Annotated in this window: 91 protein-coding genes and 2 pseudogenes (1 of these 93 running past the window's edge); 44 read left to right on the forward strand and 49 right to left on the reverse strand. The window is 41.5% G+C overall.

The features are described 5' to 3' along the window. Positions 1-604: 604 nt before the first annotated feature. Positions 605-1,429 (forward strand): hypothetical protein, encoded by an 825-nt coding sequence (locus tag TI10_RS20540; protein ID WP_049585195.1) that lies wholly within the window; start codon positions 605-607, stop codon positions 1,427-1,429. 73 nt (positions 1,430-1,502) lie between these two features. On the opposite strand, the gene TI10_RS20545 is transcribed toward TI10_RS20540, so the two are convergent. The 3 genes from TI10_RS20545 to TI10_RS20565 form a co-directional block, all read right to left on the reverse strand. Then, the gene (locus TI10_RS20545) at positions 1,503-2,801 is read right to left on the reverse strand and encodes an HAAAP family serine/threonine permease (RefSeq protein ID WP_049585196.1); all 1,299 of its coding nucleotides are present in this window, start codon (positions 2,799-2,801) and stop codon (positions 1,503-1,505) included. A 1,041-nt stretch (positions 2,802-3,842) separates the two neighbouring features. Further along, positions 3,843-4,451: an undecaprenyl-diphosphate phosphatase gene (gene ybjG / locus TI10_RS20555; protein ID WP_049585353.1), complete on the reverse strand. Its 609-nt coding sequence runs from the start codon at positions 4,449-4,451 to the stop codon at positions 3,843-3,845. Positions 4,452-4,994: 543 nt separating this feature from the next. Then, entirely contained in the window at positions 4,995-5,255 is a 261-nt protein-coding gene (locus TI10_RS20565) for a GrxA family glutaredoxin (protein ID WP_011145878.1), read from the reverse strand. Between the two features lie 190 nt (positions 5,256-5,445). On the opposite strand from TI10_RS20565, the gene TI10_RS20570 reads away from it, so the two are divergent. The 3 genes from TI10_RS20570 (at position 5,446) to rlmC (ending at position 7,509) form a co-directional block, all read left to right on the forward strand. After that, positions 5,446-5,748: a YbjC family protein gene (locus tag TI10_RS20570; RefSeq protein WP_049585199.1), complete on the forward strand. Its 303-nt coding sequence runs from the start codon at positions 5,446-5,448 to the stop codon at positions 5,746-5,748. Between the two features lie 90 nt (positions 5,749-5,838). Then, a complete protein-coding gene (locus TI10_RS20575) occupies positions 5,839-6,351 on the forward strand; it encodes a type III secretion system chaperone family protein (RefSeq protein ID WP_049585200.1) in 513 nt (170 codons plus the stop codon). 24 nt (positions 6,352-6,375) lie between these two features. Continuing rightward, a complete protein-coding gene (gene rlmC / locus TI10_RS20580) occupies positions 6,376-7,509 on the forward strand; it encodes a 23S rRNA (uracil(747)-C(5))-methyltransferase RlmC (protein WP_049585201.1) in 1,134 nt (377 codons plus the stop codon). A 51-nt stretch (positions 7,510-7,560) separates the two neighbouring features. Here rlmC and artM read toward each other — a convergent pair whose 3' ends face one another. The 5 genes from artM to TI10_RS20605 form a co-directional block, all read right to left on the reverse strand. Continuing rightward, positions 7,561-8,229: an arginine ABC transporter permease ArtM gene (gene artM / locus TI10_RS20585; protein WP_049585202.1), complete on the reverse strand. Its 669-nt coding sequence runs from the start codon at positions 8,227-8,229 to the stop codon at positions 7,561-7,563. Continuing rightward, positions 8,229-8,945, reverse strand: coding sequence for an arginine ABC transporter permease ArtQ (artQ, locus tag TI10_RS20590; RefSeq protein WP_049585203.1), 717 nt, complete (start codon positions 8,943-8,945; stop codon positions 8,229-8,231). The genes artM and artQ overlap by 1 nt, the downstream gene beginning before the upstream one ends. 14 nt (positions 8,946-8,959) lie before the next feature. Then, positions 8,960-9,706 carry an arginine ABC transporter substrate-binding protein gene (artJ, locus tag TI10_RS20595; protein ID WP_049585204.1) on the reverse strand — a complete coding sequence of 249 codons (747 nt, stop codon included), beginning with the start codon at positions 9,704-9,706 and terminating at the stop codon, positions 8,960-8,962. Between the two features lie 6 nt (positions 9,707-9,712). Further along, positions 9,713-10,441 (reverse strand): arginine ABC transporter ATP-binding protein ArtP, encoded by a 729-nt coding sequence (artP, locus tag TI10_RS20600; RefSeq protein WP_049585205.1) that lies wholly within the window; start codon positions 10,439-10,441, stop codon positions 9,713-9,715. A gap of 305 nt (positions 10,442-10,746) precedes the next feature. Beyond that, positions 10,747-11,646 (reverse strand): lysine exporter LysO family protein, encoded by a 900-nt coding sequence (locus TI10_RS20605; RefSeq protein WP_049585206.1) that lies wholly within the window; start codon positions 11,644-11,646, stop codon positions 10,747-10,749. Between the two features lie 315 nt (positions 11,647-11,961). Here TI10_RS20605 and macA point away from each other — a divergent pair, with 315 nt between their 5' ends. Together macA and macB are read left to right on the forward strand one after the other, a co-directional pair. Continuing rightward, complete coding sequence (gene macA, locus TI10_RS20610; protein ID WP_049585207.1) at positions 11,962-13,077, forward strand: macrolide transporter subunit MacA; 1,116 nt, start codon at positions 11,962-11,964, stop codon at positions 13,075-13,077. Beyond that, positions 13,077-15,019, forward strand: a pseudogene (macB, locus tag TI10_RS20615) (macrolide ABC transporter ATP-binding protein/permease MacB). Before macA ends, macB begins: the two are co-directional and overlap by 1 nt. Before the next feature lie 83 nt (positions 15,020-15,102). Here macB and cspD read toward each other — a convergent pair. Continuing rightward, the gene (gene cspD, locus TI10_RS20620) at positions 15,103-15,324 is read right to left on the reverse strand and encodes a cold shock-like protein CspD (protein WP_036814644.1); all 222 of its coding nucleotides are present in this window, start codon (positions 15,322-15,324) and stop codon (positions 15,103-15,105) included. A 343-nt stretch (positions 15,325-15,667) separates the two neighbouring features. On the opposite strand from cspD, the gene clpS reads away from it, so the two are divergent. Beyond that, complete coding sequence (gene clpS, locus TI10_RS20625) at positions 15,668-15,988, forward strand: ATP-dependent Clp protease adapter ClpS (protein WP_049585208.1); 321 nt, start codon at positions 15,668-15,670, stop codon at positions 15,986-15,988. A 31-nt stretch (positions 15,989-16,019) separates the two neighbouring features. After that, positions 16,020-18,296, forward strand: coding sequence for an ATP-dependent Clp protease ATP-binding subunit ClpA (gene clpA, locus TI10_RS20630; protein WP_049585209.1), 2,277 nt, complete (start codon positions 16,020-16,022; stop codon positions 18,294-18,296). Positions 18,297-18,379: 83 nt separating this feature from the next. Here the strand turns inward: clpA and infA are convergent, their stop codons facing one another. The 5 genes from infA to trxB all read right to left on the reverse strand — a co-directional run bounded on the left by infA (position 18,380) and on the right by trxB (position 24,067). Next, positions 18,380-18,598, reverse strand: coding sequence for a translation initiation factor IF-1 (gene infA / locus TI10_RS20635; RefSeq protein WP_002211347.1), 219 nt, complete (start codon positions 18,596-18,598; stop codon positions 18,380-18,382). A 156-nt stretch (positions 18,599-18,754) separates the two neighbouring features. After that, entirely contained in the window at positions 18,755-19,447 is a 693-nt protein-coding gene (gene aat, locus TI10_RS20640) for a leucyl/phenylalanyl-tRNA--protein transferase (protein ID WP_049585210.1), read from the reverse strand. Positions 19,448-19,453: 6 nt separating this feature from the next. Then, positions 19,454-21,202, reverse strand: coding sequence for a heme ABC transporter ATP-binding protein/permease CydC (gene cydC, locus TI10_RS20645; protein ID WP_049585211.1), 1,749 nt, complete (start codon positions 21,200-21,202; stop codon positions 19,454-19,456). Between the two features lie 2 nt (positions 21,203-21,204). Continuing rightward, complete coding sequence (gene cydD, locus TI10_RS20650; RefSeq protein WP_049585212.1) at positions 21,205-22,974, reverse strand: heme ABC transporter permease/ATP-binding protein CydD; 1,770 nt, start codon at positions 22,972-22,974, stop codon at positions 21,205-21,207. Positions 22,975-23,107: 133 nt separating this feature from the next. Then, a complete protein-coding gene (gene trxB / locus TI10_RS20655) occupies positions 23,108-24,067 on the reverse strand; it encodes a thioredoxin-disulfide reductase (protein ID WP_049585213.1) in 960 nt (319 codons plus the stop codon). 499 nt (positions 24,068-24,566) lie between these two features. On the opposite strand from trxB, the gene lrp reads away from it, so the two are divergent. From lrp to serS, 5 genes are all read left to right on the forward strand, one after another. Further along, complete coding sequence (lrp, locus tag TI10_RS20660) at positions 24,567-25,061, forward strand: leucine-responsive transcriptional regulator Lrp (protein ID WP_011145896.1); 495 nt, start codon at positions 24,567-24,569, stop codon at positions 25,059-25,061. A 130-nt stretch (positions 25,062-25,191) separates the two neighbouring features. Further along, positions 25,192-28,551 carry a DNA translocase FtsK gene (locus tag TI10_RS20665; RefSeq protein ID WP_049585214.1) on the forward strand — a complete coding sequence of 1,120 codons (3,360 nt, stop codon included), beginning with the start codon at positions 25,192-25,194 and terminating at the stop codon, positions 28,549-28,551. 90 nt (positions 28,552-28,641) lie between these two features. Further along, the gene (gene lolA / locus TI10_RS20670; RefSeq protein WP_049585215.1) at positions 28,642-29,253 is read left to right on the forward strand and encodes an outer membrane lipoprotein chaperone LolA; all 612 of its coding nucleotides are present in this window, start codon (positions 28,642-28,644) and stop codon (positions 29,251-29,253) included. 7 nt (positions 29,254-29,260) lie between these two features. After that, positions 29,261-30,604 carry a replication-associated recombination protein A gene (locus TI10_RS20675; RefSeq protein ID WP_049585216.1) on the forward strand — a complete coding sequence of 448 codons (1,344 nt, stop codon included), beginning with the start codon at positions 29,261-29,263 and terminating at the stop codon, positions 30,602-30,604. A 231-nt stretch (positions 30,605-30,835) separates the two neighbouring features. Beyond that, complete coding sequence (gene serS / locus TI10_RS20680) at positions 30,836-32,125, forward strand: serine--tRNA ligase (protein ID WP_049585217.1); 1,290 nt, start codon at positions 30,836-30,838, stop codon at positions 32,123-32,125. A 112-nt stretch (positions 32,126-32,237) separates the two neighbouring features. Here serS and TI10_RS20685 read toward each other — a convergent pair whose 3' ends face one another. Beyond that, entirely contained in the window at positions 32,238-33,038 is an 801-nt protein-coding gene (locus TI10_RS20685) for a BPSS1780 family membrane protein (protein WP_074524990.1), read from the reverse strand. Between the two features lie 741 nt (positions 33,039-33,779). On the opposite strand from TI10_RS20685, the gene TI10_RS20690 reads away from it, so the two are divergent. Continuing rightward, positions 33,780-34,100, forward strand: a complete 321-nt coding sequence (locus TI10_RS20690) for a type II toxin-antitoxin system RelE/ParE family toxin (RefSeq protein ID WP_049585219.1) — start codon at positions 33,780-33,782, stop codon at positions 34,098-34,100. Next, positions 34,090-34,374, forward strand: coding sequence for a helix-turn-helix domain-containing protein (locus tag TI10_RS20695; RefSeq protein ID WP_049585220.1), 285 nt, complete (start codon positions 34,090-34,092; stop codon positions 34,372-34,374). Before TI10_RS20690 ends, TI10_RS20695 begins: the two co-directional genes overlap by 11 nt. A 265-nt stretch (positions 34,375-34,639) precedes the next feature. On the opposite strand, the gene TI10_RS20700 is transcribed toward TI10_RS20695, so the two are convergent. Next, the gene (locus TI10_RS20700; RefSeq protein ID WP_049585221.1) at positions 34,640-35,440 is read right to left on the reverse strand and encodes a BPSS1780 family membrane protein; all 801 of its coding nucleotides are present in this window, start codon (positions 35,438-35,440) and stop codon (positions 34,640-34,642) included. 370 nt (positions 35,441-35,810) lie between these two features. Between TI10_RS20700 and TI10_RS20705 the strand changes: the two genes are divergently transcribed. Beyond that, entirely contained in the window at positions 35,811-36,290 is a 480-nt protein-coding gene (locus TI10_RS20705) for an Hcp family type VI secretion system effector (protein WP_049585222.1), read from the forward strand. A 1,009-nt stretch (positions 36,291-37,299) separates the two neighbouring features. Here the strand turns inward: TI10_RS20705 and TI10_RS20715 are convergent. After that, complete coding sequence (locus TI10_RS20715) at positions 37,300-38,145, reverse strand: DUF4225 domain-containing protein (RefSeq protein ID WP_074524991.1); 846 nt, start codon at positions 38,143-38,145, stop codon at positions 37,300-37,302. 501 nt (positions 38,146-38,646) lie between these two features. Here TI10_RS20715 and TI10_RS20720 point away from each other — a divergent pair. The 6 genes and pseudogenes from TI10_RS20720 to TI10_RS20745 all read left to right on the forward strand — a co-directional run. Next, entirely contained in the window at positions 38,647-39,633 is a 987-nt protein-coding gene (locus TI10_RS20720) for an ABC transporter ATP-binding protein (RefSeq protein ID WP_049585224.1), read from the forward strand. An 82-nt stretch (positions 39,634-39,715) separates the two neighbouring features. Continuing rightward, a complete protein-coding gene (locus TI10_RS20725; protein ID WP_244161676.1) occupies positions 39,716-40,432 on the forward strand; it encodes an ABC transporter permease in 717 nt (238 codons plus the stop codon). Positions 40,433-40,436: 4 nt separating this feature from the next. Next, positions 40,437-41,219 carry an ABC transporter permease gene (locus tag TI10_RS20730; protein WP_049585226.1) on the forward strand — a complete coding sequence of 261 codons (783 nt, stop codon included), beginning with the start codon at positions 40,437-40,439 and terminating at the stop codon, positions 41,217-41,219. Between the two features lie 70 nt (positions 41,220-41,289). After that, positions 41,290-41,619: a hypothetical protein gene (locus TI10_RS26260; RefSeq protein ID WP_074524992.1), complete on the forward strand. Its 330-nt coding sequence runs from the start codon at positions 41,290-41,292 to the stop codon at positions 41,617-41,619. Between the two features lie 460 nt (positions 41,620-42,079). Beyond that, the gene (locus tag TI10_RS20740; protein ID WP_049585227.1) at positions 42,080-43,078 is read left to right on the forward strand and encodes an Rpn family recombination-promoting nuclease/putative transposase; all 999 of its coding nucleotides are present in this window, start codon (positions 42,080-42,082) and stop codon (positions 43,076-43,078) included. A gap of 117 nt (positions 43,079-43,195) precedes the next feature. Beyond that, positions 43,196-43,456 (forward strand): annotated as a pseudogene (locus tag TI10_RS20745) (ISNCY family transposase); the annotation flags it as partial. Between the two features lie 572 nt (positions 43,457-44,028). Here the strand turns inward: TI10_RS20745 and pflA are convergent. The 4 genes from pflA to ycaO all read right to left on the reverse strand — a co-directional run bounded on the left by pflA (position 44,029) and on the right by ycaO (position 50,129). Continuing rightward, a complete protein-coding gene (gene pflA, locus TI10_RS20755) occupies positions 44,029-44,769 on the reverse strand; it encodes a pyruvate formate lyase 1-activating protein (RefSeq protein WP_049585230.1) in 741 nt (246 codons plus the stop codon). A gap of 73 nt (positions 44,770-44,842) precedes the next feature. Beyond that, a complete protein-coding gene (pflB, locus tag TI10_RS20760; protein WP_049585231.1) occupies positions 44,843-47,125 on the reverse strand; it encodes a formate C-acetyltransferase in 2,283 nt (760 codons plus the stop codon). A gap of 63 nt (positions 47,126-47,188) precedes the next feature. Continuing rightward, positions 47,189-48,046 carry a formate transporter FocA gene (gene focA, locus TI10_RS25300; protein ID WP_049585232.1) on the reverse strand — a complete coding sequence of 286 codons (858 nt, stop codon included), beginning with the start codon at positions 48,044-48,046 and terminating at the stop codon, positions 47,189-47,191. Positions 48,047-48,365: 319 nt separating this feature from the next. Beyond that, on the reverse strand, positions 48,366-50,129 hold the full coding sequence (gene ycaO / locus TI10_RS20770) for a 30S ribosomal protein S12 methylthiotransferase accessory factor YcaO (RefSeq protein ID WP_049585233.1): 1,764 nt from the start codon (positions 50,127-50,129) through the stop codon (positions 48,366-48,368). Positions 50,130-50,267: 138 nt separating this feature from the next. Here ycaO and ansB point away from each other — a divergent pair, with 138 nt between their 5' ends. The 9 genes from ansB to TI10_RS20815 all read left to right on the forward strand — a co-directional run bounded on the left by ansB (position 50,268) and on the right by TI10_RS20815 (position 59,111). Continuing rightward, the gene (ansB, locus tag TI10_RS20775) at positions 50,268-51,311 is read left to right on the forward strand and encodes an L-asparaginase 2 (RefSeq protein WP_049585234.1); all 1,044 of its coding nucleotides are present in this window, start codon (positions 50,268-50,270) and stop codon (positions 51,309-51,311) included. 613 nt (positions 51,312-51,924) lie between these two features. Next, positions 51,925-52,200: a type II toxin-antitoxin system TacA family antitoxin gene (locus TI10_RS20780; protein ID WP_049585235.1), complete on the forward strand. Its 276-nt coding sequence runs from the start codon at positions 51,925-51,927 to the stop codon at positions 52,198-52,200. A 305-nt stretch (positions 52,201-52,505) separates the two neighbouring features. Then, positions 52,506-53,594 carry a 3-phosphoserine/phosphohydroxythreonine transaminase gene (gene serC, locus TI10_RS20785; RefSeq protein ID WP_049585236.1) on the forward strand — a complete coding sequence of 363 codons (1,089 nt, stop codon included), beginning with the start codon at positions 52,506-52,508 and terminating at the stop codon, positions 53,592-53,594. A gap of 125 nt (positions 53,595-53,719) precedes the next feature. Beyond that, positions 53,720-55,006, forward strand: a complete 1,287-nt coding sequence (gene aroA, locus TI10_RS20790) for a 3-phosphoshikimate 1-carboxyvinyltransferase (protein ID WP_049585237.1) — start codon at positions 53,720-53,722, stop codon at positions 55,004-55,006. A gap of 179 nt (positions 55,007-55,185) precedes the next feature. Further along, entirely contained in the window at positions 55,186-55,869 is a 684-nt protein-coding gene (gene cmk / locus TI10_RS20795) for a (d)CMP kinase (protein WP_049585238.1), read from the forward strand. A 178-nt stretch (positions 55,870-56,047) separates the two neighbouring features. Further along, positions 56,048-57,721: a 30S ribosomal protein S1 gene (gene rpsA / locus TI10_RS20800; RefSeq protein WP_049585239.1), complete on the forward strand. Its 1,674-nt coding sequence runs from the start codon at positions 56,048-56,050 to the stop codon at positions 57,719-57,721. 65 nt (positions 57,722-57,786) lie between these two features. Beyond that, positions 57,787-58,071: an integration host factor subunit beta gene (gene ihfB / locus TI10_RS20805; RefSeq protein WP_011145915.1), complete on the forward strand. Its 285-nt coding sequence runs from the start codon at positions 57,787-57,789 to the stop codon at positions 58,069-58,071. Between the two features lie 359 nt (positions 58,072-58,430). After that, a complete protein-coding gene (locus tag TI10_RS20810) occupies positions 58,431-58,766 on the forward strand; it encodes a nucleotidyltransferase family protein (protein ID WP_244161677.1) in 336 nt (111 codons plus the stop codon). An 84-nt stretch (positions 58,767-58,850) separates the two neighbouring features. Further along, positions 58,851-59,111 (forward strand): HepT-like ribonuclease domain-containing protein, encoded by a 261-nt coding sequence (locus TI10_RS20815; protein ID WP_279615335.1) that lies wholly within the window; start codon positions 58,851-58,853, stop codon positions 59,109-59,111. 37 nt (positions 59,112-59,148) lie between these two features. On the opposite strand, the gene TI10_RS20820 is transcribed toward TI10_RS20815, so the two are convergent. After that, entirely contained in the window at positions 59,149-59,784 is a 636-nt protein-coding gene (locus tag TI10_RS20820) for a LysE family translocator (protein ID WP_049585241.1), read from the reverse strand. A 4-nt stretch (positions 59,785-59,788) separates the two neighbouring features. After that, a complete protein-coding gene (locus TI10_RS20825) occupies positions 59,789-60,601 on the reverse strand; it encodes a 2OG-Fe(II) oxygenase (protein ID WP_049585242.1) in 813 nt (270 codons plus the stop codon). 611 nt (positions 60,602-61,212) lie between these two features. Here TI10_RS20825 and TI10_RS20830 point away from each other — a divergent pair. The 6 genes from TI10_RS20830 (at position 61,213) to kdsB (ending at position 68,250) form a co-directional block, all read left to right on the forward strand. Continuing rightward, the gene (locus tag TI10_RS20830; RefSeq protein WP_049585243.1) at positions 61,213-63,540 is read left to right on the forward strand and encodes a ComEC family protein; all 2,328 of its coding nucleotides are present in this window, start codon (positions 61,213-61,215) and stop codon (positions 63,538-63,540) included. 34 nt (positions 63,541-63,574) lie between these two features. Next, positions 63,575-65,323, forward strand: a complete 1,749-nt coding sequence (msbA, locus tag TI10_RS20835) for a lipid A ABC transporter ATP-binding protein/permease MsbA (protein ID WP_049585355.1) — start codon at positions 63,575-63,577, stop codon at positions 65,321-65,323. Beyond that, on the forward strand, positions 65,320-66,315 hold the full coding sequence (gene lpxK / locus TI10_RS20840) for a tetraacyldisaccharide 4'-kinase (protein WP_049585244.1): 996 nt from the start codon (positions 65,320-65,322) through the stop codon (positions 66,313-66,315). Before msbA ends, lpxK begins: the two co-directional genes overlap by 4 nt. 402 nt (positions 66,316-66,717) lie before the next feature. Beyond that, positions 66,718-66,933, forward strand: a complete 216-nt coding sequence (locus TI10_RS20845; protein ID WP_049585245.1) for a cold shock domain-containing protein — start codon at positions 66,718-66,720, stop codon at positions 66,931-66,933. Positions 66,934-67,317: 384 nt separating this feature from the next. Next, complete coding sequence (locus TI10_RS20850) at positions 67,318-67,497, forward strand: Trm112 family protein (protein WP_049585246.1); 180 nt, start codon at positions 67,318-67,320, stop codon at positions 67,495-67,497. Between the two features lie 3 nt (positions 67,498-67,500). Next, positions 67,501-68,250, forward strand: a complete 750-nt coding sequence (gene kdsB, locus TI10_RS20855) for a 3-deoxy-manno-octulosonate cytidylyltransferase (RefSeq protein WP_049585247.1) — start codon at positions 67,501-67,503, stop codon at positions 68,248-68,250. 109 nt (positions 68,251-68,359) lie between these two features. Here the strand turns inward: kdsB and elyC are convergent, their stop codons facing one another. Beyond that, positions 68,360-69,199 (reverse strand): envelope biogenesis factor ElyC, encoded by an 840-nt coding sequence (gene elyC, locus TI10_RS20860; protein WP_049585248.1) that lies wholly within the window; start codon positions 69,197-69,199, stop codon positions 68,360-68,362. A gap of 278 nt (positions 69,200-69,477) precedes the next feature. On the opposite strand from elyC, the gene cmoM reads away from it, so the two are divergent. The 5 genes from cmoM (at position 69,478) to TI10_RS20885 (ending at position 77,262) form a co-directional block, all read left to right on the forward strand. Further along, on the forward strand, positions 69,478-70,257 hold the full coding sequence (gene cmoM / locus TI10_RS20865; protein WP_049585356.1) for a tRNA uridine 5-oxyacetic acid(34) methyltransferase CmoM: 780 nt from the start codon (positions 69,478-69,480) through the stop codon (positions 70,255-70,257). A gap of 10 nt (positions 70,258-70,267) precedes the next feature. Further along, entirely contained in the window at positions 70,268-71,590 is a 1,323-nt protein-coding gene (mukF, locus tag TI10_RS20870) for a chromosome partition protein MukF (protein WP_049585249.1), read from the forward strand. Then, entirely contained in the window at positions 71,571-72,293 is a 723-nt protein-coding gene (gene mukE, locus TI10_RS20875) for a chromosome partition protein MukE (protein WP_049585250.1), read from the forward strand. The genes mukF and mukE overlap by 20 nt, the downstream gene beginning before the upstream one ends. Next, positions 72,290-76,738, forward strand: a complete 4,449-nt coding sequence (gene mukB / locus TI10_RS20880) for a chromosome partition protein MukB (protein WP_049585251.1) — start codon at positions 72,290-72,292, stop codon at positions 76,736-76,738. Before mukE ends, mukB begins: the two co-directional genes overlap by 4 nt. 272 nt (positions 76,739-77,010) lie before the next feature. After that, the gene (locus TI10_RS20885; protein WP_049585357.1) at positions 77,011-77,262 is read left to right on the forward strand and encodes a type II toxin-antitoxin system prevent-host-death family antitoxin; all 252 of its coding nucleotides are present in this window, start codon (positions 77,011-77,013) and stop codon (positions 77,260-77,262) included. Between the two features lie 68 nt (positions 77,263-77,330). Here TI10_RS20885 and TI10_RS20890 read toward each other — a convergent pair whose 3' ends face one another. The 3 genes from TI10_RS20890 to TI10_RS20905 form a co-directional block, all read right to left on the reverse strand. Next, the gene (locus TI10_RS20890) at positions 77,331-78,374 is read right to left on the reverse strand and encodes a fucose-binding lectin II (RefSeq protein WP_049585252.1); all 1,044 of its coding nucleotides are present in this window, start codon (positions 78,372-78,374) and stop codon (positions 77,331-77,333) included. A gap of 62 nt (positions 78,375-78,436) precedes the next feature. Beyond that, on the reverse strand, positions 78,437-79,228 hold the full coding sequence (locus tag TI10_RS20895; RefSeq protein ID WP_053093487.1) for a tail fiber protein: 792 nt from the start codon (positions 79,226-79,228) through the stop codon (positions 78,437-78,439). A 513-nt stretch (positions 79,229-79,741) separates the two neighbouring features. Continuing rightward, positions 79,742-80,632, reverse strand: a complete 891-nt coding sequence (locus TI10_RS20905) for a hypothetical protein (protein ID WP_049585254.1) — start codon at positions 80,630-80,632, stop codon at positions 79,742-79,744. A gap of 183 nt (positions 80,633-80,815) precedes the next feature. Between TI10_RS20905 and TI10_RS20910 the strand changes: the two genes are divergently transcribed. Both TI10_RS20910 and TI10_RS20915 read left to right on the forward strand, forming a co-directional pair. Next, complete coding sequence (locus tag TI10_RS20910) at positions 80,816-81,511, forward strand: helix-turn-helix transcriptional regulator (protein WP_049585255.1); 696 nt, start codon at positions 80,816-80,818, stop codon at positions 81,509-81,511. 123 nt (positions 81,512-81,634) lie between these two features. After that, complete coding sequence (locus tag TI10_RS20915) at positions 81,635-82,504, forward strand: hypothetical protein (protein ID WP_074524887.1); 870 nt, start codon at positions 81,635-81,637, stop codon at positions 82,502-82,504. Between the two features lie 224 nt (positions 82,505-82,728). Here TI10_RS20915 and TI10_RS20920 read toward each other — a convergent pair whose 3' ends face one another. The 22 genes from TI10_RS20920 to TI10_RS25740 all read right to left on the reverse strand — a co-directional run. Then, positions 82,729-83,631, reverse strand: coding sequence for a DUF4255 domain-containing protein (locus TI10_RS20920; protein WP_049585256.1), 903 nt, complete (start codon positions 83,629-83,631; stop codon positions 82,729-82,731). 24 nt (positions 83,632-83,655) lie between these two features. Next, positions 83,656-85,740, reverse strand: a complete 2,085-nt coding sequence (locus tag TI10_RS20925) for an ATP-binding protein (protein WP_049585257.1) — start codon at positions 85,738-85,740, stop codon at positions 83,656-83,658. Positions 85,741-85,749: 9 nt separating this feature from the next. Next, complete coding sequence (locus tag TI10_RS20930; protein ID WP_049585258.1) at positions 85,750-87,711, reverse strand: contractile injection system tape measure protein; 1,962 nt, start codon at positions 87,709-87,711, stop codon at positions 85,750-85,752. An 81-nt stretch (positions 87,712-87,792) separates the two neighbouring features. Next, complete coding sequence (locus TI10_RS25735) at positions 87,793-89,220, reverse strand: hypothetical protein (RefSeq protein ID WP_053093488.1); 1,428 nt, start codon at positions 89,218-89,220, stop codon at positions 87,793-87,795. A gap of 165 nt (positions 89,221-89,385) precedes the next feature. Beyond that, entirely contained in the window at positions 89,386-92,274 is a 2,889-nt protein-coding gene (locus TI10_RS20940) for a hypothetical protein (RefSeq protein ID WP_049585259.1), read from the reverse strand. Beyond that, complete coding sequence (locus TI10_RS20945; protein WP_049585260.1) at positions 92,267-94,975, reverse strand: baseplate J/gp47 family protein; 2,709 nt, start codon at positions 94,973-94,975, stop codon at positions 92,267-92,269. Before TI10_RS20945 ends, TI10_RS20940 begins: the two co-directional genes overlap by 8 nt. Before the next feature lie 73 nt (positions 94,976-95,048). Beyond that, on the reverse strand, positions 95,049-95,465 hold the full coding sequence (locus TI10_RS20950; RefSeq protein ID WP_049585261.1) for a hypothetical protein: 417 nt from the start codon (positions 95,463-95,465) through the stop codon (positions 95,049-95,051). Further along, positions 95,462-95,908, reverse strand: coding sequence for a GPW/gp25 family protein (locus TI10_RS20955; RefSeq protein ID WP_049585262.1), 447 nt, complete (start codon positions 95,906-95,908; stop codon positions 95,462-95,464). The genes TI10_RS20950 and TI10_RS20955 overlap by 4 nt, the downstream gene beginning before the upstream one ends. Before the next feature lie 12 nt (positions 95,909-95,920). Next, a complete protein-coding gene (locus TI10_RS20960) occupies positions 95,921-97,522 on the reverse strand; it encodes a phage baseplate assembly protein V (protein ID WP_049585263.1) in 1,602 nt (533 codons plus the stop codon). Then, positions 97,519-98,202, reverse strand: coding sequence for a CIS tube protein (locus tag TI10_RS20965; protein WP_049585264.1), 684 nt, complete (start codon positions 98,200-98,202; stop codon positions 97,519-97,521). The genes TI10_RS20960 and TI10_RS20965 overlap by 4 nt, the downstream gene beginning before the upstream one ends. Beyond that, the gene (locus TI10_RS20970) at positions 98,189-98,383 is read right to left on the reverse strand and encodes a DUF5908 family protein (RefSeq protein WP_049585265.1); all 195 of its coding nucleotides are present in this window, start codon (positions 98,381-98,383) and stop codon (positions 98,189-98,191) included. Before TI10_RS20970 ends, TI10_RS20965 begins: the two co-directional genes overlap by 14 nt. After that, complete coding sequence (locus tag TI10_RS20975; RefSeq protein ID WP_049585266.1) at positions 98,380-98,838, reverse strand: phage tail protein; 459 nt, start codon at positions 98,836-98,838, stop codon at positions 98,380-98,382. Before TI10_RS20975 ends, TI10_RS20970 begins: the two co-directional genes overlap by 4 nt. Positions 98,839-98,873: 35 nt before the next feature. Next, entirely contained in the window at positions 98,874-100,064 is a 1,191-nt protein-coding gene (locus TI10_RS20980; RefSeq protein ID WP_049585267.1) for a phage tail sheath family protein, read from the reverse strand. A gap of 54 nt (positions 100,065-100,118) precedes the next feature. Further along, complete coding sequence (locus TI10_RS20985) at positions 100,119-101,525, reverse strand: phage tail sheath family protein (protein ID WP_049585268.1); 1,407 nt, start codon at positions 101,523-101,525, stop codon at positions 100,119-100,121. 11 nt (positions 101,526-101,536) lie between these two features. After that, the gene (locus TI10_RS20990) at positions 101,537-102,619 is read right to left on the reverse strand and encodes a phage tail sheath family protein (protein WP_049585269.1); all 1,083 of its coding nucleotides are present in this window, start codon (positions 102,617-102,619) and stop codon (positions 101,537-101,539) included. Between the two features lie 174 nt (positions 102,620-102,793). Further along, positions 102,794-103,243 carry a phage tail protein gene (locus TI10_RS20995; protein ID WP_049585270.1) on the reverse strand — a complete coding sequence of 150 codons (450 nt, stop codon included), beginning with the start codon at positions 103,241-103,243 and terminating at the stop codon, positions 102,794-102,796. 728 nt (positions 103,244-103,971) lie between these two features. After that, a complete protein-coding gene (locus TI10_RS21000) occupies positions 103,972-107,934 on the reverse strand; it encodes a putative adhesin (RefSeq protein WP_139180491.1) in 3,963 nt (1,320 codons plus the stop codon). Between the two features lie 221 nt (positions 107,935-108,155). Beyond that, complete coding sequence (locus TI10_RS21005; protein ID WP_049585272.1) at positions 108,156-109,142, reverse strand: hypothetical protein; 987 nt, start codon at positions 109,140-109,142, stop codon at positions 108,156-108,158. 168 nt (positions 109,143-109,310) lie between these two features. After that, positions 109,311-110,231, reverse strand: coding sequence for a DUF4255 domain-containing protein (locus tag TI10_RS21010; RefSeq protein ID WP_049585273.1), 921 nt, complete (start codon positions 110,229-110,231; stop codon positions 109,311-109,313). Between the two features lie 24 nt (positions 110,232-110,255). After that, positions 110,256-112,322: an ATP-binding protein gene (locus tag TI10_RS21015; RefSeq protein WP_049585274.1), complete on the reverse strand. Its 2,067-nt coding sequence runs from the start codon at positions 112,320-112,322 to the stop codon at positions 110,256-110,258. A gap of 9 nt (positions 112,323-112,331) precedes the next feature. Further along, a complete protein-coding gene (locus tag TI10_RS21020; protein WP_049585275.1) occupies positions 112,332-114,161 on the reverse strand; it encodes a contractile injection system tape measure protein in 1,830 nt (609 codons plus the stop codon). Positions 114,162-114,224: 63 nt separating this feature from the next. Next, positions 114,225-115,343, reverse strand: partial view of a tail fiber protein gene (locus TI10_RS25740; protein ID WP_053093489.1) — the 3' portion only. It continues 432 nt past the right edge of the window; only the last 1,119 of its 1,551 coding nucleotides appear in the window; its start codon lies beyond the right edge, outside the window; it ends in the stop codon at positions 114,225-114,227.

Consider the following 115,343-nt stretch of genomic DNA (forward strand, 5'->3'; position numbering starts at 1 on the left):
TATCAACGTAAGAAATATAAAATAATCGGTATTTTTCATATTGCATATAGTTAGATTAAATTAAAATGTTATTGGTAATTTATTTGTTTTGAATGGTTAGCTTTGTAATTAAAAAATTAAATTATATTTTTGATTATTGTAAATAAATATGGTTGATTTATTTATTTGAAATTTATATAAATATTAATGTAAATGAGATGCTGTATGTGTTTTTTATAAAAAAAACTTTTCTTTATGAAGTATTGGTCTATTATTTAAAAAAATTAACAGTAAATAAAATAGCAATGTAAATAACTATTTCAATATTAAGGCTAAATTGTATTAGAGTGATTTTATATTTATCAATAAAAGAATGTTATTAGAAATAAAATAATTAGAATTCATTATTCTATTGATGCTTATTTATGGTAGGGCGTTAATACATGTATTGCATGTATTTAGTTCTTTGTCAGTAACGCATTTAAGATAATACTGGGGAGGCAGTTATAAATTGGCATGACAACATGACAACATGACAACATAGTGTTAAACCATTGTTGGAAAAATAATTATTGTTTTCTAATGAGCGTATAGGCTCACTGTTCTATGATGAAAAGGTGGTTATATGTCGTATCTTGATCCGTTAGCGCTTTCTATCCGTTTCGGAAATCGTAATAATTTAAGCGCTGACAAACGATGGACGGATAAACCTAATCCTCTCCATATGCTTAATCAGGAACAATTTACTTACATTTATGAGGATAGTCTGCACTTTCTTTATGGTCGATATAGATTCAACTCAAGTAATGGACGCGATAATATTTTGACAGATATACAGGTGTCAAAAGTCAAGACCGGGAAATATATTGATCAATATGGTCATGATGAGCAGTATGAAATTCTTGGTCTTCTTGGCGGCATGGGGACATTTCCTTTACATTCAATATTCGGTACGTTCAGAACAGAAGAAGTCGATCTGATTAGTTACTATTTTTATATTGCATATGTATTGACGGGTAATTATTCCGTTCATAATCGTTATTTTTATCAAGGTTATCCAATGGGGCCTAATAACGATGAGGGGCTAGATTATCTTCTTATGTGGAACGCCGTTGATATCATTCCACCACCGTATAAACCGGGGTTGCCACGATATTTCCCGTTGATTAACGGTTATATTCTCTTTCCTTCGGCAACTGAGGCTGTAGTTATCTCTAATATTCCTACCGATGCCAGGTTTATTCGTCTTGAGGAGACGAGCAATAGGTTTCCTTTTACTGGAGAGATTGCGACCAAGACGCCTTATATCCTGACAGATAAGTTGCGGCAACAATGGGATGAAGAAGAGGAGCAAGGGGTACCAATAGACGAACGTGGATATTTTAACGAGGATGATTTGTGGCAATATGATGAACAGCAGGGGGATTGGGTGAAGTGGGGGGGAGCTTAAATTTTTCCGCTAGCTAGTTCATATCATTATTCGGTTGCTGCTCGTTTGAAGAGAACAGCAACCAAGTGTTTATCTATGCAAACAGTGAGTAGAGAACAGCAGAGATAGCAACTAATCCCATAAAGGCGACAAATACATTACTTAGTTTGCCGCCATATTTGCGCATTGCAGGAACTTTGCGGATTGCATACATTGGCATAATAAACAGCAACATTGCGATAATCGGACCACCTAATCTTTCGATCATTTCCAAAATACTTGGGTTTAGAGTAGCGACAATCCAAGTTGTGACTAACATGAACATGGACGTGATACGATTCAGCTTTTTAGGCTCAATAGTTTTGCCTTGGTCGCGCAATGTCTTAACGACCATACCATTAAAACCTTCACGCGCTCCCAGGTAATGACCAAGGAAAGATTTGGTGATTGCGATAAATGCAATAAATGGAGCAATGTAGGCAATCACTGGTGTATTAAAGTGGTTAGCCAGATAAGACAGAATAGAGATATTTTGTGCTTTAGCTTCTGCCAGGTTTTCTGGAGACAGGCTCAATACGCAGCTAAATACGAAGAACATCACGGTGACAACCATCATGATATGGGCGTATGCCAGAATGCGGGAGCATTTTTTCTCAGCATTTTCGCCATACTCTGCACGTTTTGCTACGGCAAACGCCGAGATAATTGGCGAGTGATTGAAGGAGAACACCATTACCGGGATCGCCAGCCATAGAGTAATCAGCAGCCCATGACTTGCACCTGATGCAGAGATGGTGATGTTTTCAAAGATTGCGGTGTTCCAGTTAGGGATCAGATAGAACGCCAGTAGCATCAGAACGGCAACAAATGGGAATACCAGCACACTCATCGCCTTAACAATAGCCTGTTCGCCGAAACGGACGATGGTCATTACACCAATAATTAGGATCAGAGCCAGCAGGGCGCGAGGAGGTGATGGCAGATGTAATTGGTGAACAATAAAGCTGTCTACGGTGTTGGTAATAGCAACACTGTAAACCAAGAGAATCGGGTAGATAGCGAAGAAGTAGAGCAGGGTGATAAGTTTACCTGCCAGGCTGCCAAAGTGCTCTTCTACGACTTCGGTAATATCTTCACCTGGGTTTTTACCCGATAGAACGAAACGACACATCCCGCGATGAGCGAAGAAAGTCATTGGGAAAGCCAGTAGCGCCATCACCAGAAGAGGTAGCAGGCCGCCAATACCAGCGTTGATAGGTAAAAATAATACACCAGCGCCAATCGCGGTACCGTATAAGCCAAGCATCCATACTGTATCTGATTTACGCCAGGTTTTATAATCGCTTGGGCTGGTCGCCTGCGATGCGATCGTACCTGTTTGAGTCATATCCATAGTTATCTCCGAGAATAACGCGGTAAATTAAAAAACGAAATTACAATGCCGCAAGTATGCAATAAATGCAAATACATGTGGCCTAACTCTTTCTTTATAAAAACAATTCTTTATAAAAATAAGTTCTTTAAATATCTTTGGCGTTTATTTGAACGTTTTTATTACCATATTTTGGTCGAAAATTGGACTTTGAATTAATAAGCCAAAATTTTCGCTTTACTTTCTTTTTTGAAAGAAAGTCTGGAAATTTTAAAACCAGACTTTTGATAGCGGCAAGATAGCCATTTTTAGTGAATAGTACCGTGATCATAGTCTCAAATGCAGAATATATCTCGAAAAGTCATCATGTTACGAGATTTAGTGTAATTGTTGCCTAAATATTGCGAATTTTAATGAGGTCAAATTATAACCTTAATTTTTCCATTACTCAACTCTCATTATTCTCTTATGTTTTTGTTATTTCCTATCTATTTGTTTATATATTAATGAATGAAAATAGCAAATAGAGCAAAGGATTAATAAATTGATAAATATCAATTTGTTACCGAATTTTAAAAATAGGTATCTCTGATGTAATGCTTGTATCTTTGTGAAAGATATATATAAGACCAGGACAATAGATTAATGACATCAATAATATGCATGAAAGATGTACCCGCTATCTTTTGATCAAGTTTTAATAATCTCCTTCGTTATATATCTATTTACATAGTGATTTATACAGATTTATTGATTTATATGAAAACCATTGAGCTGGATTTAAGCTCAAATAAATGTTAAATAAGGTACAGAATATGACTCTGCTGGTTAACTCATGTGCATTTTGGCATGTAAAATTAGCTAATGATTTCTAATAAAAAGACCTTGATTGAAATAGGGTTTGTTTATCTCAAGTCACTATACCCTATGGATTTCAAGATGCATCATGGCGGCAAGGGAGCGAATCCCTGGGAGCATAGCAAACTATGTGACTGGGGTGAGTGAGTGCAGCCAACAAAAAGGCAACTTGAAAGATAACGGGTATAAGTTGCATTTATGTTACTAGCTCTTTATCCAGCCTTTACGGATAGGAAAAGCGCAGCAACGTTGGTACAGACTATTCAATCTTTTTTGTAAACTTTCACCAGACAGGCTCCATATTATTTGCGCAAAAGTGCATCCCATTAGGCTGACGATAAATGCGCCGACCATATCCATCGGCCAATGAACGCCTAAATAAACTCTGGCCCATGCGATAACCAATGCAATCGCCATCATGCATAAGCCCGGCCAAATCCTATACCAGAATAAAAAGGATAAAGCGAAAGTGAAGACAGTTGTTCCGTGATGACTTGGGAATGAAGTTGTTGGCGCGTGAGGAAGAAAGTTATAACCAAAACCTTCTGCAAAAGGGCGGTCGTGAGGGCAGAGTAAACCGATACCGAATGAGGTTAGCATGGCGAAACAGAAGGCAATGGTGGTTTTACTGACGATAACCCGATGATAAGGAAGAGTACGTTCTGAACCCCAAAACCAGAAACTAACTAATGTTAGAGGGAAAATAAGAACCAGATATTTTGCTATGAATACTGCCATTGCAATCATGGCTGGTGATGATTCAGGTGTAGCATTGAAAAAAGTAAACAGATCATGATTTATTTGTTCTAACAAATCGGGCCTCACATATAGTCACTTATGTACATCACGATAGTCGGACGCAAGAGAGTAAAGTTGGCCGACTTGTGAGTAAAGCCTAATTGTCTTAATTGTTGGTGTTATTTATGTTTGGTTTATATTTCCGTCAAGGAAACATCTGGCGGTCGTCATGATAAAAACCAAGCAATTTATTGATATATATGATGATAATCTCTGGATTGCCTCGGTGATAGTACGCTTCGGTGATAGTACAAATAGTTGATAGTTTGATCATCTGTAGAATCGGTTATGAGCGGTATGTTTTTCAGGCGATAAAAAAACCCGATAGTCTTGAACCAAAATGGATGACTATCGGGTTCCTCAATATTGGGATATCAAAGAAAAGCAGTGGCATTAATTCAGACTACGCTTTGGCAAAAAAGTTCTCCGTGATAAGAAAAAAAATCAGATTTTTTTCAGTTTGATGAAAATAACATTTTTTGCACAAACCAACCGAGTCCACTGTGGTTAATAATCAATGGCGGTTTTTACCACAACAAAGTAGAACCGGAGGTTCGATTATTGTAGCAATTGGTGTTCTTTTACGTATGCTTCGAAGTCTGTGCAACCACCGATATGTTTCTCATCAACGAAAATCTGTGGAACAGTTTCTACGGGTTTACCAACTGTTTTTTCCAGATCAGCTTTAGTAATACCTTCTGCGTGAATATCAACATAACGGAAGTCAAAATCATCACGTTGCTCTTTCAGTCGTTCCGCTAGCTCTTTCGCGCGGACACAGTATGGGCAGCCAGGACGACCGAAAATCACAGTAAACATATAAGTTCCTCTTGGTTATATTAAAACAATGCGGTTTGATGTGTTGTTCATGCTTATTTGATTGCTACTATGCCTGTATGGATTTGTAAAAAAAAGCAGAAATTGCCTTTTGCTTTAATTCGACATCCCAATTTTGGTAATAGAGTTTCCGGTAGTATAATGTAGCAGCAGGTTATTAAGAGAGGATGTGATGAAAAGTCATCAAGGCAGTATGAGTTCATTGGCAGATATGCCAAAACAGGTTATCCTGCTAGAAATTGTCGGCATTAGCGGCTTGCTCCTGGCATATTTGACTATTAATGATATTGTTGTCTTAACAGATTTACTAATGACGCCAGAAGCACATGTTGTTATGATTTTTACCGGCGTGGGTTGTTTAGTCCCTGCTGCGGTTAATATCATTTGGCGTGCAGTGTATGGCCTCTCTTTTCTGGGAATTGATCATAAAAAAGAGAGCAAAAATAAGGCAGAAGGTAGTGATAACGATAGATAAAAATAATTTATCAGTTATTGGTGATAGCGCGATAAAGAATTATTTCGTAAGCTATAGCGCTTTTTCATTTTCCGTTGTATGGGGTTTTAGATGAGTTCACTTGTCATTCCTGACTTATCAGTATTGCGTGAGTGGTTGGATCAGCTCAAAATTTCCTACTTTGAGTGTGATTCATGCCAGGCGCTGCATCTACCTCATATGCAGAATATTGATGGTTTATTTGATGCTAAAATTGATCTGTTGGACAATGTAATCTTGTTTTCTGCATTGGCTGAAGTTAAACCAACCGCCATTATTCCTCTGATGGCTAATCTAAGCCAGATTAATGCCAGCTCTCTGACAATCAAGGCTTTTCTTGATATTCAAGATGAAAATTTACCGAAATTGGTGGTGTGTCAATCTTTCCTTATTTCAGCCGGGCTGACTTTTTCCCAGTTTTCTCATTTCTTGCAACAAAGCGAAGAGCAGATTGCGGGTGTGATTTTTGAAATTCACAGTAATAACTTGTTGTATATTAATCGTGATATCGAAATCGAGAGTGACATTGAAGAGGAAGATGAAGCACAAGCTTCTGCTAAGGCGCCGACTTTTACTTTGCACTAATATTTCCAACACGGTCATCCTACAATGCAATGTACGCATTATTCTGCGGGGCATTGTCACTCTTGTCAGTGGCTTGAAAAACCCTATTCTCAGCAGTTAGAAAATAAACAGCAGAATCTAAAACAGTTATTATCTCAAACCTTTGTGAATCAATGGTTACCTCCAATCGCCAGCCAACCAGGCTCCTTTCGTAATAAAGCCAAAATGGTCGTCAGTGGTAGTGTAGAACGCCCATTATTAGGCATGTTGCATCGTGATGGCTCGGCGGTTGATCTGTGTCATTGCCCCCTTTATCCAGCGCATTTCCAGCCTGTATTCGATGTTGTTAAATCGTTCATTGCTTGCGCCGGGTTGACGCCATATAACGTTGCTCGTAAGCGGGGTGAACTGAAATATTTGCTGCTGACGGAAAGTCGCCATAGTGGTGAAATGATGTTGCGTTTTGTACTGCGTTCTGAAACGAAGATTGCTCAATTGGAGCGCGCCTTACCCCGGTTGCGTGAGCAATTGCCACAGCTTACGGTGATCTCTGCTAATATTCAGCCGATCCATATGGCGATCTTGGAGGGGGAAAAAGAGATCCTGTTTACTGAGCAAAAAGCGCTTAAAGAACAGTTCAATGGCATTCCTCTTTACATTCGTCCACATAGCTTTTTCCAGACTAATCCGAAAATGGCTGCTGAATTGTATGCAACAGCGGGGCGTTGGGTTCGTGAACTGAAAATCAGTAGCATGTGGGATCTATTCTGTGGTGTTGGGGGTTTTGGTCTGCATTGCGCAGATAAAAATACCTGTTTAACCGGAATTGAAATTTGCCCTGAAGCCATTGATTGCGCCCGTGATTCGGCAAAAATACTGGGGTTGGAAAATATCGAGTTTCAAGCTTTGGACTCAACACACTTCGCCGTAGCAAAAGATCAAATTCCGCAGTTGGTTTTGGTCAATCCGCCTCGGCGGGGAATTGGTAAGGCGTTGTGCGATTATCTCAGTAAAATGGCGCCGGATTATATTCTTTATTCAAGCTGTAATGCTCAGACAATGGCGAAAGACATTGCTGCACTCGCTAACTATCGTGTAGAAAAGACACAGTTGTTTGATATGTTTCCCCATACCGAGCATTACGAAGTTTTAACGTTATTGAAGTTAAGTCACGATTAAATAACGAAAGAATATGTGGGGATGGGGGTTCCATAGAACGCCCTATCCCGTTTAATCATGGCGCTCAAAAGCGAGTGCACGACGTTCAATCATCCGCATCAGCAAAGTCAGGATGCCGTTAATGCATAGATAAATCACCCCTGCGGCCATAAAAACCATCACATCATAATTACGGCCAAATAGAAGCTGACTGTATCCCATGACTTCCAGCAAAGTAATAGTGCTTGCGAGAGAGGTACTCTTGAAAATCAATACAACTTCGTTGGAATAGGAAGATAACGCCCGTTTAAAAGCATAAGGCAGTAAGATTCGCATAGATTGTGCTTTAGACATGCCCAATGCTTGACAGGATTGCCACTGACCAGCAGGAATGGCCTTTACCGCGCCATAGAATAGCAGCGTAGAATATGCTGCGCTGTTAAGCGCCAGTGTTACCATTGCGCACAGCCAGGGTTCAGACAGTAATTGCCAAAGCCACGGGTACGCTTTTATGGATGGAAATTGTCCAGGTCCGTAATAAATCAGAAAGAACTGCACCAGCAAAGGGGTACCGGTGAACAGAGTAATGTAGGTTTTTACCAGTTGTGTCAGTACCGGCAATTTCAGGGTCAGAACCATAGTGAACAGAACGGACATCATGAAAGCAACAAAAAGCGCTGTGATGGTCAGGCTTAGACTGGTTGTCAGCCCCGGCAAAATCTGTTGGATATACTCAAGCATTAGGAAACACTCCGATCAAAGCGGGTGGTATGCATCTCAATTTTCTTTAGAATAAATTGACTGAGTAAAGTGATGGCTAGATAGATAAGCGCCACAATCATATACCAGGTAAAGGGTTCCTGAGTCCGTGTGGCAATACTTTTGGTTTGTTGCATCAGATCATTCACACTGATAAGCGATACCAGCGCGGTGTCTTTCAGCAAAACTAACCATTGGTTGCCGAGCCCCGGCAGAGCATGTCGCCACATTTGGGGCATAATCAGGCGGAAAAATATTTCAGCGCGACCAAGACCTAATGCCTGACCGGCTTCCCATTGGCCGACAGGAATGGCTTTTATCGCACCACGGAGTGTCTGGGATGCATAGGCTGAGTAGAGCAGGGAAAGTGCAACGACACCACAAAGAAAGGGGCTGACATAAAAGTCTTGAATATCTATCTGAACCCTGGGATGCCAGAAGATAAGATAAATATCAAAGCCATCAGCCAGTATTATGAGAAGTTGTGATGCGCCGAAGTAGACGAACAGCACGACCAAAATTTCCGGCAATCCTCTGAACAGAGTGACCCAACAGGCGCCAAGTATGGCGAAGGGTTTCCAGCGGGCTGATTCCCAGGCAGCAAATAGCATGGCTAAAATCAGACCAAGCACTAATGCAGACACGGCAAGGCCGACGGTGATGCCGGCGGCGCTTGTTAGAGATTGGAATTCATTCATGGAGATTCAGCGACTTATTTAAACCATTTTTTGTAGATGATGTCATAAGTGCCATCTCGTTTGATGTCTGCGAGTGCTTTATTCAGCTTGTCTTGCAGATCTTTGTTACCTTTACGCACTGCAATACCTAAGCCGATACCAAAGTAATTTTTGTCAGTGACTTTTTTACCGATGGTATTTAAGTTTTCATTCTTTTTCAGCCACTCGTTAACAACGGCAGTGTCACCGAAAACAGCGTCCAGACGGCCATTTTTCAGATCCAGAATCGCATTTTGATAGCTGTCATAAGGAACGGTTTTAATCTCTTTACGTTGTTCCATCAGATACTTTTGGTGAGTGGTCCCATTCTGAATACCCACAAGTTTGCCTTTCAGCTCTGAGGTGTTAGAAACTGTGCCTTTAACGGAGATAAAAACCGCTGAGTTGTCGTAATAAGTGTTAGTAAAATCCACCTGCTTTTGGCGCTCAGGGGTGATATCAATACCGGCGGCTAAAGCGTCGAAGCGACGGAATTTTAGACTGGGGATCAAGCTATCAAAGGATTGGTTAGTGAAGGTACATGTTGCATTGATTTTCTCACAGAGAGCATTGACCAAATCGACATCAAAACCCTGAATTTTATTATTTGCATCGATGAACTCAAACGGAGGATAAGTGGCTTCTGTAGCAAAACGAATGGTCTCTTTTTCCGTGGCGGTTGCAGATAAAGTTACTGTGCCTAAGAGGGCTGCAAAAAGTAGTTTTTCATCGCTATATCCTATTAATAGTTAGTGTGATAGATAATTAGCAAAGGCTTTGGTTTGTGGTTGTGTAAAATGGCTGATATCACCTTGTTCTATAATGCGGCCGTCTTCCATATATACGACACGGCTTGCGGCCTTACGGGCGATTTCCACTTCATGGGTAACGATAATCTGTGTAATGCCCGTTGCCGATAATTCATGGATGATATTGACAACCTGTGCTGTGATTTCTGGGTCCAGCGCTGCCGTTGGTTCATCAAATAATAAAACCTGGGGTTCCATCATTAATGCGCGTGCGATAGCGACCCGTTGCTGTTGCCCTCCAGATAAATGTTGTGGGAAGCGGCCGGCAAAATTATCTAAGCGTAAACGGGAAAGGAGCTTATTCGCTTTTTCCTGTGCCTGTTGCTTGGATAAACTCAATACGCGACAGGGTGCTTCGATCAGGTTATCCATGACAGTAAAGTGGGGCCATAAGTGATATTGTTGAAAGACCATACCTACATTCTGGCGTAGAGAGCGAATCTCCTTTGTTCCTGGCGTTTGTTCGAAATCGAATTGATGATTAGCAATGTGCAACTGGCCGGAGCGGGGTATTTCTAGCAGGTTTAATACTCGCAACAACGTACTTTTACCTGCGCCGCTTGGCCCTAGCAAAACCATCGTTTCCCCTGGAGAACACTCAAGATTAATATCAAACAGCGCTTGATGGGCGCCGTAATAGCAATCAATGCTTTTTAGTTGAATACTCATGCTTTAATTCTGAATAGTCAGTGATTTGGTCCGATGCTAAACCCGTTAGCATAATTATGCAACATCTTATGCACAGAATATTATTAATTGATATTTCAATTACATGCATAATTAACGCGTTCCATTCTCTCCTTGTGTAATTTGTCAGCAAAAGATTATTTATTCTGTTGCCATACTGAAGAAAGATGAATAGGCCACAATATAGGTAAGCATGAGAATAAGTAACCGCTGCTGACGACTTATGACCATGAAACGTTCGAACCGTTATTTATGGCATCAAGTATTAATTGTGGCTCAAATCCTGGTTAAGTAAAGAATGCCATCAGTAAGGGGGCGAGCAAACTCAGCACAAAACCGTGAACTATTGCTGCTGGAACAATACTGACTCCTCCGCACCGTTGTAATACTGGCAAGGTAAAATCCATCGAAGTGGCGCCGCTTAATCCTATAGCGCTTGAGCGATATCGATTGATTAGAACTGGAATTAGCATAATTGCCGCCAGTTCGCGCACCAGATCATTAAAGAATGCGGCACTGCCGATTACCGGCCCGTAAGCGTCGGAAAGTAAGATGCCAGAAAGAGAATACCAGCCGTAACCAGAAGCTAATGCTAAACCTGTTTTCATTGGCAGCCCGAGAATAAGTGCTGCGATAGCACCGCCGATAAGCGCGCTGATAGCAATGACAACCGCAATAATGGTACCACGACGGTTTAGCAGTATCTGTTTCAGGCTCATACCGCTGTTCCGTAATTGAATACCGACAAGTAACAGTAAAACGATTAAGGCAATTTCACTGGCATGATTGGAGAAATGCAGCCATGACCAGCCAGTGAGCCCAAACAAGAAACCTAAAATCAACACACCGCATAATTTCAGTGATTCAAAAATCATATGCAAGCGGGAAGGGGGTTTTTCTTGTTTATGTGGACTAATAACCCAAGGATCGCGTTTTTCAAGCAGGAATAGTGCTAGCATATTAGCTGTAAAAATGCATAAAAAAAATGTTATCGCGTATTGAAAGATAGAGAAGAGGTTGCGGCCTAAATCGTCCAACAAAGCTAGGCTGATTCCCATTAAAAACAAGATGATATAGACCATCGCGTTAAGAAGGCGATGAACAACATTTAACAGAACCTTATTATTCAAATGGATAAGATAGCCTAGCGTTAACGGTAAAAGAATGATTAGCAGCCCAGAGTACATAATTAACATCCTTTGAAACGGTTAACGTCTTTTTTATCCAAATTCGGTGTAAAAATTGGTTATAAAGACTATAAAAGTAAAAGATAACAATTTTTTTACATTAAGAGAATAGTCAGGATAGAGGGAAGTATGCTGTTGCTCAAAGAATTTTTTATTCTTAAGGAGGGTGTGTTATTAATAACTTTCAATGGGCGTAAAATGTAAAGAGAACGGTATCTATCTGGAATAAGTAGAAATCCCTGGTTTTCGTGGTATTGCAAGAAATAAGTTTTTTACTATTTCTCTAAATCCAATACTTAATATGGTGATATTTAAATGAATTTTATTCGTTCGAAACGTCGATGGGTTGTGCTGTTAGCTATTGTGGCTGTTATCACATTGGTTCTGGGGTATTTTCTGCATAGACCAGAAACGATTAAATACCAGACTGTTTCTGTTATTAAAGGCGATTTGGAAAAAAATGTATTAGCAACGGGAAAACTGGATGCGGTCAGAAAAGTAGATGTTGGGGCGCAGGTGAGTGGTCAGTTGCAGAATTTGTATGTTGAAGTGGGCGATAAGGTGACAAAAGGCCAGTTACTGGCATTAATTGATCCTAAACCGGCGCAAAACGAAGTCAAAGAAGTTGAAGCGACGATCAAAGAATTGAAAGCTGATCTGATAGAGGCTAGGGCACAATTGAAATTGGCGCAGCTTACATCACAGCGTCAAAACAATCTGGCAAAAGTGCAGGCGGTTTCACTCCAGGAATTGGATCAGGCTAAAACAGACGTTGAGGTGAAAAGAGCGAAGATAGAAAATTTATTGGCGCAAATCAGTAAAAATCAAGCTAGCCTTGATACTGCCCAAACTAATTTGCAATACACTCGGATCACTGCGCCAATGGATGGCATTGTTGTCAATATCAAAACCCTTCAGGGACAAACGGTCATTGCGGCACAGGAAGCTCCGACCATTTTGACATTGGCTGATCTTGGCACGATGTTGGTAAAAGCGGAAGTATCAGAGGCGGATATTATTTACCTGAAACCGGGTCAGAAAGCTTCTTTTACCGTATTAGGCGCACCGGATAAAAATTTTCCAGGGGTGCTGAAAGATATTTTGCCGACGCCAGAAAAAATTAATGATGCCATTTTCTTCTATGCCCGCTTTGAGGTGGCTAATCCTCAGCAACTTTTGCGTTTGCAAATGACCGCACAGGTGAAAATTCAACTCGACTCCCATCGTAATGTGTTAATGATCCCGATCTCAGCTCTGGGTAAACAGATTACGCCGATCCGCTATGAGGTGGATATCCTGAATGGAGATAAAGAAGAGAAACGGGAAGTAACCATTGGCGTGCGCAATGATGTGAATATACAAATTCTATCTGGTCTGAAAGAACATGAGCAGGTGGTTACGGGTAGTAGCGATGAAGCAGAGGATGAGTAATGAATCCATTACTTGAGCTGAAAGGTATAGAGCGCAGTTATCCCGCGGGTGAGCAACAGGTAAAAGTACTGGATGATGTCACTTTGTCTATTTACGCCGGTGAAATGGTTGCGATTATCGGTGCGTCAGGTTCGGGTAAATCGACACTGATGAATATTCTTGGTTGTCTTGATCAACCTAGTAACGGTGAATACCGGGTCGCGGGACAGAATGTTGCTGAACTGAATAATGATCAACTAGCCGCACTGAGACGGGAACATTTTGGCTTTATTTTTCAGCGTTATCATTTACTGACTCATTTAACCGCTGAACAGAATGTGGAAATTCCTGCTATTTACGCGGGAGCTGCTAAGGCAGTACGTCGCCAGAGAGCAATAGAGTTGCTTGGTCGTTTAGGGCTTGAAGAGCGAATCTACTATCAGCCGGGGCAGCTCTCTGGTGGACAGCAGCAGAGGGTCAGTATCGCCAGAGCGTTGATGAATGGCGGTCAGGTCATTTTGGCTGACGAACCTACCGGAGCGTTGGATAGCCATTCTGGCGAAGAGGTGATGGCAATCCTCAAACAACTGTGTGAACAAGGGCATACCGTCATTATTGTTACTCATGATCCGAAAATTGCGGCGCAGGCTCAGAGGATTATTGAGATCAAAGATGGCCACATTATGAGTGACTCCGGCACACGAATAAGTAGAAAAGTCACTCAAACTCCGTCGTTAACATCAAAAATATCGTCGATACGTCAGACTGTTGGGCGGTTTAATGAAGCTTTATTTATGGCATGGCGGGCGATGGTTGCCAATAAAATGCGAACTTTACTGACTATGTTGGGGATTATCATTGGTATTGCTTCTGTCGTGACTATTTTGGTTATCGGAGATGCGGCTAGGGCATCGGTGTTATCTGATATTAAAGAGATTGCGACCAACACTATTGATATTTATCCGGGAGAAGATTTTGGCCTTGATGATCCGGTCAGTATGCAGGCGCTGAAAATAGAGGATTCAGACGCGATTAAAGCGCAGCCCTATATTTTGGCGGTTTCACCAGAAATTGAGGGGCAAATGCGCCTTCGCAGAGGGAACATTGATGTTGCTTCGAGAGTGACTGGCGTTGGCGATGAATTTTTTCAGGTTTATGCTCTGCGCTTTGCCCAGGGAATGGGGTTCTCATTGGATATGATACGCCGTCAGGGCAAGTTGTGGTTATTGATGACAATACTCAGCGTAAGCTGTTTCCTCACCAGAAAAATGTGATTGGGGAGGTGATCCTGGTGGGTAATATGCCGGCCACAATTGTGGGAGTGGTATCTGATAAGAGAGCGACATTTGGCAGTAGCAAATCATTACATGTCTGGTTGCCTCATAGCACGATGACCAGCCGTCTGATGAACCGAAATTATCTGGATTCAATTACTGTCAGAATAAAGGATGGTTATAACTCTAAGGATATAGAAAAGAAGATCGTTCAGTTGCTCACTTTACGCCACGGGAAAAAGGATGTTTTCACCTATAACGTGGACATGATGGTAAAAGCGGCAGAAAAAACGGCCCATACTTTACAACTGTTTTTGACGATGGTGGCGGTAATTTCGCTGATAGTTGGCGGTATTGGCGTTATGAATATTATGTTAGTTTCGGTGACTGAACGTACAAGAGAGATCGGTATCCGTATGGCAGTAGGCGCCAGAACTAGTGATGTGATGCAGCAGTTTCTGATAGAAGCTATTTTGGTTTGTCTGGTTGGCGGTGTCTTGGGCATTGTACTCTCTTATACGATTGCATTGATTGCTCAACTGGCGCTGCCCGGTTGGCATTTTGTCTTCCAGCCTATCGCCTTACTCAGTGCTTTCGTCTGTTCTACCGCAATTGGCGTGATATTTGGGTTTCTGCCTGCCCGTAATGCTGCTCGCCTTGATCCGATAGAAGCGTTGGCAAGAGAATAAGCGGCAATAAAATAACGTTACGCCGCTAGTAATGACCAGCGGCGTGTGAATAATACCTGGTTATAACCCACAGGCCAGGCTATTTAGCCTTTGGGTTCGTTTTCAAGGGGAACAATAATACTGGCATGATTTCCCTTTGGGCCTTGGTGAACGCTGAAATTCACCTTTTGGCCCGCTTTCAGCGTCCGGTAACCGTCCATCTGAATGGTTGAGTAATGAGCGAATATATCTTCTCCGCCGCTTGCTGGGCAAATAAACCCAAAGCCCTTAGCATTATTGAACCACTTAACAGTACCTGTCTCCATACTTCTACATCCCTCGTTTAATAATTTCGGTTGAGATGAGCCATTAATATAACAGTCGTAAACAATCACATGTAAACAGTGACATTATCTATGTTTGTTCACAAAACATACTGTAGTAAAAATCAAATTCTCGTCAAGTACAGAACAAATGTCTGGTTGTTTTGAATGACTAAAGTTTGATATAGATAACGATATGAGTTTCGTTCATTCACTTTTATGCCGAGTTTTCATAGGGGAATAGTCTGTGGTAAAAGGAGTTGCCCAGAGAATGATAAGATAAATGGCAACATAATTTATTTGCTGGCAGTGGCTGGTGTTAGAGATTAATCCTGTTGGGAAAATAATGAGCGAGTATCATAACAGTTTGAAAATTAAGGAATCCGTTAAGAGTAAACGACAGCAAAAATTGCAGCCGCCGTCAATGTATCGGGTTATTCTTAATAATGATGATTACACTCCGATGGAGTTTGTAGTTGACGTATTACGAAAGTTCTTTTCTTATGATATTGAACGGGCAACACAGTTAATGTTGGATGTCCATTATCAAGGGAAGGCTGTTTGTGGGGTTTATACTGCTGAGGTGGCAGAAACTAAAGCGGCTCAGGTGAATATGTATGCCAGGGAGCACGGGCATCCATTACTTTGTACGCTGGAAAAAATCTGACCAGGTATACTGATTTTAGGGGGAGGTGCCTATGCTCAACCAAGAGCTTGAACTTAGTCTTAATATTGCCTTTGCTAAAGCACGGGATAACAGACACGAGTTTATGACTGTGGAGCACCTATTGCTGGCGTTGTTAAGTAATTCATCAGCGCGTGAAGCATTGGAAGCCTGCAAGGTCAATCTGGCTCAATTGCGTAAGGAGCTGGAGAATTTTATTTCACAAACGACACCGTTGTTACCTGAAAATGATGAGCGGGAGACTCAGCCGACGTTGAGTTTTCAACGTGTTCTTCAGCGCGCGGTATTTCATGTTCAATCCTCTGGGCGTTCAGAGGTTTCTGGTGCTAATGTGCTGGTGGCTATCTTTAGCGAACAGGAGTCTCAAGCGGCTTATTTGTTGCGTAAACATGATGTTAGTCGTCTGGATGTAGTTAATTTCATTTCTCACGGAACTCAAAAAGAGGACACTGAATCGGATCATCAGGAGACAGGCGCGCAATCTGCGGAAGAGCACTCTACAGGTGAGGATCGGTTAGAAAATTTTACGACTAATCTGAATCAGCTTGCTCAAAGAGGGCAGATTGATCCATTGATTGGCCGTCAGGATGAGTTGGAAAGAACAATCCAGGTATTGTGTCGTCGTCGAAAAAACAACCCATTGTTGGTCGGAGAATCGGGGGTTGGTAAGACAGCCATTGCAGAAGGGCTGGCATGGCGGATTGTGCAAAAAGATGTACCGGAGGTGATGGCTAATTGTACGATTTATTCGCTAGATATTGGTTCATTGCTGGCGGGGACTAAATATCGTGGTGATTTTGAGAAGCGCTTCAAAGCATTGTTAAAAACCCTTGAGCAGGATAAGAAAAGTATTCTATTTATAGATGAAATTCATACCATTATCGGTGCGGGAGCCGCATCAGGGGGGCAGGTCGATGCAGCTAATCTGATTAAGCCATTGCTGTCTAGTGGACGTATCAGAGTGATTGGTTCTACCACCTATCATGAATTCAGTAATATTTTTGAAAAAGATCGGGCGTTAGCGCGTCGTTTTCAGAAGATTGATATTGTTGAGCCTTCACCCGAAGAGACGGTACAGATTATTAAAGGGTTGCGGCCAAAATATGAAGCGCACCATGATGTACGTTACACCACGAAAGCTATCCGTGCTGCGGTTGATTTATCTGTGAAATACATTACTGATCGCCACTTGCCGGATAAGGCGCTTGACGTGATTGATGAAGCCGGGGCGCGTACTCGTCTGGTGCCGATTAGTCGCCGTAAAAAAACGATTAATGTATCGGATATTGAATTCGTCGTTGCTCGGATTGCTCGTATCCCTGAAAAAACCGTTTCCGCCAGTGATAAAGATGTCCTAAAAACACTGGATGAGCGGCTGAAAATGTTGGTATTTGGTCAGGATACTGCGATTGCGGCATTGACCGAAGCCATTAAGATGAGTCGTGCAGGGTTGGGTCAGGATAATAAACCGGTGGGTTCTTTCCTGCTTGCAGGTCCGACAGGCGTGGGGAAAACGGAAGTCACTGTACAGCTTGCCAAGGTGCTGAATATCAAATTATTGCGTTTTGATATGTCAGAATATATGGAGCGCCATACAGTCAGCCGTTTAATTGGCGCACCACCGGGATATGTTGGTTTTGATCAAGGAGGATTGCTTACAGATGCTGTGATTAAACATCCTCATTCAGTATTGCTGCTTGATGAGATTGAAAAAGCACATCCAGATGTATTTAACCTGTTATTGCAAGTTATGGATAACGGTACTCTGACTGATAACAACGGCCGCAAAGCGGATTTTCGTAATGTCATTTTAGTCATGACAACGAATGCGGGGGTACGTGAAACGCAGCGCAAATCCATTGGATTTAAGCAGCAGGATAATAGCTCTGATGCAATGGAAGAGATTAAGAAAGTGTTTACACCGGAATTCCGTAACCGTCTTGATGGTATCATTTGGTTTAATACGCTTTCTATCGAGGTTATTCAACAGGTAGTTGATAAGTTCATTGTCGCCTTGCAGGCACAATTGGATGAAAAAGGCGTTTCGCTGGAGGTCAGTGCGGATGCTCGTCAATGGTTATGTGATAAAGGCTATGATAAAGCAATGGGCGCTCGTCCAATGGCGCGGGTTATTCAGGATAGTTTGAAAAAACCGTTGGCGAATGAACTCCTGTTCGGCTCATTAGTTCACGGTGGCTCGGTAAGTATTGGCTTGGATAAGGCAAAACGCGTACTGACTTACGATTTCAGCAGTGCTTATAAGCAGAAGCCGGAAGATGTAGTGCACTAATAAAGAGCGACACCACAGGTGAATACAACGTTGCTAAATACAATGTTGCTACCTGTGGTGTAATACCTGAAAACGGTAATGAATCAGCGGCTACGGAAGACGATACGGCCTTTGCTCAGGTCATATGGGGTCAGCTCAACTGTAACCTTGTCGCCTGTCAGGATGCGGATGTAGTTTTTACGCATTTTACCTGAGATGTGAGCAGTGACTACGTGCCCGTTTTCTAACTCAACGCGGAACATAGTGTTTGGTAGCGTGTCTAGCACGGTACCTTGCATTTCAATATTGTCTTCTTTGGCCATCTAATCCTCTAAGTTTAATAACCATCGTTTTTAACGGGCAAGATAATGCCGAAAAACCCTCATTATGTAAAGGAATGTTGTATTTTAACCCGTTATTTTGCAAATGGTGCATGGTGATATTCGCGTTATAATCAACATGAATCGGTCAAATGTTGATTATAATTCCAATACTTGTTGTGACCAGCAATCGGGTCTTAATGACCGATTTCTGAATCGATAAAGATACCGAATAAATTCCTCCCTGGGGATCTCTTTTGCGCCTAGTGATGCTGTGTGATGGTTAAGCACTTGACAGTCCAATAGTTTACCACCGTGTCGCAGAAAATGGTGATAGAAAGCAATGAGTGCGCATTTGGATGCATTTTCCATTCTGCTAAACATAGACTCACCGCAGAATAGTGTGCCAACGCTAACACCGTACAAACCACCAACAATCCGTTCATTGTGCCAGACTTCTATTGAATGCGCTTGTCCTGTCTGATGTAATTTCTGATAACTTTGTTGGATATCCCGGCCTATCCATGTTCCTTCCTGTCGTTGAGCGCAGAAATAAACCACCTGTTCAAAGGCATGATTCACTGTAATACGGTATGGGTGATTGCGCAGAAACCGGCGTAATGTTCGGCCGATATGCAATTCACCCGGAATGATTACCGCACGCGGATCGGGGGACCACCAAAGTGGCACTTCACTGGGTAAAAACCAAGGGAAAATACCTTGATGGTAAGCCGCATTTAATCGTTTAGCGGATAAATCTCCTCCTACCGCTAGTAGGCCATTAGGCTCGGTTAATGCCTCTTTTGGGTGAGGGAAATCATATGAATCAATATCCAGTTGAGTTATTGGCATCGTGTGTTACTGCTCCGGTTCAAGGCGAATTCGATGTTGCCGTTGATGAAACTGATAATAGCGACCTTGCTGAGTCAATAATTCATCATGTTGCCCTTGTTCAATAATGGCGCCGCCATCCATGATGTAAATACAATCCATATGATCAAGTCCGTACAGGCGGTGGGTGACAATAATCAATGACTGATGCTGACAATGCTGACGCAGTAGAGACAGAATTTGCTGTTCAGTGTCCGCATCGAGCCCTTCGGTAGGTTCATCCAGCAACATCAGTGGCGCCGAGTGCAGCAACGCTCTGGCAATTCCCAAGCGACGCTGTTCACCACCTGACAACTGACGACCACCTTCGCCCATCCAGCAGTTTAGCCCCTCATCGGTTTCCAGTAGGTTGCTTAAACCTACCTGTTTCAGCACAGTTTCCAGTTCATCATCGGCTGCATTGGGTTTTGCTAGTAATAAATTCTGGCGCAAAGTATGACTGAACACATGCACACGTTGTGGAACGACTGAAATCATACTGCGCAGAATTGATTCGTCATAAGCGGTAATCGGATGTTGATTCAGATAGATTGTGCCCGAATCAACATCCCAAGCTCGGGTCAGTAATTGTAGCAAGGTAGATTTACCACAACCGGTTTTGCCTAACAGCGCAATATGCTCTCCCGCTTTCAGGCAGAGAGAAACATTTTTCAGAACAGCCATTGGCTGATCAGGATAGGTGAAACTGATATTTTTAATATCAATACTCGCTTGCGCTGAACTTTCCGGCCCTGATGTAGGAAACGCTACTTCTGGTTCTTGCTGCATCAATTGAGAAACACGAGTTGCAGAGGTAATGACTTGCCCTAGATGTTGGAATGCAACCGTGACAGGGCCCAGACTCTCAAACGCGGCAAGAGAACAGAAGACAAACAGTGCGATTAATGCCCCTGGTTGGTTGTTTCCTCCTACGTCGTTAGCTGCCAGCCATAAGATCAATGTGACAGTCATACCAGTGGCAAAAATCATGATTGCCTGTGACAAACCGGTCAGGTTCGCTTGTTGCTGCTGACGTCTTAACCAACGTGACTCAATATCGGCCATTGACTTGCGGAAACGGCCAACAGCACCGAATACCATCAATTCGGCTTGCCCCTGCAATGCCGCGGTGAGTTGGGTACGGTATTGACCACGTAGAATAGTTAGATCGCGGCCGACGGATTGACCGGCGTTATAAAATACCAATGGCAGCAGGATCAACAGGGCTAGCATAATACCGCCAAGAGTATAGGCTAATGTGAGATCCAGAAAACCAAGGCCGAAAGTGAGAACTATAATAACGATAAAAGCTGATAATATCGGCGAAATCACTCGTAAGTAGAGATGATCCAATGTTTCAATATCAGCGACTAACCGGTTTAATAATTCGCCTTGGCGAAAACGAGCTATGCCTCCTGGTGAAAGCGGCAAAATTTTCTGAAAGGCAAACACTCGTAAATGTGCCAGTACCCGGAAAGTGGCGTCATGGCTAACCAACCGTTCAGCATAGCGCCCGGCAGTTCGAAGAATGGCAGAGCCGCGGACACCCGCAGCCGGTAGCATATAGTTGAATGTATAACCGGCAAGGCCGGCAAGTGCTGTTCCTGCAAGGAACCAGCCAGAGAGGGTTAATAAACTTATACTGGCGAGTAGCGTAACAACGGCCAGAACCATGCCTAAACTGATAAGAAGCCAATGACGGCGATAGAGCGCCAGAAAAGGAAGCAATACCCGCATGATTACAGCTCCTCACTTCGATGGGATAGCAGACGGGTGAATACCCCTTGAGATTGGCTTAGCGTCTGGTAATCTCCCTGTTCGATAATTAACCCTTTTTCCATGACTAAAATCTGATCATATTCCAGCGTTTCTTCTAATTGGTGGGTAACTAACAGGGTCGTCTGATGATGAGATGCCTGATTGAGTGTCTCCATAACCCGTTGTTCGCTATGTGCGTCCAGACTGGCGGCAGGCTCATCCAGTAATAATAACTGGCAGGGTTTCAATAGGGCACGGGCAACAGCGATACGTTGGGCCTGACCAATGGATAATCGTGCAGCATTATCACCGATGATAGTATTTAGTTCATCGGGTAAACCATGAATGAATTCGGTGACATATGCTTGTTCCATAACCTGATGAATTTGCTGTTGATTGGCATTAGGTTGGTTCAGGCGAATATTATCAAGCAAAGTCTGCTCAGGCAGATGTGGATTTTGCCCAACCCAACTCAGTTGATTACGCCATCTCTGTAGATCCAACTTACGCAGCTCAGCGCCATTAATTTGTATTGAGCCACGATAGGGCAGGAACCCTAACAGTAAATTCAAGAGGGAACTTTTACCTGCTCCGCTTGGACCAACTAATGCCACCCGTTGATTTTTCTCTATAGTAAAATTCAATGGGCCAGCAAGCCGGTTGCCATCGTGGGCCAAAATTTCCAGATCATTAGCAATGATGGTCAACGAATCTTGGGTATTTAGCGTCTTATCACCGCCGGCAGGCGCATGTTCGCCATCACTGCTCAATAAAGTCACTAATGCTTCTGCGGCGCCAACCGCCTGTGCTTTAGCGTGATAATAAGTACCCAGATCGCGTAATGGCTGGAAAAATTCCGGGGCGAGGGTTAACACCAGAAAACCGGCAAACAGGGTAACGCCCATCCCGTAACTGCCAAAATTAAGTTCCCCCAGATAGGAGAAACCAAAATAGACAGCGACAATAGCAATAGAAATGGCAGCAAAGAATTCCAGTACCGCGGAAGAAAGGAATGCTAACCTCAGCACTTCCATCGTCCTAAGACGGAAATTTTCGGTGGATTCGCTGATTTGTTGCGCTTCTGCCTTGCCGCGATAAAACAGGCGCAACGTTTCCAGCCCACGTAGCCGATCCAGGAAATTACCGCTTAACCGGCTTAGCGCGACAAAATTACGCCGATTAGCGTCTGCGGCGCCTAAACCAACCAGTGCCATAAACAAGGGAATCAGCGGAGCCGTCGCGAATAAAATTAGCCCGGCAGCCCAGTTAACAGGGAATAGGGTGATCAGGATAAGAATAGGGATCATGACGGCAAGAGACATCTGCGGCAGATAGCGGGAATAATAATCCTGCATATTTTCTATCTGCTCAAGAATAATGGTTGCCCAGCTACCGGCTGGTTTACCTTTAACCCACACTGGACCAAGTTGCTCAAGCTTATCCAATACCATAGCGCGGATTTTCTGACGCACGACTTTACCACAGATGAAACCGATCCGTTCCCGAATAGCGCTGATGATTGCCCGTAGCGCAAAGGTGGCTGCCAGCAACAAAAATTCATTTGAGATGTGCCCGCGCGGAAGGTTATCCATGATTAAAGCTTGCAGAATTGAGGCTAGTAACCAAGCTTGAGTGATAATCAACAATCCACTGATTAAGCCGAGTAACATGGACAGGCGGAGCCAGCGTTGGGCCGGGGCACTTTGCTGTTTCAGCCAGCGAACCAATTCATACTGTCTTATTTTGTCCATAGAAAAAAATTCTAATCTAGCAGGTGAGGGTATGGTGTACCAAAAGGCTGGACATATCCTATGTGTCAGCATCCTGCTGATATGTTACATGTTAAAAGGCGCTACCGAAATAGCGCCTTGAAAGAAAAAGAATTTATTTATCGGCTAGCCCATCCAGGAAACGTTCTGCGTCAAGGGCTGCCATACAACCTGTACCGGCGGACGTAATTGCCTGGCGGTAGGTATGGTCCATGACGTCGCCGGCGGCGAATACACCGGGAATTGAAGTCTGAGTGGCGTTACCCTGCAAACCGGATTGCACTTTGATGTAACCATTATCCAATTCTAATTGGCCTGCAAAGATAGCGGTATTGGGAGTATGGCCGATAGCAATGAATGTGCCGGTAACAGCCAATTCTTCTGTAGCGCCACTTTGGGTATCGCGTAGGCGAACACCGGTAACGCCCATATTATCACCAAGTACTTTATCCAGAATACGATCAGTGTGCAGGATGATATTGCCATTTTTGACTTTATCCATCAGGCGACCGATTAGAATCTTCTCTGAACGGAAAGTATCACGGCGATGAATTAGGTGAACTTCTGCTGCAATATTTGCCAGATATAAGGCTTCTTCTACGGCGGTATTACCGCCGCCGACAACGGCGACTTTCTGGTTACGATAAAAGAAACCATCACAGGTTGCACAGGCTGAAATACCACGACCTTTGAATGCTTCTTCAGAAGTCAAACCTAGATAACGGGCAGAAGCGCCTGTTGCGATAATCAGTGCGTCACAGGTATATTCTTGTTCATCACCATAAAGGCGTAAAGGCCGGTTTTGCAGATCAACTTTTTGAATATGGTCAGAAATGATTTCGGTTTGGAATTTTTCAGCATGTTGGTGCATGCGTTCCATTAACCCAGGGCCGGTCAGACCTTCCGGATCGCCAGGCCAGTTTTCGACCTCGGTGGTTGTAGTCAACTGACCGCCTCTTTCAACCCCGGTAATAAGAACCGGATTTAAATTTGCTCGGGCAGCGTAAACCGCAGCAGTATAGCCTGCTGGACCGGAGCCAAGAATAATGAGTTTGTGGTGTTTGGCGGTGCTCATGAATACCTCATTCCATTTATCACCTAATCGAATATCGAGCGATTGTAGGAGAAATAGGAGGGTAAAAAAAGCTAAAAGACTCATGTTACTAACGATTTTACCGATAGATATTAACTAATAATGACTTTAACCTGAGAAAAGTGTTCTTTTAGTGCTGTTTGAATATCATTTGCTCGTTTTCAATTAATGGTAGACTATCGAAACGATTAACTGAAAATTTGTTCCACAGGTTGTTCTGATTTTTGCTCATTTACTTTGACAATCGGCTGTGCATTTGCGAAAACATCACTGTAAGAGATAATTATCCACCTCGCTAAATTCGTTTCTATAAAAATCGACATGTGGGTAATCCTCTTTTGTGTAGCATTAAAAAAATGGCCTGTGAGCTGCTTTACGCTGATAGAGCGAGGCTTTAACTTTAAGACATCTTTTCCAACTCAAACTTAGAGAGATAGGGGAAAATGTTATGGGTGTAGGAAAATAAAGAGAGATCAACAAGATGATAGATAATAAAAAACGTCCGGGAAAAGATCTTGATCGCATAGATCGTAATATCCTAAATGAGCTACAAAAAGATGGGCGAATTTCTAACGTAGAACTGTCTAAACGGGTAGGTTTGTCTCCAACCCCGTGCCTGGAGCGTGTTCGTCGTCTGGAACGTCAAGGGTTTATTACTGGATACACGGCATTGCTGAATCCTCACTATTTGGATGCATCTTTGCTGGTATTTGTTGAAATTACTTTAAACCGTGGCGCTCCAGATGTTTTTGAACAATTCAATGCTGCTGTGCAAAAATTGGAAGAGATTCAGGAGTGTCACCTGGTTTCCGGTGATTTCGACTATCTACTGAAAACCCGCGTACCAGATATGTCCGCTTATCGTAAGTTGCTAGGCGAAACTTTGTTGCGTTTGCCAGGTGTTAATGACACCCGCACATATGTTGTAATGGAAGAAGTTAAGCAGAGCAACCGTCTGGTCATTAAGACGCGCTAAAATCTTACCAAAAATGTACAGGTGCAAAACTGGAAAAACTTAGGTACACTCCTGTTTATGCATACAGTTTCAACGCTGAGCTATCTCGGCGTTGTTCCGTTAAATCAACAGGAAACCTGGAGAGCCTTTCTTGAGCCAGGAATATACAGAAGATAAAAATATTAAGTTAAAGAGACTGAGTAATGGGCGCAGGCTGTTAGAGGCTGTATTGCTTGTTATTGTTATCCTAGCGGCTTATCTGATGGTCGCGCTTGTCAGTTTTAACCCTTCTGATCCCAGTTGGTCTCAGACTGCATGGCATGAGCCGGTGCATAATTTGGGAGGAAGGGTTGGCGCATGGCTGGCCGATACACTGTTTTCTGCATTTGGTATTCTAGCTTATGCCATTCCCCCGGTGATGATATTGGGTTGCTGGAGTGCTTTTAGGCAACATGATGACAGAGAATATGTCGATTTCTTTGCGTTGTCTTTGCGCGTTATTGGCGCATTGGCAATCGTCTTAACTTCATGTGGATTAGCGGCATTGAATGTTGACGATCTCCATTACTTTGCTTCCGGCGGTATTATTGGCAGTTTGTTTAGCAGCGCAATGTTGCCTTGGTTTAATGAATTGGGCGCAACTTTAGTCTTGCTGTGTATTTGGGCAATTGGATTTACGCTATTTACTGGCTGGTCATGGTTGACTATTGCTGAAAAAACAGGGGCCGTGATTCTGGGAGCAATAGGATTTATTACCAACCGTAGCCGTAATGAACAAGAATATACGCCATACGATGAAACGGCTATTGAGCGGGAAGATCTCGCCGATGATAAAACAGAACCTGAATTCACAGCGGCTGATATTGATCATGATGATGTGTTATTTACCGCACCTTCAGCCGCAGAGTTAGCAAAAACTGAACTGGATGAGCCAGAATCAGTGAAAACAGAGCTCGAACAAGAACAGCCAACGGATATTCCTACCATTAATATGGCTGATATGGATGTTGAACCTGAAATTCTGGTCAATACATCTGATGATATTGTACAGCCTCAGTCATTAGTGGAAGAGAGTGAAAAGAATAATAACGATGAACCTGTTCGTTATACGTTTGAAATTCCTGCTGAGTACCATTTTGAGCCTATCTCTGAGTTTAACCGTCAAGCGGCGCCAACATTTGAACCTGCCGAAAATAGCCAAAACAGCAGTGATACTTTCACTTTTATGCCTGCAACAGAGCCAAAAAATACAGAGCAAAAAAATGTTATAGCCGCAACCGCTGCAATGGTTATAACGGGTAACTCTCAGATTAAACAAGGAATCGGGCCAGAACTACCTCGTCCTAATCCTGTCCGTATTCCAACCCGCCGTGAACTGTATGGCATCAAAGTTCCCTCACAACGTCTTGCAGAACAACAGCGTGAAGAGGAAGCCAAACAGCAAGCAGATGGATCGGATGGTGATATTGAGGCTAATAAGCAGCAAGAAGCTTTGTTACGCCAGCAGTTTCTTGAACAACAGCGCGAGCGGTATCATATTACGACGGATACAGAAGAACAGGTTTCAAGCCAGCCTCATATGAACCGGAACCCATTTGAGCCGGAAAATCGGCCTCAAGCAGCAACAGAGATTGTTAAACAGAGCGTTGAGCAGTCGCGACATAAGCATTATCAGGAACAACGTCACCAAGAGGAAAAAGAGTTCTCTGCTCTGGAGAGTTTATCGATTTTAAATAACTTCTCACCGGTTGAAGATTTAGTTGAAAAAGAACCGGCAGAACCGTTGTTTATGCCTTCTGTTCAATCAGCGCCGGAAAATCGATCAGAACGGCCCACAGAAATTGTTTTTGCGCCGGCATCCGTACACAATGTTGTACAGCAACCGCAGCAACCGCAGCAACCGCAGCAACCGCAGCAACCGCAGCAACCGCAGCAACCGCAGCAACCGCAGCAACCGCAGCAACCGCAGCAAGATAGCTTATTTCATCCATTTTTGGTTCGTAACGATCAACCGTTGCCAAAATCAACGACGCCAATGCCTTCGCTCGATCTATTAACCAGTCCTTTAGCCGAAGAAGAACCTGTTGATATGTTTGCCCTTGAGCAAACCTCCCGTTTGATTGAGGCGCGTCTGAGTGATTATCGAGTTAAAGCTGATGTCGTGGGTTTCTCACCCGGCCCGGTGATTACCCGGTTTGAGCTGGATTTGGCCCCAGGGGTTAAAGCAGCACGTATTTCCAACTTATCAAGAGACTTAGCTCGTTCTTTATCGGCGGTCGCTGTGCGTATTGTTGAAGTGATTCCGGGTAAACCTTATGTTGGTTTGGAATTGCCGAATAAAAAACGTCAGACGGTCTATTTGCGTGAAGTATTGGATTGTGAAAAATTCCGCGATAATCCATCACCACTAACCATTGTGTTGGGTAAAGATATTGGCGGCCAACCGGTTGTCGCGGATTTAGGTAAAATGCCGCATTTGCTGGTGGCGGGTACGACCGGTTCGGGTAAATCTGTTGGTGTCAACGCTATGATCCTCAGCATCCTCTATAAAGCAAAACCAGAGGATGTCCGCTTTATTATGATTGATCCAAAAATGTTGGAGTTGTCAGTCTATGAAGGTATTCCGCACCTGTTAACCGAAGTTGTTACCGATATGAAAGATGCCGCTAATGCACTGCGCTGGTGCGTTGGTGAAATGGAACGCCGTTATAAACTGATGTCTGCATTAGGGGTGCGTAATCTGGCGGGTTATAACGAAAAGGTTAAACAGGCAGAGGAGATGGGGCGCCCAATTCCTCACCCATTCTGGAAGCCCGGTGACAGCATGGATGTTACTCATCCGGTGCTGAAAAAAGAGCCATACATCGTTGTCATGGTCGATGAATTTGCTGACTTAATGATGACAGTAGGTAAAAAAGTTGAAGAGCTGATTGCCCGATTAGCACAGAAAGCGCGTGCGGCGGGTATCCATCTGGTTCTGGCGACTCAACGTCCATCGGTCGATATTATTACTGGTCTGATTAAAGCGAATATTCCGACGCGTATTGCTTTTACGGTTTCCAGCAAAATTGATTCCCGCACCATCCTTGATCAAGGTGGCGCTGAATCCCTGTTGGGCATGGGAGATATGCTTTATCTGGCGCCAAACTCCTCGATTCCAGTGCGTGTTCATGGCGCATTTGTTCGGGATCAGGAAGTTCATGAAGTGGTGAATGATTGGAAAGCCCGCGGTCGTCCAGAGTATATTGATAGCATTCTCAGTGGTGGTGATGATGCTGAGGGGGGCTTAGGCCTTGACGGTGATGAAGAGTTAGATGCTCTGTTTGATCAAGCAGTTCAATTCGTGACGGAAAAACGACGAGTTTCGATTTCTGGTGTCCAGCGTCAATTCCGTATTGGTTATAACCGAGCGGCGCGTATTGTGGAACAGATGGAGGCACAGCAGATTGTCAGTGCTCCAGGTCATAATGGTAATCGTGAAGTATTGGCGCCACCGCCACATGAGCGTTGATAGTGAATATTGAACGTTGAAAACTCTGATAATAAATCACGGTAATAATGCTGAGAAAGAAGTAATAACGTTGAGAAAGGTATCTCTTACATGAAAAAGCTGATATTGATTGGTTGTTTAATGGCTGGCATGAATATCAATGCGGTATGGGCAAATGCTAGCCAGAATTTGCAGGAACGTTTGGGTAAAGTAAATAGTTTTCATGCCAGCTTTACTCAAACAGTCACCAGTGATGACGGGGCAACAATTCAGGAAGGTGAAGGGCAATTGTGGGTTAAACGTCCAAACCTATTTAACTGGCATATGACATCACCTGATGAAAGCGTTTTGGTATCGGACGGTAAAACGTTGTGGTTCTATAATCCGTTTGTTGAACAGGTAACGGCTAATTGGCTGAAAGATGCCACAGGTAACACGCCGTTCATGTTAATTACACGCAACGATGCTAAAGATTGGTCTCAATATAAAATCAGCCAGCAAGGGAATGATTTTGAACTGACGCCGAATAATGTCACTGGCAATCTGAAACGCTTCTCGATTACCGTCATGACGGATGGCACTATCCAAAAATTTTCTGCTATTGAGCAGGATGGTCAAAAGAGCGATTATCAATTAAAAGGGCAGCAAAATACCCAAGTGGATGCGGCAAAGTTCAGTTTTACGTTGCCGAAAGGGGTTACGCTGGATGATCAGCGTCAGTGAGGTTTAAGTGAACAACCTGTCACTCGATTTTTCACAAAATGAATTCCAGCCACTGGCCGCGCGTATGCGGCCGATGACATTAGAGCAATATATCGGCCAGCAGCATTTACTAGCGGAAGGAAAACCACTTCCAAGGGCTATCCGGGCTGGACAATTGCACTCCATGATTTTATGGGGGCCGCCGGGGACGGGCAAAACAACATTAGCTGAAATTATTGGGCATTATGCTCAGGCTGATGTTGAACGGATATCCGCGGTCACTTCTGGTATCAAAGAGATACGTGAATCGATTGAAAAGGCGCGCCAGAACAGGCATGCAGGGCGTAGGACTATCCTGTTTGTTGATGAAGTACATCGTTTTAACAAAAGCCAACAGGATGCTTTTCTGCCACACATTGAAGATGGCACGATCACCTTTATCGGCGCAACCACAGAAAACCCCTCTTTTGAACTGAATTCCGCATTACTTTCACGGGCACGAGTTTATCTGCTTAAATCATTGACACCAGAAGAGATTGAGCAAGTACTTGATCAGGCGATGAATGATAAAGAGCGCGGTTATCATGGTCAGAATATCGTTTTGCCCGAAAATACCCGTCACATGATTGCGGAACTGGTTGCTGGCGATGCTCGTCGTTCATTGAATTTACTGGAAATGATGGCGGATATGGCAGAAACCAATGCTCAGGGACAGAGGGTTTTGACACCGGCGCTATTGAAAGAAGTCAGTGGAGAACGAAGCGCTCGTTTTGATAATAAAGGTGATCGTTATTACGATTTGATTTCAGCACTGCATAAATCTGTTCGTGGTTCTGCACCTGACGCTGCGCTTTACTGGTATGCCCGGATCATTACCGCTGGCGGTGATCCGTTATATGTTGCCCGTCGTCTATTGGCGATTGCTTCCGAAGATGTTGGTAATGCTGATCCTCGGGGAATGCAGGTAGCCATTGCTGCATGGGATTGTTTTACTCGTGTTGGGCCGGCAGAAGGTGAAAGAGCGATTGCTCAAGCCATTGTTTACCTTGCCTGTGCGCCGAAAAGTAACGCTGTTTATACCGCTTTTAAAGCAGCGATGGCTGATGCGAAGGAAAAACCGGATTATGATGTTCCTGCACATTTGCGCAATGCGCCGACAAAATTGATGCAAGAGATGGGGCTTGGCGAGGAATATCGTTATGCTCATGACGAATCTAATGCTTACGCTGCGGGTGAAGTTTATTTTCCGCCTGAGATGCGGGAAACCCGTTATTATCATCCGACTAACCGCGGGTTAGAAAGTAAAATAGGCGATAAACTCGCCTGGCTTGCTGAACAGGATCAAAATAGCCCGATAAAACGCTATCGCTAACGTTATTGTTGCGGTAAGGTTGACGGGTAAAAACACCTTATGGCCCATCAACTTGTGTGGGCCTATTCATATCATCTATACCCTATGGATTTCAAGGTGCATCGCGACGGCAAGGGAGCGAATCCCCGGGAGCATAGAGAACTATGTGACCGGGGTGAGTGAGCGCAGCCAACAAAGAAGCAACTTGAAAGATAACGGGTATAACTTAATAACGACAAGCACAGGACTAGCATGCTCGATCCAAACATACTGCGTAATGAGCTAGACGCAGTCGCCGAAAAACTGGCTCGCAGGGGTTATACCCTTGACGTGGATACGCTGCGCAAACAAGAAGAGCGCCGTAAAGTTTTACAAGTTGAAACTGAAACCCTGCAAGCAGAACGTAATTCCCGATCGAAAGCTATTGGTGCAGCGAAAGCCCGTGGTGAAGATATTGATCCGCTACGTCAGGAAGTGAACCAGTTAGGTGAAAAGTTGGATACAGCGAAAGCCGAACTGGAAAAACTTCAGGCCGAAATTCGTGACTTGGCTTTAAGTATCCCTAACACTCCAGATGACTCTGTACCGGTAGGTAAAGATGAGAACGATAATTTGGAAGTGAGCCGTTGGGGTGAGCCGCGTAAATATGATTTTGAGATTCAAGATCATGTTTCATTGGGTGAATTGACCAATGGTCTGGACTTTGCCGCCGCAGTTAAACTGACTGGTTCGCGCTTTGTAGTGATGAAAGGTCAAATTGCTCGTCTGCATCGGGCGTTGGCGCAATTTATGCTAAACCTTCACACAGAGCAGCACGGCTATTTGGAAACTTATGTTCCCTATCTGGTTAACCATGAAACCTTATATGGTACGGGCCAATTGCCGAAATTTGGTGAAGACCTTTTCCATACCAAACCGCTGGAAGAAGAAGCAGAAAGCCATTATGCGTTGATCCCGACCGCTGAAGTTCCGATAACCAACTTGGTTCGTGGCGACATCTTGGATGAAAATACATTGCCACTGAAAATGACCGCTCATACCCCTTGCTTCCGTTCAGAAGCGGGTTCTTATGGTCGTGATACTCGTGGCCTGATCCGTATGCACCAGTTTGATAAAGTTGAGTTGGTTCAGATTGTTCATCCTGATGAATCAATGGATGCACTTGAAGAATTAACTGGTCATGCTGAGAAAGTCTTGCAATTACTAAATCTGCCATATCGTAAAGTCTTATTGTGTACGGGAGATATGGGTTTTAGCGCATGTAAAACTTATGATCTGGAAGTATGGTTACCGGCTCAGAACACGTATCGTGAAATCTCTTCTTGCTCTAATATGTGGGATTTCCAGGCGCGCCGTATGCAAGCGCGTTTCCGTGGTAAAGAAGACAAGAAAACGCAATTACTTCATACCTTGAATGGTTCTGGTCTGGCTGTTGGCCGTACTCTGGTTGCAATTATGGAAAACTATCAGCAAGCTGATGGTCGTATCGAAATACCCGAAGTATTGCGTCCATATATGGGCGGATTAGAATATATCGGTTAATTATTATATTAATGAAAAGCGCCAAATTTTGGCGCTTTTGGCTGTCTACTTTATTAATTACAAATTTACTGAAAATAAAATTACCGAATTCAGTAAATAATAACTGTATCTTTTAGTTAACTAACGTCGATGATTTCTCCTTACCGATAAAAATGCCGCGGTAAGAGGAATAATAGCTGGCGAAAAGTATTGGTATACAAACTAAAAAGCCTAATCCTAAAGTTACTACGGAAAGTACTATCATTAACCCAGAGATAATAAAGAATAAGAAACCGGGTAATAAATTCTTCTTCACTGCTTCCAGGCTCATTGATACGGCAGCACCAAATTTCAAATTATGAAGAATGATTAACGCTGGTGCAAACCAGGTTAAAGCAGCAGCAATGATGCTGAAGATAAACAGAATAAAGACACCAAGAAGTAATGGAGACAAATCACTTGGGAGTATTTCAAGAGGAATTTCACCATATTGATTAGCTAAGAAGATATTGGTCACTGCGCTACCACCGGTAATAAACATTGCTATGATGCCAAGGAGCATGATGCCAAATGATAAAGCACCAACGCCAAGCAGTGGAGCAAAGTTTTTCTGAAATCCGCTGAATAACAGCCCTAGTTCAAATTCTCCGGTAGTTCTCTGTTTTTCACATAGAGCAATAATACCTCCAGACAGTACTGAACTCAAAATCCCTGCAAATATCCCAAGGAAAGGAATAAGCTGTAAACCAGATATGATAATGAAATAAATGATAACAAGTAGTATCCACATACCCAATTTACGTTTGACGAGATTCCATGCTTGACTAATCCATTCCATACCATCGGTGCTACTGAGGGATTGGCCTCCAGGGATAAATACCTCCTGATTATTGGATATAGTGTTGGAATTAAGACTTAGGTTATTATTATCCATGTGTTTTCCAATTTAATTATTGATTTGTAATTTATTGAATTGCTTTTTCTGTCTGCACTGTAAAGTCACAGTCAGCCGTAAAAAGCTGGCAAGTATAATATATTAAATTTATTAATCAACAAGCACTAAATAGGAGTAATTAACTAATGGTGTGGTGGATTTATAAGCAATGTATTGCTTAACTTGAGCAAGTGGTTTTATATTTACCTAAATAACTAAGCTATTTCTGTAATATATTCTAGTTTCTCTCATATGATTTAATTAATATTTTTATTCCAATGCCGGTTTTTCATCATCGATTATTTAAACGTGTTACGACTATGTGAAATTTTTTGTTTAAGCAAGTTTGCTAGTTTGCTTAATACAGTGATTTGTCATTTTACTACTTTGTTAATCAATTTAGACCCTGTTTTTCTTGCTAATCTCAGTATAACTTCGGATTTTTTTACCCATTTTAAACGGGTTGATGCTCTGCGATAAAAATACAGCCTCTAATGACCATCAATCGGGGTTAATCGGGAAAAATGACAGGAGTTTTCCCATTAAAACATGAAATTAAATAATGGGTGATTCAGCTTCTGGCACAGTGATGCCATTGAGATAACGCAAAGGCCTTGTTTTGTCTCTTATCGTCCCAAAACTGATGGTGTTGGCGCTGATTGATGTAATTCACTGATGAGTTAAATTAACCCTTGATTTAAATATACCTATGGATTAATTTTTTGTCAAAGGGGGGTATGTATGTTTGAACTGATATTTCACGAAGAAGCTGACAACGAAATCCAATCATTGGATGAGGTCATGCGAGGTAAAACGTCACTGGCGCTTGACAAGCTTGAAGCGAGGGGGAACATGTTGCGGTACCCGGCAACGGAGCCGTTGCGTGATGGATTATTTCAGCTTAGAGTTGGTAATAAAGACATCACACGAACAATTTTTGCTTATGCCACTGGCCGGCGAATTTACATACTCCGCACGTTTATCAAAAAAACACCGAAAACACCGGCATCTGAAATTAAGCTTGCATTACAAAGGTTAGAGGAGATGAAAAATGAAAGCTAAAGGCATTCCGTGGTCAGAAGTCAGGGCACGGGCTCTTGCTTCTCCTGGAGCTCAAGCCGCTTATAAAGCAGCTAAACAGGAAGAGGAGCTTTACGAGCTAATCCAAAGTATGAAACAGAAAGCGGGTATTAATAGTTCACAGTTAGCCGAGAGACTAGGGATCACCCCGCCCGCTGTTGCTAAAGTTGAAAAAAACCCGATGAAAGCCAGTATTGCGACACTTGAGCGCTATGCTGCTGCGTGTGGCGTCAACCTCAAAATTAGTATCGTTTAACTCTATGTCCGCCTCTTGGATATTAACTAAGAGGCCGGACATTATTCAGATGGAGAGCTACAGGCATGAAACCGATCGATTAATCTCAGTATAACTGCGGATTTTTTTACTCATTTTAAACGGGTTGACGCTCTGTGGTAAAAATACAGCCTCTAATGACCATCAAGCGGAATTAATCGGGAAAAATGGCAGGATTTTCCCATCATAAAAAAGCAAACCTCGTTTAAAATAGCGAGGTTTGTCAATCTAAGTATTTTTTAGCCAATTAAAATGTGGATGATTTTTCCTTACCGATAAAAATACTGCGGTAGGAGGAATAATAACTAACTAAAAGTATTGGTATAGAGATTAGAAAACCTAAACCAAAAGTCATGACTGAGATTATGAAAATAACTGTTACGGTGATAAAGAATAATAAACCGGGCAATAGATTCTTTTTCACCGCGGCTAGGCTCATTGATACGGCAGCACCAAACTTTAAATCATGGATGACAATTAGCGCTGGTGCAAACCAGGTCAATGCAGCATTCACAAATGAGAAAACCATCAGAATAAAAATACCAAGAAATAATGAGAACAGACTATTTTGGAGCATTTCGGCTGGGATTTCACCATGTTGAGCGGCGGTTAATAGGATATTAATTACGGCACTACCACCGACAATAAACATTGCGATAAAACCTAGGAGTATAATACCAAGCGTTAAAGCACCAACGCCGAGCAGTGACGCAAAATTTTTCTGAAATCCGTTAAATAGTAGCCCTAGTTCAAATTCTCCGCTAGTCCTTTGTTTTTCGCACACGGCAATCATGCCGCCGATAAATACTGGGTTAAATATACAGGCAAATATCCCAAGAAAAGGAATAAGCACTAAACCAGCCATACACATAGAATAAATAATGTAGAGCAGTATCCACATGCCCCATTTATTCTTGACAAGTTGCCATGCTTGACCAATCCATTTCACACCTTCTGTGCTACTAAGGGACTGACCATCAGGAATGAATACTTCCTGATTATCTTCGGGTATAGCATTGGGATTTGAATTTACGTTTTGGTGATCCATATACGTTTCCAATTAATTTGTTGATTAATAATATATTAAATCGCTTTTTTGATTACATCTCGGAAGATGCAGTCAACTTGAGAGATATGGTAAATATATTATATTAATTCTATTGTTCAACAAGGGTTAAATATAAGTAATGAGCAAAAAAATAAATAATTTTCGTGCAATGTGTTGCTAAATGTTTTTAATTGTATCAAATTGATAATAATTGTAATAAAGTGTTTCAATATTACCTGATAGCTGAATTTAATTAACTTTTAATCCATATAATCGGAATGATTTTAATTCCATTGGATATTTTTCCTGTAGAATGGAAATTCCTACTAATAGTTAGTAGTTGGTATTTTAATGCTAAGAAGGAACACATATGTCAGACTTAATCTATTTAACTTTAAAGGGCCGTAGGCAGGGATTGATATCGGCAGGTTGTTCATCGATAGATTCAATAGGAAATAAAGGTCAATTAGATCATACAGACCAGATATTCATATATAATCTTAATCATTCTTTAACTTGGGATCAGCATGCTAAGCATCATCCCATAACATTTAAAAAACCTGTTGATAAATCATCACCGCTTTTGGGAATAGCGATGTCGGAAAATGAAGTATTGGACGGTATCTTTGATATTTATAGAACGAATCAATCCGGGATTCAGGAGTTGTATTACACTATAAAGGTAATTGAGGCGACGATAGTTGATTTAGCTGTTTATCACCCCCATTCTATAACACATGCTGGCGCACAGCCGCAGGAAACGATATCTTTACGTTATAAGAGTATCACATGGACTCATCATATAGCAGGGACAAGTGCTTATAGTATTTGGGATGATCGCATTTATTAATTTATTTGCCGGTAAAATAGTGTTGTTTTACCGGCAAAATTACCACTTGTTTTTCCTATAATGTTTTCCGCATGCAATCATAAATGTAATGGTACACGAGAAAGATAGTATAAAAGAAGTGTATAGCATAAAATCATTATCTGATGTGGATATACCAAGAAACGGAATTCTACCAGTATAGGCAACATTTAGATGAAAAATGTTAGATGCCATCATAAGTAATATAGCTAAAAGATTAATGTAAACATCATAGGGAATTAACAGTTTCTTAAAAGAAAAGTATAGAGGATAAAGTGTAAGTAAAAAAATAATGTATAAATAGTCAACCACTTCCTTCTTCCCGCAATATGATTGAAGTTTATAGACAAGAAATTCATTAATTCATTTTTCCTATAAGATCACCATTTGTTTTTCCTATAATATTTACCATGAGCAATCATGTATACAATATTGTAAATAATAACTAGAACAATAGAGCTATAAAATAAAAAATCATTATCAGATGTAGATACATCGAAAAATGGAATGTAATCAAAATTAAAAACATATAGATGATAACAAATAAATGACATTGCAAGTAATAAAGATGAGAAATTAACATAGACATTATCAGATATTAAGAGCTTTTTAAAAGCAAGATATAGGGGATAAAGTATAAGTAATGAAAAAATGATATATGCATAGCCCATTTATATCTTATTCCTTAATATGATCTATATTATCCATTATATTTATTTGATGACAGTTCGTCTCGCTATTATATAAGGAACGCAGCTTAAATAACTTAAAGCTAAAGAGTAATAATGTAAAAATTCATTGTCAGTGATATCTACATTGAAAAAAGGTATTGAATCGAAATTAAAAACATAAAGATGAAGTGCTGAAAGAACCAATGGTAATATTATTGCATAAAAATGGGGGTAAAAATTAGATGACATCAATAGTCTTTTTATGCAGAAATAAACAGGGAATAGAAGAATTAAAGACAATGAAACATAAGCCAAATTCATCAATAACTCCTCGCTTGACCATATATAGTGTTTAAATCGCCAACAATTTCTAAAATTATATCTTCTGTACCCATCATTTTAATTCCCTGATTTTTTAATCCCCAAAGCAGATCAGCATTAATATATCGATATAATCGTTGACTATCTGGTTCAAGCTTGTAGCCAAGTAGTCCATTAATAGACATACCAACATCAACCGATGTATATACCACATCAGCATCGCGTTTATCCATTCCAAAAGCTTTTTCTCCAACTCCTTCATAGACGAATTTAACTGGCCCAGTATAGCTTTCGCGATAAAGGATATAATAGCCACTTTCAACAATATTATTAAAGCCATGAGCCATCAATGATGCTCCAAGTGCTGCTCCAACACCGCTATCAACAGCCAAAAATCCACCGACGAGTTGTATACTGCCAGATACAAACCCAATCCATGAGATAATCAAATTGGCTGTCTCATCATTCCTGCCTCTGGCATTTTCATTGTTGACCTTTTTCTTTACAACGATGGCTTGCCTGACTCTCTTTTGGGAAAGCATTGCATCTTGTTCTTCTAACGACTGGATTTCTTCGTCTAATAAAGCTATTGCTTCAGAGATTGAGATTTCTCCGGTATTTATCTTTGATGTGTTTTCTTGGCAATAGGCCATGACTTCACTGATAAAATGGTCTTTGGCCAGACTCCATTTTACATATTTATCGGCAACACTGTTCATAAGCACCATCAGCTCATTTTGTTTATCCATTTGAATTTTTAGAAGTTTCCTTTCTTCATCGGTACTACTATCCAAGTACCCTCTGGCCGAAGGATTTCTTTCGTAGAATTCATCTAAAGCATCCATAATGAGTAACCTGTTCTTTGGAATTTGGCTTAATATAGTGTTATGTACTAAAAATATACAATTGAAATTATAAGTCAAGGTTTATTTTTACTTGTAAGGGGATTTTTTTAGTGTGTTTTAGACGCAGGATCGATAAATAACAGTTCTTTATTTTTTCCTAAATGTGTTTTTATTTTATATTTAATAATAATAGTATCACCGTTTGGGCTGTCTTGTATTTAAGATTTAAGCGGAGAGATAAGGAGCAATCATGCTTTTCTTTCAACTAAAGTTAATAAATCACTCTTTTATTAAGGGAGTTAATAGGGTAAATTAAGTTGGCTATTTAATTAATTTATTAATTAAATCTCCCGTTTAATCTATTAATATTTATATATTTTATCAAGGAGTGCTTATGATGTTAAGAACAGCAACGGTCCATTTATATTCCAGAAGAATAAATTATTTCTCTGTGTTTGAATTGCGAAACAGTTACTTAAACAATTCTGTAAGTGGGTTCCTATGAGCATTATTCAAGTAAGAAATTTGAGCAAATCCTACAGTATCTATACTAAAAGCCCGGGTCTGTTAGGTAGTTTAAAATCATTTGTTAAGAGAGACTATGCAGTAGTACAGGCGGTGAAGGCGATTAGTTTCTCTGTCGAAGAAGGAGAAGTTATTGGTTTTCTTGGTGCGAATGGAGCAGGGAAAACAACGACTATGAAAATGTTGGTTGGCATCATTCAGCCTTCTTCGGGGGATATTAATGTCTTAGGGCATACCCCTTATAAACGTAGGAATGAATATTTAAAGTCAATATCATTTGTGGCTGGGCAGAAACAGCAACTTGCTTGGGATCTTACGCCTAATGATTCCTTTATACTCAACAAGGTTATTTATGATCTCGACGATGATGAATTTTCCAGATGTCGTGAAGAACTTGTTGAATTGCTTTCTATTGGTTCAGTAATTAACCGGCCAGTTCGTAACTTGTCTCTTGGTGAGCGCATGAAATGTGAATTGGCTTTGTCATTGTTACATAAGCCAAAGGTTCTGTTTTTAGATGAACCGACTATTGGGCTAGATGTAAATATGCAGCGCGTCGTCCGTGAATTTATCCTGCACTATAATCAGACTCACAAAGCAACAATCCTGTTAACTTCTCACTATATGGCAGATGTAGAAGCACTTGCACGACGTGTCATTATTATCAATTCAGGGGAGATTGTTTATGATGGCCAGCTTTCGCATTTGATTACGAAGCGTTCGCCTAGAAAGATTGTAAAGGCGAGTCTTTCAGGTCCAATTCGATCGGAACTGAGTTCGTTACCTGGCTTGTTATTTTATGACGGTCACGATATTGAATTGATGGTAGAGCGTGACGCGCTATCTTCTGCAATGACAAGATTGATGTCGGAACGAGTTGTTCTTGATATCTCGATCCATGATGAATCGATAGATCGTGTGTTGGAGAGATACTTGACTTCAAATGGTGAGTCTAATGTTTAAGTGCTTTAAGCGGACCCTACAGTTATGGAAGGTGCTTATCGGCCAATCCTTCTCACAGGCGATTATATATAGAGCGCAGTCGATGGTTTGGATGATTGGTGGTGTGATGCCCATCGCTGTGATGTTAGTTTGGCTTAGTCTGGTAAAAGGGGGGGCTATTGGAGGCTATACGTCCAGCGATTTTGCGGTTTATTTCCTTGCCATTTATCTGGTACGTCAGTTGACGACTATTTGGGTAATGCAATGCTTGGATAGTGATATCCGCCGAGGGGAGCTTTCTATGCTATTATTACGCCCTGTACCTCCCCTCTATTGCTATATTGCGGATCACGTAGGACAAATGATTGTCCGAGGACCGATTATATTAGTGGTTTTTATTTCTGGTATTGTTTTAAGTGGTAATTTGCAACGCTTGGATATCTGGAACTTTTTGGTTTTTTTGCCCTCACTCATGCTTGCTTGGATTATCATTTTCCATCTTTATTATTGTCTAGGTTTGTTGGCTTTTTGGATTAATAACGCAATGGCGTTTGACCCATTGCTTTGGGCGCTTTATACGATACTTGGGGGATCGCTTATTCCTCTTGATTTATATCCGCCTGGTATTGCAGGATTATTAAAAGTTTTGCCTTTTGCATCGGCATTGGATTTCCCAGTACAAATAATATTAGGAAAATTAGATCATAATGAGTTATTAATAGGCATCTTAATACAGTTATTTTGGGTTATAGCGCTCATGTTAATTCGTGCTTTGCTATGGTCGATAGGATTAAAGAGATATACCGCCTCAGGAGTCTAATTAAATGCGATACGGTTTGCTATTGTTGGTATTGATAAGGAATTCTTTCGTCTTAGAACTTGAATTTCGGCTAAATGCTTTGGTTAATTTGATTAATTCCTCCCTTGCTTGTCTATTGGCTTTACTTGTTCTGACGGGATTCTTTGGTCAAGTATCTCAAGTGGGAGGATGGAGTTTCAATCAAATGGTTGCTTTGCTTGGTGTAACTCTGATCATCGAATCGCTAATCGATAGCTGGTTATTTCCAAGTATCCATTCCTTATCGGAATACATTAGGCGAGGCGATTTGGATTTTATGCTCATTCGTCCTATCGACCATCAGTTTTTTATTACATTTCATCGTTTTAATGTATGGGATGGTGCAAATTTTGTCGTTGGCTATATAGTTGTTTTGGTGTCTATGCATCAACAAGATGCCTTGATATTTTCAAACTTTGTGCAGTTTAATCTGGCGCTATTATTGGGCACATGTATTTTCTATTCTCTGTTTATGTGTTCAAATCTCATTGCCTTTTGGTTCACTAAAGTTTCTGATGTGTGGATTATTTGCTATTCTCTTATGGATATAGGGCGATTCCCTGTTAGTGCTTATCCTGGGGCTATGCGATTTGTTCTGAGTTTCATATTACCAATTGCTTTCGTAAGTAATGTACCTGTGCAAGCTGCTTTGGGCATGCTTGATTTCGGCACGTTAGCTATGGCTTTTATATATGCATTAGGGGCGTTATTTTTCACCCGATACCTCTGGCTTAAAGCTCTATCAAGATATAGTAGTGCAAGTAGCTGATGAAATGTATTTAAAGAAAGTAGCGAATGAAAATTTTCATTGAAAGTTGACAGGCGGGGAGTCTGTTATAATGCAAGAAAGATCCGGCATTAGAGGAATAAAGCTGGCAGAATCAGAATGTATTGTATATGAAATGTTGAACGATATATCAATGGATGCGGTTTCTGATTTTTTGGATGGTCACCTTGCGGCTTGTCGGGTTCGTAATTTTCTTCCATCAGAACAAAGAAAGAAAATAATTGAGAATTTTTGGCGTTCTCCAGCTCACGCTCCCCGTTATAGTGGAGGTATTGAGGGTGCTGAGGGGTATTTTATTGGGGGATCTCATATTGAAAAAGATACCTGTCAATATATAGAAGAAGCAAAAAATTTCCGTCCGGTAATTAATGAGATATTTTAGGATACAATCAATCCAATAGATAATTTCATTGATCAAGTAACTCATTTTAGTGGTAATAACTCACAGATAGTGCGTCCTGCCATGTATCATGGTGTTGCTGCGGGAAATGCAAAAATTGTGTATTGGAATAATTTCGGTGAATTCCTTCTATTACCTTATGATGATCTTTCAGCGTTGAATGATCCACGCTAAATAAGGTTGTTATTATTGTATGAATGGAAATTAAAAACTCATTTAAATGAACGGCTATTCATAGAATAGTTATTGTAAATATAATGTTTCCTCGTTTTTTATTTTCTGGTATTTGAGTTTTTAGGTTCTTATATTAATGCATTCGGTAAAGATTTTCCTGAGAAAATCTGGGAAGATGTTTTTTGTAACTTGGTTGCGGGTTTTCTAGAGATATTATAGCGTTGACAATGAGTGGCGATGACTAACTGATAAGATAGAGAAACAAATTGTGGCAAAGAAAGAAAAACGGCCTCATCATGATGCCTTATTCAAACATTTTTTAACGCAGCCTGAAACGGCCAGGGAATTTTTATCCCTTTATCTGCCCGAAGAGGTCCAGTCGTTGTGCGATTTAGCCACATTGAAACTGGAACCCGGCAGTTTTGTGGACCGGCATTTACGTCAACTGCACAGTGATGTGCTATATTCGGTTGAAACAACCCAGGGACGAGGTTATATCTATTGTCTGATTGAACATCAGTCCACCCCTGACCCGTTGATGGCCTGGCGATTGATGTATTATGCCATGTCAGCGATGGCGGCTCACCTGAAAAAAGGCCATACTGAACTCCCTTTGGTGGCGCCTCTGCTGTTTTATCATGGCGAGGTTCGACCTTATCCTTACTCAAACCGGTGGCTGGATTGTTTTACGCTTCCTGAACAGGCTGCTCGCTTATACCGTCAGGCGTTTCCGTTGGTGGACGTCAGTGTGCTCAGCGATGAAGAAATCCTGACACATAAAGGCGTTGCCCTGATGGAGCTGGTGCAAAAACACATCCGCTGTCGGGATATGCTGGAATGGGTCCCCCAATTGGTGGAACTCTTGAATGCAGGGTATAATACAACCGAGCAGCGCAATGTTGTGTTAAGCTATATTTTACTGAATGGACATACGCTGGATCTCTCCCAATTTGTCCATCAAATGATTGAACAATCTCCGGAGCATGAAACAATGTTGATGACTATTGCAGAACAGCTTGAACAAAAAGGGCGCGAGCAAGGTATCAAGCAAGGTATTGAGCAAGGTATTGAGCAAGGCCGAGAAGAAGGTATTGAGTTAGGCCGAGAGGAAGGTAGAGAGGAAGGTAGAGAGGAAGGTCGAACAGAAGGTAGAGAGGAAGGTAAACTGGAAACGGCTCGTGCCTTATTACGGCATGGCGTGAGTTTGGACATTATTGTCACCAGTACCGGACTGAGCCGGGATAAAATTGAAACATTAAAGCATTAAATTAATCTTCTTTTTCACAGCAAAGCGCCGATATTCAAAATCGGCATTTTTGTTCTTATTCAAGGTGATGGTTATACAGGGGACTTTTATGTTTACCCAGCGAAGCTGAAACCGGTCAGACTGAAGCAACAATCTCCGGAGCATGAAACGATGTTGATGACTATTGCAGAACAGCTTGAACAAAAAGGGCGCGAGCAAGGTATCAAGCAAGGTATTGAGTTAGGCCGGGAGGAAGGTATTGAGCAAGGCCGAACAGAAGGTAGAGAGGAAGGTAAACTGGAAACGGCTCGTGCCTTATTGCGGCATGGCGTGAGTTTGGACATTATTGTCACCAGTACCGGACTGAGCCGGGATAAAATTGAAACATTAAAGCATTAAATTAATCTTCTTTTTCACAGCAAAATGCCGATATTCAAGATCGGCATTTTTGTCTTTATTTGAGGTGATGGCTATACAGGGAACTTTTACGTTTGCCCGGCGAAACTGAAATCTATCAGACGGAAGCAGCTTTATAGGGACCCTAAGAGCATGGGGAACGCGATTAAGTGAGTTGTTTGCGGAAACAAATGACTCGTTCTGTTTCGTCAAAACCTTAATGTTTATAGTAGTCATTATTCCTATCGCATATTCTTTATTATCCGTGAAGTTAATCTATAAGTCGTTTCTCTTTATGAGAAGATATAAATGATTTATACCTTAATATTTTACTCTTCATATGAATCATATATTGACTTGTTTATTGGCTTAACCTCAAGATTTCCCCATTGTTGAATAATATTCATCGCTTCTATTGCGATCTCTGCTTAATATGAAGTTAAACCCTTTCATCACAAATACTATATCTACTTGCGCGTGCAGTTTTATCCTGGCAAGCCAGAGTTTGATATTTAGGATGGTTTTTTCCTGTTGTTTTCAAATGTTATTTCAGAGATAGAAGTTAAATAATTTAATTAATAGATAACCTTATGACCATAGCTTTCCAAAATGTTTTTCACTCTCTCCATTGTCTCTTTTGCCGGCGGTTTCACACCTTCCAATTGATATTCTTCCCCCATAGTCGTCCATTTATGTTTACCGAGTTCGTGATAAGGCAGAAGCTCGATTTTTTCAATATTTCGCATATCCTTGGTAAATTCACCTAGCCTATGAGCGGATTCATTATCATCGGACCAACCTGGAACCACAACGTAACGAATCCAGGTTTTCTGATTACGTTTAGCCAGATAGCGGGCAAATTCCAAAGTGCGGTGATTGGAAACACCGACTAATTTTTGATGGATTTCATCGTTAAGTTGCTTCAAATCGAGCATAACGAGATCTGTTGCATCCATCAATTCATCAATAACCGGAACATAGCGGCGGACAAATCCATTAGTATCAAGACAAGTATGAATACCTTCGGCACGACAGGCTCGGAACCAGTCACGTACAAATTCAGCTTGTAGAACGGCTTCGCCACCCGATGCAGTAACCCCTCCACCGGAGGCGTTCATAAAATGACGATAGGTTGTCGCTTCTTTTATCAACTCTTCAACAGTTACGTCTTTGCCGCCGTGAGTATCCCATGTATCGCGGTTATGGCAATAGAGACAGCGCATCAGGCAACCTTGAAAGAAGACAATAAACCGGATACCGGGGCCATCAACAGTGCCACAGGATTCGAAAGAGTGGATACGACCAAGTACCGACATAACAGGTTTGCTCCAAAACTGACAGGATAAATGAATAAAGACCCCAGAATTCAGGGCCTTTGCTAACAAATTATTACATAGATTGGGTGAAGGTACGGGTGATCACATCCTGTTGTTGCTCTTTAGTCAATGAGTTGAAACGCACAGCATAACCCGATACCCGGATGGTGAGCTGAGGGTATTTCTCCGGGTTTTCCATGGCATCAAGCAGCATGTCACGATTCATCACGTTGACATTCAGATGCTGACCACCTTCAGTTTCTGCTTCATGGTGGAAATAACCATCCAGCAAACCAGCCAGGTTAGTTTTGCGTGTTTCATCATCTTTGCCTAATGCGTTTGGTACGATAGAGAAGGTGTAAGAGATACCATCTTTTGCATAGGCGAAGGGCAGTTTAGCCACAGAAGTTAAAGAGGCGACGGCACCTTTTTGATCGCGGCCATGCATTGGATTGGCCCCGGGTCCAAATGGCGCGCCAGCGCGACGTCCGTCAGGGGTGTTGCCGGTTTTTTTACCATATACTACGTTAGAAGTGATGGTCAGAACGGATTGTGTCGGTACCGCGTTACGATAAGTATTTAGTTTCTGGATTTTTTTCATGAAACGTTCAACCAGATCACAGGCGATATCATCGACGCGTGAGTCGTTGTTGCCAAACTGTGGATATTCACCTTCAATCTTGAAATCAACAGCCAAACCGTTTTCGTCACGGATTGGCGTCACTTTGGCATATTTAATGGCAGACAATGAGTCAGCAGCGACAGACAAACCGGCAATGCCACAGGCCATAGTACGGTAAACATCACGGTCGTGCAGCGCCATCAGTGCAGCTTCATAGCTATATTTATCATGCATATAGTGAATGATGTTTAGTGCGGTAACATACTGTTTTGCCAGCCAATCCATAAAGTGGTCCATGCGGGCCATCACCTTGTCGTAATCCAGTACTGCATCTTTTATAGGCTCTTCTTTCGGGCCAACCTGCATTTTCAGCTTTTCATCCACGCCACCGTTAATGGCGTACAGCATAGTTTTAGCCAGATTCGCGCGGGCGCCGAAGAATTGCATCTGTTTACCCACAATCATCGGGCTGACACAACAAGCAATAGCGTAGTCATCGTTGTTGAAGTCAGGGCGCATCAGATCATCGTTCTCATACTGTAAAGATGAGGTGTCGATGGAAACTTTCGCCGCGAATTTTTTGAAATTTATCGGCAGTTTTTCGGACCACAGGATGGTCATGTTGGGTTCTGGTGATGGTCCCATCGTGTATAGGGTGTTCAGGAAACGGAAACTGTTTTTAGTCACCAGTGTGCGGCCATCCAGCCCCATACCTGCCAGCGATTCTGTTGCCCAGATTGGGTCACCGGAGAACAATTCATCATATTCAGGGGTACGCAGGAAACGGACCATACGCAGTTTCATCACTAGATGGTCAATCAACTCCTGTGCTTCAACTTCTGTCAGCTTACCCGCTTTCAGATCACGTTCAATGTAGATATCCAGGAAACTGGATACGCGACCGAAGGACATCGCAGCGCCATTTTGAGATTTAACCGCCGCCAGATAAGCGAAATAAGTCCACTGTATCGCTTCCTTAGCGTCAGTGGCGGGGCCAGAAATATCGTAGCCATATTTAGCCGCCATCTCTTTAATCTGGCCTAGAGCTCGGTGCTGTTCAGCGATCTCTTCACGCAGTTGAATCGTCATTGCCAGATCTTCACCGTTTTCCAGTTTTTCCTGCAATGAATTGAACTGAGCTAATTTATCCTCACGCAAGAAATCGATGCCGTATACCGCAACGCGACGGTAGTCGCCAATAATGCGACCACGGCCATAGGCATCAGGCAGACCTGTCAGAACGCCAGATTTTCGGCATTTCAGAATATCTGGCGTGTAAACATCGAAAACGCCCTGATTATGCGTTTTGCGGTATTCAGTGAAAATCTGTTTCAATTTAGGATCGAGTTCACGACCATAAACTTTACATGAGCCTTCCACCATTTTGATGCCGCCAAATGGGATCAGCGCACGTTTTAATGGGGCTTCTGTTTGCAGGCCAACAATAGTTTCCAGATCTTTTTCGATATAACCTGCATCGTGGGAGGTAATAGTAGCAGCAACATCAGTATCAAAATCAACGGGTGCGTGAGTGCGGTTTTCGATTTTGACACCTTCCATGACTTTTTCCCATAAGGTATCAGTCGCCTTTGTCGAACCTGCCAGGAAAGATTCATCACCCTCATATGGCGTATAGTTTTTTTGGATGAAGTCACGAATGTTGACTTCATTCTGCCAATCCCCCTGGTTAAAATATTGCCATGCTATAGAGAATTTTTTATTTAATTCAGCCATGATACTTCTACCTTTGTAATTTTGTAATAATTGAACTTTTGAGAAATTAATTAAGAGAGCGAATTAATGTTTTTGCTCACTACGAAGATAAATTGACCAATAAGTTAAACCCACCAAAACAGCGCCCCCGATAATATTACCAATAGTGACTGGAATTAAATTGTCAGTAATAAAGTGTGAAATGGTGAGTTGGGAAAATTGCTCAGGTGTCGCACCGACGTTAATCCAGAATTCAGTTGGTGCGAGGTGCTTAATAACAATGCCAAGCGGGATTAAAAACATATTCGCAATACTGTGCTCAAAGCCGCTGGCAACAAACATACTTACTGGCAAAATCATGGCAAATATTTTATCCATTAAACTACGTCCGGCATAACTCATCCAAACAGCGAGGCAAACCATTAAATTGGCGAGAATGCCTAAAAATAGCGCTTCAATAAAAGAGTGGTGCATTTTATGGTTTGCTGTTTGCAAGACATTCAAGCCCCACAATCCGTCGGCAACACGATATTGACCGGCAAACCAGATAATGGCGACGAAAAATAGCGCGCCAATCAAATTACCGAGATAAACGTTAATCCAGTTTTTAATCATTTGGTACCAGGTTATACGCCCGGTTGCTTTGGAAATAATTGTTAGCACAGTGGAAGTAAATAAATCTGCGCCACACACGACGACTAACATTAATCCAAGGGAGAAACAGATGCCGCCAACTAATTTAGTTAGCCCATAAGGGACAGATGCAGTTCCTGTCGTCGCGGTAATATAAAAGACAAATGCAATGGAGATAAAAACCCCGGCAGTTATTGCTGACAGATAGGTAATGGCAACAGGTTTAGTCGTTTTATAAACACCAATGTCATTGGCGATTTGTGTCATTACCGCAGGTGGTAATAGGTTAAAGGGGGTGTCAGCTTTCATACCAACATTCTCTTTATCATTAATAAGTTACGGTACGTAACGATAGTAACAAAGGCTTAAAGAGGAAAATTTGATATAGATCATAATCCTCTGAAAGTAGACGCTGTTTTAGCGAATGAGAATGGTGAAAATTACAGTTAATTTATTGATCTTAATGAAATAAAAATTTTTTAAAAATTATAATATTTTTTTATTTACCTATTAGTAGGAAGCTTGATTAAGTAAAATTACAGGCTAAATTGTTGTTTATTTGTTGTTGAAAATAAATTTAATTTAACCTGAATTTTACTTTTAATTATGAATTGTCTTTTCTACAATTTTATTCTGCGTTCCAGAAATCGCGTTTTGCTTTTTGCAGCTTCTCGTAAGCGGCTAATAAAGCCTGATGCGCGGGCAGTGATTTTAAATCTGAATCAACTGACCACAGGCCATAAAAACAGTGTTCGCCAGAAATAGCGGCTGATGCTGCTTCAACAGCATTTTGCCCGTACATTTTTACGAATGCTTGATAATATTGTGCAGGCTCTTTATCTGCTTCCAGAGCAAGTAAAAGCAGTGTTTGCAAACAACGATAATAATTAGCGCGTTCGGTGGTAAAGACTGAGGAATTAAAATCTTGGGTCCATTCTACCCAAATTAAAGCCTGTTCCAAATCATCGCCAGCCAGTGCCAACATGGATTTCAATTCACCAATACGTAAATTGCTCCAACCATTATCTTTACCTACAGCAATGCCAAGTAATTCACGGACACGGGTAAAATCATCTAAACCTTCTTCATCTAATTGCTCAATCAGCGCCAGATATTCTTCGGCTTGCCATTGGCTATCCGGCAACGCTAATAAAGTTTCCCGCAGATGGGTTCCCATCGTGTTATTAGCAAGATGTAAATCTTCTACAGGATAAATATCAGACATCCCCGGAACCAAAATACGGCAGGCATAAACACCAAGGTGCTCATAGTCAGCAATATAAACTTCGGCATCCAATTGTTTGAAGATTGCCATCAAAGTGGCGAACTCTTCTTCGGTTGTGCCGCTGAAATTCCAGTCAGCGAACGCATAATCAGCATCTTGTTTAAACAAATCCCAACTGATTAAACCGCTTGAATCAATAAAGTGAGTCTCCAGATTGGTATGTTCCGCCACTTCTTCATTATCGAAAGTCGGCGCATTAAATACATCCAGATCTTTCAAACTACGACCCTGTAATAACTCGGTCACAGTACGTTCCAACGCTACGCCAAATTCAGGATGTGCGCCAAAAGAGGCGAAACAAGTCCCGTTATTAGGATTAAACAGCACCACACAAATAACCGGGAACTGCCCACCGAGGGAGGCGTCATAACAATAGAGTGGGAAACCTTCATCCTGTAATTTGCTGACTGCGGCGACAACACCAGGATAACGATTCATCACTTCTTGGGGAATTTCTGGCAGGCTGATGCCTTCAGCGATAATACGATTCTTCACATAACGTTCAAAAACTTCGGATAGTCCCTGAACTCTGGCTTCATTCATCGTGTTGCCGGCTGACATACCATTGGAAACATAAAGATTGCCAATAATATTCATCGGAATATAGACGGTATGATGATCAGATTGACGAGTAAACGGTAGTGAGCAGATACCACGCTCTTCATTACCTGATTGCAAATCAACTAACTGACTGGCGCATAACTCATTTTCAGGATTATAAAATTGGTGTAACCGGTCGTCCAGAATGCCTTCTGGTAGAGAATCATCATCCGGTAAAGCAAACCATTTTTCATTGGGATAATGGACAAAATCACCGTTCGCGATAGCTTCTCCTAAATAGAAGTCAGCAAAAAAATAGTTAGTTGACAGGCGTTCAAAATACTCCCCTAAAGCAGAGGCTAAAGCGGCTTTCTTGCTGGCGCCTTTGCCATTGGTAAAACAGAGAGGACAATCGCGGTCACGGATATGAACTGACCAAACATTAGGAACCGGATTCAGCCATGAAGCTTCTTCGATATTAAAACCAAGGTGTTGCAGTTTTTGCTGAAAACGGTTGATTGAATCTTCCAATGCGGCGTCTTTGCCGGGAATAAAGGTTTGCGTCATGGTATTCACTTATGAATGCTCGTTATGGGGCGCTCATCATACGAGTTTTTTTTCAGTAGCTAAAGTCTGGTATGTATCACAGATTTATTGTTATCATCATCCATAATCTAACAGGATATTTTTTATTAAGGAAGAAGCATGAAAAAGATGAAACACACAGCTTTAGCCAGTTTATTGGCATTAATTAGTGGTTCTGCTTTTGCTTTACCAAATATTACACTTTTGGCGACGGGAGGGACGATTGCGGGTGGTGGGAAGTCTGCAACCCAGTCCAGCTATGTTGCCGGAAGGGTTGCTATTGATGAATTAGTCAATGCTGTTCCTGAGATCAAAAATATCGCCAACCTGAAAGGTGAGCAGGTGGTGAGTATTGGTTCGCAAGATATGAATGATCAGGTATGGTTGACCTTGGCGAAAAGAATCAACGCTGGTTGTGATAAGACCGATGGTTTTGTTATCACCCACGGTACTGACACAATGGAAGAAACTGCTTATTTCCTCGATCTGACTACCCATTGCCAGAAACCGATTGTCATGGTTGGAGCGATGCGTCCATCTACAGCGCTTGGCGCCGATGGCCCGTTAAATCTTTATAACGCTGTGGTTGTTGCCGGTGATCAAGCATCTGCCAAACGTGGTGTGTTGATGGCAATGAATGATGCGGTTATTAGTGGGCGCACTGTGGTGAAAATGAGCACCACCGAAGTTCAGGCATTCCAGCCAATTAATGCTGGTGCCGAGGGCTTTGTTCATAATGGCAAAGTCAATTATTACGCTGATGCGAAACCGAGAGCTAATAAAGCTATTTTTGATGTCAGTAAACTCGATAAACTGCCGAAAGTAGGTATTGTTTATAACTATGCCAATGCGTCCGATCTGCCGGCGAAAGCGTTTCTGAGCGCGGGTTACCAAGGTATTGTCAGCGCCGGTGTGGGCAACGGTAATATGTACAAGGCGATTTTCGACACTTTGTCCCTGGCGGCTAAAGATGGAGTTGTGGTCGTAAGAGCAAGCCGTGTACCGGTAGGATATGTTACTCAAAATGCGGAAGTGGATGATAGCAAGCATGGCTTTGTCGCTTCTGAACGCTTGAATCCGCAAAAGGCCAGAGTACTTTTACAGTTAGCTTTGACTGAAACACGTGATCCGATGAAAATTCACGAAATGTTTGTGAAATATTAAGTTAATTCCGAGATATCAGGGCGCATTGTGCGCCCTGATATTTCCTCCTCTTCGTTCCGAAAATACCTTTCGTATAATATGAGAAAAGTTTTCTCATTTGCTTAATATTTAAATCCTTTTTAGCCAGGATATATACTTTACTTTACAAAATTTATTTAGAATCATTGTTGCTTATAAAGAACCCACTATTCAAAGTTCTGATTAGAGTTATTTATTTAAATTCTGAACCCAAATGATAAGTGCAGAACAATATTAACCCAGTGGCGATTTCGATCTGGTATACCCGTTATCTTTCAAGTTGCCTCTTTGTTGGCTGCACTCGCTCACTCCGGTCACATAGTTTGCTATGCTCCCGGGGATTCACTCCCTTGCTGTCGCGATGCATCTTGAAATCCATAGGGTATATAAGTTTAGTAATCATGTGCTCTTAGTAGCCAATGTAGTTAAGGCCCTTTAATATTTGGAGTGTGGGGGTGTCAAATGCAGTCCGGTTTGAATCAAGCGAGGGAACGCGCTGATTAAAACTAGCAATTGAAGGTAGCATTCTGTTCAAGAAGTAGCTAAGGTAATATTTGTACGGAAATTTGCCGGGTAATTTTAATTGAGGTCTATTATGGCTACTTCCACCGCGCGTTTTGAGGCGCGTATGAGTCTTGATCTACATGCCCTGATTAAACGGGCCGCTGAAATTCAAGGACGTACTATGACTGATTTTGTTGTGTCTGCTGCACAGGATGCCGCGCAGCGCGCAATTGAGCAGTCAGAGGTACTCCGTTTGTCTCTGATCGATCAGCAATGTTTTGCGCAGGCATTGCTGAATCCACTGGAACCTACTCCGGCACTTGAACGTGCATTCGCACGGCGCCGCTCTTTGCTACGATCAGAATGAGTTCCACGATGTTTGATGTTATGCAACTCAACGAAGAACACGATCGGGGTTTGTTCTACAGTGGTTCAGAATCTCTTTCACCATTCACATTATTCCTTCCTCTCATAGCTGTAGATAAAAAAGGGAAAAAATAAGCAGTTCACCTGTAATAGCGCAGAATGAACAAGTTTATTGGTTATTTTTGCTATAGTTTTGTTCAACGTTTGAATAACCATTGCAGCAATGAAATGGGAATGGTACAACCGATATATCAGATTATTTATTGTTATCAATCATTGTTATTTCGTCAGAATAAGGTGAGGTAAATGAATCAGGTATATAATTTCAGTTCTGGTCCCGCTATGTTACCGGTTGAAGTATTGCGTAGAGCTGAACAGGAGCTCTGCAACTGGAATGGTATTGGGACTTCAATTATGGAGATCAGTCACCGAGGTAAGGAATTTATCGCGGTAGCAAAGGAAGCTGAAAATGATCTGCGAGATCTCTTGTCAGTGCCTGAAAACTATAAAGTGTTGTTCTGTCATGGCGGCGCCCGCGGTCAATTTGCCGCTATCCCGATGAACCTACTGGGTGACAATGTTAAAGCCGATTATATTGATGGCGGTTATTGGGCTGCATGTGCAGTTAAAGAAGCAAAAAAATACTGCACGCCGAATGTGATTAATATCAAAACCGAAATTAATGGTTTGAAAAGCGTTAAGCCAATGCGTGAATGGTCATTGAGCGATGATGCGGCTTATGTTCATTATTGCCCGAATGAAACTATTGATGGTATCGCCATTTATGAACAGCCAGATTTTGATGATAATAAAGTTATTATTGCCGACTACTCTTCTTCTATTCTTTCCGGGCCATTAGATGTGAACCGTTACGGTATGATTTATGCGGGAGCGCAGAAAAATATTGGTCCTGCGGGTATTACATTGGTTATTGTGCGTGAAGATTTATTAGGCAAAGCTCGCAAAGAAACCCCGTCTATTTTGGACTATGCTGTTCTGGCAGAGAATGACTCCATGTTCAACACTCCGCCAACGTTTGCCTGGTATCTCTCTGGTTTGGTCTTCAAATGGTTGAAAGAGCAAGGCGGGGTACAAGAGATGGCAAAACGTAACCGGGCTAAGGCTGAATTGCTTTATCGTGCCATTGATAGCAGTGATTTTTATCGCAACCAGGTTGCTCCTGAAAATCGTTCCTTGATGAATGTACCGTTCCAGACGACAGATGCCTCACTGGACAGTAAATTTCTGGCAGAGGCTGATGCACAAGGGTTGCAGGCATTGAAAGGACACCGGATTTCCGGTGGTATGCGTGCTTCCATTTATAATGCGATGCCGTTAGAAGGGGTTCAGGCTTTAGTTGATTTTATGGCTGATTTTGAGCGTCGTAACGGCTAATTTGCCAATTGTGTATACCGGGAACAATGGTTCCCGGCCTATTTAAGGTAAAAAATATTTCCTCAAACGTAAAAATGACTCAATAATTAAAATAATCTAACCGAGAATCGGAGAGCCTGTTATTTATGCAATCCTTGATGCTACAACCTATTTCCTCCATTAGTGGAACTATTAACCTGCCAGGGTCAAAAAGTGTTTCTAACCGTGCGCTATTACTAGCGGCTTTTGCCAAAGGTACTACCTGCTTAACTAACTTGTTGGACAGTGATGATATTCGCCATATGCTCAATGCCTTGGCTGCGTTGGGTGTCAATTATCGTTTATCTGATGATCGTACCCGTTGTGAAGTTGACGGTATTGGTGGGTTGATTACCCATAAAGGCCCGATAGAACTGTTTCTGGGTAATGCCGGCACAGCAATGCGTCCCCTAACCGCCGCGTTATGCTTGGGTGAAAATAACGTTGTTGTTACCGGCGAACCTCGGATGAAAGAGCGTCCGATTGGTCATCTGGTGGATGCTTTGCGTCAAGGGGGGGCAGAAATTGATTATCTGGAGCAAGAAAATTATCCGCCGCTACACATCAAAGGGGGTTTTGTTGGCGGTAAAGTGACGGTAGATGGCCGTGTTTCCAGCCAATTTCTGACCGCATTGCTGATGGCTGCGCCATTGGCGGAAAATGCTTCTGAGATTCATATTCAGGGGGAGTTGGTTTCCAAACCTTATATTGATATCACTCTGGCATTGATGAAAAGTTTTGGTATTACGGTAAATCACGATCAATATCAGATTTTTCATATTAAAGGCCGACAGCAATACATTTCTCCGGGGCACTATTTGGTTGAAGGCGATGCTTCTTCTGCTTCCTATTTTCTGGCGGCCGCAGCAATTAAAGGCGGCACTGTGCGGGTGACCGGAATTGGTAAACATAGCCTGCAAGGGGATACCAAATTTGCCAATGTATTGGAGAAAATGGGGGCGAAAATTCGTTGGGGTGATGATTTTGTTGAATGTGAACGCGGCACCCTCACTGGCATTGATATGGATATGAATGAGATCCCTGATGCGGCTATGACCATTGCCACCACTGCGTTGTTTGCCGCAGGGGAGACCGTCATTCGCAATATATACAACTGGCGGGTAAAAGAGACGGATCGGCTCCATGCGATGGCGACGGAATTGCGTAAAGTCGGCGCAGAGGTGGAAGAGGGGATTGATTACATTCGCATCACTCCGCCACCAAGATTGTTACCTGCTGAAATTGGTACCTATAATGATCACCGAATGGCGATGTGTTTTTCGTTGGTGGCGCTGTCCGATACACCGGTTACCATTCTCGATCCAGGTTGTACAGCGAAAACCTTTCCCGATTATTTCAATCAATTGGAGAGATTAAGCCAGCGAAAGTCATAATTATCGATTATTATGATTCAATAGAGCGTATTTCTTTGATCAAAATCTATCTACATGGCATGCGCTTATTTCGTTCACTCTGTGAGTGCATATAATAAACGGCAGATATTGATTATTTTATTGAGTAAATATTCAGCATCTGGTGACGTATTAACTTGCCATGCTAAAGGAGAACAATAATGGTGGCGATAGCCCCAGTAATAACTGTTGATGGGCCAAGCGGCGCAGGTAAAGGAACGTTATGCCAGGCGCTGGCAGAGGCTTTAGGCTGGCAACTGCTTGATTCAGGCGCTATTTATCGAGTATTGGCGCTGGCCGCGATTCATCATCAGGTGGATATCCAGTCTGAAGATGCGTTAGTTCCTCTGGCTGCTAATCTTGATGTACGTTTTGTCCCTGGCAAAGGAAAGCTCAGTGTGATGCTTGAAGGCGAGGATGTCAGTAATGAGATCCGTACTGAAACGGTCGGTAATACTGCCTCGCAGGCGGCTGCTTTCCCGCGGGTTCGTGAAGCGTTGTTACGGCGTCAGCGTGCTTTTCGGGTTGCGCCGGGCTTGATTGCCGATGGCCGTGATATGGGAACCGTGGTGTTTTCTGATGCCCCGGTGAAAATATTCCTTGATGCCAGCGCAGAAGAACGTGCGCGCAGACGTATGCTACAGTTGCAGGAAAAAGGCTTTAGTGTTAACTTTGAATGTCTTTTGTCCGAGATACAGGAGCGTGATTACCGCGATCGTAACCGGGCAGTTGCGCCATTAGCGCCGGCTCAAGATGCATTAATATTGGATTCAACCAGTATGTCTATTGAGGAAGTTATCGACAAGGCGCTAAATTATGCGAAAAAAATTCTTTCAATTACCTGAACGATTTTAAGTTTTTAGCTTATAATTGGTGACGATGTACTAAAAATTGAGTACGCGGGTAGAGAATTTTCCGCAAACTAAACAACCCTGTTACAGGAATCGTAGCGGGGCATGTAAAACAACCCCATTCGGCGGGAAGCTAAATGGACGTTAAATTAAAATCTTGAAGATTATTAACATGACAGAATCTTTTGCTCAACTCTTTGAAGAATCCCTGCAATCTATTGAAACTCGTCCAGGTGCTATTGTTCGCGGCATCGTTGTTGCTATTGATAAAGACGTTGTATTAGTTGATGCAGGTCTGAAATCAGAATCCGCTATTCCTGTAGAACAGTTTAAAAATGTTCAGGGTGAGCTGGAAATCCAGGTTGGTGATGAAATTGATGTTGCGCTAGACGCTGTTGAAGATGGTTTTGGTGAAACTGTTCTGTCTCGTGAGAAAGCGAAACGCCATGAAGCGTGGCTGATGCTGGAAAAAGCTTACGAAGATGCAGAAACTGTCACCGGCATCATCAACGGCAAAGTGAAAGGCGGTTTTACTGTTGAACTGAACGGTATCCGTGCATTCCTGCCTGGTTCTCTGGTTGATGTTCGTCCAGTTCGTGATACAACTCACCTGGAAGGTAAAGAGCTTGAGTTTAAAGTCATCAAACTGGATCAGAAACGCAACAATGTCGTAGTTTCTCGTCGTGCTGTTATCGAATCTGAAAACAGTGCAGAACGTGATCAACTGCTGGAAAACCTGCAAGAAGGTATGGAAGTTAAAGGTATCGTTAAGAACCTGACTGACTACGGCGCATTTGTTGATTTGGGCGGCGTTGATGGCTTGCTGCACATTACTGATATGGCTTGGAAACGTGTTAAACACCCAAGTGAAATCGTTAATGTGGGCGATGAAATCGCAGTTAAAGTACTGAAATTCGACCGCGAGCGTACCCGTGTATCTCTGGGCCTGAAACAACTGGGCGAAGATCCTTGGGTGGCAATCGCTAAGCGTTATCCAGAAGGCACTAAACTGACTGGTCGCGTAACTAACCTGACTGATTACGGCTGCTTCGTAGAAATCGAAGAAGGCGTTGAAGGTCTGGTACACGTTTCAGAAATGGACTGGACCAACAAAAACATCCACCCATCCAAAGTGGTTAACGTTGGTGACGTTGTGGAAGTTATGGTTCTGGATATCGACGAAGAACGTCGTCGTATCTCCCTGGGTCTGAAACAGTGTAAAGCTAACCCTTGGCAGTTATTTGCTGAAACTCACAACAAAAATGACCGTGTTGAAGGTAAGATCAAGTCTATTACTGACTTCGGTATCTTCATTGGTCTGGATGGCGGCATTGATGGCCTGGTTCACCTGTCTGACATCTCCTGGAACGTTGCTGGAGAAGAAGCAGTTCGTGAATACAAAAAAGGCGATGAAATCGCGGCTGTTGTTCTGCAAGTTGATGCAGAACGTGAGCGTATCTCTCTAGGCATCAAACAACTGGCGGAAGATCCATTTAATAACTACCTGTCTGTGAACAAGAAAGGTGTTATTGTGACGGGTAAAGTGACCGCGGTTGATGCTAAAGGCGCGACAGTAGAACTGGCTGACGGCGTTGAAGGTTACCTGCGTGCATCAGAAGCTTCTCGTGACCGCGTTGAAGATGCAACTCTGGTTCTGAATGTGGGTGATGCAGTTGAAGCCAAATATACTGGTGTTGATCGCAAAAACCGCGTTATCAACCTGTCTGTTCGCGCTAAAGATGAAGCTGACGAAAAAGACGCTATCGCTTCTGTGAACAAACAAGAAGACGCAAACTTTGCAAACAATGCAATGGCTGAAGCTTTCAAAGCGGCGAAAGGCGAATAATTCAAGTGAATAACGGTGGATAACACGTAAGTGTTATCCAAGTGCGGTAGTTTAGGGAGGTACTCATGACCAAGTCTGAATTAATTGAAAGACTTGCTGGCCAGCAATCTCATATTTCGGCCAAAACCGTTGAAGATGCAGTGAAAGAAATACTCGACCATATGGCAATAACATTGGCAGATGGCGAACGTATAGAGGTGCGCGGATTCGGCAGTTTTTCTCTTCACTACCGTGCTCCGCGCGTAGGCCGTAACCCTAAAACCGGTGATAAAGTGGAGCTGGAAGGTAAATACGTTCCCCATTTTAAACCTGGCAAAGAGTTGCGTGATCGCGTGAATATCTACGATTAAGTTTGAAGATAACAAGTTATTGCTTATTCTAAACAGTGTTTCGATGCTGTTTTAGATTCATCACAAAGTGCTGGCTTTTTGGTCAGCACTTTTTTGATCTAATCAAGACTCATATAAAAAGAGCTGATTTTTATACTGAGAAAACCTATCCCATGAATCCTGCTAATTGGTTCTTGCTGTGATGAAAACGATCTCAAAAAGGCATCAACATAATTAAGCAACTGCCACATAAATTGACAACTATGATTTCGCGTTACTGTCTCACGGAGCGATTTCTGGGTCATAATCATCAGAAAAAACACGGATTTTGGCACTGACATTGATGATGGAAAGCGGACTTTGGTGTTGCTTTCCTCTTGGTGCCACCATATTATAAAACCACATTTTGTTGTGGAGTTAATGGCATGAAACCATCAGTAGCTTTGGCTGCCAATCGGGAGGCCATCCGTCGTGTAGTGGAGTCTCATCGTGCCCGTAATGCCCGTGTTTTTGGGTCTGTTATACACGGTGATGACACCGAGGACAGTGACTTAGACATCCTGATCGACCCTACGCCGGAAACCACTCTCTTTGACATTGGCGCGATCCGGCATGAGTTGTTGCAACTGCTCGGTGTGCCAGTGGATGTGCTGACTCCGAAAGCACTACCAGAGAAATTCAGGGCGACCATTCTTGCCGAGGCTGTGCCTGTATGAGCCGTGATCAGCAGCGTCTTGTCGGTTATCTGGCCCACATCCTAGAAGCCATCAAGCGTATCGACAGCTACACGGAAGACGTTGGTGCAGGACGCCGTGATCCGCAACTTCGAGATCATCGGCGAGGCCAGTAACAACATTGGGAAGCACTATCACAATTTCGCCGTTGCTAACCCTGAATTGCCATTGTCGTTCGCTTACCAAATGCGTAATGCTTTGGCTCATGGTTACTTCAAGGTGGATTTTGAGATTGTCTGGAAAACGATCCACAGCGATCTGCCAAGGCTTTATCAGCAAATTCTAGAAGTTATGCCTAAGGATCTCCACGAAATTTCGTTTGATTAAAAACGTTATTCGAGCCTCAGGCATAGTATTTCCTGACTTAAGGAAATTTCAGATTAAATAATGTTATTGAATATGAAAAGAAATAGATTCCAAGCATAATAAGAACGACACCGCTGGTGTAATTAATAAACTTAATAACACGATGACTGAGCATTTTCCTGGAGAAGAATATAACAGCATTAATAAAGGCAACCCAAACAATAACGCCAATAATTGTCCCTGCTGCACCAATAGCTAAACTATATTTACCTGATGCAATATTGTTGAGTTGTGCACTGACAGACAGCCAGAAAATAACATTGTATGGATTTAATAGTGTTAACAATACACCATCAAAAAATTGCCTATGATAAGGTTTGGAGATGATATTGATATTTTCCTCATTTTTCTTATTAATGAAGCTGGTAATACCAAACCAAATGACCATTAATGCCCCTAAAAACCCCAAAATAGGCATGAAAATAGTATTGGAAAACAGTTGCAATATGCCAAAACCTAAAAGTAACAAATAAATTATATCGGCAAAACAAGCGCCTAAACCAAAAACTACTGCGTGAAGACAACTGATATTCAAGTGTCTGCGCATAATTTCTATATTTATCGGGCCAACGGGAGCCGCAGCTCCCAATCCTAAAAGAAAAAATGTTCCTAATGTACTGATTACATCAACCATATAATTAATTCCATAACATGAGATGTTTATTTAGTGATAATCCAATGAAGCTTTGTAATGATATTCTGCCCCCCTCGGGAAAACTACGAATAGCATGGGGTTTTCTGGTGTTTATTATGATCAAATCTCCTTGTTCTGGTTTAATAAGAATAGAAGGTGGAAGTGTGCCTCGCCAATCATTTTCTGCATTATCTTCGATTAACTCGGTGATAGGGATTTCAGGAACATCCCACAGTTCTAGCTCTCCTCCAATTGCAGGCATTTTTATATAGATATTCACTGAGAATTGCCCCAACAAATTGACCGATTGCTGTTGAAGGCCATCAAAATGGGGTTGCTTTTCGACCATGAAAGAGCGTTCAGGCCTGTTCATCACCCTGGCAATACCGGCATGCATCTTTTTACCTTCAAAGTTGGCGATACTGGCCCCGGCGGACCATATTTCATCCATCTCTAAGCGAAATTTATCGAAAGGCGCTAACATGGGAGCGCAGAAATTTCTGACATTTCTGATGGCAGGTAACGCATTTTCAAAATATTTTTTATAGCTATCGCTATCTTTGGATTTACCAAAAGTTGTGTTGTAAGATGGACCAATTCTATCAACACCATAATCAACTAAAACAACTTCATCGCCTTTTTTCAAATCATGAGGGTGACATTCTAGATTTTCGTGGGAGAGGAAAAAATCAGAAAGCTTGTTTGCAAGAGGGATATCAACATATTTCTTTATATGGATTGCTAACACTTCATCATTAAATAATTTAGTAAGATGATGTTCTTGCAGAGAGTCAGATACAATTATTTTGTTTTTCATAAAAACCACCTTATTGTATTTAACATGATTTTTTAATTATTTTCCATATAAAAACAGAATGGAAATATTAATTTAATATTATTTAAATTTAATCAATGCGATCTTAATCACAAAACACAAAGTAGACAATCATTTAAGTCGTTTAACTAATTCAGGTCTCAATAAATTAGGTAATGTCTTGAAATAATGATTTTTATTGTTTTATACCCGTTACCATAGGATATATATATGATTAAATTGATTTTTTATTAATCTATAGGCTTGGTTGATAATTTCAAAAATGAATTTAGTATTTAATTATAATAATAAGTGGATAATGTAACTTCTAGTGAGTTTTTATATCTGTAATAAAGATACAGACGAAACCTTACGAAATATTTTATTTGATATCAATATCGCAATGTTGCATTTACGACCAATATAACATTGGGTGGGTAATGATCAGGTAGCAATTTCTATCTTTGCGAAGCTGTTCGCATATATTTTTGAAATGATTGTTAGCCTGGAATTAATCTGCGAGTGTGTTTGATAATTTTTCTTGTGCTTCTGGTTGGGTTGTAAAAAATAAGGAATACTTTGCTGGAAAGATAAAAGGGTAAGGATGAATAAGGATGTGGTTTTCAGTTTTGATGAACAAGATAACGACAAATTGGAAACAACCTATACCAATCATTAGCGTGAATCAGGCTGCAATAGCTATTATTATCGGTATTGTACCCTTGCTTTTTCTACCTGAGTTACCACAGAAATGGCAAATTATTATATTGCTATTACTGGCTCTATTCTGCTTATTCTTGCCATTTTGTCTTTGCCGAATGGTTTCAATTGCGTTACTGGCATTTCTTATTGGGTGCTGGCAGGGAAATCATCTGCTCGAACAGATAATCTATTTTAGTGAGAAAGTGCGTTTATCACGGGTTATTATTGAAAGTTTATCATTAGATAATGAAGAGAAAGGCAGGGTTATCCTGCGTATTATTGAGAGTGAAAACAAAGTTGTTTTTCCGCCACTGTATGTTTCCGCTGCTTGGGATATTTCGCCTGAATCTCTGTGTGCTGGTCAAAAATGGTTGCTGAAAATGAAATTACGGCCAGTTCATAGTCAGCTAAATCAGGGTGGATATGATAGCCAGCGTAGAGCATTAGCTATCCGCCAACCTTTAACAGGGAAAGTCATTCAAGCTGAATTAATTGACGGTAAATGTAACTTACGTCAGCGATTGGTCAGTCATATTGCACCGGATATTCGTGAATTGAAACATAGTGGCATTGCGATGGCATTAGCATTCGGGGAGCGTCGGTGGTTAAGTAAGGAGGATAATTTATTATTGCAACAAACAGGTACGGCTCACCTGATGGCTATTTCCGGGTTGCATATTACCGTTGCCAGTATGTTTGGTTGGTGGATGGCAAGATTGTTACAGCTATTCTTTCCCTTACATTGGATAGGGCACAGATTTCCATTGATTATTGGTTGGATAGTCGCAATAAATTATGTCTGGTTATCGGGTTGGGGCATTCCGGCTATTCGTGCATTACTGGGTTTAACGCTCTGGCTATATTTACGTTACAGAAATATTCTCTGTTTCCCTTGGCAGTGGGCATTGTGGACAGCCGCAATGATTCTCTTATTTGATCCCTTAACTGTGCTTTCTGATAGCTTCTGGCTCTCTTTCTTTGCTGTGATGGCGCTAATGTTCTGGTTCTTTTGGGCGCCGTTGATTGAGCCATTTCGTTATGGTTGGAAATGGCTATGGCTGCGTGGGTTATATATGCAAATGGGTATGATGTTGATGCTTATTCCTCTCCAGCTATTATTATTTCATGGCGTCAATTTTTCTGCTTTATTTGCTAACTTTTGGGCCGTGCCAATCATCTCATTTATTACTGTTCCGTTGATTATGCTGGCATTAATCAGCCGTTTTTGTTCCTTTATTAGCGCTTTATTATGGCAATTAGTCGATTACTCTGTAACCTTCTCTTTATTTCCTTTGCCAGTATTACAACAGTCATGGAGTGAAACTGGCCGTTTTCCCTTCTTAATAACGTTTATTGGTTGGTTTGTTGTCATTATTTGGCGGTTTGCTTGGTGGCAATCATATAAGTTACTGATTGGCATCTCTTTAGGGATAATGCTCTGCTATCTGAGGCGCACCGAAGAATATCTGTGGCGATTTTCTATGCTGGATGTGGGGCACGGGCTTGCGGTTATCCTTGAAAAAGATGGCAAAGCGCTGATTTTTGATACCGGTAATCGTTGGGAAACCGGCAGTATGGCTGAAAGGGTGATTATCCCTTATTTGCGTTGGCATCGATTAACGCCAGAACAGATTATTATTAGTCATGATCATCTTGACCATACGGGAGGGTTAGAATTCTTACAACAAAAATATCCTGGTATTGCTGTGAGAAGTTCTTTAATCAATCAGCAACATCTTCCATGTATACGCGGTGAACAGTGGCGCTGGCAAGGGTTGAGCTTCCGTGTATTATGGCCGCCGGTAAGATCATTACACGCAGGTAATAACGAATCCTGTGTTATTCGGGTAGAAGATGGCAAACATAGCTTGCTTTTAACCGGAGATCTGGAAAAGCAAGGGGAATATAAGCTATTGGGAATAGAAAAAGAGAATTTAAGATCGACCGTATTGCAAGTTCCACATCATGGTAGTAACACGTCATCTACAGCCGCTTTTATTCATACCGTTTCACCACAATATGCATTAGCCTCTGTTGCACGTTATAGCCCGTGGCGACTCCCTTCGGTTAAAGTGCAGCGACGTTATCGTAAAACCGGGGCGGAATGGCGTAGCACCGCAGTATCCGGGCAGATAACAGCTTATTTTTATGGCGATCATGTTGAAATGATGAGCTATAGGCAACAAATTATGTCACGCTGGTATCATCAGTGGTTTGGTATTCGTGGTGATCATGAGTAGAATAACCCGCTATTTCTTTTGGTGTTGGTACTCAATAATGAATGATAAAGACCTTTCTACCTGGCAGACGTTTCGCCGACTATGGCCGATTATCACTCCGTTTAGGATTGGGCTGATAGTTGCTGCGGTTGCACTGATCCTTAATGCTGCCGGTGATACGTTAATGCTTTCATTGCTTAAGCCTTTACTTGATGAAGGTTTCGGCAAAGCAAGCAGTGATGTACTGAAATGGATGCCGCTGATTGTGATTGCTTTAATGGTTATGCGAGGGCTATCCGGGTTTGTATCAAGTTATTGTATCTCTTGGGTCTCCGGTAAAGTGGTAATGCAGATGCGTCGCCGTCTGTTCAGCCATATGATGGGGATGCCAGTGTCATTTTTTGATCAGCAATCGACAGGAACTCTGCTTTCGCGTATCACTTATGATTCTGAACAGGTGGCCTCTTCGTCTTCTAGCGCATTGATTACTGTTGTCAGGGAAGGGGCATCAATTATCGGCCTGTTTATTTTGATGTTTTACTATAGCTGGCAATTATCTTTGATCCTGATTGTGATTGCGCCGATTGTGTCATTAGTGATTCGTATGGTATCGAAGCGATTTCGTGATATCAGTAAAAATATGCAAAACAGCATGGGGCAAGTTACTGCCAGCGCTGAGCAGATGCTGAAAGGTCACAAAGAAGTGCTGATTTTTGGTGGGCAGAAAGTAGAAACTGAGCGCTTTAATAAAGTGAGCAACCATATGCGTCAGCAAGGCATGAAGATGGTTTCTGCTTCCTCAATTTCCGATCCCATCATTCAGTTGATTGCTTCATTTGCTTTGGCTTTTGTCCTCTATGCAGCAAGTTTCCCGGAGATTATGGACACACTGACTGCGGGTAAAATTACCGTGGTATTCTCATCAATGATTGCGTTGATGCGTCCATTAAAATCTTTGACTAATGTTAACGCGCAATTCCAGCGCGGTATGGCGGCCTGTCAGACTCTGTTTGCTATTCTGGATATGGAACAGGAAAAAGATGATGGCAAATTGGAACTTAAAAAAGCGGACGGTAATATTGAATTCCGTAATGTAACTTTTTGCTACCCGACCAAGGAACTGCCAGCGTTACAAAACATTTCTATGCATATCCCGGCGGGGAAAATTGTCGCTTTAGTTGGGCGTTCTGGCTCGGGTAAATCCACAATAGCGAATTTGCTGACCCGTTTTTATGATGTCAATGGAGGTAGTATTCTGCTTGATGACCATGACTTACGGGAATATACGCTCTCTTCTTTGCGTGGACAGGTTGCTCTGGTATCGCAGAATGTGCATTTATTCAATGACACGGTAGCGAATAATATTGCTTATGCCAGTGAAAACCGATACAGCCGTGAAGAAATTGAGAGAGCGGCTGAGATGGCTTACGCAATGGACTTTATTAAGAAGCTGGATAAAGGCTTGGATACCATGATCGGTGAAAATGGCGTACTGCTTTCTGGCGGCCAGCGTCAACGTATTGCTATCGCGCGTGCCTTATTACGTGATTCTCCGGTTCTGATTCTTGATGAGGCTACTTCGGCGCTAGATACGGAATCTGAACGGGCGATTCAGGCGGCCTTGGATGAATTGCAGAAAAACAGAACCTCACTGGTTATTGCACATCGTCTTTCAACCATTGAAAAAGCGGATGAAATTCTGGTTATTGAAGATGGTCATATTGTTGAACGAGGTAATCATCTCTCGCTGCTGGAGCGAAATGGTGTCTATTCACAACTACATCGGATGCAATTTGGGCAATGATTGAGCGCATATGGTCAGGCCGCTCATGGCTTTATTTACTGTTATTACCTTTTTCAGCCCTTTACGGGCTGATAAGCGGCTTACGGTGGTTGAGTTATAAAACCGGGTTGAGTCAATCCTGGAAAGCGCCTGTACCTGTTGTGGTAGTGGGTAATCTAACTGCCGGCGGTAATGGTAAAACGCCGGTAGTTATCTGGCTGGTGGAGCAGTTGCAGAAAAAAGGTTATCGGGTTGGTGTTGTTTCTCGTGGTTATGGGGGTAAAGCAGAAAATTATCCTCTGTTGGTGACTAAAAATGTCACTACGGCTCAGGCCGGTGATGAACCGGTATTAATTCACCGTCGTACTGGCGCGCCTGTGGCGGTTGCGCCAAAACGGGTTGCAGCAGTGAAAGCATTACTGGCAGACACGCTATTGGATATTATCGTGACTGACGATGGCTTACAGCACTATGCTTTGCAGCGGGATTTTGAAATTGCGGTTATTGATGGCGTGCGCCGTTTTGGTAATGGTTGGTGGCTTCCGGCTGGCCCAATGCGTGAATTATCTGGGCGATTGAATCGGGTTAATGCCATTGTTACCAACGGTGGTACTCCTCAGACAGGCGAATTATCCATGACATTAGCCGGCGCATTAGCTGTGAATATGGTGAGTGGTGAAAAACGCGCAGTGAATCTCATATCTCAAGCTGTGGCTATGGCTGGAATCGGCCATCCACCGCGGTTTTTTGCAACTTTGCAACAGTTAGGCGCTGACTTACAAAAAGAGTACCCATTTGCCGACCATCAACGGTACACCGAAGATCAATTGCGTCATTTGGCTGATGCAAATCAGAATTTACTGATGACGGAAAAGGATGCCGTTAAGTGTTTTAGTTTTGCTCAGTCGAACTGGTGGTATTTGCCGGTAGATGCTCAATTACCCCAGGAGAAGGGGCAGGCGATGTTACGTGAAATTTGTTCATTATTGGCAACAAATAACAATATTAAGTAAATCTTATGCTTGAGTCTAAGCAGTTTATACAACCCTCTGGTCAACAGAGGGATTGCCTTTCTTACTGTCTGCCAAAGCGGTTCTTGCTTTGCTGATTCGTACAGTTCAATTCGTACAATTCAGTAATTTTTCCAGATTTATTTGATTTTTCGCCATTGTTACATGATATTAAAACTATCCAATTTGGATAAACAACTATTGTGTATTCTTGGTTCAGACATGTGCGATTCTGGTAGGATATCCGCTCGTATCTGTTACTTAAACAATACACTACTCGAATGAAATGTATTTCAAGGTCTTAAAACTGAGATGAGGTTCTATTCGAAAACTTAATATGAAGGGTAAAAAACATCAAAAACAATAGATTAAATTATTGTGAGATGGATAAATGGGGGAGTTATCATGACATTACAATTAAAGATGGGTAGAGTGAAATGGTTTGATGAGCGTAAAGGATATGGCTTTATTTCTCCACAAGATGGAGGACAAGACATATTCGTCAGTAGAAAAGCGATTGCTAATACCAAAAACAAATCACTCACAGAAGGGCAGGATGTAGAATTTTCAATTATTCGCAAAGGTTATGATTTAACCGCCGCAGATGTGATTGCATTCTAAAACCCTATTAAAATCAAGCTATTTTATTACCATTCTTTTAATGGTAAAGAGGAAGCGTTGAACCATGAGCAAACAAAGGTAATCGTTTTTTTGAACGTACCTTTGGTAAAGCCCGGAGAGTAGTTAAGTCACTTCTGACAATAGCGTTTACTCTCCGGTTTTTGTTTGTTGTCTATGTTTATGATTTATTGGCAATTAGGATTTGTGCCGATTATGCCTACCGAGATAGCTTTACACTTTCACCAAATTACCTGATTTTTCAGTGGACGATATTGGGAAAGGGATCGAAAGATCAAATAACAAGAGTTAACGATGATACCAAGCTTATGTTATTCTGGGCCGCACTAAGTTGCACTAAATTAAAGCTCCATAATTGGAGGATGTATGGATCACCGTTTACTCGAAATTATTGCCTGTCCTGTATGTAATGGAAAACTCAGCTACGATAAAGAAAATTTTGAACTTATCTGTAAGTTGGATCGACTTGCGTTTCCTGTACGTGATGGTATTCCCGTCCTGTTGGATCACGAAGCCCGTGAATTACCTCTGGATGAGGAAAAATAAGGTATGTTCACCGTTATTATTCCAGCTCGCTTTGCTTCAACCCGTTTACCCGGTAAACCTTTGGCTGATATTCATGGTAAACCAATGGTTGTCCGTGTTATGGAGCGGGCGAAGCGTTCAGGTGCTGGACGCGTCATTGTGGCGACAGATAATCATGACGTTGTCGATGCTGTTGTGGCAGCCGGTGGAGAGGCTTGTCTGACCAACGAAAATCACCATTCTGGTACTGAACGGTTAGCTGAGGTTATCAACAAATATCAATTTTCCGATGATGAAATTATCGTTAATGTTCAGGGGGATGAACCATTAATTCCCGAAGAGATCATTAAACAGGTTGCAGAGAATTTGGCGGGTTGTAAAGCGGGAATGGCAACGTTGGCCGTGCAGATTCATGATGCAGAGGAAGCTTTTAACCCTAATGCTGTGAAAGTCGTTATGGATAAACAGGGTTATGCGCTCTACTTCTCCAGGGCGACAATTCCCTGGGAGCGTGACCGTTTTATTCAATCACGGGAAACGATTGGAGATAATTTCCTGCGTCATATTGGTATTTATGCCTATCGCGCGGGTTTTATCCGTCGCTATGTGCAATGGGAGCCTAGCCCGTTGGAGCAAATTGAAATGCTGGAACAATTGCGGGTACTTTGGTATGGCGAAAAAATTCATGTGGGGATTGCATTAAAAGCGCCGGGAGTAGGCGTTGATACCCCAGAAGATTTGGCCGCAATCAGAAAAATGTTTGCTGAAATTTGATTAACTGTTTGAACTTATTTTTGGGTTAACGAAAGCGCGTCATTTATTGCTGTTTATTTCTATTGCATGTTGTTTCTATTGCGCTTTCGTTTCTCCATCTATTTTTACTTTAAGAAGTAGTTTGAGGATTTTTTCTCGGTTGAGAATGCTCTGATTTTTGTGGGTGTTCTGGATCTTTCGACGGCTTAATGCGTTGCCAGAGGGTGCCTAAAGTTTCATACCACACTCGTTCTGAATGAGACAGAAAGTAAGCCGAGGGTAGATATTTTTCCCAGGGATGTAATGGTGAAGTGATCGCTAATTGGTTAGCCGGGCCGGGAATGGGGTTCAACCCATGTTGTTTAAAGAAAGTTATCGCTCGCTGCATATGATTGGCGGAAGTCACTAAAATAAAGGGTTGTTTACCGATCAGTTTCTCAACCTCATTGGCTTCCTGTTCAGTATCCATTGGCTTTGTCAGTGCGATCGTATCTTCTGCGGGCACGCCGAGCGACTGGGCTACAGTAGCAGCAACTTCGGCGCTGCTTTTAACATTCGCTCCTTTACCACCGGTAAAGACCATTTTAGAACTGGGGTTCAGGCGATATAAACGAATACCTTCTGTCACTCGTGGCAAACTGTTGTTAAGTAAGTTTGAACTGGGTGCCCAATTTGGGTTATAAGTGAAGCCGCCGCCAAGGACGACGATATAATTAACCGGTGGATTGATGTGACTGGGATCGGATTGGTCGCTTTTAGCATAACCCGATTCCAGTGGTAACAGCAGTTTATCGGCAACAGGTTGCAAGCTTAGCAGAAGTAGCGTGAGCCAACTGAATGTCAGAACAGTTTTTCCTGTTTTTTGCCAACGGGTAAACCATAGCAGTAATAAAGCGGCAAATGAAATTAGCAATATTAATGGCAGAGGCATCACCATTGCACCGAGATACTTTTTAAATAAGAATTGCATTTATTTACCTTAATTTGGTTGAATTATAGCCATATGGTTCACAGTTTGTTGTCAAAAGTGGTTATATCAACGAATGCTGTGCCAAAATAGCAGCCAGTGTAATGAAATCTCAACAGATAAATCAGATCTATACCTAATAGATTTCGAGTTGCAGCGCGGCGGCAAGTGAACGAATCCCCAGGAGCATAGATAACGATGTGACTGGGGTGAGTGAAAGCAGCCAACAAAGCAGCAGCTTGAAAGATGAAGGGTATATTCCATTAGTGAGGCAGTTTTTCATGCGGGATCGCAATTTCGATGATATTGCAGACAAATTCTCTCGTAATATTTACGGCACAACCAAAGGTAAAATCAGGCAAGCCGTTGTCTGGCAGGATATCAGCGAATTACTGGCTCAATTACCTCGGCGTCCACTGCGTATTTTAGATGCGGGCGGCGGAGAGGGAAATATGGCATGCCAATTAGCTGCATTGGGTCATCAAGTGATATTGTGTGATTTATCAGAAGAGATGATCCAGCGGGCAAGGCTGGCCGCGGAAGAAAAAGGGGTCAGCCAAAATATGCAATTTATACAAAGCCCGGTACAGGAAATTAGCCAATATATAGAGCAGCCGGTAGATTTGGTATTATTTCATGCAGTACTGGAATGGATTACCGATCAGAAATATGTAATAGAAGTGCTAATGAATATCATTAATCCGGGTGGCGCTCTATCTTTAATGTTTTACAATGCCAATGGTTTGGTAATGCGTAATGCTATTTTAGGTAATTTTCATTTAGCGACACCCAATATACAGCGTCGCAGAAAACGCTCATTATCGCCTCAGAATCCATTGGCGCCGGAACAGGTATATCAATGGCTTGATGAATTAAATATGACGATTACCGGCAAAACAGGCGTACGTGTTTTTCACGATTATTTGCAAAATCGCCAATTACAGAGCGAAAACTTTCCGGCATTGCTGGAATTGGAACAGCGTTATTGCCGACAGGAGCCTTATATCAGCTTGGGGCGCTACATTCATGTCATGGCGCGCAAGCCTGCTTTAACAGTTTAAAGGACAAATTATGAGTGAATATTCCCAGACTGTCCCGGAACTGGTGTCTTGGGCCAGGAAAAACGATTTTTCCATCTCCTTGCCCGCAGAAAGATTGGCTTTTCTGATGGCAATTGCGGTGTTGAACAGCGAGCGGCTGGATGGTGAGATGAGCGAAGAGGAGCTAGTTGATGCCTTTCGTGAAGTTTGCAAAGGATTTGAGCAAACCACAGAATCTGTCGCTGTGCGGGCCAACAATGCCATTAATGACATGGTGCGTCAGAAACTTCTTAACCGTTTTACCAGTGAATTGGCCGAGAGCAATGCAATTTATCGCTTAACCCCGCTTGGGATGAGTATCAGCGACTACTACATTCGCCAGCGGGAATTTTCTACCTTACGTCTTTCGATGCAACTTTCGGTGGTGGCGGGTGAGTTGCACCGGGCAGCGGAAGCAGCGGAGGAAGGGGGAGATGAATTTCACTGGCATCGTAATGTTTTTGCGCCGCTGAAATATTCTGTTGCAGAAATCTTCGATAGCATCGACATGTCTCAGCGCGTCATGGATGAGCAGCAAAGCTCGGTTAAAGAAGATATTGCGGCGTTGCTGAATCAAGATTGGCAGGCCGCGATTGCCAACTGTGAGCAACTGTTATCCGAAACATCAGGTACGTTGCGGGAACTCCAGGACACACTAGAAGCGGCGGGAGATAAACTACAGGCTAATTTGCTGCGTATTCAGGAAGCCAACATGGACAGTGGCGGATCGGAATTGGTTGATAAACTGGTATTTGATCTGCAAAGCAAACTGGACCGTATTATCAGTTGGGGTCAGCAGGCAATTGATTTATGGATTGGCTATGATCGTCATGTTCACAAATTTATCCGTACTGCGATTGATATGGATAAAAACCGTATTTTCTCTCAGCGTTTACGTCAATCGGTTCAACACTATTTTGATCACCCGTGGACCCTCACCATTGCTAATGCCGAACGTTTACTCGATATGCGGGACGAAGAATTGACGTTGCGTAATGAAGAGGTGACGGGTGAACTGCCATTAGCGCTGGAATATGAAGAATTCAGTGAAATAAACGAACAACTGGCGGAAATGATTGAAAAAGCGCTGTTGATATATCGGCAGGAACAGCGCCCACTGGATTTAGGGGCAGTGTTAAGGGATTACCTTGCTCAGCATCCGCTCTCTCGTCACTTTGATGTGGCGCGTATTTTGGTGGATCAGGCTGTACGATTGGGTGTGGCAGAAGCGGATTTCTCTGGTTTGCCAGCGGAATGGTTAGCGATTAATGATTACGGAGCCAAGGTACAGGCACATGTCATCGACACATATTGAACAATTTATGCCAGTTAAACTGGCGCAGGCGTTAGCTAATTCACTTTTCCCGGAACTGGATAGCCAACTTCGTGCGGGTCGTCATATCGGAATGGATGATCTTGATAATCACGCTTATCTGATGGATTTTCAGGAGCAATTGGAGGAATTTTACGCCCGCTATAATGTGGAGTTGATCCGTGCGCCGGAAGGTTTCTTTTATCTGCGTCCCCGTTCAACGACCTTAATCCCGCGATCGGTATTATCAGAGCTGGATATGATGGTAGGAAAAATCCTCTGTTACCTCTATCTCAGCCCGGAACGTTTGGCTAATCAGGGGATTTTTACTGCTCAGGAGCTGTATGAAGAGCTGATCTCATTGGCCGATGAAGGCAAGTTGATGAAGTTTGTCAACCAGCGCTCCTCCGGTTCCGATTTGGATAAACAGAAATTGCAGGAAAAGGTGCGCACGGCGCTGAACCGCCTGCGTCGTCTGGGCATGGTCTATTTCCTGCCAAATGGCAACAACAAATTCACCATTACTGAGGCGGTATTCCGTTTTGGTGCGGATGTGCGCAGCGGCGACGATCCTCGTGAAGTCCAACTGAGGATGATCCGTGACGGTGAGGCAATGCCGGTTGAAGGCGGCTTATCGTTTGATGAGAGTGAAAATGATGAAACACCGGATAACTCAGCAGAAGATGCGGGAGATGAACAACCATGATTGAACGCGGTAAATTTCGTTCACTGACGCTGGTTAACTGGAATGGTTTTTTTGCCAGAACATTTGATCTTGATGAATTAGTAACCACCTTATCAGGCGGTAATGGGGCGGGTAAATCCACCACGATGGCGGCTTTCGTCACTGCGCTGATCCCTGATTTAACCCTGTTGCATTTCCGTAACACCACCGAAGCCGGTGCAACTTCCGGTTCGCGTGATAAAGGTTTGCACGGTAAGTTGCGTGCGGGGGTCTGTTACTCAACGCTGGATGTGATTAACTCGCGGCATCAGCGGGTCATCGTTGGGGTGAGGTTGCAACAAGTTGCGGGGCGTGACCGTAAGGTCGATATCAAACCTTTTATGATTCAAGGGTTGCCAACCGCTATTCAACCTACGCAGTTATTGACTGAAAATGTGGGTGAAAGACAGGCGCGAGTATTGCCACTGAATGAACTGAAAGATCGCCTTGATGAAATGGAAGGCGTGCAGTTCAAACAATTTAACTCCATCACCGATTACCATGCGCTGATGTTTGATTTGGGTGTGATCCCCAAACGCCTGCGTTCAGCAAGTGATCGCAGTAAATTCTATCGTCTGATCGAAGCTTCCCTGTATGGTGGTATTTCCAGCGCCATTACCCGTTCCTTGCGTGATTATCTATTGCCGGAAAACAGCGGTGTTCGGAAGGCATTTCAGGATATGGAAGCGGCGCTGCGTGAAAACCGTATAACACTGGAAGCTATCCGGGTAACCCAATCTGATCGCGATCTGTTCAAACACTTGATCACCGAAGCGACGTCTTACGTTTCCGCTGATTATATGCGTCATGCCAATGAACGCCGCACCCATCTGGATCAGGCATTAGCATTGCGCGGAGAACTGTTTGGCAGCCATAGGCAACTGGCGACTGAGCGGTATCGTCATGTAGAAATAGCGCGAGAATTAGCTGAACAGAATGGCGCTTCTGCCGATTTAGAAGCTGATCATCAGGCAGCCAGTGATCACCTGAATCTGGTGCAGACAGCCATGCGTCAGCAGGAAAAAATTGACCGTTATCAGGGGGATCTGGAAGAACTCTCTTATCGTCTGGAAGAGCAAACTGAGGTTGTTGAAGAAGCAGCGGAAATTCAGTCTGAATATGAAGCTAGAGCGGAAGCGGCGGAACAGGAAGTCGATGAGCTGAAAAGCCAGTTGGCGGATTACCAGCAGGCATTGGATGTTCAGCAAACCCGCGCCATTCAGTATCAACAGGCGTTACAGGCGCTGGAACGCGCCCGTGAACTTTGTCGGCTACCGGATCTTTCTGCGGATAATGCAGAAACATGGTTGGAAACTTTTCAGGCTAAAGAGCAACAGGCGACAGAAGCCCTGTTGGCGTTGGAACAGAAATTAAGTGTTGCAGATGCGGCCCATAATCAGTTTGAACAGGCGTATCAATTAGTCAAAAGTATGGTTGGTGAAGTCAGCCGTAGTGAAGCATGGCAGAGCGCCCGTGAATTGCTGCGTGATTGGCCGGCGCAGCAACATCTGGCGGATCGTGTGCAACCATTGCGAATGCGATTGGCTGAACTGGAACAGCGCTTGAATAACCAACAGGATGCTGAGGATTTATTAAGCGAGTTTTGTAAGCGTCAGGGGCGACAGTATCAAGCCGAAGATTTGGAAGCGCTGCAAAATGAACTTGAAGCCCGGCAGGATGCGCTGAGTCTGAGCGTCAATGAAAGCGGTGAACGCCGTATGGAGATGCGTCAGACGCTTGAACAACTGAAACAGAAAATTCAGTCATTGACTGCTCGTGCGCCGGTTTGGTTGGCTGCACAGGATACCTTGCATCAACTGTGCGAACAGAGTGGTGAAACACTGGCAAGCAGTAATGACGTGACTGAATATATGCAGCAACTACTTGAGCGCGAACGTGAAACCACGGTAGAGCGTGATGAAATTGCGGCGCAAAAACGTGAGTTGGAAAAACAGATCGAGCGTCTCAGTCAGCCGAGCGGAGCGGAAGATAGCCGGATGATTGCATTGGCGGAACGTTTCGGCGGGGTTTTGCTGTCAGAAATTTATGACGATATCACCATTGATGATGCACCGTACTTTTCCGCCCTGTATGGGCCTGCCCGCCACGGCATTGTAGTGCCAGATCTCTCTTTGGTACGTCCACAGCTTGAAACGCTGGAAGATTGCCCGGAAGATCTCTATTTAATTGAAGGAGATCCGCAATCCTTTGATGACAGCGTATTTAATGCCGAAGAGCAGGAAAATGCGGTATTGGTCAAATCCTCTGACCGTCAGTGGCGTTATTCTCGTTATCCTGAATTGCCGCTGTTTGGCCGTGCTGCCAGAGAAAACCGTTTAGAAACTTTGAATTTGGAGCGCGATACCTTAGCAGAGCGTTATGCCACGCTCTCTTTTGATGTGCAGAAAATCCAGCGTGCGCATCAGTCGTTCAGTCAGTTTGTCGGTAAACACCTCTCTGTCGCATTTGATACCGATCCAGAAGCGGAAATCCGCGAACTGAAACAGCAGCGTACAGAGTTAGAGCGGGAACTATCCCGGTTTGAAGAGCAGACTCAACAACAGCGCCAGCAATATACTCAGGCTAAAGAGAGCCTGACCGCATTAAATCGTTTGCTCCCCCAAATCACATTATTGTTGGATGAAACCTTAATCGATCGCGTAGAAGAAATACGTGAAGAATTGGATGAAGCGCAAGAAGCCGCCCGTTTCTTGCAACAGCATGTCTCGGCGCTGGTGAAGTTGGAACCGATGGTTGCTGTTCTGCAAAGCGATCCACAGCAGCATCAACAGTTGCAACAGGATTATGAAACCGCCAAACAGAACCAGCATCGGGCTAAACAGCAGGCTTTTACGCTGGTGGAATTGGTACAGCGTCGTGCGCATTTTAGCTACAGCGATTCTGCCGGTATGCTCAACGAAAATGCGGACCTGAATGACAAACTGCGTCAGCGTCTGGAACATGCAGAATCGGACCGCAGCCGCGCCCGCGAACAATTGCGTCAACAGCAAGCGCAATATTCCCAATTTAACCAAGTGCTGGCATCTCTAAAGAGCTCTTACGAAACCAAACAGGATATGTTGAAAGAGTTGCAACAGGAGATGAAAGATATTGGCGTTCAGGCAGATGCCAATGCAGAAGCGCGTGCTCGTGAACGTCGTGATCACCTGCATGAAGCGCTTAGCGCTAACCGTTCCAGAGTTAATCAGCTTGAGAAGCAGATCGCTTTTTGCGAAGCGGAAATGGATAGCTTGCAGAAAAAGCTGCGTAAACTGGAACGCGATTACTATCAAATCCGTGAGCAGGTGGTTTCAGCCAAAGCGGGCTGGTGCTCCGTGATGCGCATGGTGAAAGACAACGGTGTTGAGCGTCGTCTGCATCGCCGTGAACTGGCATATATGGAGGGAGGCGCATTGCGTTCCATGTCGGATAAAGCACTGGGTGCATTGCGTCTGGCAGTAGCTGATAACGAACATCTACGTGATGCGTTGCGTTTATCCGAAGATCCAAAACGCCCTGAACGTAAAATTCAGTTCTTTATTGCTGTTTATCAGCACCTGCGTGAACGCATTCGTCAAGATATTATCCGCACTGACGATCCGGTGGATGCCATTGAACAGATGGAAATCGAGCTGGCCCGTCTGACGGAAGAGCTGACCGCTCGCGAGCAAAAGTTAGCCATCAGTTCGAAAAGTGTGGCGAATATTATCCGCAAAACCATTCAGCGTGAACAGAACCGTATTCGAATGCTCAATCAGGGATTGCAAGCGGTCTCCTTTGGTCAAGTGCGTGGTGTGCGGTTGAATGTAAACGTGCGTGAAAGCCATGCGATATTGCTGGATGTGCTTTCTGAACAGCAAGAACAGCATCAGGATCTATTTAACAGCCAGCGATTAACCTTCTCGGAGGCAATGGCGAAACTGTATCAGCGCCTGAATCCGCAAGTAGATATGGGGCAGCGCTTGCCGCAAACCATAGGTGAAGAGTTGCTGGATTACCGTAACTACTTGGAATTGGAAGTTGAAGTTAACCGTGGATCTGATGGTTGGTTAAAAGCAGAGAGTGGGGCGCTATCGACCGGTGAAGCGATTGGGACCGGCATGTCGATTCTGGTGATGGTGGTGCAAAGTTGGGAAGAAGAATCCCGCCGTTTGCGTGGTAAAGATATTTCCCCTTGCCGGTTGTTATTCCTTGATGAAGCGGCGCGTCTGGATGCCAAATCCATTGCCACTCTGTTTGAATTATGCGAACGCCTACAAATGCAGTTAATTATCGCCGCGCCCGAAAATATCAGCCCTGAAAAAGGGACCACCTATAAACTGGTGCGTAAAGTATTTAACAACCACGAACATGTTCATGTGGTTGGGCTGCGAGGATTTGGGCAGGATGTTCCGGCAACTCAATTGATTTCAGATGCTACTGCTTAATTAAATGGATGGTTTACGGTCATTATAAGTTGGGAAAATAAAGAGAGTGCGCCACGGATGGCGCAATAGATATTTAGCTTGAAAAATTGTACCATTATTTTCTGCTTATTAAGATTCGGTATTATTGATACGGGAAAAGGACATATTATGCGGAAGACAACATATATACCTAATAGATTTCGAGTTGCAGCGAGGCGGCAAGGGAGCGAATCCCCGGGAGCATAGATAACTATGTGACCGGGGTGAGTGAGTGCAGCCAACAAAGCAGCAGCTTGAAAGATGAAGGGTATAGCGTTGCAAAGGGAAATCTTGCTTCAATTATGGACCAAGCCGTTCAGGATGGTGCGCCAATATTGATCACCAGACAAAACGGTGGAGATTGTGTCATTATTTCAAGTTCAGAATATGCAAGTCTTGAAGAAACTGCTTATTTATTACGATCACTAGCTAATGCAAAACATTTACTTAAATCATTAGAGCAGGTGAGTGGTGGGAGTTTGCAGGAAAGGCAGTCAGATAAATAAACGCGTTAATAAAGAAAATGCGCCAACGGTGGCGCAATAATTATTCTAATCTAGCAACTATTTTTAGTTTATGTCAGAGGCCAATTCAAGAACACCACGCTATCATTGTAATGACTATTGGTACCATTTTCAGCACCGATAATAGCTGTTCCCGGATTTCCATCAAATGTATTATCGAAATAACGAAGTTTGCATGGTTTGCCATCTCCTGCAATCTCAATACAGATTTTGCCTGTACCTGATGTGTAGGCTTTAGTCGCCATGAGATTATTTTGTCCTTTACCGGTTAATGTATCTACCAGAAGATCGTCAATATATACTTTTACAGTTTGCGGGATATTTGTATTAGCGTAGGCTATCAGGCCGAATCTAATACTTTGAGGTAACTGGAAACAATATTTACCCGTATCATTAGTACCACATGTTCCATTACAGACTTTACTATTGCCTCCATTATTATCTCGGTGACTGCCTAATAAATCGGTATCGACCGATACTGCCGATTGAATATTTTTGAAGGTTAACCCTCTCCAACCCTGATTATCGCTGGAGATGATGATTGGCCCGGCATCAAGTGCATTCAAATTTGGGTCGAACCGAATAAAAGAATCACCTTTGAAAAAATAAATAAAATTTCCATCTATATCTGGCCATGAAATAATAGCACCCAGATTGCTACTAAATGCTGCATATTTCCCGGTCATTCCCCACCGATCTGAAATAGTGCTGGTCTTAATTGTGTGTAAATCGATGGTGTAATCTACACAATGTTCACCTTTAAAGAAACAGACGGTGTTTGTAGTCAATTCTATGGCTGCATCTATTCCATTTTCCAGTTCTGTTCCTTTTAATCCAGGCCAGCCATCTATAATGAAGTTTGGTCCATCAACGACTTGTGCTTTCACGATATCGAATTTAAGATATAGTGAACCTTTAAAAAAATATAAAAAACCATTTAAATTAATAATATCGTCAATATATCTTTGGAACCCGGTAGGCAGGTTGGGCCAATCTTTACCGATGGGTTGGGGGTAACCCATGTGTGTATTTAAACACTGATTATTGAACTTAATGTTTTCTTCATTCAGGAAGAAATAACTAGACATATTCATTGTTATATATCCTTTGTAATTAGAAAATAAGAGGTAATTTAAATCTTTTCGGTGCAACGGAATTAAAGTTTCATAATAAAAGCCAGTAAATAATAAGGTGGAATAATATCAACACTATGATTATGTGAAGGGGACGATGCCGTTGCCGGGTGGTTATGTCCTTGTCCTCCTCCTGTGTTTGATGTGTTGGCATAAATATTAGATCCTATTGTAGGTTTCTGCCATATTGAGCTATCACGGCTAATATCTATTTGAAATTCGGTTCGGGGATAATAGCTATAACCATATTTCATTCCAGTCCAGAAGCAATAAGACATACCCCCAATATGTCTATGACTAGGTATTTGTGATTCTGTTAATGTTGTATTTTCCACAGTAACATTTACCGAAGCCACAGTTGATGTTGTATTTTTGGAAAAGCTTTTTTCGCTGCCACTACCATTAGCTTTACTACTGCTTTGCCCTGTCTCAGAAAGAGTTTTACCACACATAACAAAACGGCTTCTTAAATCTGGTGTTCCGTTATTACCATCACAAAAAGCCCAGCCGGTAGGAGCATCCTCACCGGAGAACATCATAATCATTCCTTTTGGTAGTACATTATCGGGATCAATACTGATGCCGCTACTGTCTACTTTAATACCATTACCCGCTTTTACATTTAATCCGTCTTTATCTGCTGTTAAGCCACCGTTAGGGTTAATTTTTATTGCCTGTGTATAGTCATCACCCGGTTTTCGTGCTGAATGTGGGTTATCAGTCCGATCGGGCGTTTTACCAACTGTATGGCGATCCAGAGTATTGGTATTCTCTGTGTTGGATTCTGAAGTGGACCGGTTATATTCTTTTTCCATTTTTATCACCTTGTATATGATATTGAGTTGTTTTGTTCAACAATGAAATTGATGATTTTTTCCTTTATTTACTATTTGTATTTAAAATATAAAAAGCGTTTATTACTTGGTTTTTATTGAAAAGTATAGCTACCGCAATAACATGATTTATAGATGTTATTGTTTATATTTAAAAATTTATCCAATAGTTATTTAAATGAATTTTCGTGAAACAAAATAATTATGGGCGGGGGATTTTTAGACACAACATCAATTAATAACAGAGATTGTTATCTGATGTTTATTTTCTCTGGTTGTTCAATTTTAAGTATGACAGATCGGGGATAATAAATAGGGTTATTTTTATTGCTTGGGATAAGTGGATTGGTTTTATTTTCAATGCTGGCCTTTTGCGACACCCTCTTCAGGGTGAGGAGGATGTCAAAGCAGAGTTCTGCTTCATCACGAAGAGCGAAGGTGGATTACAGGTAAGCTCAGTATGGAAAATAGAGCTTACAGTAATCCAATAATCGTTTATGGCTTAATAACTTGATCTTCAATATTGAATTTGAATAATGCATCCTCATTTAAAGTTCTTGGTAGTAGCATTTTAACAATAGGCAAAAATTTACCTGTTGCGTCTTTATAATCACGCTGATCTTTTTGCGCATCAGCTAAGCCTGAATTTTCTGAATAAAAAAGGGCTTCAATAGGTAATTTACTAGGGTCATTTTCTTCCCAGGTTGAAATTCTGATTTCATTCTGTTTTGGTGGAATATTAGGAGTACGTGGAAGTTTTTTGATACTTTCTAACATTTGATAGAAAGCTATAGCTGGATTATCGACATCTTTAGTAACATTAAATCCACATTGAAAAAGATCTTGAGAGTTTACTTTCCTATAATTTTTTATCCAATCATCGGAATTCATCACATTTTGTTCTTGGCAAGATTTACCTTTATCTTTCGCCTTAGTAATATTTTCACCACAACCTTTATTCGCTCTCTCATTTGTATAGCCATCAATAGGAAATGCACATAATACAGAAAAATCGACGCTATCTTGAGGTGCTATATGTTCAGGGAAAACAATAAATCCATTTTTATAGCCATAAGCTAAGCGTTTAAACTTAGCGTCTTTCCTTAAATATGAAAAAGAAACACCACCACTTTTTATAGATGATGAGCTAGGTTGCCAAAATTTATGATTATTTGAACGTATAGTGCCACGCAATATAACTCCAGAGCAAAGAAAAGCAGGCGATTGAGCATCACCACAATCTTTGACGGTATTATTATATTGTTGAGTTAATATACTCGCAATATTATTTTGTACCTCGGTTTCATTTTCCGTTTGAGTGAAAGCAAGAGTATTTGCTGAAAAAAAGACAATACTAAGGAGCAAACCTACAATAGGCTTTTTCATAAAATCCTCACTTAATTTAAAGTGTGTTAATTGAAATTAAATTGTTCCTCGTTCACTTCCTAGTAAAGTTTTTCACTGTTTTGCTTATATCACAACTATCAGATTTGATAGTTGTTCTAGTCAATTATTGGACTAATCTTAGTATTAACGGTTTGAAAAATATAACAATACCCAGGTTAAATTATGATTGACTTATATGAGTTTTATTCAGATTGTGTTATTGAGGAGTTTAATGATCTTCATTTTGTTATTAAAACCATTCAATCTATTACTGATATAGAATGGTACTCTCTCTTTTTCTCTTCAACTAAAAATAATATTAAAGAAGCAAATTTTATTACCAATAATGATCAATTAGCCTTAAAATATAAAAAAGAAAAATATATCAATAACAATCCCATTTTTGAATATTGCATAAAAAACACTATCCCTTTCATATGGGATTGCAATAAACTAGAAAAAAAATCACTTTTTTTACATGAAATTAAAGATTACGGCATAAATCATGGCATATCTTTTCCTATGCATGGTATTAATCATGAGTTTGGAATTTTAACTTTATCTTTTTATTGCAAAGAAGATGATTATATAGGGACAATAAATAAAAATTTCAATCAACTAATGGCATTAAGAGATATAATACTACATTATTTAATTATTTTAAAAAACAAAAAAAACAATATTAAATTAAGTGAAAGAGAAAAAGAAGTTTGTTCTTGGTATTTAATTGGCAAAACAACATGGGAGATATCACGCATACTTAATTGCTCAGAAGCAAATGTTAATTTTCATTTTAAGAAAATTAGAGAAAAATTTAATGTTAATTCTAGAGGCGCAGCCATAATAAAGGCCATTGAAAATGGTCAAATAGAATTATGAAGCCTTGTTTTACTATCAAATCTGATAGTTGTGATATAAGCAAAACAGTGAAAAACTTTACTAGGAAGTGAACGAGGAACAATTTAATTTCAATTAACACACTTTAAATTAAGTGAGGATTTTATGAAAAAGCCTATTGTAGCTTTGCTCCTTAGTATTGTCTTTTTTTCAGCAAATACTTTTGCTTTCACTCAAACGGAAAATGAAACCGAGGTACAAAATGATATTGCTAATAGATTAACCCAACAATATAATAATACCGTTAAAGATTGTGGTGATGCTCAATCACCCGCATTTCTTTGCTCTGGAGTTTTAATGAGAGGGACTCGTCCTGGATTTAAATTTTGGAAGTTAAATCCATCTTCTATAAAAAATAATGGAGTTTCTTTTTCATATTTAAGAAAAGATTCTAAATTTGGCAATACATTTGCGAGCGTTAATGGTTTTATTCTTTTTCCTGAACAAATGGCCCCTAAAGATAAGGTTAAAGTTCCTGTATTATGCTCCTATGTTCTTGATGCAAATACTTGGGGGCGTCAGGGAAATTATTGTGGTGCGCCGCCTAAACCTTCAGATGCGAAATCATGCCAAGATTTTGGTGTTTTCACCGCTCATGAATTAAATAAAGCCATTGCAAGAAAATCTGCATGGGGAATCTGTGCATTTGATGTTAGACCAACGGCTAAAAACCCAGCAGATGCTTTTTATCAAACATTACTTGCAATGCCTTATCATGGTAATGGTTTAAATTATAATGAGATAGTCGTTCAACCTTGGGATGAGAATAAGCCACAAACATTACCTATTGAAGCCCTTTTTTATTCAGAAAATGCAGGTTTAGTTAATGCACAAAAAGATCAACGTGATTATAAAGATGAAACAGGTAAATTTTTACCTATTGTTAACATCAAATTACCTAAAGGTGTAAATGTAAAACAGGCAACAGATGCTGTATTTACATTTGACCCTAAAGATCAAGTTGTGAATCAGTAATATACCCTATGGATTTCAAGATGCATCGCGACGGCAATTTGTTCTACGGCATTAATGAGTAGAAAATAAAAAATGCGCCACGGATGGCGCATAGATATTTAGTCTGATATTGTACAGTTTATTTTCTGTTTATCAGGTTAAATGTTATTAATACGAAAGTTGGAAGAGCATGTTTTAATTTGTTGTTATTCTCGCGTGGGTATTCTATTGAATAAATAATAATTTTATATTGAAATTAAATCATCAGAATTTTCTTTAGCGATAATAATACCTACCCCATTTACTTTAACCACGGCTTTCTGGCTATTTACCCATGTGGAAAGAATATCTTTTATTTTAGGTAAATAGGTTGAGAGAGTAATGCCTGAGACTTTAAGAATAACGCTTTCTTTTCCCTGATCTTGATTATTTTCTGTATCGGATTTCGTGCTCAGATTCACTTTAGCTAAGGCAAGACGCGCATCTTCTGTACCACCTAAATCGGCACATAATTTATCTGCCAGAGCTTGGCTTATTTGTGAATTATCCAGACTGGGTTTTTGAACCACGGAAGTGGATATCTGGCTAATTGGTGTAATATTGTCTTTAATATCTTGCAGCTTCATCGGTGTAGTAATGGAATAGAGTAAAGAGAGGCGAGGGCGATTGCCGAGAGATTGCCAAAAATTACCCAGGCTATTTAAATTTTCCTGTTGGGGAATAACCCGGGTATAAGCACCGGGAATGCCGGTTAATTGGCGATTATTGATTAATGCATTTAAAACCCGTGTTATCACTTGTGCGGCTTGATTATTGGGTTGGCTGTCTGGGCTGGAGCTGTCGCTAGAGGGTTTACTCGCATCCCAGTAGGTAATTAAATAGTTACAATTAATATTGACCCATCCCGGTAATAATGTGTTGGTTGCCGGGTTATAGCGTCTTGATTCGGCGGATCGTAATTGTAGATCTTCATGGATTTCATAAAGAAATACACTGACCGTCGGTTCTGATTGAATGGAATTAATTTCGGGTAGATCAAAACGAATATCAATTTTCTGACCGGGAATATCTAAATATTGAGATAAAATAGTATTTAATGCTTGATTAATCTCGATAATCGCATTGTCAGATGCAATGATGGTTGTCATGTTTGTTCCTGTTCTATTGAATATTTAAAAAGCTAATCGGCCGGTTTTATTTAATTCAAGTATCACGGCTCGATCTATATGTCTATTTTCGATTTGTTCACAGTTATCATCTACTGCTAATATTGATGACAATAAAGCAATATTCCTGATATTAGCGCCAGTTAAATCAGCCCGTTTAGCCAGATGGGCAAAATCAATTTCATTGGATAGTGTCAGTTGTTCCGGCCAAATGACTTGCCACATTTTTTTACGTAACGCTTCATCAGGGTAAGTAAAATGGGTAATAAAGGTAAAACGGCGGTTAAACGCGCTATCTAAATGACTGCGATTATTGGTGGCTAAAATCACTAATCCCGGATAATTTTCCAGTCGTTGTAATAAGTAAGATACTTCAATATTCGCATGTCTGTCTTGAGCATCTTTGGTCTCGCTGCGTTTGCCAAATAGGGCATCGGCTTCATCGAAAAACAGTACCCCGGAATCCGATTCGGCCAGATCGAAAATACGGGAGATATTTTTTTCTGTTTCACCGATATATTTATTTACCACGGTAGAGAGATCAACTTTAATCAGATCAACACCAAGATAACCGGCAATTACCTCAGCAGCCATTGTTTTGCCGGTACCCGATTCTCCGTAAAATAGGGCGCTAATTCCGGTGCCGTAACTGATTTTTTCCTGAAAGCCGGCACCCAGAATTTGGTCACGGTAATTAATTGCTGCGATAATTTCTTTTAATTGTTGTGTTAATGTGTCTGAAACCACTAAATCGTTAAAACTACGTTTTGGGGTAATTCGCTGAGCCAGTTTGCCGAAATTCTGTTGGGCGCGGAAACTTAATGCTTGACGCAGATCGGTTTCTTCCAATTGGCCTTCTGGTTGTCGGATCATTTGATATTGATAAGCTTCTTCAAGAATGAGCGGTAATGTTTCCGCGGTAAATGAAAAACGCTGACATAGCTGAGTAATATTGATTTTTTGAGTGATATTCTCCGGTAAGCTTGTTTTCAGCAAAGTTTTTTTATCCGTCAATGTCGCAATAGGCATATTAATTTGCACCATTGGTAGATGCTTAATCCAGACGAATGACTCTCCCGGTTCTACTAAGCAAACTACGCGTAATTTTGGCTGATGCAGCAGAATAGATAAATCGTAGTGTAATATTTTCGTTGTTTCTGTAAGCAAAGAAAAATTGCGGATTAATAAACAAGCGTTATGTAACCGGGTTTCTCGTATTGCATCCGCCAGCAGGTCGGATATTCTAGTTATATTTTCTTCATCGGTCAGATGGGCTAAATCAAGCGTTAAGGTATTAATGCCATGAGATCCCATAATATTACTGACTGCTAATTCTCTGGCGCTGCCTTCTTTTCCTCTGAGTATGACCAATGGGCGTATTCCGTTGGTTTCATTCAATAATATCTTTTCAAATGCATGATAAAGAGTTTGTGGATACCCATTATATGAGGAAGGCGTTCGCCAGTTAGCACAGGTTATCAAGGGGGGTAAAAGTGTTCGTTGTCCCAATAAAAAATGCCAGACAGCATTATGGGTTAAAAATTGTGTTTGTAACCAGACAGATTCTTCGTGATTATTGAGTTGTAATAATTGGTTACTGATTAACGGTGTTTGCGGTAAAAAGCTGTTTTGCAGTAATTGCCGATCACTTTGACGTTGGCTAAATAATTCAATGGCTAAAGCGAAGCTGGGCCACTGTTTTTTACTGTTGCCATTTAGAGCGGCAAATAATGCATGATAACGGTTATCGAAATGGGGTAATAAGCCTAATAATAAAATATCACGCTCAAATTCAGTCAGTTCAAAACGTTCGATCAATAATGATAACGCATCAAGGGTAGGGCTTTCCTCGATTTCTGGATGGCGAATAGGATTATTCGTTTTAGCCAGCCAATGAGGTATATCTTGCGGTGATATTAAACTCTGTTCTACTTCCTCTTCGGTCAGTAAAAAACTTTCCGGTAATGAATCGTATTGGTCCCCCTTTTGATAATAGTATTGCTGTAATAGCAGATCGATACGTTCCAAATGGGGATAAATCCAGCGTAATTCAGCCACGTTACAGGGGTTATTTGTTAGTAGGTAGTCCATATAAACCTTCTAAATGTTTTTCCAGTCAATCTTTAAAGGATGATCCAACCAAGGAAGCTTGGCGATATTCAATGGCCAAGGCCAATCGGACAATAGAATATCAAATGGCTGATGCTCTACTGTGATTTTGATTTCTTGCTCATTTATCAATAATTCACCGGGCCGTTGTAAAAACAACAGGCGAACGTCATTGCGGCTTAATTTTTTCCAGCCGGGAAGTTGGCTGATAATGGCGTCTAGCCATTGATCTATTATCAATTGTTTTTCTGGTTCAATAGGAACTAATTCAATCATTCCATCAACCATTAATCCGCATAGAACGTTATTCAATATATTTTGCTCTGTCTGTATTTCTTCGTTTCCCCAAATCAGATAGTTAAGGAAATTAATCGCGCTAAATTGGGCTTGACGATGGATAAATTGTTGATCTTCAAGTAAGCCAAGTTGATTAAATAATATAGGTAGCATCGGCCATAAAATTAATATTCCGGCATTATTAACCTGATATGGAAGAGTTTGTTTAGGCAATAAAATATACTCAGAATGTGTTTTATTGATGTTCTGTAATTGGCTAGAGTTATTTACTGTAATATTCTGATTATTCGATGTTGATAATATTTTATGGTTTTTGGATATTACCTTCTGGTTTGTTGCATATTTATATCTATGAACATTTTTAATATCAACATGAGTTATGGATAATTTCTTGCTGGATTTATCTTTATCTGCATGGTCTGAAATAAAATGTTCAGGTAAATACTGCTCTTCCTGAATATTGATGCGGTCATGATTAGTAGCAATTAATTTTTTATCGAGTATATCTTTATCCGTATTATTTGAAATGAAATGCTCAGGTAAATATTGATCTTCCTGATCATTAGTGCTGTCATGATGAGTAATAATTGATTTATTACCGAGTATATTTTTATCCGTGTGATTTGAAAAATAATACTCAGGTAAATATTGATTTTCCTGAGTGTTAACGTTGTCATGATTAGTGACAATTAATTTTTCACTGAGTATATCTTTATTCATATGATTTGAAATGAAACGCTCGGATAAATATTGATATTCTTTAGCCGATAGGTGTTTTTTACTGAATTTTGCAACAGTAATAGTTTGCCAGATCTGTTTTAACCAACTATTTAATGGAATATTGTCAGTGATAATCTGGCGAAATAACGTAATAATCGATGTTGCATTAAGTGTACCATTATCTAATTCAGTGGTGAGATGTGATAGCACTTTCACATCCAGTTTAGGTATCTCCTGTGTATGATTTAGCTGTATATATTGCAACGCATTGAGTATCAATTGTCCGGGGGAGACAGGCTCCCCAAAGTATTGTGATCTGTTTATCCTTTCGGATAGTCTGTGGTTAATAGCGCTTAATAAAGTGGGTTGCTTGAGCATTAATAACCGTTGTAGACTTGGTGCAGATAAACAGCTTTTTGCTAAAAATAAAGCTAATTTATCTTCTATTCCCGCTAATTGATTAACTAATTGCCGGATATTGATGTCAATATTTTGATGATGAGTTTTAATCTCTATTGAATTCAATGAGGAATTCTTTTGATTTAAATAATGAATGAAATTTTCAACATTAATTGAATTGTTGACATATAATAAAGAAGGTTTTTTGGTTATTTTCTGTGGTGTTGATTGTCTTAGGGATGTTTTTTTCTCCTGATTATTAATTTGATATTGGCTTAATGCTTTATTTAGCGTAGTATTAAGTCGTAAAGGGAATAGTGAATTGAAATTATGTAAACTTATTTCTCCAAGATCCAGCGTTAATGTTTCTAAATAGATATCCTGATTAATGGGATATTGAGTAAAGAATGCGTTAAATAACTTATTGATATCAGTTTGATTAAGCAGGGAGCCATGTAATACTTTTTTAGCCGCCTGTTGATTATTAGCCTCAATAGTAATGATAATCCGGTTGAATAGATTTGGCTCCCAAGGCATATTAGTATCTCATGTTTAATTGATAAATGTAGTTAATATAAAATGTTTTATATATGGAGTGTATTATACTGATTAACGAGTCTATTTTTTCATGATGTATCTAGCATAAGCTACATATATTCTTGGATGATCTCCGGTACTTAATCCTATAGCAGTTTCACTTATTTCGCTCCAACCTGAAACTAAGTTGAGATTATATAATTTATTGTTTAGATCAGGTGTTCCATTACTCCCATCACACCATACCCAGCCATTAGGTAAACTACCATTATTATAAAATGGCACAATGGTTCCTGGTGGGATAATTAGGTCTGAGAGTGCTGATATAATTGAATTGATATCAACACTTACGCCATCACTGTCTACTTTAATACCACTACCAGACTTAGCTTTTACAGAGACGCCATTACTATCAACGTTAATACCATTGCTGGCCTTAACATCCAATCCTCCCCCAACTTTTACCCCCCAACCAAGATTCACAGATATTCCCGTAGGATCAACGCTAATTGTGTTATCTTTGGATCTTACAGAGACGCCATTCCCATCAGCGGTAATACCATTGCCGGCCTTAACATCTAATCCATCACCTATTTTTATTCCCCAACCAAGTCTTACGGATATCCCTGTAGGATCAACGTTAATTGTCTTGTCTTTGGCTTTTACAGAAACTCCATTCCCATCAACGTTAATTCCGTTACCTGCTTTAACTTTTACACCGTCTGAACCTAAGCTCAATCCACTTACACCATTCCAACTATTACCGGAATTACCCCCTGCTAATTTTAAATAAAGACCAGAACCGTCAGTGACTGTAATACCACCGTTATCCCAACATTTAACACTGACGCCATCTTTATCAACGGAAATACCGCCATTATCTTTAGGCTTTACATAGACCCCATACCCGTCAACATTAATGCCATTACTTGCTTTAACGTCTAATCCTGCTCCACCAGCTTTTATCCCCCAGCCAATTCCTACAGATATTCCGTCAGGTCCTACATTAATCGTGCTATCTTTAGATCTTACAGAGACCCCATTCCCATCAACATTAATTCCATTACTTGCTTTAACTTTTACACCTTCGTTAACTATTTCAATACCGTCATGATTATCCACTTCAAGTTTATCGTTATTAATCCACAGCCCCCTGCCAGTATTTACCGCTAATCCACTAGCGTCAGTCAGTAGACTTTTATCCTTAAGTTTTACACTTAATCCATCTTTATCTGCTTTTAAGCCGCCGGTAGGATTAGTTTTTACCAATAGCCCTGAGTTATTATTCAATTCTAGTCCTGAATTTGGATTCTCAGTTTGATCGGGAGCTTTGCCCATTGCCCGGCGGCCAATATCAGCAATATCAATCAGGTCTGAATAATCCGTTTGTAGGGGAATACTGCCCTCTTTAAAACGATTTTTTAGTTCATCTGTTGAAGGCCCTACTGATTTAGGATCGGTATTTTCTGTATTGGATTGCGAAGTCGATAGGTTATATTCTTTTTCCATTTTACTTACCTTATATATAATATTGAATTATTCTGCTTTAAATATTCTGTCAATGTTGCCATATAATGAAATGACAATCAGAGAGAATATTTTATTTAACTATGAAATCGACATTATTCAACTAATCTATTTTTGCTGTTATTTTTACTTAAATTTAGTATGAACTTAAATTTTTGGTACATATAATAACTGATTATCTTCTATTACTTTTTCGTTCCATTCGGTTCCAGAGTCGCCAATAACTTCTTTGCGTTGCTGTTCAGTGGCGATTCGCATATTACCGGTACCGGTTGCCGTTGAAGGTAGACGCCCTAACGTTAAGGTTTCTAAGATATTATAGGCTTCATCACCCAGAGGCGCGCCATTATTCTGCCAACGCTTATAAGTACTGGCAAAATTCTTGAAATGTTCTGGTGATAGCCAGTGGAAAATCATAGAAAGATGGGCGGGAAATTCGGTTAAGATCTCTGTTTTTACCCACGCCTCCAGTTTATAAGGATCGACCTTATCATTCTCAATAAGCTGACGATTAATCACTACACTGACGATAAATGAAAAGCGGTCAGCCAACGCGTATTTTTCATTGGAAAAATACCAACGATAGCGCCATGCGTCTTCTGATTTCGGGAAATCATATTGTTGGCCTGATATTTTTTTAAGTAATATTCGGCCTTTAATGCGATCAAATTCCACTACTTGTGCTTTAAGTGCATAATCGGCGGGAGAATCATTATTAACTAATGTTTTTGTAACTAATGTTTTTGTCGGCAGTCCATCGGGGGTAATAATATATTTCAGGGTGATTTCATCATTTGTTTCGATCATAGCAGGGAAGGGGCTTTGGGTGCTGGAGATTATCCAACGTTCATCTTCTGTTCCCGTTTGATATGTCTCACTGGCATAAACCAGTTGATAATCCATATCTTCCATCCATACCGGGCTATTACACCAGCGTAAATTACCTTGTTCAAACGCGATTTTCACACGATCTAAATTACGCTCTAGATCACTGCTATTACGGGTGTCAAGTGAGAAGGCGTCTCCGGTAATATCGGTGATCATTTGGCCCCGTAATGTGAATTTTCTGTCGCCCTCAATAATTATCAGATTAATCACTTGACCATGTAATAATTGGTCTGCCGTTTCTTTTTGGGTAATGATTAATTGATGATTTTTAGCATTGGGCTCACTCCTTATTACCAGATTATCGGGCTTTTGTTCACTGTCGAATTTTTTGTCAGGCTTTACCGGTAATAACTGACGATGTTCAATCAGATAGAAAGGTAAATTAGCCAAATTGGGTTTTTCTTTGAAACATTCTCCTCCCAGACCAATGCGGGCGGCAATCCGTTTTTGCAGCGCGGACACTTTATCAATACGAATATTATTACGCTGATAGGTCAATTCAGGTTGTTGCGCCAAATAACCGCGCTGGGTAGAGAGAAAATCCAATGAATCCAGAGTGAGTGGTCTGGCCGCGCGATGGGTACCAAAATATTCCAATAAGTCATTCAGGATTGATAATTCTTTTGCATAATTTTGCGGATGGATACCGTCATCACTGTTAATTTGGGAATCATTATTTAGTTGTTTGATTAAATCGGGCATGATTTCCTGATGGACTTTCTGACCGACAGTGTTGGCTTTAAAAGGCCATTGTGCGCCGGATACTGCATTTCCCCGTTGTTTAAAGGCTAACAGTTTCGGCAAGATAGCGAGTTCGGCGCAGCCGTTAGCCAGTATCTGTTCAAACGGCAATATAAATTGGTGCAAGTGTATTTGCTGTTGAGTCTCCGCGTAGGTCTGTAATCCATAGCAGGCGGGTAATTTATTGCTGACTGGATAGTAATCCAAAACTTTACGATGTTTGCCCCAGTTTAATAATTCGGGCTGCGTCTCGATTAAGGGCTCTGCAATAATCTTGCTCGCTATATCTTGTTTAGAAACGGCGACTTTTACGCCGCCTTTGGCGGTAATAATGAGCGGGCTTGCTGGCGAGGAAATTAAGCTTAGGGGATCGTTACCCCATAGCCTGGAATAATATCCTTGAGCGATGGTCCAGGACCAATTATCGTCCGCCAGCGGAGAAATATTTTCATCGTGTTTGTCTAATGCCAATCGGGTAATACTTTGTACCCCGGGGATAGCCAGTAAACGATTAGCCAGATGACTGAGCTTTAATTCTGTCGGCTTGGTGTAATCTTTGGCCGCCGGTAATTCGGGTATCCAGCCGTGGTGTAAATAAGGTCCCGCGAATATTTCTTCATTGCTATAGCCTAATTCTTTCATGGCTTGAGTGGTATAACGTAACGGTGTTGCCAGTACCGTTTGTGCGGTTGTCATATAGACTTTAGCGAAGATGTCAGTAATATCTTTAACGTCATCATCTAGCTCAATATTAAGCTGCAATAGGAAATCTGTTGGTTGTAGCCAGATAATTTTACTGACGGATTCCCCCAGATTACGGTTATTTTTTAGGAAAGCCGCCAGACTTTGCTGCGCTAATGTTTTATCGATCTCAGTTTCCCGGCTAGGGAGTAGATAAAGCCAGTAGTTGCCTCTCAGTGTTAATTGTTGGCTGTCTGGCGTTTTAATAAAACTGTATTCGCGTTTTTCTTTGTTATACCAATATTCATAGCGTTCGCTTGCAGGTTCACGAATTAGCTGTACATCGTTAAAGAAAAAATAATCTGCATTGTTGTTGTTATCGCTACTATGTAAATCCAGTAAGGCGCGGCGATAATCGTCTGCGGTAATCGGGCCGCAGGTCAGCATTTGTTGTGGCCCGAATTCCTGTGGAAAAATGCCATCGTCCGGTGTCTGTTCTTGTTTTTCCGGGGTAAGCAGATCGCGCAGGGGGAGCGAATGGCGATAGGCTAAATCGGATGCGCCGTAACAACAGGCTTCTAATAAGGTAATACCGGGATCATTTTCCGCTGTATTGCTCCAGAGTTGCCCAGACTGTTGCTCAATCACTGTCTTCGCCTGAGTCAGTAAGGTATCAAAGGCAATATCGTCTTTAACGATGGGAAACAGGGCATCCTGATTATTCATGGTTTGCTCCTTTATTAGCGAAACTCTTTTCTGACCAAACTAAAATCAGTACTTCATTATCAGCCGCTTCTACACTGTCACCGACTGCTCCTGCGGTTTGGGATGATTTTTTCAACGTTAAGTTGGTGACCCGTTCAACTAAAGGCGATTGCTGAATCGTAGCTAATAACGGGTAGTAATCAATGCGGTTACCGGTCGTGACGCCGATAGCGCTATCTTCCGCCCATGGCATATATTTTCGGCTGAGTTCCTGCTGTAACTGATGACGGCCGTAGTCGGGATTAACCCCTGCGACAAATACCAGTTGATAGCTGATCAGCACATCAACGTAGGTGGGGTTATCGATTTTGACGGTGGTCCAGGGACTGCTGAGTTGGCTTATCCAGTCGGCCATTTCCGCCAGTCGGGCCGGATTCAGGATCGGGCGTAGCGCATCGTCGTTATCTTTGTAACGGCTGTTAGGGATCACGATCAGTTGTTGCGTTTCAGGAGCCGGGATTTTGGTTAATTCATTGGCGGAAGGGTATTTGACATCAAATATGCTGATAAAATTCTCTTTCAGTAGCGTAACGATATTATCCCAACTTAAAGCACGGTTACGATGGGACAACCGGGGAGGAATTCGCGTAAGAACAGCGGATTCTGTTTCTTTCGGACGACCGTTCCAGGATGCCCAGGGTTGCTTCACACGGCTAATGGCGACGGACGCGCTGACGGTTTGCTTGATGCTATCGGCGGCCAAGCCATTGATAAAGTGGTCATTTTCAACAGTTTCTGGGTTAATTAATGTAGCGGTGGCAGCGTTATACAGTATGTCTTGCATTCTTGGATAATCTTGAGGGGCGGTCTGCTGGGTTATCTCCGCTTTCAGCCAGTATCGTCCCACCGGCATCAAGGCGGCTTGATTTGATGCGTCCTGTGGCAATAACGTACTCCATATCCCCCGGTCAAACAGGTTGTGAGTGTGATCGTGAACCAGTTGATTTAATGATTGCCAGGTGTTTTGCTGATTCAGATAAGACCAAGATAGCGTAAGTTCTTGAATTCCGACCAGTTGCCAGTATAGGGATAACGTTTGTCCCGGTAACACGTTGGTGAAGCCCAAATAGAGTGCGTCATTGGCGAATGAAGGCAGTTCTTGGTTTGGGTTTCCCCAACCAAAGGGAGTCAGGGGATAAACGGTATATTGCTCAGTTTTTACTTTAGCGCTGAATGTGATTTGCAACGCACTGATTTGTGGCGTGTAGGGTAAATTTTTACCTGTCGGATCTTGCCAGTATTGGCTGTGCATAAAATCCTGCTCAGCCAATTCTATGCGCACTGACGCGGGCCAATCATTGGGTGAGGGGCTATCAGTAACCGAGTAGTTCATTGCCGGTAAGGTAAAACTCAGGCTTTGCCCTTGAGGTACATCGGTTCCGCTAAATAATGACTGGGTTGCATTGAGCGCCTTTCTTCCCTGTGGAGTGACTAAATAACCCTGTACTTTAAATACGCCATTGTTGCCGGGTTTGGGATCATACTTTTCATACCATGTTGAAAAGTTCACTTTGGGCAAGCCAACCCATTGCGGAGTCAGGGTAAGTGTCGCGTTTTCAGAACCGTACCATTCAGGGGCAACCAGATTAAAGCCGGAACCCAACGAGGGAAATTGACCAAAGGGGAAACTGGTTTTATCTGTTTGTTCAGTTCCGCCATCGGAGGCATAGCGCACACTGCGGTTGCCGTTAATATTGATTTCAATACCGGTAATTTTGGGTAGTGTGGGTTGCTGAGTAGTGCCTAATTTTAATACTGGTACGTCGAATGTGATGCCATCAAGGTTATCTGGCGGGCTGATAGGATCATCGTTGGATGATAATCCAAGTTCAATACTCTTTTTGTCGATAAGTTTTACCGACAACGATAACCAGTGATCTTCTGCACTGATTTTAGCGGTGAGGTGTTCAGCTTGACCTTGCCAATCGCTTTCCAGCGTTAATGTGATATGACGTTCTCCAGCGGGCATAGCAAACAGAGGAGAGGTGATCAGATAACCGGACAGAACTGCCACATCATTGGCTGTTGGGCTAAAAAGTTGAATACCGTTTTCGGGTAATGCAATGTTATCCGAGAGATTAAAGGGGATTGCTGATTGCCAACCATTGTGACCGTCTTTCCGATACCAACGCAGGTCGGTCAGTGATCCTTGATTCGCCAATAAATCCGCGTCTGACGCATAGTGTAACGAATTGCCGGCGCTATCTTGCCCGGCATCAAATAGCGTGCCTTGTGATACCAAAAATTCCGCGTTATCCGTATTCAGGACAACGCTGATGGCGACACTATCCGCCTGAGCATTTTTAGGATTCAGCCCTAGTAATTCTCGATAATAAAGATCGCGATGTCGTGCTGGGAAGGTGTTTAATAATCGATTGGTTGTTTCTAATAGTTTTAAAAAAGCCAGTATAAAAGCTTGATGCGGCGGTAAAAGTCCATTGGCTTGATTAGCCTGTTGGTAAATATTGGCTAATTGCTGAGGATCGTTTTTCTGAATAAAGTAAAAACTGTCCCAAAACTGTTTTTTATCTTGATCGAAAGGAATAATGGCGGCGTATTTTTTAAGCCAGTTTAAAATATCCAGCGTACTTCTTTCATCAAGTTTAAAAGCAGTATTTGGCACGATAGCGGAGAGTTTATTATCTAACTCGGCCTGTCCCATATTGATACCACCTGTTATTTGAATGTATTCCTGATCAATTATCAGAATTTAAAAATAAGGTTGAAGGGAGGATTTATCCGGCACTGACGATATATTGACTGGCAATAAAACGGCCTTTTCCCATACTTGGCGTTGTCACATCCGGGCCGCTCGATGGATTATTCGCCGGTTGTGTCGGGGTGAAACGGGCGGTAAATTGCTGCCCGACCACGATTACTGTGGCGGTGCTGCGACAAAAGTTTGCCTGCTGGCTGGCATCCAACTGAGCAATAGTGACCATTCCCATACCGGGTATCGGGTGGCTGGGAGTAATATATTGCGCCTGAAATTGGACCTTTTTTTCGTCACCGACAATGGCGATCTTTTTGCCTTGGAGCTGGGCGTGTCCGCTGCCTCTAATGGTTGCCGGTCCCAGAAGCGTGACTTGTCGATTGCCGAATAGCGGTTCAAATAGCAGATTGTCACCATCTACCACGACTTGTTTACTCATAGGTTCACCCATACCTGACCTTCGCTGACCTCAAGGATGCCATCAATTTGTTGGTTGATTTCGCTGCCTCTCAGGGCGTAAGTCACCTGAACATGCAGGGTATTGGGCAAGTCTGTTCTCTGATTTATCTGAATCATCGTGATTTCCGCGCGTGGTTCATAGCGCAGTACCCGCTCTTCAATGCGAGTTTGGATTTCTGCTATCAGTGCATCATTGATATTGGCAAACAGATAATCATTTAGACCACAACCGTAATCTTCACGCATAATGCGTTCGCCGGGTTCAGTGAGAAACAGAATTTTCATGCTTTGGCGAACATTCTCTGCACCTGATGCCATTTGGACTCCGGTGGGTATTTCTGGATGCGTATTATCTTTAATAAAAAATTGTGGCGGAAAGGCCCAACCCCGGCCATAAATATCGGCTAATATGTTGTCTGTCATTTCGCTGTCCTATTATTGTGTTAAGTTAATTTTCGCACCTTTAATATCGACGCCGGACTTTCCAGCGGCTGACAGGGATTTTTCCGCCTGTAGGTTAATTTCCTGGGCTTTGGTGACGAGATTCTTCGCTGAATCTAGCGTGATATCTTTATCCTGTTGCAGTGATAACGCATGTTTTCCGCTATTAAGGGCGGCAATTTTATCTTGATGATTGAACACTAATGCTTGTTGATTATCCCCTTGTTTAATAACTAGGGTTTTTATTGGGTTTTTTTCACTGGGTTCTATTGGTGTTTTATTTTTCGGGTTGTGCATGGCGCCTAATATCACCGGGAAGCGGGGATCGCATTCAAAGAAGCCGATAATCACCTCATCCCCCGGTTCCGGGTAGAAACAGAACCCGCTTTCATGACTGGCATAAGGTTTACCCAGTCGGGCAAAAAGCACGCTGTTAGTTAAATTTAACGCCGGTATCTTGACCGGAATACGGTCCAGCGACTGCTTGTCCTGTTGGTATTTTTCCACAATCCCTACATGCAGCTCTTTAACCTGCGGGACCGCCGGTTCTGTCTCCGGCAACAAGCCCAGAGTTAACCGGGTGCGCCAGCCTTGCCGCTGATTGATGGTCTGACTGACGCCGGTGATGATGCCTTTGCCATCCATCCCTTGACCAAAGCCGTTTAGTGCCAGCAGATCACCCGGTTGATAGCGGCTATCCCCTGCAACTTCAACATTGCCGGAAACGTTATGGCTTCGTAGGTGATTCATCATGCCTTGAGCAAAGTGTTTGGCTTGCTCATTATCTTGCGGATAGCTAAAAACCCATTGCCATGTCTGATCGGTTAAAGTTGCCAGACTGTCTGGCGCGAGTTGACCACTGCCGAGTCGGCTGTTTTTTGCCTGAGTGGCCTGAGACAGTTTTTGTTGCGCGATATCCCAGGATTGTACGCTCACCATTTTGGGGCTGTGTCGGTTATCCCATTGCAGATCCGCCTCAAACAGCACAATCTCTTGATCGCCGGCACGTTGTTTAATCGTATGTACGGTTGATTGATTAAGTGATTCCGGCGTTGCCAGCGTGACAGTTTCGTTACCGGGTAATAACCAGATATTGGTCGCGGCCAACCGATTTTTTAAGAATTTCCAGTCATGGCAGCGAAACTGGACCATTTGCTCATGCTCAGTTTTAAGCTGAGGCGCCTGTTTTATCGTGACGGGTATCCCTGCCTGACTGAATAGTTTTCTGATAATGGCTTCATCACTTTGCTGACTGAATAGCTGTGAATGAAAACCATCAGTGAGTTTTTGCAGTGGGTGTTTCGCCGTCAGGGTAACCAGACTGTCCTGACCTTTGAACTTAAGCGCTTGCCGAACAATGATCCCCTTAAACAACACGGTTTTTTGCAGTTGCACGATCAGTGCTTGATTGGGCCGACAGCTTGTCAGTTCAGCTTGTGCTTTGGCGGTAAAAATCGCGTTGGCGTCGCCGGCTACGTTGAGAGTGATGTTGGCTGTGGGGATACCGTTGATTTGATGGTTTACGGTCAGACTAACCACAGAAAACTGGCTGAGGGTTTTTCCCGCTATTTTAATCTCTATCGCCGGTATCTTCATGCGTCCCCCTGCGCTTGTAGCGTTTGCCCTGGGGTGAAATCATCAAGATTATCCAGATCGTTTTGCCAGGCGAGGGTGAGGTAATCAATACCGCCTGCTAGAGAAGCCCCGGCGCCTAAGGCGATTAACGGCAGAGAGAGCATATCGGTCACGCTGACTGCGGTGATTGGCGGTGATTTTAATTGTTGCTCAGTGGCTTGAATAACAAAGCTTTCGTCCGCGACTAAGGATAGGGTGGCGCTAGCCCGCAGTGGAGTCGCATCACGATCAAATAGGGTGTAATTAATGGCAAGACCGCTGGCTCGGCAGGCGAAATAACCTTTGTTTTCCCAACGCATTTTGCCCCATTTGATTTTGAGGAAGTGGGGAACGCTGGTGCTGGCATCCACTGTACACAGGGCTTTCAGCGTCGCTAATTGGGTTTCTACCGGGATATTGTTGCCCGGCATGGTCGCGTCAAATAGCAGGACTAACGTCAAACCGGCGGGTTGCGATAGCACATAGCGGCTGCTTTGGCTGGCATTGTTAACGCTTTCATCCTGTTGGTAGCGGGTTTGATAATCGAGCTGAATCCCATCAGGGTTATACATCGCCTGTAAGCTGCCTACGGAGATTTTCCCTTCCCGGTCTTTAAAGGCAGTAAGGGTGAGTTTGGACAGGCTGCGTTCAATTAAGCTCATAATAGCCTCCTGTTTCACGCAACGCCTCTAACACTTCCCGTTTGACGATCTCGATCAGACGGGCGTTATCCAGCGTCTCCTGAGCTAATGTCTGTGGTGTGACGGGATTAAGTGTGATGGGATTACTCGCGGAATCGGTGACTTTGGCCTGAATAATCAGCTCTTTAATTTCGACGGTCATACTTTTACTCCTAACCAGCGCATATCCTGATAACGTAATTCCAGTGAGTTCACCAGAACGGTGTTGCTATTGGCGTCAAAATCGCTGGTGGACCAGCGCACCGGTAGCGCGTTGCTTAATGTCCAGCTTGCCACGGGTAACGAATGTTCATTCAGTAACATAATCACGACATCGGCATAGACTGCTTTTTCGCCACGCAGGACGCGATCAAACACCAGCGTCAGCGGCGTCACAGTCATCACGCCACGCTCCAACACCAGACTGCCATGCTGGATTTTTTCAGCCAGCCAGGTATTTCTGGCGTTTTCCCCGCCTTGGCTGTGTTGGGTAATTTGTAACTCACGGCTCAGGCCCGATATCCGTTGAAAGGCGATATCGAGCGGACTGGGAATGTTGTTAAAAAGAAAACTGGCGATAAAACGGTGTGACACTGCCGGGGTGTAGAGGTTGTTCATATTTTGCCTCTGTTTAACTTTTGCTTCTGTTTAACTTAGCGGGTAGTACCGGTACGGGTATCGAATGTCAGGCTTAACTCAATAAATTCGGCTGGCATTAAGACCGCGAGGCTGATTTTTATGATCATTTTTCCGGCCTGTATATCCGCTTCACTCATTGATTCGCCCACACCGAGCAACACCTTGAACGCTTGATCTTCTTGGGTTCCTCGTAGCCCGCCGTTTAACCATAACTGACGCAGCCAGTTATAGGCTTGTCCTTTAAACTTCATCCAGGTGATGGCGTTATTGGGTTCAAAAACGAAGGCCCGGCCTAGTTGAGTCATATGAGCTTCGATATAAGAAACCAGACGGCGGATCTGGATATAACGCCAGAGGGAACCGGGGGTATTGTCCAAGGTTCGGCATCCCCAAATCCTAATGCCTTTACCGGGAAAGCTGCGAACCAGATTCAGCGAGGCGCCATCCGGGTTAAACAGCGCATTGGCTTCAATATAAGCGCGTACCGGGCTGATCACTTTGGCTAACGCGATGTTGGCGGGAGCGGTCCATACGCCTTGTTGGTTATCGTTACGCTGGATGATGGCAGCTACTGCGGCGGTCGGTGAAAGCACGATAGGATTTTGCGCTTTATCCTGATAGGCGCTTTTTAGTCGCGGCCAGTATACGGCGCCCCATTGTCGATCAGCGGAAGAGAATTGAGTTAAACACTCGGCGGCTAATGTTGGATCGTCCGGCGCATCCAATAGCCCCATAATGCCGCGTCGGCTCTTGCAAAGATTGAGCGCCGATTGCCAAAATTGTAACCAAAGATCTCTTTGAATATAGGAAATCTCTGTCTGATTAAAGCGGATAACATCCGGGGTGATAATCAGGGTAATGTCGTTCTCTGCGGCAATCGTTTGAATCAGCCACGTTTGTTGCAGCGCGGTGATCAATGACGAAAAATCGCTTAATTGTTTCTCCGTACCTAATGACAGCACATAGGCTTGTTGACCGCCGTTTTCAAAGAAATGGCGCACGGAATAGTACATTAATCCTGACTCAGGAAATGACCGGGCAAAATCGGCCAAGCTATTGAGTTTGATAGCGGTTTTATCGTCATCGTTTTTATTGACTGGTGATGAGGTATAACCAATAAAAACCGGTATACCGATAAACGTGTCATCCTGTTTTGGGGATATCATATTTTCTGTGACGGTGACGCTCGGCTGTGTTATTTCCATTATCGTCTCCTTAACGACTGAATAGACGCGGTGTTTAACCGCGTCTCAGTACGATTACTGTGCTACATTTTGTGAAAACTGAAGGATAATAAATTCAGCCGGACGTACCGCGGCCATGCCCACTTTGACAATCATTTTCCCTTGTTTAATGTCGTCGTCGGACATGGTGATCCCTTTACCAATTTGAACAAAATAGGCTTCTTGTGGTTTATTTCCCGCTAATGCCCCTTGTTGCCATAAGGAATAGAGATAGTTGTCAATGGCCGACTTTACTCTTTCCCAGGTGGGCTGGCTGTTGGGTTCAAAGACAGCGGATTGCATAGCTTGTTTGATATCCCGCTCTGCGCTATTAAAGAGACGCCGTACTGGAATGTAGCGCCAGTTGTCATCATTTTGCAGAGTACGCGCCCCCCATACCACAAATCCTCGATGGTTGAAGTAGCGAATGGCATTGATGCCTTGCTGATTCATGGCGCCTTGTTGATCGTCATTGAGTCGTTCAGTGACGTCGCTAATTCCGCTTAGCACGACATTCGCCGGCGCTTTCCAGACGCCGCGGCTGGCGTCAGTGGCACAATACACGCCCGCCATCACTGCGCTGGCAGGAATAGTGTTGCCGTTGGAGGCTATTTTGTCTTGTATTGCTTTAACCGCTTGTTGATAGACAGTGAGATTTTTCTGTTTGAGTTGCGCCAGATTTTTGACTTCGTTTGCTGCCGCATCTTCATAACCTGAAACTGCGATCAGGCTATCTTCCACTGGAATAAGTTGTGAGACTTTCACCGCCGGATAGTAAGTTGCGGTTTGCGATTGCACATTAACGCCCGGTATGCTGGTTTTAGTTTGGCTGTCAGCGATAAGGAAATAGCCGGCATTCAGTAATGCGGGTGTTAAGCTGCCGTATATTGCGCTCTGGTAGGAAGAATCCTGTTCAGGACAGGCGATTAAGGTAATTTCCAGAGCTTGCTCAATTAACTCGGGGATTAATGCCAAAGCGGCAGTTTCTTGGGGATTAGCAATTGGCAGGATATAGCAAGGCCCACCGCCATTTTGAAAATAAAGTTTTACCGCATCGCTACTTGTTGTGTAGGTACCGACAGCTACAGCGTAAGTATAACCAGAGCTTGTATCACCCGCGTTAACAGCGATATTGGCAGTAGCAACGATATTGGTAGAGGCAACAGCCGCTGCATCGCTTTCAACGTTCCCGGAAGGAGGAGAGGGCGGCGGCGGCGTTGGTTTAGTCGATGTGATGGCGATTGACGTAATACAACCGACATTAAATAAATTTGTAAAATCCAGCCAGCTACTAACACGTATCGCTTTTAGGGGTGAGCTAGTTTTTTTGGGCTGGAAGCGGCCGATAAAAACTGGGATTGCGGTGTTCCCGTGGCTGATAGAGAGCGATAATGACGCATTTTCTTCAATATAAACGCCGGGATAGGTCGGAGTTGTTGGCATGTTGCCTCCAATTATTGTGCGATATTCTGTGTGAACTGCAAGATAATGAATTCGGCTGGACGAACCGCGGCCATGCCGATTTTGACGATCATTTTGCCCTGCTTAATATCGTCATCGGTCATGGTGACGCCTTTACCGATTTGCACAAAATAAGCCTGTTCAGCTTTGCTACCCATCAATCCGCCTTGCTGCCAGAGGGAATGGAGATAGTTATCAATCGCCCGACGTACAGCTTCCCAGGTTGGTTGGCTGTTAGGCTCAAATACCGCGAAACTCATGGCGTTTTTAATGTCTCGTTCCGCGCTATTAAACAAGCGGCGAACTGGGATATAACGCCAGTTATCGCTGTCCTCAAGGGTTCTGGCTCCCCAGACCAGCGTACCGCTCTTAGGAAAGGTACGGATCATATTCAGCGCCTTACCTTGGTTATATTTTCCTTGCAGGTCGTCAGTCATCGGATATTTAGGTTGTAATCCTCCTTGAACAGGAACATTGGCGGGAGCTTGCCAGACGCCCCGGCTATTATCGACACTGGCAAAAATACCGGCCATGACGGCACTGGGTGGAATATCAACCGGGGCTTTCTTTTCTCCCCATCCCGCAGTCAGCCAGGGGTAATAAACCGCGCCATATTGAGTTGCCGGATAAGATTTAACAACATCGTCTGGTTGTAGGCTTGAGGTTATTTGGGTTGTAGGGCCATCAAAAATGGCGAATAATCCTTTGCCTAATTGACAAAGTGTCCCGACGGCGGTGGTGATCTCTTCTCCGGCGGCAACCAATAGCGTGACATCATCTAATACCGGAACTTGCTGTTCTAAATCTTGCGTTTTGACGAGATAAGCATATCCTCCGCCGTTAATAAAATAGGCACGCAGTGCGATATCAAGTTTATCGGTAGGATTAAATTGCCCACCTTTTAGCGTCAAATATTCCAGCCAGCTACTGACGCGAATATAGGGCTTACCTGATATTAATGAATTATTATTTGCGACGGCAAAAACAGGCACTGCCGTTGCACCCGAACGAACAGAGAGTGCTGGTGAAGCGTCCTCTTCAATATAAACACCGGGATAAGTTGGGGTTATTGGCATATTGCCTCCAAGTTATTGTGCGATATTTTGCGCGAACTGTAGGATGATGAATTCGGGTCGAACTAATGAGCCATGCCAATGTTGATCATCATGTGTTAACGCATGGATAATTGGCGATGTCAGATAATTGTTTTCTTCAATATAAACACTGAGATAGATCGTTATTGCGATCTATTAAGGTGCTTGAATGGTGACGCGATCCGCGACCAGTGCTATTTCTTGAATAGCGATATCATTGCTGGCGGCATCAAAAGAAGGGGAAGTGAATGACGTTGGGAAGGCGTTTGTCACATTCCAGGTCATCAGAATTTCAGTGCCGGCTTCATTGGTCAGGCTAATTGCGATATCTTTTTTCTCAACTTGATTAAGTTGAATCGCATTAATCCAGTCAAAAAGCTTAGTGTCGCCAGAGAAGACGCCTTTACGCAGAGTAATATTGATCGATTGGCGTTGGCCCGGCATTTTATAGTAATTACCGGTACCATCTTTATATTCTATGACATCATGAGAGATATCGAGCCCGGAAACGTTGTTGAAAGGAATTTTCTCATCACCAATAGAGACAACAAACCGATAAGCAGGAATCGGATAGTCAACAGCAATTTGTTCTGGAGTTATAGCCATGATTTTTTCCTTGATTGTTTACATTTGAAATATAAGAAAAACGTCTATTACGTTGTTTTTCTTAGAACCTAACGATTGGGTATAGCTACCGCAACAACCTGATTTGTAGAGGTTATTTTTATATGAAATAACGTAGAATCTATTTCAGTTCATTACAAAAAAGCCAAACAAAATAGCCTCAATGGGCTAGATAGTTATTTGACGATTATTTAAATCACCTTTCGTGAAACAAAATGATTATAGATACGGAATTTCCAAGTGCGATTATCAATTAATAATAATAATGATTGTTAATTGATATAGTATGTTTTGATAATTTTATGCATCAGCATATCTTGATTGATTTCTATAACAGGAAAATAAAAACACCCGTAACTTTAATCTTGATTAATATTTCAAATCCATACTATCGCTTATTGCCAGAGGGTTGTGTTTTATTTTTCAGGTTATTTTTTTCAAGAGTAAACAAATCATGGTAATAAATGAGGTTATTTTATATTGATTGGTGAAAATAAGTTTGTTTATAATTTCTATGATAAATTTATGATAGAGGAGAAGATAATTATAAAAATGATTATTAGAGAAATAATTTAAAAAGTTTATTAAATTACAGGAGGAGTGATTTTATTCTGATATTAAAGATGACGAGTATAGGGAATGATGGGAGCTATATATTGACAATATAGCTCCCGATTTTTTCATAAAAATAATGACACTCTGAACATATATTACAAATCTTTAATACTAAATCTTATCTTAATGTAATAATTCTTTTTACTTCCACTCTTTATATATAAATTATTAACATCTAAAATACTTGTTTCAAGTTTCCCATTTTCCATTCTTCCAGCTTTAAAATCTTGGGAGTTGCTATTAATGATATTTGCCAGATAGACGCCCATCATGCTTAAATTTTGAATCTTTATTGCCAATGAGCGGAAACCTTCTGAATCATTGATCTCTAAAATGACATTACCATCTGATTTTTCTCCTCCTTTGAAATATAAATATTGTCCTATTGCTATTTCACTGAAATCAAGCAAGTTATTATTGTATATATTGAAATCGGATAGAGAATGATTATCTGAAACTGTTTGTTGCTGCATTAATTCAGGGCTATCTTTTTCTTTACCCGGTAAAAATATATCATAATCTTCTCTTTTTAAAGCATCATCGAAAGTGATAATTTTATCATCTGTTGTCACCACGCCAATCACATATTCGCTATAATTTAGTGTGTTATGACTGTTTGTAAATAATATAGATGTCAAAAGATATTTTATATCTCGTGGTTCGTTAAGATATTCATTGCTATTAATCGCGGTAGTATCTCGTTTGGTTCTACTTGAACTTGCAGCTTTAGACTGTGGCAGCGTTTTTAATTGTTTATTTTCCCAATACTGTTCATGTTCATTTCGATAGCCGCGCGTGACGGCATAAGAGCGAGTTGTTATTCTGGGTTTGCCATTATCCCAAATTTCTCTACAGGCTAATACATGAATATTGTCATAATTTTTCTCTTTAATGAATTCAATAAGCTCCTTAATACTGACTTTTTTATCAATAGGGACATTTGGGCTAATGCTGAGTAAGTCAACCGCCGGTGTTCCATCATTTGCTCTTATTATTGTTTTTCTGTTTTCTATTAATGCCGAAACGTACTCTTTTTCTTTATCTTTTTCATACCATGAAAATTGATATTCTGCGACTTTAGGCACCGAGCTATTTTTTAATTTTGAAGTGCTAATACCGGTTGCATCTTCTGCCCTTAAATTGGTATGTTTTTCTATAATATTACCGATATTCTTTAACTGCTCAAGTTTCTTCTCAGTAAATAGCGATTTTAATAAGTCATAATCTTTATATCTGTCAGGGAATGCTGACCAGAATTTTTCATAATTCCCGCCAATAGCTGAATGAGGGTTTAATTTATTAAACTCATTAACAAATCGTTCAATAAGTGGATCATCTAACCGGTATTCATCTGGCGCCCAAAATATAAGGTTTTTATTTTTGGGAAATATAATGGGTCTGGCTGAATTTTCACGGCCGCCATGAGCGGAAAAAATGGCAGTTTTACTGGTGGCAGGAGTGCCATTTTTATTCCAGGCCGCATAGATATTGAATTTAGAGTTAGATTCATCAACTCCCACAATATAGTCTGAATCATTGTTATCCAATATTTTAAATTTACCCACTTCTCCTTTATCCCTTGGTAGATAAAATGCATCCTGCCGAGTATCTGCTGTTGGCGATTTAACAAATGTTTTAGGTCTATTGGCATTTTCGGTCAGTATTTTTTCTGATGAACTGGTTAATGCTTGAAATTTTCTATGTTTATTAATATATGCCAGCGCATAAGCTGATCTGGCTACTCTGCCATTTCCGTCGCCGAAAGGATGAATTTCAATTAACGTTGAATAGATTAGGAAAGGATCAACACCATTAACGCTTTTTGTTCTGGTTAAATAATAAGGAAGAATAGTTTGAGATGATTCCATATGTGGAAATATTTGATCACCAAAACCACGGTAATGTCTTAAATTAATGTCTGGTTTTAAGCGATATAGCTCATTGTGCAATTGCGTCAATACATTAAAATCACTGATATCTTTGTCAATATATTTGGATAGTACACTTGTGACATGTTGTGCATCATTCGCGTTTGATGTGCTTTTACTGACAATCCAATTTGCTGCTTTATTTAAATGACTGTCTCCTGGAATATCTTCAATATTGATAACTTTTACTAACTGATCTGAAAATGTTAGTTTTTCATCAAGGAAATTTGAAATATCATTAATTCGTTTTCGGTCATTTTTTAAAGCATAACTTCTTATTGTCACTTCATCTTCGAGTTTCCTAAATGGTATTTTATTGATTGGATTTCCTTCATAATCTAATATGATTGAATCTTTTATCATTTTGTTGAGTTTTTCCCATCCAACAACTTCGGCCAACTCTTTGGCTTCTTGAGTTTTCATTAGGTGTGATTGTAAAACTTTTATCTTTTTCTCGGTACTAAATCTTGACCAATATTTCCGATCAAGAAATGATTTATACCTGTTTCGAATATTCTCTAGTTTCCACGGGTTAGTACCCGATCCAGGAATTTTTTTGATACTCTCTCTGGCTAATTGAGCATTTAATCCATAATTAACATTTATTTTTTTAATATTAAATTTATCAGTAATATATCCACCGCCATTTTCAATTAACTTTGCGCCGTTGGTAATTTTTCTACCGATTGCTCGATTACTGAAAATGACATGAAAAGTCGATGAAACCGTAAAATTAACCCAAGCTTCTTGTTGTAATGCGCTGCTCTCCTCATAAGTGTTCGCTATTGCGGATTGAATGAGTGGTATGATTGTATTGGCTGTGATGGTAACTAAATAACCTTTAATTGGGCTGACAGGGAGGATCATTGAGACCGCATCAAGAATTTGTCTGAGTATATTAAGATAATAATCAGCCATAATTTCACTTTCCGTATAGCTTATCTCATCCATATGTTCTATATATTTATCAAGAAATTCATCTACGGTGGTCCCGGTAGAGCCAGGTAGTTGATTAATGCCTTCATTGATATAATATTTCACATCTTCATTATCTCTAAATCTATTGATATATTTTTCATAATCACCGGTAACATCCTGCAATTTAATTAAAATATTTTCAACGTCGTTGTTTAATAAATACTTTATGTCTTTTCCGCTATATTCAATTTTATTGAACTCTTTGTGATGAATATTTCTAATAAAATCATAAACGGTGAAGTATCTAGTTATCGGTTTGGGATGATTTTTACATACATCAAAATGTCTATTAATTTTAGGCTTGCATTTATCAAGTCTTCTCTTTGAAATAATAACAGTAATTTCTTGGTCTAAACTAACGCGATCACCCGCAATCTCTTTAACTCTGGATTCAATATACTGATAAGGAGATAATATTTTTGATACAGTATCTTCTGCTGTTGCTAATCGCTGAAGTTTTGTAATAACGTTTTGGTTAAATTCACCTACTTTATTATTTAAAGTATCATTAAGCAGTTCTTGCTGCATTTCAAATGTGATCCCTTCAGGGAAAATGATTTTTTGTTTAATATCATCTGGTATATTGCCTTTCAATAATCCTAGAATCGAGGCTTCAACAATACTATCTTTAACTGTAAGTGGGGTTTCTATATCAATCTTAGAAGTAAGGTTATGTTCCTGACGCCACCCTTCAAAATAATCAATCAGAACCATATTATTAAACTCTTCATTATCAAAATTAGATTCATGATAATGATTTAATTCTTCGGAATATTTAGTCTTTAAATATTGTAGCGAAGTATATCCGTAAAAATCATAATTATAGGGAATATGATTGGACATCACGGTGAGAGAATCGGTATCAGGTTCAAATTGCCGATTTTTATTAAAATAGATCATTGCTTGATATTTGTTTTCTAACTCAGGCGTTGAATAAGTTTGTTTATGAATATCTGTATGATGAAAGGCCCTGAAATATCTGGCATAAGGCACCTGTTCTACTCTTAATCCATGATAATTAAAATTTTTAGAGTGATATATCTCATAAGCTTTTTTAAAATCCTTTTCAATGAAAATCGCGATAGGAATATCAGAATGGTAACCGCTATAAAATGGCTCACTGATTTGGTAATTAAATTGCATTTTATTCATGCCTCTTCTGTTTGTTATAATAGGATATATACCCTATGGATTTCAAGATGCATCGCGACGGCAAAGGAACGAATCCCCGGGAGCATAGAGAACTATGTGACCGGGGTGAGTGAGTGCAGCCAACAAAGAGGCAACTTGAAAGATGACGGGTATAGATTATTTTCCAATTAAATGGGTTGATATGGGGTTGTTTTATTTTTGTTTGGGTTTTTATAATATAATTAGCTATTATTATTCTCTGAGGAAAGTTTTAATGTTTGTTTATTAATGCTATTAATCATATTTTCTATTTTATTTCTCGTCCTTGCCAGTTTGTCTAAGGTTAATTTCTCTCCCTTTATTTTAGAAGAAAACCCAGAAAGACTCATTTTATCATCGCCGTAGTTTTTACGCATAAATGCGGCGGCATCAGAGTGGCTTTCATTGAGGACTTCACGAATACTATTGGTGAAATCTAATATATGTCTGGCTTTATCATCACTTAATCCGGCTAATGCTTTATGGTGTGATATAGCCAGTTCAGCAAGTTTATAGGCGGGAATTTTGGCCGGGGATATTCTGCTGACAATTTGTGACGTTATTAAACCACCGGCAGTAACTTTTAGATTGTCTTTATTACCGATTTTCTTCTTGATCGCTTTTGAGATAGGGTTTTTATCGTAATTATTGATATCAAATATCATGTTTCTGGTTTTAGGGTAAGGGTGTGCGATTTCCAACTTTTTATTTAATTTTTCAATCGCTGTATCATTAAGATAATTTAATCCTGTTCCGGCTAAGGCGCCGATACCTGCGCCAGCGATAGTGCCGATACCCGGCGCTATGGCGCTTCCTATGGCGCCGCCAATCGCGCCGCCCGCTATACTGCCTCCTGTATTTAATAGCGCTTGTAGTGCGGTTGTCCCTACATTTTTAGCCGTATTACTGTTAGCGGATTCAGGGGAGTCCATTGATTTTAAGGTCCAGTCTAATTGTTTTAAATGACCTTTAACCACAACCATCCATTTGTAATATTCGGAAATGTTTTCTTTCCAAAATGCATAATCCTGAGTTTGATTTAAGCTAACAGAATTTGTCCCCATCATCGTATCTAAATCCAACCCCATGCCTAATGAGGTATCGTCTATATCATTCTCAATAGAGTGACTTGGCTGTGTTGGTCTATTTTTAAGATAATGACTATTTTCACTGTGTTTATTTATTGGCATATTATCACCTGTTTAATTTTTTTGATAAAAAAGATATTAATATAATATCAGCATCAATGATGATATCTTTATTTTTTAACTTGATTCCATTTCTTTACTCTCACATTACATGGAATTTTGATTTCGAGAAATGTATTTTGAAATCCATAGGATATATAAATAATGGTTTTAAATCCCAATCAATTTATCAGAATCTTCTTTTAATATAATAATACCTGTGCCATTTATATTAACAATAGCACTCTGACTATTTATCCACTTTAAAATAATATCTTTTATTTTAGGTAAATAATCTGAATAGGTAATGCCTGAAATATTGAGCAGCACACTTTTATTCTCTTGATTTTCATTATTTTCTTGACTTTCATTATTGTTTGTAGCGAATTCAGTGATCAGATCGACTTTAGCCAAAGCAAGGCGAATATCTTCTGTGCCGCCTAAATCGGCACATAATTTATCTGCCAGCGCCTGATTGATTTGTGAATTTTCCAGATTGGGTTTTTGAACCACGGAAGTTGAGATTTGGCTAATCGGAGTAATATTGTCCTTAATATCTTGCAGTTTCATGGGTACGGTAATGGAATACATTAAAGAAAGGCGAGGGCGATTACCCAGAGCCTGCCAGAAATTACCCAGGCTATTTAAGTTTTCCTGTTGTGGAATAACACGGGTATAAGCACCGGGAATGCCGGTTAATTGGCGGTTATTAATTAATGCATTTAAAACCCGTGTCATCACTTGCGCGGCTTGATTATTGGGTTGGCTGTCCGGGCTGGAGCTGTCGCTTGAGGGTTTATTAGCGTCCCAGTAAGTGATTAAATAGTTACAATTGATATTGACCCATCCCGGTAATAATGTACTGGTTGCCGGGTTATAACGCCTTGGCTCGGCAGAACGTAATTGCAGATCTTCATGTATATCGTAAAGAAATACGCTTATTGTCGGTTCCGATTGGATTGAATTAATTTCAGGTAGATCAAAACGGATATCAATTTTATTGCCATTGGTATTTAGATACTGGGATAAAATAGTATTTAATGCATTATTCACTTCAATAATCGCATTGTCAGAAGCAATGATAGTTGTCATGTTGGCTCCAATTTTATTCAATGTTTAAAAAACCAATCGGCCAGTTTTATTTAATTCAAGTGTAACGGCTCGATTTATATGTTTATTTTCGATTTGTTCACAGTGATCATTTTTCGCTAACATTGATGCTAATAGCGCAATATTTCTGATATTAGCGCCAGTTAAGTCAGCTCGTTTAGCCAGATGGGTAAAATCAATGGTATCGGATAATTTAAGTTGTTCCGGCCAAATAGCCTGCCACATTTTTTTACGTAACATTTCGTCGGGATAAGCAAAACGGGTAATAAAGGTGAAGCGACGATTAAATGCGCTGTCCAGATGGCTACGATTATTGGTGGCTAAAATCACTAATCCCGGATAATTTTCCAGTCGTTGCAGTAGGTAAGAAACTTCAATATTAGCGTGCCTGTCTTGGGCATCCTTGGTTTCGCTGCGTTTGCCAAATAAAGCATCCGCTTCATCGAAAAACAGTACCCCAGAATCGGCCTCGGCTAAATCGAAAATACGGGAGATATTTTTTTCCGTCTCGCCAATATATTTATTCACCACCGTAGAGAGATCGACTTTAATCAAATCAACGCCAAGATACCCGGCGATAACCTCTGCGGCCATTGTTTTTCCGGTTCCTGATTCTCCGTAAAATAACGCGCTAATACCGGTGCCATAACCGATTTTTTCCTGAAAGCCGGTCGCCAGAATTTGGTCACGATAATGTATGGCGGCAATAATTTCTTTTAATTGTTGCGCTAATGTATCTGAAATCACTAAATCATTAAAATTGCGTTTGGGGGTTATTCGTTGAGCTAATTTGCCGAAGTTTTGTTGCGCACGGAAACTTAATGCCTTTCGCAGATCGATTTCTTTCAATTGACCTTCTGGTTCTCGGAGTATTTGATATTGACTCGCTTCTTTAAGAATTAGCGGTAATGTTTCTGCGGTAAATGAAAAACGTTGGCAGAGCTGAGTAATATTGATTTCCTGAACGATATTATTAGGTAAACTTGCCGCCAGCATGGTTTTTTTATCTGCCAGAGTCAGTGCTGGCATATCAATTTGCACTATTGGCAGATGTTTGGTCCATATTAATGCATCACTCGGTTCTACCAGACAAATTACTTTTAGTTTTGGTTGGTTCAATAGTGTAAATAATTCGTTGTGCCATATTCTCTTTTCCTCTTTCAGTAAAGAAAAGTTTCGAATTAGTAAACAGGCATCATGTAATCGTGCTTCCCGTACTGCATCTATTAGCAAGTTAGGGTTATTTTCCTCCGGTAGTTGAGCTAAGTCTAGCGTTAATGTACTGATATCATGAGATGTCATAATATTGCTTACCGCCATTTCTCTGGCGCTATCTGATTTTCCTCTGAGTATGACCAGCGGGCGTATTTCATCGGTTTCATTGAGTAATATCTTTTCAAGTGAATGACAAAGAGTTTGTGGATACCAACGATGTGAGGCCGGAGAATGCCAATAAGCACAAGTTGTTAGCGGCGGTAAAATAACCCGTTGTCCTGATAAAAAATGCCAGATAGCGCTATGAGTTAGAAATTGGGTTTGTAACCAAATAGACTCTTGATGATTATTGAGCCGTAATAATTGGTTATTGATTAACGGTGTTTGTGGTAAAAAACTATTTTGCAGTAATTGCTGGTCATTTTGGCGTTGGCTGAATAGTTCAATAGCTAAAGCAAAACTGGGCCACTGTTTTTTACTGTTGCCGTGCAGAGCGGCAAATAATGCATGATAACGGCTATCGAAATGGGGCAATAAACCTAATAATAAAACATCACGCTCAAATTCAGTGAGTTCAAAACGTTCGACCAATAGTGATAATGCATTGGAGGTTTCTTCGATTCCAGAGAAATTAATAACATCATCCTGTTTGATTATCCAATGAGGAATACCCTGTGGCTTTGCCAGATGTTGCGCTAATTCATCTTCGGTAAGTAGGAAACTATCTGGTAAATAATCGTATTTTTCTCTGTTTTGGCAATAGTAATGTTGTAACCGCAAATCAATACGTTCCAGATGGGGATAAATCCAGTGTAATTCTGCCACCATGTGGTGGTTGTTTTTAAGTAAAGAGTTCATATAAACCTGTTAAATGTTTCGCCAGTCGATTAATAAAGTGTGATTCAGCCAGGGAAGTTTGGTGATATTTAATGGCCACGGCCAATCGGCCAGTAATGCGTCAAAGGGTTGTTGCTGGATGGTGATTTTAATTTCCTGATCATTAATTAGCAATTCCCCTGGCCGTTGTAAAAACAGTTGTCGGACATCATTGCGGCTTAATTTTTTCCAGCCGGGAAGTTGAGTAATAACAGTATCTAACCATTGTGTGGTTATTAATTGTTTTTCTGGTTCAAGAGAGATTGATTCACTATTTTCATCAGCCGTTAATCCACACAGCACGTTATTGAGTCTCTTACGTTCGGCTGGTGTTTCTTCGGTTCCCCAAATGAGAGCATCAAGGAAATTAACGGCGCTGAATTGGGCTTGACGATGGATAAATTTTTGCTTCTCAAGTAAACCAAGTTGATTAAACAGTGCCGGCAACGTCGGCCATAGCATTAATATTCCGGCATTGCTGACTTGATATGGAATAGTTTGCTCTGGTAATAAAATCGGTTGAGAAGTTATGGTTGATTTTTTACTGGATTCATTTTTATTGTCATGATCTGGCATAAAGTGTTGCGATAGATATTGGTATTCTGCAACTGATAGGTGTTGTTTACAGAGTTGTGAGACAGGCGCTAATTGCCATAATGAGGTTAACCAAGCCGTATCTGCACGCTTATATAAGGCAATATGTTGAAATGTAGCGAGGATAGTGTGTGTTTTAATGTTCCCTTTTTGAATAGCGGTGGCGATTGATGAAAGCTGATGCTGATTTAATTGTGGTAAATCTTGCCGATGTCTTGTAACTAATGCCTGTAATATTTCAGTGAATATTGAATTAATGGAAATCGTTTGTTGTAAAGAGGGTTCGTTGAAAAATGGATTTTTATGGCTAAAGTAATCTGCCAGATTTTTGTATTCTGGTGCTGCGAGGTATTTTTTGCATAGTTTTGCAATGGGAGCTATTTGCCAGAGTTGTTTCAGCCAACTATTTAATCGGCTATTGTCAGTCACAGTTTTTCGGAATAAGGTAATAATAAGAACGGCATTAAGTACGCCGTTATTAAGTTCAGTTGTAATATGTGAAATGATTTTTGCATTGGGTTTAGGTATTTCCTGTGTATTATGCCGCTGTAGATATTCCAGTGCATTGAGTATCAATTGCCCGGAGGAGACAAGCTCCTCCTGAGGTTGTGGTTTATTTACTCTTGCGGATAATCTGCGGTTGATGGCATTCAATAAAGCGGGTTGTTTGATAGCCGAAAGTCGTTGTATACCGTGTTCAGATAGGCAGCTTTTTGCCAATAGCAATATCCATTGGCTCTCTATCTGTGCTAATTGATGAATAAATTTATTAATATTAATCTCTTTATTATTGGTTATTTCCTCCAGTGTATTTAATTGGGGATTTTGTTGATATAACGAGTGAATAAAGTTTTCTGCATTAATTAAATTATTATCACCAGACAAAGATGGATTATTGATAAACTGACTGGATATGGATTTATCCAGTAGAATCTTTTCTTGATGATCGTTTATCTGATATTGGCTGAATGCTTTATTTAGCTCCATTTTGAGGCGAGCAGGAAACAGTGAATTAAAATCATGAAGATCTATTTCACCAAGATTGAGGGTTAATTTTTCTAAAGAGATATCCTGATGAATATTATATTCATCAAAGTATAAATTAAATAATTTATTTATACTGATTTGATTAAGCAGGGAGCCATGCAATACTTTTTTAGCTACCTGTTGATTATTAGCCTCAATCGTAATGGTAATCCGATTTAACAGATTTGGCTCCGAAGTCATATCAATATATCCTTGGTAATGAGTCAATAATAGATAATTTAAAGCTGTATTTGTGAAATAAAATTAAAGTTTCATAATAAAGGCTAGAATGTAATAAGGAGGAGTAATATTAGCACTTGCATCAACCGCATGAGTGTGCTCTTCTCCGCTCCCTGTGTTAGATGTGTAAAGATAATAAGGACTAATATCATTTCCAGAAAAAAGGTTTCTTCTTCCTCCTAATGTAGAGCTCATAAAATCAAGCTTATCAGGATTATTATCGATTTGTTTGCTTTGTTCTGTTTTTATTCTAAAGGAGCCATATTTTGAGCCTGTACCATTATAGTAAGCCATTCCCCCTATATGTCTATGTTCTGGTATTTGTTTCTGGGAAAGTTTTGTGCCTTTTATTGAGATTGTTAGTTTTTTATTTGTCGTATTTATTTTGAATTCTTTAGCATTGGTACTACCTGAAGCTTTGTCATTACTCTTTCCATTAATATCGGAGAGTTTGCCTCCTAAAATAAACCGATCGATTAAATTTGGTGTACCACTATTACCATCACACAGTGCCCATCCTGTAGGAACACTACTACCAGAGAACATCACAATCATTCCTCTGGGGAGTATTTTGCTGGAATCAATACTGACACCGTTATTATCTACTTTTATGCCATTACCGGCTTTTACTGAAACACCATTACTATCGACATTAATACCATTACTAGCCTTAACATCTAACCCTTCACCGCCTGCTTTTACTCCCCAACCAATTCCTACCGATATTCCTGTAGATTCGACTTTAATAGTGGCATTTTTTGCTTTTACGGAGACGCCGTTACTATCAACATTAATACCATTATTGGATTTGACTGCAACACCATTGCTATTAACGTTGATACCATTATTGGCTTTAATTGAAACACCGTTGCTATTAACGTTGATGCCATCACTTGCTTTAACTGAAACACCATTGCTGTTAACGTTGATGCCGTTATTGGCTTTAACTGAAACACCATTACTATCAACATTAATACCATTACTGGCCTTAACATCTAACCCATCGCCTATTTTTATTCCCCAACCAAGATTGACAGATATTCCTGTAGATTCGACGTTAATTGTTTTATCTTTGGCTTTTACAGCGACGCCATTAGTATCAACATTGATGCCATTATTGGCTTTGACCGAAATACCACTACT

The sequence above is a fragment of the Photorhabdus luminescens subsp. luminescens genome (assembly GCF_001083805.1).
GTDB classification, from domain to species: Bacteria; Pseudomonadota; Gammaproteobacteria; order Enterobacterales; family Enterobacteriaceae; genus Photorhabdus; species Photorhabdus luminescens.

Excerpts from the sequence above, each read along its gene's own strand:
- TI10_RS20540 (WP_049585195.1), top strand. The coding sequence starts at position 605 with ATGTCGTATCTTGATCCGTTAGCGCTTTCTATCCGTTTCGGAAATCGT.
- TI10_RS20545 (WP_049585196.1), bottom strand. The coding sequence starts at position 2,801 with ATGGATATGACTCAAACAGGTACGATCGCATCGCAGGCGACCAGCCCA.
- TI10_RS20565 (WP_011145878.1), bottom strand. The coding sequence starts at position 5,255 with ATGTTTACTGTGATTTTCGGTCGTCCTGGCTGCCCATACTGTGTCCGC.
- TI10_RS20570 (WP_049585199.1), top strand. The coding sequence starts at position 5,446 with ATGAAAAGTCATCAAGGCAGTATGAGTTCATTGGCAGATATGCCAAAA.
- TI10_RS20575 (WP_049585200.1), top strand. The coding sequence starts at position 5,839 with ATGAGTTCACTTGTCATTCCTGACTTATCAGTATTGCGTGAGTGGTTG.
- rlmC (WP_049585201.1), top strand. The coding sequence starts at position 6,376 with ATGCAATGTACGCATTATTCTGCGGGGCATTGTCACTCTTGTCAGTGG.
- artM (WP_049585202.1), bottom strand. The coding sequence starts at position 8,229 with ATGCTTGAGTATATCCAACAGATTTTGCCGGGGCTGACAACCAGTCTA.
- artQ (WP_049585203.1), bottom strand. The coding sequence starts at position 8,945 with ATGAATGAATTCCAATCTCTAACAAGCGCCGCCGGCATCACCGTCGGC.
- artP (WP_049585205.1), bottom strand. The coding sequence starts at position 10,441 with ATGAGTATTCAACTAAAAAGCATTGATTGCTATTACGGCGCCCATCAA.
- TI10_RS20605 (WP_049585206.1), bottom strand. The coding sequence starts at position 11,646 with ATGTACTCTGGGCTGCTAATCATTCTTTTACCGTTAACGCTAGGCTAT.
- macA (WP_049585207.1), top strand. The coding sequence starts at position 11,962 with ATGAATTTTATTCGTTCGAAACGTCGATGGGTTGTGCTGTTAGCTATT.
- cspD (WP_036814644.1), bottom strand. The coding sequence starts at position 15,324 with ATGGAGACAGGTACTGTTAAGTGGTTCAATAATGCTAAGGGCTTTGGG.
- clpS (WP_049585208.1), top strand. The coding sequence starts at position 15,668 with ATGAGCGAGTATCATAACAGTTTGAAAATTAAGGAATCCGTTAAGAGT.
- clpA (WP_049585209.1), top strand. The coding sequence starts at position 16,020 with ATGCTCAACCAAGAGCTTGAACTTAGTCTTAATATTGCCTTTGCTAAA.
- infA (WP_002211347.1), bottom strand. The coding sequence starts at position 18,598 with ATGGCCAAAGAAGACAATATTGAAATGCAAGGTACCGTGCTAGACACG.
- aat (WP_049585210.1), bottom strand. The coding sequence starts at position 19,447 with ATGCCAATAACTCAACTGGATATTGATTCATATGATTTCCCTCACCCA.
- cydC (WP_049585211.1), bottom strand. The coding sequence starts at position 21,202 with ATGCGGGTATTGCTTCCTTTTCTGGCGCTCTATCGCCGTCATTGGCTT.
- cydD (WP_049585212.1), bottom strand. The coding sequence starts at position 22,974 with ATGGACAAAATAAGACAGTATGAATTGGTTCGCTGGCTGAAACAGCAA.
- trxB (WP_049585213.1), bottom strand. The coding sequence starts at position 24,067 with ATGAGCACCGCCAAACACCACAAACTCATTATTCTTGGCTCCGGTCCA.
- lrp (WP_011145896.1), top strand. The coding sequence starts at position 24,567 with ATGATAGATAATAAAAAACGTCCGGGAAAAGATCTTGATCGCATAGAT.
- lolA (WP_049585215.1), top strand. The coding sequence starts at position 28,642 with ATGAAAAAGCTGATATTGATTGGTTGTTTAATGGCTGGCATGAATATC.
- serS (WP_049585217.1), top strand. The coding sequence starts at position 30,836 with ATGCTCGATCCAAACATACTGCGTAATGAGCTAGACGCAGTCGCCGAA.
- TI10_RS20685 (WP_074524990.1), bottom strand. The coding sequence starts at position 33,038 with ATGGATAATAATAACCTAAGTCTTAATTCCAACACTATATCCAATAAT.
- TI10_RS20690 (WP_049585219.1), top strand. The coding sequence starts at position 33,780 with ATGTTTGAACTGATATTTCACGAAGAAGCTGACAACGAAATCCAATCA.
- TI10_RS20695 (WP_049585220.1), top strand. The coding sequence starts at position 34,090 with ATGAAAGCTAAAGGCATTCCGTGGTCAGAAGTCAGGGCACGGGCTCTT.
- TI10_RS20700 (WP_049585221.1), bottom strand. The coding sequence starts at position 35,440 with ATGGATCACCAAAACGTAAATTCAAATCCCAATGCTATACCCGAAGAT.
- TI10_RS20705 (WP_049585222.1), top strand. The coding sequence starts at position 35,811 with ATGTCAGACTTAATCTATTTAACTTTAAAGGGCCGTAGGCAGGGATTG.
- TI10_RS20715 (WP_074524991.1), bottom strand. The coding sequence starts at position 38,145 with ATGGATGCTTTAGATGAATTCTACGAAAGAAATCCTTCGGCCAGAGGG.
- TI10_RS20720 (WP_049585224.1), top strand. The coding sequence starts at position 38,647 with ATGAGCATTATTCAAGTAAGAAATTTGAGCAAATCCTACAGTATCTAT.
- TI10_RS20725 (WP_244161676.1), top strand. The coding sequence starts at position 39,716 with ATGGTTTGGATGATTGGTGGTGTGATGCCCATCGCTGTGATGTTAGTT.
- TI10_RS20730 (WP_049585226.1), top strand. The coding sequence starts at position 40,437 with ATGCGATACGGTTTGCTATTGTTGGTATTGATAAGGAATTCTTTCGTC.
- TI10_RS26260 (WP_074524992.1), top strand. The coding sequence starts at position 41,290 with ATGCAAGAAAGATCCGGCATTAGAGGAATAAAGCTGGCAGAATCAGAA.
- pflA (WP_049585230.1), bottom strand. The coding sequence starts at position 44,769 with ATGTCGGTACTTGGTCGTATCCACTCTTTCGAATCCTGTGGCACTGTT.
- pflB (WP_049585231.1), bottom strand. The coding sequence starts at position 47,125 with ATGGCTGAATTAAATAAAAAATTCTCTATAGCATGGCAATATTTTAAC.
- focA (WP_049585232.1), bottom strand. The coding sequence starts at position 48,046 with ATGAAAGCTGACACCCCCTTTAACCTATTACCACCTGCGGTAATGACA.
- ycaO (WP_049585233.1), bottom strand. The coding sequence starts at position 50,129 with ATGACGCAAACCTTTATTCCCGGCAAAGACGCCGCATTGGAAGATTCA.
- ansB (WP_049585234.1), top strand. The coding sequence starts at position 50,268 with ATGAAAAAGATGAAACACACAGCTTTAGCCAGTTTATTGGCATTAATT.
- TI10_RS20780 (WP_049585235.1), top strand. The coding sequence starts at position 51,925 with ATGGCTACTTCCACCGCGCGTTTTGAGGCGCGTATGAGTCTTGATCTA.
- serC (WP_049585236.1), top strand. The coding sequence starts at position 52,506 with ATGAATCAGGTATATAATTTCAGTTCTGGTCCCGCTATGTTACCGGTT.
- aroA (WP_049585237.1), top strand. The coding sequence starts at position 53,720 with ATGCAATCCTTGATGCTACAACCTATTTCCTCCATTAGTGGAACTATT.
- cmk (WP_049585238.1), top strand. The coding sequence starts at position 55,186 with ATGGTGGCGATAGCCCCAGTAATAACTGTTGATGGGCCAAGCGGCGCA.
- rpsA (WP_049585239.1), top strand. The coding sequence starts at position 56,048 with ATGACAGAATCTTTTGCTCAACTCTTTGAAGAATCCCTGCAATCTATT.
- ihfB (WP_011145915.1), top strand. The coding sequence starts at position 57,787 with ATGACCAAGTCTGAATTAATTGAAAGACTTGCTGGCCAGCAATCTCAT.
- TI10_RS20820 (WP_049585241.1), bottom strand. The coding sequence starts at position 59,784 with ATGGTTGATGTAATCAGTACATTAGGAACATTTTTTCTTTTAGGATTG.
- TI10_RS20825 (WP_049585242.1), bottom strand. The coding sequence starts at position 60,601 with ATGAAAAACAAAATAATTGTATCTGACTCTCTGCAAGAACATCATCTT.
- TI10_RS20830 (WP_049585243.1), top strand. The coding sequence starts at position 61,213 with ATGTGGTTTTCAGTTTTGATGAACAAGATAACGACAAATTGGAAACAA.
- lpxK (WP_049585244.1), top strand. The coding sequence starts at position 65,320 with ATGATTGAGCGCATATGGTCAGGCCGCTCATGGCTTTATTTACTGTTA.
- TI10_RS20845 (WP_049585245.1), top strand. The coding sequence starts at position 66,718 with ATGACATTACAATTAAAGATGGGTAGAGTGAAATGGTTTGATGAGCGT.
- TI10_RS20850 (WP_049585246.1), top strand. The coding sequence starts at position 67,318 with ATGGATCACCGTTTACTCGAAATTATTGCCTGTCCTGTATGTAATGGA.
- kdsB (WP_049585247.1), top strand. The coding sequence starts at position 67,501 with ATGTTCACCGTTATTATTCCAGCTCGCTTTGCTTCAACCCGTTTACCC.
- elyC (WP_049585248.1), bottom strand. The coding sequence starts at position 69,199 with ATGCAATTCTTATTTAAAAAGTATCTCGGTGCAATGGTGATGCCTCTG.
- cmoM (WP_049585356.1), top strand. The coding sequence starts at position 69,478 with ATGCGGGATCGCAATTTCGATGATATTGCAGACAAATTCTCTCGTAAT.
- mukF (WP_049585249.1), top strand. The coding sequence starts at position 70,268 with ATGAGTGAATATTCCCAGACTGTCCCGGAACTGGTGTCTTGGGCCAGG.
- mukE (WP_049585250.1), top strand. The coding sequence starts at position 71,571 with ATGTCATCGACACATATTGAACAATTTATGCCAGTTAAACTGGCGCAG.
- mukB (WP_049585251.1), top strand. The coding sequence starts at position 72,290 with ATGATTGAACGCGGTAAATTTCGTTCACTGACGCTGGTTAACTGGAAT.
- TI10_RS20890 (WP_049585252.1), bottom strand. The coding sequence starts at position 78,374 with ATGAATATGTCTAGTTATTTCTTCCTGAATGAAGAAAACATTAAGTTC.
- TI10_RS20895 (WP_053093487.1), bottom strand. The coding sequence starts at position 79,228 with ATGGAAAAAGAATATAACCGGTCCACTTCAGAATCCAACACAGAGAAT.
- TI10_RS20905 (WP_049585254.1), bottom strand. The coding sequence starts at position 80,632 with ATGAAAAAGCCTATTGTAGGTTTGCTCCTTAGTATTGTCTTTTTTTCA.
- TI10_RS20910 (WP_049585255.1), top strand. The coding sequence starts at position 80,816 with ATGATTGACTTATATGAGTTTTATTCAGATTGTGTTATTGAGGAGTTT.
- TI10_RS20915 (WP_074524887.1), top strand. The coding sequence starts at position 81,635 with ATGAAAAAGCCTATTGTAGCTTTGCTCCTTAGTATTGTCTTTTTTTCA.
- TI10_RS20920 (WP_049585256.1), bottom strand. The coding sequence starts at position 83,631 with ATGACAACCATCATTGCATCTGACAATGCGATTATCGAGATTAATCAA.
- TI10_RS20925 (WP_049585257.1), bottom strand. The coding sequence starts at position 85,740 with ATGGACTACCTACTAACAAATAACCCCTGTAACGTGGCTGAATTACGC.
- TI10_RS20930 (WP_049585258.1), bottom strand. The coding sequence starts at position 87,711 with ATGCCTTGGGAGCCAAATCTATTCAACCGGATTATCATTACTATTGAG.
- TI10_RS25735 (WP_053093488.1), bottom strand. The coding sequence starts at position 89,220 with ATGGAAAAAGAATATAACCTATCGACTTCGCAATCCAATACAGAAAAT.
- TI10_RS20940 (WP_049585259.1), bottom strand. The coding sequence starts at position 92,274 with ATGAATAATCAGGATGCCCTGTTTCCCATCGTTAAAGACGATATTGCC.
- TI10_RS20945 (WP_049585260.1), bottom strand. The coding sequence starts at position 94,975 with ATGGGACAGGCCGAGTTAGATAATAAACTCTCCGCTATCGTGCCAAAT.
- TI10_RS20950 (WP_049585261.1), bottom strand. The coding sequence starts at position 95,465 with ATGAGTAAACAAGTCGTGGTAGATGGTGACAATCTGCTATTTGAACCG.
- TI10_RS20955 (WP_049585262.1), bottom strand. The coding sequence starts at position 95,908 with ATGACAGACAACATATTAGCCGATATTTATGGCCGGGGTTGGGCCTTT.
- TI10_RS20960 (WP_049585263.1), bottom strand. The coding sequence starts at position 97,522 with ATGAAGATACCGGCGATAGAGATTAAAATAGCGGGAAAAACCCTCAGC.
- TI10_RS20965 (WP_049585264.1), bottom strand. The coding sequence starts at position 98,202 with ATGAGCTTAATTGAACGCAGCCTGTCCAAACTCACCCTTACTGCCTTT.
- TI10_RS20970 (WP_049585265.1), bottom strand. The coding sequence starts at position 98,383 with ATGACCGTCGAAATTAAAGAGCTGATTATTCAGGCCAAAGTCACCGAT.
- TI10_RS20975 (WP_049585266.1), bottom strand. The coding sequence starts at position 98,838 with ATGAACAACCTCTACACCCCGGCAGTGTCACACCGTTTTATCGCCAGT.
- TI10_RS20980 (WP_049585267.1), bottom strand. The coding sequence starts at position 100,064 with ATGGAAATAACACAGCCGAGCGTCACCGTCACAGAAAATATGATATCC.
- TI10_RS20985 (WP_049585268.1), bottom strand. The coding sequence starts at position 101,525 with ATGCCAACAACTCCGACCTATCCCGGCGTTTATATTGAAGAAAATGCG.
- TI10_RS20990 (WP_049585269.1), bottom strand. The coding sequence starts at position 102,619 with ATGCCAATAACCCCAACTTATCCCGGTGTTTATATTGAAGAGGACGCT.
- TI10_RS20995 (WP_049585270.1), bottom strand. The coding sequence starts at position 103,243 with ATGGCTATAACTCCAGAACAAATTGCTGTTGACTATCCGATTCCTGCT.
- TI10_RS21000 (WP_139180491.1), bottom strand. The coding sequence starts at position 107,934 with ATGAATAAAATGCAATTTAATTACCAAATCAGTGAGCCATTTTATAGC.
- TI10_RS21005 (WP_049585272.1), bottom strand. The coding sequence starts at position 109,142 with ATGCCAATAAATAAACACAGTGAAAATAGTCATTATCTTAAAAATAGA.
- TI10_RS21010 (WP_049585273.1), bottom strand. The coding sequence starts at position 110,231 with ATGACAACTATCATTGCTTCTGACAATGCGATTATTGAAGTGAATAAT.
- TI10_RS21015 (WP_049585274.1), bottom strand. The coding sequence starts at position 112,322 with ATGAACTCTTTACTTAAAAACAACCACCACATGGTGGCAGAATTACAC.
- TI10_RS21020 (WP_049585275.1), bottom strand. The coding sequence starts at position 114,161 with ATGACTTCGGAGCCAAATCTGTTAAATCGGATTACCATTACGATTGAG.